Genomic DNA, 109194 nt, shown 5'->3' with positions numbered 1-109194 from the left:
TCAGGATCGGTGCGGGTCCCGGGCGGTAGAGAAGGTTTGGGAAGCGGAAATAGCGGGTGTAGAGCTCGGTCAACTCGTGTCCCAGCCACCAGCCGAAGAAACAGCCGAGCACAAGTCCGGTGAGGCCAATTGCAACGGTCATCTTGCTGTAATGCGCGGTGATCCTGCGGGTTCGGTAGCCAAGCGCCTTGAGCAGCCCGATCTGTCCCCGGTCGCGTGCGACGATGCGCCCGAGCACCATGTTCACCAGAACCGAGGCCACGATGAGAAAGATCGGCGGGAGCACGGCGGCCATGGTCCCGAGCTGTTTCAATTCGCCCTCGATGAAGACATGCGAGGGCTGCTGGTCGCGCCCATGGGCGCCGGTCCCGCCGTAGGGTGCGAGCAGGCGGTCCAGCCGTGCGATCACCGCTTGTTCTCGCGCGCCGGGTGACAGGGTCACCGCCAGGTCGTTGAAGGCACCTTCCAGATCCATTGCGGCGGCGGCCGCGTCTTCGCCCATCCACAGGATGCCGAAATTCTCGTCGTCGGGTTCCATTGACCCGGAGGCGACGGTGTAGATGTATTCCGGCGAAATAACGATGCCCGTCACGACCAGCGGGCGCATCCGGCCGTTCAGCACCGCAGACAGGCGGTCGCCCGCAATGAGGCCATTGGCTTCGGCGAATGCTTCGGAGACGGCGACCTCTTCGGGCCGGTCGGGGCGGGGCATCCGACCGTGACGTAAAACCGGGACGTTGAGAACAGGCTCGCCGGTCGGCGGCAAGGATATGAGGATGGCCGAAGCCGGTTCGGGTTTGCCATCAATGTCGATCATCGCGGGGAACACCACCCGCCCCTCGACCTGGGCCACGCCGTCGACATGCGCGATTTCGGCCAGAAGGTTTCTGGGCGCGCGGGTGAGGCGCGCGAAGACATCGGCAAAGCGGGTCACTTCGTAAAAGCTCGTGCGCATGGCTTCGAGCGAGCGCTGGGTTCCGCTGGAGAGCACCAGAACCATGATGCCGCAGCCAAGCACGAGCGCGATGGCGAGGCATTGCATCCAGATCCGCCGCAGTTCGCGCAGAAGCTTGCGGTCGAGTGTCCCCATCACCAGCTCACCTCGGAGGGGGACAGGCGGGTCGCGTTGCGGTCCTCGTGCGTGATCCGTCCGTCGGCCATGTGGATAACGCGGTCTGCGATCCGCCGGATCCCGACATTATGGGTGATCAATGCGATGGCAGTGCCGTGGTTGCGGTTCGCCTCGACCAGTGCATGTAGAACGGTGACCCCGGTCTTGCTGTCGAGCGCGCCTGTCGGTTCATCGCAAAGCAGGATCTGGGGCCGTTTGGCGATAGCTCTTGCGATGGACACGCGCTGTTGTTCTCCGCCAGACATTTCCGAGGGGAAGTGATCGAGCCGCCCCGAAAGCCCCACTTGGTCGAGAGCGTCCTCGGGTCTCATCGGATCGTCGGCGATCTCGGTCACGAGGGCCACGTTTTCGCGGGCCGTCAGGCTGGGCACGAGGTTGTAGAACTGGAAGACAAAGCCAACATGCGCCCGCCGGAACTCGGTCAGGGCGTCGTCGTCGAGGGACGTGAGGTCCCGGTCGCGGAAGTGGATGCGGCCGGAGCTGGGCCGATCCAGCCCGCCCAGAATGTTCAGGAGCGTCGATTTCCCTGACCCGGATTCACCGAGCAGAACGACGATTTCGTGTGGATAGAGAGCGAAGTCGACGCCGCGCAGAGCGTGAACTGCGACCGAGCCCGAGCGGTAGATCTTGGTGACCTCCTCGGTTCGCAGGATCGCTGCAAGTTGGGTCGGCTCGTTATCCATGGATGCAGGAGTAGCAGGTCCGGCGATCTCTTTACCTTGATGAAGGACAAATGCCATTGATGCCCGAGGCCGCCATCATCTCTGGCCAAGGGTAGGCGCTAAGTTATCGGAGGTTGCCGCGCGTCAGGGGCATCTGCCGGCGATTTCGGAAACCGGAAAGACCGCCCTTTGTAACGCGTCATGGTGCCGACAGTTCTGGCCCGATCCGGCACGCGTTCCCATGCGCGTCCCATGACGAAAAGCGCATTGAGGGCGGTCAATGCATGGTCCCCCTTCGCCATGCTGATCTGGGCCACCGAGGATGCAGAAAGCGGGAAGGGCACAGGTGCAGAAGAAGAAATCCGGAGCTCGTCCCATCGTGCAAGCCATGCGTCCCGTCGTAGCGCGACGGTCAGAACCACCTGCCGTGACCGTGGAGGTCCCTGAGCATCGGCACCAGACCCTCGACCGGAGCGTCCGGGCTGCGAGGGCAAGGTTCAGCGCGGGGCTTTCCACACATGCATTCCTGGAGGCATGGGTGGATTGGGCGATGCACCTGTCCCGCGCCCCCGGGCGGCAACTGGAATTGTTCGAACGCGCGCAGGAGAATGCGTTGAAGCTGACAGCGTTCATGGTCACCCGTGACCGCGATACCGCGCCGCCCTTTGCGCCCAAAGCCTTCGATCATCGGTTTGACCATCCGTTGTGGTCGAGGTTTCCCTATCTTGGCTGGCAACAGGGATTTCTTGCCGCGCAAGATTGGTGGGATGCCGCGACATCGCCGCTGCGCGGATTGGAGCGTAGGGAAACCGAGCGGACCCGCTTCATGGCGCGGCAGGCGCTCGACCTGGTCTCTCCCTCGAATTTCCCTGTGTCCAATCCGGAAATCGTCGTCGAAACGGTGCGCACCAAAGGGCGCAACATGGTCGACGGGTCACATCATCTGGCGCGCGACATCCTGAAGACGCTCACGCAACGTCGCGATCCGCCGCCCGAAGGGTTTCGTCCGGGCAAGGATCTTGCCTGCACGCCCGGGAAGGTCGTGTTCCGCAACGCTCTTTGCGAACTGATCCAGTACGAGCCGACCACGGAAACCGTGCGGCCCGAGCCCATCCTGATCGTCCCGGCCTGGATCATGAAATACTACATCCTCGATCTCTCACCACAGAATTCCCTTGTGAGGTTTCTCGTATCGCAGGGGTTCACGGTCTTCATGATGTCGTGGGTCAACCCCAAGGCAGACAAGGCCGGCTTGTCGCTCGAGGATTATCGCAGGGACGGCGTGCTGGCAGCCCTCGATGCGATCAACGAGATCGTGCCGGGCCGTCGGGTCCATGCGATGGGATACTGCCTTGGCGGCACAATGCTTGCCATCGCGGCGGCCACGATGGCGCGTGATGCGGTCGACCGGCTGGCAACGGTCACGCTCCTGGCGGCCCAAGTGGATTTCGTCGAGGCAGGCGAGCTGCTTTTGTTCCTCGATGAAAGCCAGGTTGCCGTCCTCGAAGACCTGATGTGGGACCAGGGATTTCTGGACAGGCCCCAGATGACCCGAACCTTTGCGGCGATCCGGGCCGAGGACTTGATATACAGCCGGGCGGTGCGGCGTTATTTTCTGGGGCGAGAGGATCTGCCCTCGGACATCGGGGTCTGGAACACCGACACAACCCGTATGCCAGCCCGTATGCATGGAGAATATCTGCGCGGGCTGTTCCTCGAAAACAGGTTGAGCGCCGGGCGTTTCGCGGTCGAGGGTCGGGTGATTGCGCTCAAGGACATTGCCGTTCCGATGTTCGTCGTGGCCACGGAAACCGACCACATCGCGCCCTGGCAATCGGTCTACAAGGCGCAGCTCTTCACGGATGGCGACCTGACCTTCGTGTTGACAAAAGGCGGGCACAACGGGGGTATCCTGAGCGAGCCGGGGCATCCGGGGCGACATTACAGGATATCGCACCGACCAGCGGGCGCGCCTTATGCGGGACCGGATGGCTGGATCGAACGGCATGATCCAAAAGATGGATCGTGGTGGCCGGAATGGTCGTCCTGGCTTGCCGCACAAAGTGGCCCCCCTGTCGCTCCGCCTGAGATCGGGGCTGTGGCGCGCGGCCTGCCACCTCTTGCCGATGCACCGTGCAGCTACATCCACCAGGTTTAGAACGGATGGATCATCGCCGGGCGCAAGGCACAGCATGCCCCGGTCCGCATTGACTGACGACAATGCAAGCCGATGCGGGAAAGCGGATCGTGCCCATCAATGACGAGGCGAAAGGACGACACCCATGCAAGATCGTATCATCGTGGCTACTGACGGGTCTGATCACGGCGTGCGCGCCGTCAATTTCGCAGCAACCCTATCGGCAAAGCTTGGCCTAGGTCTGAGCATTGTCCACGTGGATCTTCACGAGCGTCTCTCACACGAATTGGCGCGCCTTGTCGAAAGCGAATACATGCTCGAACACCTTTCCGGGTTGGACAGTTTCAGCGCTGTGCCGTCTGCCGCAAATCTCTGGGAATTCTACGACTCAACGCAGGGCGAGATCGAGCGTTTCCGGGTGATTGAGATCATCTCGGAACAGGTTCTGGAGCGGGCCCGGGCCGCCGCCAAGGCAACCGGGGCGACCGATATCCGGATTGTCCGAGGCTCCGGAGATTATGCCGACGAGATCCTGGATGCGGTCGAGGCCGAGAGGGCAGGGATCATCGTGCTGGGTCGTCGCGGCCTTGGGCGGCTGCGCGAAATCTTGTTGGGAAGTGTGACGCAAAAGGTTCTGCATGCAACGGATCGGACCGTGGTCGTTGTGCAATGAGGCCGGCAAGTTGTCACACAACGGTGCTCGCGCCCTGCGTCGCGGATGGTTTGGAAAAGTTCGCACCCTGGCCCGCTGCCTGCATCGCGGCTCTTCGAGACCTTGACCTGACCGACAGCGAGATAGCGCTTTATTTCCGGGTCACGCCCCGGGTTGTCTTTTTGGCCAAGCATTGCTCCAGCTTGCAGACCATCACTTTCAATCCGGATCCTCCGGCCAATGCCGACAAGGGGCCGGAAAGATGATATCAAACGCAACACCCTTGTTCCGTGATCGCCGTGACGCGGGTCGGCAGCTTTTGGGGCAGTTGCCGCACCTTGATCCCAAGTCCACCGTGGTCATCGCCTTGCCGCGCGGCGGTGTGCCCGCCGCAGAGGAGATAGCACACGCTCTTCACCTGCCACTTGACGTGGTTCTGGTGCGCAAGGTCGGTCTTCCGGGGCAACCCGAGGTGGCGGTTGCCGCGGTAACGGACGGGGGCAATCCGGTGTTCGCCATCAATCGGCAGATCGCGGACATGGCCGGGCTGTCGGATGCGGATATCCGGGCGCTGGCCTTGCCGCAGATGGCCGAGATCGAGAGACGGCGTGGGTTGTGGCGGGGCGACCGTCCTGACCTGCGGCTGGTGGGCAAGACAGTGGTTGTCGTCGATGACGGGATCGCGACCGGGGCCACCATGAAAGCTGCGCTCGACACGCTGCGGCGGGCCGGGGCGGCGCGCCTTATCCTGGCGGTGCCGGTTGCTGCTGCCGACGCTCTTGCCGATCTGTTGCGGTTTGTGGACGAGGCAATCTGCCTGTCCGTGCCGCATCCCTTTCGCGCTGTCGGAGCACATTACCAGGATTTCAGACAGATCACGGATGCCGAGGTGGCGAAGGCGCTCCAAGCCGTGAGTGCCAAGCCCATGGCAGGGCGCGTCACGCACAAGTCTTTTGGGCAGTCGCCATGAACCAAAGCGCACGGGGAGCCCATTTCTCGGGCGTTCGCGGGCGCGGCTTGCGAAGATGGTCGATGGACAGCCGCGCCTGTGTAAGGCAGCGCAAGACACGGTAGAGTGTCGAAAGTCCATCGCTTGGTGCCGTGATACCGGCTGCATCAAGCTGCGTTCCGAGAGCCGGTCCGATCAGGGGTGCGCCGAGACGTTCGCAATCGAGACCAAGGGCCGCGATCTCGTCATGGGGATCAATCAGGCGAAAGTCATGATCGAATTCTACCCGATCAAACATGACAGGAGGGTTCAGCAGGCAGACATGTTCCGCCCGCAGATCGCCATGCCCTTCGAGCACGAAGCCATTGGCGGAGGGGGCTTCGATCTCGGGGCGGGCCCTCTCCAGCATGTGCGGAACTTGAGGGGCCAGCATTTCGAGAGCGGTCGGACCTGTCAGGTCAGCCATCTGGCGGGTCGATCTTCAATTCGAGCGAAAGCCGCCTCGCCAGGCATCTCCGCCTTCCAGAAACGCGCGGTTCGCGGTCAGACCCGGATCGTGACCCATCGCTCGGGTCGCCCGACCGGTATTCAATCCCAAAGTTCTCGGATCGGCTTGCGCATGGCGTGACGGACCTGGTCGATTTCCCCGAAAGACACATGCCGCCGCAAAAGGTCGAAAACTGCGGCAATCGCGCGTTCGGGATCGTCCAGCGGTTGCTTCGAGAACCGTCCGGAAATCCGCTCGATCAGGTCGGCCTTGCTCCGCGCGGCAATGGGCGTTCCGGAGGGATCCCAACCTTCGAAAAAGATGCCGCGCACCAGAACCGGCAGCTGTGCTGCAAGCTCGGCGGCTTCATCGACCCCAAGAAGATCACGGATCGCATGGAGCGTTTCGTGAAGCAGGAGATAGGCGCGCGGTTTTTCCCGCCAATCGAGATCTTCGCAGAGTTCGTTCAACCATGCCGCCACCACCTGCGGCGCGTGGTCGAGCGTGGAAATACCGGTCGTTGACATGCGTATCCTCCTCTGCAGGCCAGTTGCCGGAGAAATCTCGGAAATCGGGTGCGTGGGTGCATTGACTGCGGTCAATCCAGTGCAGCAGGTCACGGCCTTTTCACGGCAGCCCGCGCCTGTTGGGCGTGCCTTATCCGGAACTGGCTACGGTTGCGCATGGTCAATGACCCGCCTTCGTAACCGCCCGATGATGCCGACACCCCGCAGAATGAGAAGGAGGACGCCATGAAGGTTTCGGATGCGATGCACCACAAGGCCGACTGGGCCAGCGCCGATACGTCAGTCACCGAGATCGCGCGCATGATGGCCAAGGACGATATCGGTGCAGTGCCTATCGGCGACGACGACCGGCTGGTCGGGATGTTGACCGACCGTGACATCGCGGTGCGTGTCGTGGCCAAGGCCCGTGACCCCGAGCGGACAAAGGCAGCCGAAGTCATGACGAAAGGGGTTGTCTGGTGTCGATCATCAGCCACGGTCGAGGATGCGATCCACCTGATGGACCAGAAGAAAATCCGTCGGCTGCCGGTCATCGACGACAACAAGCGCCTCGTTGGAATGCTGAGCCTTGGCGATATCGCGCATTCGGTCAGCCGCGACCTGTCGGGCGAGATCCTGCACGCAGTGGCGGATCACCACGGCTGAAAGGCTCCGTCCAACACCAAGCAAAGGATAAGCCCATGAGATACCGTTTCCATCTTGTCCCTGGCATTGCCGCTCTTGCAGTCTTGTCAGCCTGTGACGATCTGACCTCCGAGCAACGCACCATCGTGGGTCTTGCCGGAGGTGCGGCTGCGGGACTGATCACCGCCGAAGCACTCGACGCTGATAACAACTGGCGGTTGATTGCGGCGCTTGCAGGAGCCGCCGCCGGCACACTCGTTGCCCAGAACAGCGCGACGGACAGCTGCGCCTATGCCCGCGGCGACGGGACCTACTTTGTCGCTCCTTGCCCTTGACCGGGGTTGCAATGATGCAGATTGCCCCCGTAATCGCTTACCGCAACCTGGACCCTTCACCGGCTGTGGCGTCGATCGTGGAGCGCCGGACCAAAAAGCTGGAGGCGCTTTTTGACCGCATCGTCGGGTGCGAGGTGACGCTCGAAGCGCTGCAAAAACGCAAGGTTCACGCACGCATTCTGCGCGCGCATCTTGTCCTGCACCTGCCCGGCCCGGACCTTTCGGTCGAGCGTTCGGTTGCGCAGGGTAGCGCGCAGGAGGATCTTATTCTGGCCGTCAACCGGGCCTTTTCGGCAGCGGAAAAACTTCTAAAGCGGCAAAAGGCCATCATGGCCAAGCTTGAGGTCAAGCATCACGCCGCCTTGTTGCATGGTGAAATTACTTTTCTTGAGCCGGAGCTTGGCCACGGATGGCTGCGCGCCGATGATGGGCGCGAAGTCTATTTTCAGAAGGATGCGCTGACTGGCGGCGATTGGGATGCGCTTTCGGTGGGCACCCGCCTTCGGTTTCGCGAAATGGAAGGGGAGAAGGGGGCCTATGCAACCGGTGTGACCCCCAGCGACTGAGCATGCGTGCCCCGCTCATTGCAGGTTCTTTTGAATATCCCGAACGATGTTCTTCAACGACACCTGCTCCAAAAGATCAGGATCACCGATTTCGTCAGTGAGTGCTTCGAAGCACCGGATGGCCACAAGATCTGGCCGCAGGATTTCGATCAACCCGTCGTCAGCCAAAGCATGGAGCCCACGGCTGATGGATTCGACCCGCGTTCCGAGGAGGTGCGCGAGGTCTGTTCTGCTGATCGGTATTCGGACATGAACATCCGTGCCGTGCAGACTGACCAGATCGGTGATGGCCTGAAACTTTGTGCAGAGAAGAAGGATAAAGCCCGTCAGCCTGCTGCGCACCTTTGGATTGGCAAGAATGATCATCCAGTCTCTGGCACGATCCAACTCGCTTGTCAGATTGAGCAGGATCAGCCTGTCGAGTTCCGGCGAACTCATCAAGATGTCCTCCATCGGTCCACGCTGGAACTGAAAGACGGTCGCGTCGGTCGCAGCCTCTACGGAAAAGTGCATGTTGCCATTGAAGACACGCCCGAACATGTCACCTGCGACCAGCAAGCCAACAACGTGTTGGCGACCATCGGGCAAGGACTTTTGCATCCTGAGGATGCCCTCGCTCACGACGCCGATGAAGGGCGGATGAGTCGATATCTCGGCGATGACCTCACCAGACTTATAGGACTGAGGTCGGCACATGGTTTCGAGGTCGGACTTGATCTGGCTTGGCAGGTTTTCAAACTGATCTAGACCGCTGAACGCACATAATTTTTTTGTTGTCTTGTATCCGTTTGACATGAAAATTTCCAATGCGGATTTGCAAAACCGATGGCCCGCTGACGAATTACAGGTTTACAAAAAAATAACTTGGCAGCGCTTTCGCATCTGCTGACGGCACAGTCGCAAGCAAGGTCACCGGCTGACCTGAAGTAAATTAGCACAGATTTTTCGGTCATTGCGAATTATCAATGCCAACACCCCTGTCTCTATGGTCACTTCACTTGTGGGTGAAACGATGGCGGGAGCGAGAGGATGGCTGGGTCGCGAACCTGGGCCCTCGTAATGAACGGGGTGCGCGCACGTGTCCTGCGTGGCGTCGAAAACATGGATGGCGAGGATCAGATCGAACTTCTGAGCCGTGCGCCATCCACGCACCTGCGAGATATCCTGTCGGATCAACCCGGACGCAGCTTTTCATCGGATCGCAGCGGGCGCCGTTCCGCCATGGAATTGGGGAGCGATCCGGTGCTGCGCGACATGCAGGATTTTGCCGGCGACACCGCCGGGATGCTGGAGAAACATCGCCGGGCGGGTGACTTTCAACGCCTGGCTGTTTTTGCCGAGCCGCGCATGCTCGGCATCGTGCGTAACGAATTCCCCGCGACCCTCTGGGCGACGGTTTTTCTCGAATTGCCGCTGAACCTGGTCTCGTTGCCGGAACGCCAGCTGCGGGATCGGATCAAGGAGCTGATCAATCGGCAAACCTGAGCCTTGCGGTTTGGATCTTGCCGTTATGAGGGGATAGGAGCCTGAAATGACGATTTCGCATTCAGTGTCCGGCAAGGAAACGTGTAGTTCTTGTCCCTTGCAAGCGCGACGCCTGTGCCGGGCCGTGCGACAGACTTCCGCCTTGAAGGGCCTGAACGGGCCGCTTCGGATCAGAACGGTCAGAAACGAGACACGACTTCAGGACGAAACCGAACGCCCCAAAATCATCGGCATCCTGCGCAAGGGATATTTGCGCACGGAGCGGATCCTTATGGATGGTCGGCGAAGCGTATTCGGCTTCATCGTCCCCGGCGATCTGATTGGCGACATCATGGGGTTGGGGTTCGGTCCTGCGGTCGTCGCCGCGACGGACGCCGAGATCTGTATCTTCGAACCAGCAACCTTTCGTCATGCGATCACAACCGACAAGGCGATCAGGGCCGAAGTCCTGGCAGAAGTCATGCGTCAGCACACAAGGCAGCTCGAGATGGTTTGGCGACGGGGTGCGCTCAACAGCAAGGAGCGCATCATGGCGTTTATCGTGCTCGCCGCAGAGTTCATGCCAGTGGAACCCCTGCCGGATGGAAGTATTCTGTTGACCATGCAGGTAAGCCGCAAGGATTGGGCGGATTTCTGCAGTTCCACCCTCGAGACGATCAGCAGGACGCTGACATACCTGAGCGAACGGAGCATGCTTCGCAGCGTGACACCAAGCCGGTTCCTGATCAGGGACATGGGTTCGCTTGCTGAACTTGCAGGTTTGGATCGTCGTGAGGATCGAAAGGGCATGGTCATTACCGATGGCCCAAGAAGCTCCAAAATCGAGAACAACGAGCCTATCTCGCCAGCGATCCTTGCGAAGGGCCCCAGCGATACATCGCTGCCGCAAGGTGCGATGCGGACAGGCGGGGCCATCCGTCGATCATACAACGGCTACCACGCACATTGAGAATTCAGGTCTCATCCTTTCCAAGATAGCGGCGCAACTCGGCTATCTGGGAACTGAGATCCGCTATCAGGGCCCGTGTGTCCTGCTCCGAGCGAACACGATCCGTCACATCAACCTGCGCCCCAGTCAGGCGCTTCGGACGCCCCATGGGACCCTTGTCCACAACCCCACGGACAAGGACCCAGATCACCTGTCCGTCGGCGCGGCGAACGCGCCATTCTCCTTCGAGTTCACCATCTTCCAGCGCCCATTCGATCTGGTTGGTTGCATATGAAAGATCGTCAGGATGGATTGTCGCGATCCAGTCCTCGTAGGTGCCGCCGAGGGCTCCAGTGCTCAGACCCAGCATATTGAGAGCCTCGGTGCTCCAGATCACAGACCTGTCGCCGATCTGCCAATCGAAGGTCGCTACCCTGGCAGCCTTTTGCGCAATCCTGAGGCGCAATTCTGATTGACGCGCTGCCGCCTGTGCGCGCGCGCGTTCCATCGCCTCCCAGATCCGTGAGGACGCATCATGGGCGATGGCAAGTTCGTCCGCGGTCCAGGGGTGAGGCTCGTTGAACCGGATGGTCATGACGGCCTCCAGCCTGTCCTTTCGCATGACCGGAACCGATAGCTGCGCGCGAAAAGGTGCCACCGCATAGCTGAGGATCTCGGACGCGATAGCTTCGCTTGGTTCACCGTCGACCTGAGCAAAATCCGAGATGACCAAAGGCAGGCCCTTATTCAAAAGGCCTAGCGCGGGTCCTCCTGGCTTTTGGAGACGATGCAACGTCTCATGGGGCGGGGCTTCAGCGTCCCGCCGATATTCCATCCCTTCCCTGGCAACACCTGCCTCCATGTCGATTTCAGCCAGGCTGGCGCGGTCAGCGTAAAGCATTTGGCCCAGCATCCGCGTTCCGATTGCCTGAACGATTTCCGGGTCTTCCTGCTGGCTAAGGGCATCCCCCAGCTGCAGCAAGAAGACGCTTCTGTTTTTAAGGTCCGGTGCCGATCCCGGACCACTCATGCGCTGTACCAAGATACCCTCGACCTGTCCGGCCTCGCCTGGTACGGCACGACAGGATAGCGATGCGCCAGGCCGATCGACCAACAAACGCCACATCACCGGTGTCAAGGCTGCTGCGAAAGCTGGGCGTTCATATGCCGCCGATGAAGAAAGCGCATCGCGGTAGGCCGCAGCGAGCGGCTCGTCCAACGCAGAGACCTGCCACCCGAATGCCTCCGACTGAAGGGGGCCAAGTGCGTCCTGCCAAGCGGCATTGAAGAACATGGTACCGGACGGACCCCAGAACAGGCAGATTGGCGGCGCACTCCGCAACACGAAGCCCACCATCGTGCGCAAGCGCAGATCCCATCCCGAAAGCGGCCCCAGTTCGTTCGCGGACCAATCCACGCGCAGCAAGTCAGCTGAGATATCTTGCAGATCTGACACGTCGGCCATTTGCCAAATTTCCCTGTGGTTCCACCTTGCGGGAACACGACCCGCCGGAGCTTAAAAAAGCGGCAATGATGAAATTTCATGGCTTTTCGTCCCGAGACTACTTTTGCCACCTATGGTACCTCAGCCAGTCTTGACCGTCGTCAATGCCCTCGCTGCAGCCATTCTTCAATCATGTTCTCATGTGTCTTGTTCGAGAAAAGGCACATGTCCGTTCATTGGAGGAAATATTGTGACAAGGCAAAAAGAGTCAATCGACATCCAGCGCAACAGCGAGACCGAAACGCGCGCGCCGGCATCCGAAGGTTGGGGGCCAATCACGTCCCTGCGCGAAGAGATCGACCGATTGTTCGACGATTTCGGCAGCGGTTTTTGGCGCAATCCGATGACAAGGCGCGCGACGGGCCGCGTTCTCGAGCCGATCTCCTGGCGGCTCGCCCCCGTGATGGAGGTGGTCGATTGCAACGGTGAATTTCGCATTGCCGCCGAGTTGCCGGGTTTGGCGGCGGAGGATGTCGATATCACCTTGCACGACAATGTGCTGACAATCCGCGGCGAGAAAACCGAGGAAAAGCGCGAAGAAAAATCCGATTACCTTTTGAACGAACGGCGTTATGGCGCATTTCATCGGACCATGGCGCTTCCTGCCGGATCCGATGCCGAAAAGATCACGGCGCAGCTGTCGCACGGCGTGCTCACGATCATCATCCCCAAGACCGAGGTCGCTAGGGCGGCCGAACGGAAGATCGCAGTCAAGGCGGCCTGAGCCCCATGGGCCGACTTGCCGGCACTTTCGCCCCAGAGTGCCGGAGGTGCCCGGCGGTTCGAGTGTTCACTCGGGCCGCCGGGCATCTTTTTTCGGTCGAGGCAGGCCCTTCGTTCACTCCTGGATGGACTCGAGGTATCTGGCGAGGGACAGGACGCGACCGCGTACGACGATTTCCGCCCCATATGGGCCGCGATCCTCGATTTCACTGGCGATGAACCGCTCCCCCCAAACCGGCATGATCGTGCCGTGGGGACCGACGCCTGACCGACCATCGATGATCTGGATGATACGCAGCAGCGGGAACATCCCGTCGTTTTGCTGCGCAAGCGTCGTAAGGCTGGGCGTATCGACATTCAAATAGCCCGCGACCGGCCCATCGCCGTGTCCGTTTTCACCGTGACAGGCAGAACAGTTGTAAACGTATTCGAGACGCCCGATTTCGTCTGCTTGGGCAAAGCCTTCATGGGTTATCAGGCCAATGGCTAGGCAGACGAAAATGGTAATATGGATCAGTTTCGATCGGAATTCAGTCATGGAAGCCTCCTTCAGGGTGTAGGGTCGTTGCTCGAAGGAAGAGTGCGGAGAGGACAGGCAGATCGCATTGATGGCGCTCAATGGCAGGTGCCGTTGGACAAGAAGCTGCACAATGCACTGTCATACGGCCTGACGTTTGGGTTGAAATGACGCCTATCGCACGCCAAAGGCTGCGATGCGCTCACGCGCTGAGCGTGATGTTTGGCGTGCAAACAGGCCGCCACAGGCATACGCCCGAGGTGAGACAATTTGGGTCAAGTCGATTGTTCGGCCAGCGTTGTCTTGTAATGCGCGCGACATTCCTCTTCTCGACCGCGGATAACCCGCTGCCCAGCCAACGCCCCATGCGTTTCCGTGACGACCGTGCAGTGTCGCTCGCGTCCATGGTCGCGATGAAAGGAGATCACGACCCAGTCGAGCACGCGGTCGAACCGGCGTGCCCGGGCCGTGTTGGAGTAGAGGGCTTTCAGGTTCCAGCCGTCGAGGCGCGTCTCGAGGATCGGCAACCAGGCCTCGCCGGTCGGGTTGTACCTGCGCGGTGCGATCCGGCGCAACGTGCCGGCCGAGGCCTTGCGCCTGTAGAGAGCGTCGGTCGCGAGCAGAAGCCATACCGGTGGTTCCGGCAGAGATCGCGTGTATAGACTGGGGATGGACGGATGGCGCGCCTGGTGCTGGTCGAGGACAGAAAGAATGGCGGCGCGGCGGCGCGGGCCAATGCCCGGAAAGTCCGCTTCGCCGCTGCGCAAATCCGCCGCCAGATGCTCGAGCGTGTGGTGTTCCAACATTTGGGCGAGCCGCTTAGCAAGAACGGCACCTATGCTCGGGATTGTCGCGAACAGGCGTTCGGGTGCCAGCTCGCCCTCGAGCCTGTCCAGATGTCGCCATGTGCCGGTTGTCAGCATTTCGACAATGGCCGCGGCAATCCCCCGGCCGATGCCCCTTAGTCGGATCAGCCCTTCGACACCACCGCGATGCAGATGATCGGACAAAGGTTCGGAAAGTGCGTCGACCTCGGATGCCGCAGCGCGGTAGGCACGCACGCGGTATCCGTCCACGCCCTGCCGTTCCAAAAGGTCTGCATAGCGTCGGAGACGTTCGGCGATCCGGGTGTTTTCGGATGCGTCTGAGTGCTCCAGCATGACAGCTGCATCAGGCATGGCATCGTCACTTTTCAATCGTGCCAAGTGGCTTAGGCATTCGGACGGGTTTTCGGGCTGTGCCGTGCCGCGTCCGGTTACCTGCGCCTAGGCAAGGAGCCGCTAACCATTCGGAACGGCATCGACGCGCGATGGCGCGGGCAGGCAAGTTGACATTCGCAGGTTTCCAACCGCTCCAACTCGCGCATCAATGCCGAACCCGATCCGTCGCGACCCGCTTCCACCGTCAAGGTCTCCCCCGAGGCGCTCAGCATTGGCTCGCGACGGACCGGCCCGCCGGGTCTCCACACCAGATCAGATCATCGGTTTGCCCTTTCACGTTTTCAGGCGCTTCTGGACATCTCTTTTCTGATCTCGCTCCTCCCACCGGGATCTTCAGAATGCGACGATTCTTCGATCCTTGAATTGACGGCGCGCAATGGCTTCAAATCGGATGTCCCTCGATCGCCGTGTCAAAGAATGCCTCGTAGGCTGCAAGACCACCGGCCAGATAATCCGCGAGCAACGGCAAGGACCTGAGGTAATCGCTCGTGGTGATCTCCCGCCGCTCCGCCGCCAATCTTCGAAGCTCGAACCAGTCCCCGTCGTCTCGACCTAGCCAGGTCAAAGCCACGAGATCGATCTGAGCATCTTCGGTGAGGTCCTCGATGAAGGTCTTGAAGGCGATTTCTGCGGGATCGACACCGCGGTCCTCGAGAATATCGATTTCGAAGTCATCCGGATCGGCAGCTTCAGTGCCGAAAAGTGATGCTTCCACCTTGCCCTGAAGGTTGCGTGCCAAATCGATGATCACCTCAACGGTCGTGACCGGGATATTCAGGTCGAGGGAGGGGTCATTGGTTGAAAGGGTCATTGCGGTATTTGCCTTATTCGGCGGGCCAACGGACGGGTTGGATGCTGGTGATGAATTCAAGGGTGTCGAGATCACCGGCCGCGCTGATCGCAGGGCCGTCGATGCCGCCGACAAGGCAGGTTCCAACATCCCGCGCCGCCGCGAACAGATGGACATTCTGACCGGTCATCGCCGCGTTATCCCTCTCTCGGTCTCGAAGGAATGGCGACATCGGGAAAGCCCGGCATTGATGGTTGTCATTGTTCCCCGCGCAGGATCGTTCCCAATCCTCGCTCCAGCCACAGCTGAACGCCGCTGCGGTTCAAATGATCCGTATCGAAGTAGAATTGCGCATCGGGGATGAGGCCTTGGTGATCAATCAAGGGTACACCAAGCCGCCCGGCGAGAGCTGCCAACCGCGGTTTAAGCCCCGGTATTTCGGGCAGGCGCGTTGCGAACCGTTCCGGCAGGGGCGGAAAGACCAGAACGATCCGCGCCCCGTGGGCTCGCGTCAGGCCAATCAGCGCTTCGATGTCGGCAAGACCCTGTTGGATGGAAGCCTCGGACGGCGCATCGGGATAAAGATAGGCGACCCGTGCGGCATCGGCCGCCTCCGATGGGCGCGAGGTGTTGTCGAAGCGGCCTTCGGCCTCCCAACGATCGGTCTCGAAACGGGCGCGGTCGTTGATCCGCGCAAAACCTGTGACATAGGCCAGCAAGGTCCCTACTGGAAGGCCGCGAGGGACCGCCCGCAGCAGGACACGAAAGGTCAGGGGATCTGCCGGCATCTTGGGCAGGATGTCGCTGTCCCCCAGTCGATCTTCATTCCACCGGGCATCGGCAAAGGTAAAGGCGTCCAGCACGACGAGGACGCTACCGGCCTCATGGTCTGCGAAATAGCGTTCAGCGACAAGGCGTGTCACGGCAGGGCCTCCCCCTGGCACGGCAAGTGTAAGCGTGGTCTGGGTGGTGGCCGTGCGCAAGCTGTTGGGAATGCCGTCAAAGCCAAGCGGCAGGGCATGGGATGCCCCGAGAATGATCCAGTCGCTCTGGATAGGGGCCTGGGCGATCCGATGAAACGGGTTGCGCCCTGCGTGCGTCTCGCGCACCTGGTCGGACCAGAGAAATAGCCCCACATAGAGCATCAGCCCAAGGGCGAGGAAACCGATCGCCCTGACCGGGTGCCATCTGTCCTCAGAAGCCTGCATAGATGAATTCCGCGTCTTGCCACCGCCCAAAGAGCAGCAGGGCCGCCATGCCGATGTAGAGCCCGGCCCAACGCAGCGGCAAAGGGGCCTGTGCGATCCGCTCTGCCAGAGGTCGGGGCTGGTTCAGGATTTCCAACACCAGCAGCATGGCGACAAGGACGGCTCCGAAGCGTTGATCCGGCGTGAAAGGATATGTCGGCAAAATCCGAGGAAGGTCCGAAAGGATCGCGCTGATGCGCATCAGGATCGTCACGGCATCGGACGGCGTTTCCGCACGGAAGAAGACCCATGTGACGAGGATCAGATGGAAGGTCAGGACCGTGCGCAGGATGTGCGCCAACCGACCCTTCGGGCGCGGCACCCACAACTCGGCGATCACCAGCGCGCCGTTCAACACGCCCCAGATCAAGAAGCCCCAGCCGACCCCATAGCCCAGTCCGGCATGCCAGATACCGGACAACAGGAACACGAGCATCAGGTTGGCCATCTGCCTCGGCCGTCCCCGGCGGCTGCCACCCAGGGGTATGTAGACGTAATCGCGGAACCAACGCCCCAAGGTGATATGCCAACGTTCCGCCCAGAATTCGGTCACGGTGGGCGACAGATAGGGTTGGGCAAAGTTGCGGGACAGTCGAAGGCCAACCAAGGCAGACAGCCCAAGTGCAAGGTCGGCATAGCCCGAGAAATCGCAGTAGATCTGGAAGGCAAAGGCATATGTCGCAACCAGCAGGTCGACAGGTGTCGCAAAGCTAGGGATGGCATAGGCGGCATCGACGACCGGGGCGAGGGCATTGGCGATCACCAGTTTCTTCACCAATCCGGTGACGATGAAGGCGACACCCAGCCCCATCAGACCGGGCCGGATGCCGATAGCCGGAAACTGCGCGATCAGGTCTCCGGGTCTTTCGATCGGCCCAGCCAGAATCTTGGGGAACCAGACCAGGTGCAGCACGCTCTCCGGGACTGACCAAGCGGTGCCGCGCCGCGCGGTTTCAACGATCAGGGCGATGGCGGTGAAGACCAGAAACGACAGCCCTGGAGGCGCCTTCGGATCGGGAAGGCCCATTGCATCGGAAAACTTCGCCCAGATGAGGAGCATCACCAGAAGAGCGATCGCCGTGCTCCGCACGGCTCGTGCATAGGGGGGGTGCCAGATGCCCGCAGCCCAGAGCGTGAGACCGGTCACGCCTCCAAGCCACGCAAGCCGCATCGGATCAACGCTTGCATAGAACCAAAGACTGACGATGGTGAGCCAGATGCCGCGCAATCGGGCAGGGCTCAGGGACAGCCCGGCGAGAGAGATGATCAGGAAAATCCAGAAAGTGAGCGTGGCATAGGACACCGGCCCAGTCTCAGTAAGACGCTCCTCCCGCCCGCAATTCGGGCGGGATAACGTCTATGGGCAGGCCCGCATTGATCGCGAGGTAATCGGCCAGCTGCGCGCGCTCTGCTGCACTAAGCGGGATATCCACATGGCTCGTGCGGCCGAGCGTCGCCATCCATGCGTCACGACTGCGGGCCTGTGTAACCGTGACCGTGACGATGTGACAGGACTGGCAGCGGGCCAGCATCATGTCGCGCCCATCCGCGGGAAGTGTGGTTGGATCAACGATTGCCCCGGCATAAGCGAGATAGTCGGCGATGGTCTGCAATTCCCAATCGTCGAACGTGAGGCCAGCCGACATGTCGAGTCCCGAGAGGAAGTCGATCCACTCCGGCGCATCGTTTGCGGTGGCCAGAAGGTCCAAAAAGTCCGCATCCCCTGACGCTATCGCCCGCTCTGCCAGCGTGCGCCCGCCTTGCGGAATGAAGTCAAAGAGGTCATCGCCCTGCTGGGCCATGGCAGTGCCCGCCAGAAGCAGACAGGCAGACAGGATGCTTGATTTCATATCCGGACCCTCTGGTCAGTAGCGCAATGCCGGCGGTACTTCTTCCGGCCGCATCGGCATGTTGATGGCGGAGTAATCCGCGAAGATCTCGCGTTCGTCGGGTGTAAGTTCGATGACCTGATGGAACGGCGACGCAAAGGTCGACAGCCATGCCGTCCGGTCCCGCCTCTGCATCAGGTAGCCGGTGAAGAGTGAGTGACACGACATGCATTGGGCCAACGCGATATCGCGTCCATCCAGGGGCAGCGTTACCGATGGGCCGCCCGCAAGCGGCGCGATGACTGACAGGTAAGCGGCCAGCGTTTCCCGCGCGGCCTGTCCCAGTTCGGGCGTGCGCGCTGCGATCACGTCTTGCCACTCACCGACCGTCTTGACCTGATCCAGCGCCCAAGCGCGCTCGGCCGCGTCCGCAAAGACGAGCTCGAAACTGCCGCGCCCCCCGTCCGGCATGAAGCCGAACGGGTCCTCCTGTGCGTTGACCGCAGCGCTACAGAAAAGGGTCATGGCAAGGGTGGCCGCCCGGATCATTCGGATTCTCCAAGGGCGCAGTAATCGAGAACGGGCACGATCATGCGCTCGACCGATCCCATCGCGGTGAAGCCCGCGCCTCGCATCCGATCGAGCCCGATCGCCGTCTCGTCCGAGACATATTCCTCGCCACAGATCGGGCAGATCATGGCAGGGATGTTGCGGATGACGACCAATCCCATCCCCCGCCAGAAGGCGCTCTGGATTGGCTGTGCCGAAAGAATGCCATCCTCACACCGGTCACAGCGGACATGGACGTGAGCACTGGCCGTTCGGTCTTGGGTGTCATTGGCTGGCATTTTCATGGCTCACACCATCTTTCGGGCGGCATCGGCGATCCGTGTCGCGTCAGGCCTCATCCATGTGAACATTTCGGGTGAAGCAGGGGGTGGGGCGTCCGGAAAGGCGATCCGTCGGAACCGCGCGCCCTCGACGGCCTCGGCGCACCGGGCCACGACCTCCGCAGCGGGGCCTAGGGTGTAGTAACTCTGGTCAACCGCGAGAAGGCGGCGGGTCTTGGCGACCGAGGTAACGAGTGTTTCCGTGTCCATTTCCTTGAGGACACGAAGGTCGATCACTTCGACCGACATCCCTTCGGAGGTCAGCGTGGCGGCGGCCTCCAGCACGTCCGGCATTCCGGCACCCGATCCGACGATGGTCAGGTCGCTGCCTTCCTGCCGGACTGCGGCCCGCGTCAGGGGAACCTCGTAGGGTTCGTCCGGTACCTCCTCGGACAGCATCCGCAATCCCGCCGGATAAAGAAACACGACGGGATCCGGGCTTCGCAAGGCGGCATGCATCATCCCCTTGGCGTCATAGGGGGTGGATGGCACCACGGTGCGCACACCGGGGATGTGGGCATAGATCGTATCCACCTCGTAGTCGCTGTGCTGACCGGCGAACCCCGGTGTCTGGCCTGTCATCTCGATCACGAAGACCACGGGCATCGAGGCCTTGCCACCTGTCATATGCCGCAGTTTTCCCGCATGGTTCTGGATCACCTGGTAGGGCATTCCTGCGCCCTGGTAGGGAATGTATGTCGCCGCGCGCGACCCTGCGAGACCGGCCCCGAGCACTGCCGAAGCCATCCAGTTTTCATCGATGCCGGTATTGACCACCCTACGACGACCGAATTCGGTCTCGAGGTTGATCACGGGCATCCCGGCGTTGGTGGCAACCGGCGGGGTCAATTCGTAGATCCAGGTCATTGCCGGATCATTCCGCATTTCCCACTGGACGGCCTCAAGCACCGAATACATCCAGGTCTTTTCGGTCATCGTTTTCTTCCCCCTGTTTCAAGCGATCTGACGAGGGATGACCTCGCCTTCCACAAAGACATGCCGGAGCCCGTCCTCAGGGGTGCAGAGCGGTTGCTCGGCAGCCCAGGCGAAGGCGGTATCCACCTCGGAGCGAACCTCGGCCTCCAGCATTTCGGCCCCTTCGGCGGTCAGAACGCCCCAGTCGATAAGGGTGTCCCGGGCGATATCGACCGGGTCGCGCTGCATCCACGCGCGCACCTCGCGTTCGGGGCGGAAGGACGTGATCGCCAGCGGGTCATAGCCGAATGCCCCGAGCTGACCGACATCGGCGCCGGGCGCGCCCCAGTGGTTGTAGTAGCGATAGGTCTTGGCCTCGATGAAGGTCGGCCCGCCACCGGCCCGGGCCCGGTCCACGGCCTCCTTGGCGGCATTGTAGACCTGAAAGACGTCCTGCCCGTCGACAACGCGCGCCGGAATTCCATAGGCGCGCGCGGCATCCGCGATGTCCGTATGGGGGCAGGAATAGGAATAATGCGCGTACTGATGATAAAGATTGTTCTCGAGCACGTAGATGAAGGGCAGATCGAGAAGGCGGGCGTTGTTGAGTGCCGAATGAAAATGCGGCGTGGCATAGGTGCCGTCTCCGCCAAAGACGACCGACACCTGGTCCGAACCCCGTGCGCGAAAGGCGAAGGCTGATCCGGTGGCGATCACATGACCCGGGCCAATCATGCCATCGGCCCCGATGAAGCCGACCGAGGGATCTGAAATGTGCATCTCGGCCGCGTAACCGCCGTTGATGCCCGTCGCGCGAAAGTCGAATTCCGCCTGCATCCGCCCCATGTCCACACCCTTGGCCAGAGCATGTCCCGTTGGGCGGTGTGTCGAATAGACGAGGTCGATCTGATCGAAGGGGCCCTCGTTCCGCAACGCGGCGCAGACACCGGTCGCCACAGCTTCCTGTCCCGCATAGAAATGGTTGTAAGCCCTGTAATTCGGGTCGCTCAGCATCCGGTCGGCCATCGTTCGCTCGTGCCAGCGGATCCGAAGGATCGTCCGGAGCATCTGCGTCAGATCTTCGTCTGACAGATCCATTGCATGGTATCCAATCGCACCCTCTGCGCGTGCGATGCCGCCAGCGACCCCGACCGCCACGCCAGCCATTCCGGCGATTTGCATAAAGCCACGACGACTGATCCCGTCGCGTAGATCCTTTCGGCTAATGGCCTCCGCTTCCATGGTTTCTCCCTCCTATCGTCCGATGCTCCCATTAACGTGGGACGAGACGATTGGGCGGGCATTGACGGCGATCAACGATAGACCGCCCAGATCGGGGCCGGGCGCATGACGGCCATCAATGCGCAACGTTGCGGCCGGGTTCAGTGTCAGTTGGCGCTGTTCCTGCGCGACTTGTCTGGAGAAAAGACCATGGACCCGAAATCGAAACCCAAACCGGCAAAGCCGGGCAAACCTTCGGCACCCGTCGGAAAGCAGTCGGCTGATCCTAAGAAACCCTCGAAATGAGCATCGTCGCCTCTGGCCAAAACCGGGGGCGACAGCCTCAGCATTGGTAACGGCATATGACACATAGAACGTTTCTTCTCGTCGTTTTCGACAAGCTCGAGGCAGCTTGGTTGGTCGACCGGGCCGCCGAAACAGCATCTGGCTTCAACGCCCATTTGACCGTTTTGCACCCGTTTGCCCCCCTTGTTTTTCCGGCCGGCATTCAGTCGGAACCGACCGTCTTTTCCAAAATGCTCGATTGGGAGGAGACGGAGTCGCGCGCGATCCGCATCAAGGTGGAAGAGGCACTGAGACGGAACGCGCTCCAGGGGGAATACCGGGCGCAAGACGCTCTATTCGGTGCGGAAGCCTATCTGCTTCACGCTGCGCGCGCGGCAGATGTCGTCTTGGTCGGCGCAACCGCCGAGCGCTCACCTGATGAGCGAACCCTTGCTCATCGCTTGGTCCGGGAAGCAGGGCGGCCCTTCCTCGTCTTGGGGCGCGGCGCATCTATTGCCGGTCCCGCACAGCGGATCTTGATGGGGTGGAATGATACCCGCGAGGCGACGCGTGCGATTCATGATGCCATCGGCATGACGGCGCCCGGGGCCGAAGTTACGCTTGTGTCACTTCATTCTGCTGCAGACGAGGTTTCGCCAATGGCTGGCGGTCTCCAGGACCTCGCGGCGGCGCTCGACAGGCTCGGGTTCCGCGTGACGATCACGGACCGCCCGGCCAATCCCGATGCTCGGGCCGCGGAATTGCTCCGCTGCGCGCGCGACATGGATGCAGAGCTGCTGGTTACCGGTGCATTCGGCCATTCGCAGATTTATGATTTTTTCATCGGGGCGGTAACGCGTCACCTACTGGACGGAGCCCCCATCCCGATATTCCTATCGGGTTGATCCTGGATCAGGATGGCGGACCATCCCTTGGCCCGGGCAGGACCAAGGCTAGGCTCAGCAGCGCGGCGCCAATCGCCCCAAGGGCAAGCCGACCGCCATTTCGGGAGAGGAGAACGAAGAACGCCCCTTCTACCGCCTTTTTCCACGCGACGGATTGCGGCGCGGATTGTGCGCCAAAGCTTGGAATCAACACAGTCAAGGCCACAAGGGCCATGGCAAACAAAGCGCCTCCGACAGACAAAAGCGCCCCGCCCAATCCCAGGGCAGGGCGCAGGAGAATGACAATCCCGGCCACGAGGCAAAGCCAGATTGAAACCCCCCAAAGAAGGCCGATCGCGGCACCCAAGCCGAACCGAAATCCCGTCCTGAGCATGGGTTGCGTCATTCGTCGGCCAAAAATCAATCGCGATGCCGCAGGATCAACCCCAGCACCAGTCCAAAGCCGATCACACCCAAAAGACCGGCGGCCCATGTGCCGGGATGTTCGCGAAGGCTCTTTTCGGCACGTTTCTCGAGTTGCCCAAAGCGCTCTTGCAACGCATGCGCCATCCGTTGGCCTTCTCTCACGATCATTGCCGCATCGTCGGACGCGTCCTCACCGGTGTCGAAAAAATCTGACTTCCCGAATGACCTGAGCGCTTTCCCGAGATCCAGCGCAGCACGACGCAATTCCCGAACCTCGCCTGCTGCAACCGAGAGATCGGCTGTGTTGTCTTTTGCCATGTTGATAGCTCCCTCTTTCAGGCACCGATGATGATGTGATCGACTACGTTCACGACCCCCGGTGCTGCCCAAGCCGCACGCGTGGCAGCGTCACGCTCGGCCCAGTTGCGCACGCGTCCCTCGAGGGTCACCTTGCTGTCAGTGACCTGCACTTGGATGCGTTTCGCCTCGAGCTCGGCGTCGCGTTTGAGGGCATTCTCGATCCTCTGACGAACGTCAGTCGGGCTGACCGACGGTTTGATGAGGATCAGGTTCGTCACGTCCTTGACGCCTGCAAGGTTCTGGACGGCTTTTGCGGCAGCCTCCTTCTCGAAATACCACGTCACTGTGCCGCTGAGGGTCACATGGCCATTCTCGACCGTGACCTGAACCTTGTCCCGCGGCACCGAAGCATTCCAGTTCAGGGAACTGACCGCGCGCTTTGCGATCTCGTCGTCGGCCGTCAAGTGGCTGCCCGCCGGTCGCACCTCGATTTCCTGGGCGATGGCAAGAACGCCCTTCACATGCTTGACGATGCGTTCGGCAGTTTGCTTTTGCGCATAGGTGCGAACATGGCCGGTCAGCGTCACGGTGCCATTTTCGACAGCCACGCCAATATCGGCAGCGTCGATGCTGGGTTCGTATTCGAGTTCGTCGAGGACATCCTTTCTCAGGTCGATATCCTTCATGGGGCTTTCTCCGCAAATCTGTTGGTTGGGTGATTTTCGTGTGGCCAAGAGTGCCCTCGTTTCCGTCAGGGCTCATTGACGGCGGACAATTCGTCACAACGGCACTGCATTGGACAGATCTCGGGCTGGCGATCTCGAAAACGATGGTAGGGCGCGAAAGACGCACGCCGTCGTAACGAAGCCAGAACGTGATTTTCCCGAAGCTTGATTGATCGAGGTTTTCTGCCTCCCCGATAGCAGGCAACCCAATCAGTGCGAAGACGCCAGTGATGCTCTGATCGAATGACTCTGCGGAAGGACACAGAACGAAAGCAGTAGGAAATGAACGATCATCGGCGCGCATGGAATGCACCTATGTATTGCCAATGACCTATTCGAAAAAAGCTTAGTTGGCGTAGATCGGGCAGCGAAAGGCTGCCGGGCCCGCTTCAGCTTCAGGGTTTCCCCATCGACTTTTGCGTATCGCCCGACAGCCCCCGATCTTCAGGTCTCATTGCTTTCCCGGTCCATCAACTCGTGGCCTTCGCCTTTCAGCGCCTTCCGACGGGTTTTCTCCAGTTCCGCTCCTCCTGTCGATGGAATCATTCTGTCAAAAACACTGTGCGCCGGCATTGACGACTCGCAATCCAAACCAAGCGCGAAGTCTGATAGCTTGAAGCGCGCAGGGATTGTTTCAATGGCGGTCGCGAAACCAAAGCAATTCAAGCACTGAAGCCTTTGGAATTCCGTGTGCGGTTGGTCGTACCGCAGCAGGCAGTGATGGCGTTGGGGTGGGTAACGCTGCCGTCAGGCTAAAACGCGTGCCGCCTGTATCCCGGTCGATATGTAAAAAGCACAATTGGGCCATGATCGAACATCGGGAACAGGATACACGGGCGACGAAAGGCTTGAGCGAGGCGGAGGCCAAAGCCCGTTTTGCTGCGGATGGGCCGAACGAGCTGCCTTCCAGACACGAGCGGACTGGATTGCGCATCTTCCTCGACGTTATGCGAGAGCCGATGCTTGCCCTCCTCGTTGCAGGTGGCGCGATCTATGCAGCGTTCGGTGAGACACGCGATGCGGCTGCCCTGTTGGTCTTTGCCTGTCTTTCCATACTCATAACTCTCGTGCAGGAGTGGCGCAGCGAAAAGGTGCTCGCAGCCCTTCGCGACCTCAGTAGCCCTCGTGCCCTCGTTATCCGCGACGGAAGGCGCCAGCGCATCGCGGGGCGGGACGTGGTGCGGGGGGATATCATCCTCCTCAGCGAGGGAGACCGCATTCCTGCCGACGCAACCCTACTTTCCGCTTCAGATCTCCAAGCTGATGAATCCCTGCTGACCGGAGAGGCGCTTCCCGTCCGAAAGCGTGCGACAACTGGTGCGGGCGAGGTGCAGATCCTGCCGGGCGGGGACAATTTGCCGTTCGTATTCTCCGGAACGCTTGTTGTGCGTGGAAAAGGCTTGGCAGAAGTCAGCGCTACGGGTGCTTTGACCGAGATCGGCAAGATCGGCAGATCCCTTGCCTCCATACGAGCGGAACCCCCGCGACTCTACGCCCAAACCCGCCGGATAGTATTCCTTTTCGCCATTGCTGGCGCAGCGGTCAGTCTGCTTGTCGGTGGGCTCTATGCCTACCTGCGTGACGATTGGTTCGAGGCAGTTCTGGCTGGTATCGCGATAGGGATGTCGATGCTGCCGGAGGAATTTCCTGTGGTCTTGGCTATCTTCATGGCAATGGGCGCTTGGCGATTGTCGAAAGCGCGCGTCCTGACGCGTCGGGCGGCTGCGATCGAGGCTCTGGGAGCCGCTACAATCTTGTGTGCCGACAAAACGGGAACCCTCACCCAGAACCGTATGGCGATCCGGCAGGTCCGCCTGCCGGACGGGCGGGCCTGCGCGGTTGATGGCGCTCAGACCGTCCGCCCTGACTACGTCGAGGTCCTGCACGTTGGCCTTCTTGCCTGTGACCCACAGCCGTTTGACCCGATGGAGCTGGCCTTCCATGACATTGCTGCGCCGGCCGCCGGGCGGAACGGTCTGACGCTCCTACGATCCTATGCTGTGCATCCCGACCTTCTGGCCATGTCCCAAGTCTGGCAAGGTGACGCATCAGCCCCGCGCATCATTGCAACCAAAGGCGCGCCCGAGGCCGTCTTTGCCCTTTGTCGCCTTTCCCCGGCTGTCCGCGCGGCAGCGGCGCGGGACGTCGATACAATGGCGGCCTCTGGCCTGCGCGTGCTGGCCATCGCGTATGGCACGACGATGGATGATCTGCCGGACTGCCAGCAGGACCTGCACCCGACGTTTCTCGGCCTGGTCGGCCTCGCCGATCCTTTGCGTGCCAGCGTCCCACAAGCCATTGCAGAATGCCGCCGTGCAGGGATCCAGGTGAAGATGATTACCGGCGATTATCCCGTCACGGCCGCAGCTGTCGCGCACGTCGCGGGGCTGGACCGGGTCGCCCCACTGACAGGGCAGGACCTGGACAGGCTTGACGATGCGGAGCTCGGCGAACGTCTGCGTCGCAGTGATGTCTTCGCCCGTATCATGCCGCACCAAAAACTGCGGATCGTCAACACGCTCAAGGCGCAAAACGAGGTCGTGGCAATGACGGGCGACGGGGTGAATGATGCACTCTCCCTGAAAGCGGCCCATATCGGCATTGCGATGGGTGCGCGTGGCACGGACGTAGCGCGCGAAGCCTCGGCCATCGTATTGCTGGATGATGATTTCGGGTCAATCGTCCAGGCCATCCGTCTTGGTCGCCGCATCTACGACAACCTTCGCAAGGCTGTAGGCTTCATATTTGCTGTTCACCTGCCGATTGCGGGGCTTGCCATCGCACCGCTGCTTTTTGGCTTCCCGGTTATCCTCGGGCCGATCCACATCGCTTTTCTGGAAATGGTGATCGACCCCGTCTGCACGCTGGTTTTCGAGGTCGAGGATGAGGAAAAAGATATAATGGATAGGCCGCCCCGCAACCCGTCCGAACGTCTCTTTTCGTCGCGTCTCATCGGCTGGAGCGTTGCACAGGGCATGGTCGCGTTTGCTGCTGTGATGATCATTCTAGTCTGGGGGAGCCAACGGCAGATGCGTGAGGACGAATTACGGGCAATAACGTTTCTCGCCCTGGTAATGGTGATCATCGCCCTGATCTTTGTGAATCGCTCTTTCAGTGGCTGGACCCTCGCCACTGGAGGAAAACTGAAACCAGCGCTTCTTGTCGTGCTCGCTGCGGTAACAGGGACCCTGGCAGTAGCTACGCTGTGGCCTCCGGCGCAGGATCTTTTCCGTTTTGGCGCGCTTCATCGTCAGGATGTCATCATGACGATAAGCGCTGGACTGGTCGTCCTCGTGGTGCTTGAGGCGATGAAACCGCTTTGGCGGCTCCGCAGGCCAAGGCGGGCGCAAAGTCTCGTGGGATGACCGCACACCTGGTTAGGTGTTTGATCCCACGTGACCTGGGCCCCGTATCCTCCTCCAGTCTAAGGTAGAGTCCGCTCCAACGAGGAGACGGACAATCTCCGATCCTACGGCGCGGCTCTGACAGAGCTTGGTGCCGATGCCTGCCAGGAAACAGGCCCGTGGTTGAACAACAGGGCGCAGAACTCGCACTTGCCATTTCGACGACGAGAGAGGGCGATGCTTGGCTTCCGGCGCATGCGAAGTCTTAAGAAATTCGTTGCCCTGCAAGCCCCTGTTTCAAAACACTTCACCAAGAACGTAGCCTATCCAGTGGTCCTGTCAGAGGAACTCGGCTTGAGACGGGGCAGGGCGCGGGATAGCCTCCGCCCATGACCAAACGTTCGCCTTTCAAGTACTTCAAAACCAGCCCCGAAATCATCAGGCTTGCAGTGATGCTCTACGTCCGGTTCCCGCTGTCGTTGCGAAACGTCGAAGATCTTCTGAACGAACGCGGTATCGACGTCAGTCACGAAACCGTACGGTTCTGGTGGCGCAAATTCGGTCCGATGTTCGCCTCCGAAATCCGGGCGCGGCGGATCGAGGGGATGCAGTCCAGCCGTTGGAGATGGCACCTGGACGAGATGTTCGTGAAGATCAATGGCGAGCAGCACTACCTGTGGCGGGCGGTGGATCACGAGGGTGAGGTGCTCGAAAGCTTCGTGACCAAGCGCCGTGATCGCAAAGCGGCATTGAAATTCCTCAGAAAAGCAATGCGCAGGCACGGTCGACCTGAGTCAGTCGTCACCGACAAGCTTCGGTCCTACGGCGCGGCGATGAGGGACATCGGCAACGCGAACCGCCAGGAAACCGGTCGATGGCTGAACAATCGGGCCGAGAACTCACACTTGCCGTTCCGACGACGGGAGCGGGCGATGCTCCGCTTCCGGCGGATGCGAAGTCTGCAGTTGTTCGCCTCCGTCCATGCATCCGTCACCAACCACTTCAACGCCGATCGCAGTCTCTCAAGCCGACCCTGGTTCAAGGCCAACCGCTCTGCCGCCCTCGCCGAGTGGCGCGGTCTTTGTGTGGAATAGGACCGGTGCCGCTGCGCTTGCGGAGACTGGTTCGCATTCGTCTGACAGCACCGCCACCCGCACTCGCCGAAACCGATGGTGGGCCCTCACAGGGCCCTTTTTTCTTTTGGTTTCAAAGGGGTTTAGCCATGGTGACCGACCTTCGGAGACTGTCAAAACGGTCGAAACCGGTCTCTGAACGCCGTTTGTCTCTAATCGACCGCCCTAGGCTTCCAGAAGGACGCTTTCGAAATAGTATTTAACTACAGTTGCTTGGCGATTTTGGTCGAGCGCCCTTTTCGAAAGTTCAACTGATCGCACAATGCGTTACGAATCCGAGGGACGGGCACAGAGCGGTCAATATGGGCCGCGTGCGACCTTGCTGTCGTGCTGGCGGGAGCCTGCGACTTGTTGCAATGTGGAGACAGTGGGTGGGCAGATGGGTGGCGAAATTCAGATCGTCTTATTGCCGAACAGGGCGCTGCGCTGCCACATGACTGCAACAAGCCCAACGCTTCCATCCATGCATGTACGCCAGTGCTCACCTCAATATTTTCTGGCAACTCGCAATGCCACTCAGATCCGGGATAGATGCCAGGTGGGCCGGATATTTGACGACAGGCAGTATGCCGGCGCGTATTCCCCGGCAAACAGCCCATCCCTAGACACGAGCACGGAGCGCCATCCGCGTGCGGCGGCACCCAAGATGTCAGTGTGCAGGGTGTCCCCGCACATCGCTATGCGTTCTGTGGAGGTACCTGGTAAGGAGGCCTCAACCATTTCGTAGACCTCAGAAAAGGGCTTCCCGAGGAAACGAACGTCCGGAATGCCCTCGTCCAATAGTAAATGACCGAAGTGGCCAGGCTCCAGCGTGAAGCCGCCTTCGCGTGGCGCCACGAGGTCGGCATTCGCAATCACCACCGGCCTTGGCTGCCGTTCCAGCGCTTTCAACAAGAAACCTTGGCGGTCCGGGGTCCAGATCTCGGTCGACAGGAAGAGGAAGGCATCGACAGAGGCGTAGTCGGTGGGATCATCCAGCAGTCTGACGGTCTTAGCGGGTACGTCAGACAGGTCGTCGGATGGCGCCGCGATGCATCCCCAAATCCCGGGAGCCAATGCCGGCAGCGTCGCGTCGCGGCTGGTCACGATTTCATCGGGCGCGACCGTCATCCCCAAGTTGCGAAACTTTTCCACGGCGCGATCATGATTATAGCTCGCAGCGTTTGACAGGATCCGGATGGCACATCCGAGGGCGCGCAGCTGATCCAGTCGAGCGGCCGCGCCTGGGATGGGCACATCTCCGACATTCAACACGCCAAAAGCGTCGAAGACGAAGGCGTCGATCTCGTCGGTAATGTCGAGCAAAGACGTAATGTTGCGAGTTTTCCCCTCAAAAGATGCCACAGGCAAGCGCTGGCGAACAGCCTCGTAGCGTTGAAAGATGCCTGCAACGTTTTCCATGACGACTGTCGGCCTCCTGCTCTGATGAGCGGGACGTTCGAGGCCCGCGCGTCCGAGCGTAGGGTTGAGCGCCCAGAATTGGAAGGAAAAACGACAAAGCGACAAAAATCCGCGCTTCGATCGGCGCCGCAAAACTGTCAGATTTGTAGAAAAATCCCGATAAAATGGGATTAGCGCTCGATGCGCCCGAACCCAGTTATATCCGTACTGATCATTATCACTACAAAAAATGTTGTTTTGTAGCTTTTTGGGCCATAGGCTTCGCTCAAAGCGACAGGGGGAATCGCGTGGCCTCGAAAAAGATCAGACGGCGGGACTTGATCCAGCAGATCGTGCAGGAACGAGGCGCAATCAGCGTTGGGGCCCTTGCCGAAATGCTGGGCGTCTCGACCCAGACGATTCGCCGCGATCTCGACATGCTCGGCGATGACGACGGGTTGCGTCGTGCCCATGGCCGGATCGAGCTGGCCGAGGACCGGCTAAACACTCCCTTCGATCAGCGCGCCGGAACCAATCTGGTTGGCAAGCGCGCCATCGGCGAGATTGCGGCGTCTCGGATCCCAGATGGTGCAACGCTTTTCATCTCGATCGGTTCGACGGCCTTGAGCGTGGCCCGGGCGCTGCACCGGCGCAAGGAGTTGACAGTCATCACGAACAACCTGAGCGCAGCGATGGTGCTGAGCGAGGAAGTCTCCAACCGGATCATTCTTCCCGGGGGCGAACTACGTCTTCCAGACCGCGATTTCGTCGGCGAGGAGGTCGTCGCATTCTTTGCCCGTTACCGCGCCGAGTTCGCGATTTTCGGTACGGCCGGTGTCGATGCGGATGGCGGATTGCTGGAATTCCATCAGGCGGAGGTGCGAGCGACCGAACGGCTCCGACAAAATGCCGCAACCTCCCTTCTGGTTATCGACCACAGCAAGTTCGGGCGTCTTGCCCCGGCCATGGGCTGCAACATCACTGATATAGATCTCGTGGTCTGCGACCGCGCCCCCGGCGAAGATTTCTCCCCGCTAGTCGAGACGATGAATGGCCGCATCATCTTTGCAGAGGACAACGAATGACCACAAGCGAGCCCTTCGTGCATGTCGAGAATGTAGCCAAGCGCTGGAACGGTCAGCTCGGTGTCGAAGATGTTGATCTTTCGATTCCACGCGGCTCTTTCGTGGCGCTTCTCGGGCCTTCGGGCTGTGGCAAGTCTACGACGCTGCGCCTCTTGTCTGGTCTGGAATTGCCCGACGAGGGCACGATCAACATCGACGGCCGCAACGTGACGACCGCTGCACCGTCCGAGCGCAACCTCTCGATGGTGTTCCAGTCCTACGCACTGTTTCCTCATCTGAGCGTCGCCGAAAACGTGGTATTCGGCCTGAAGGTGCGGAAGGTGCGCGCGCCCGAGCGCCAGGAAAAGCTACGTCGCGCGTTGGAGATCACGGGCCTGCTCGGCTACGAGGCGCGCAAGCCTGGCGAGTTGTCTGGCGGTCAGCGGCAGCGCGTGGCGCTTGCCCGCGCCATCGTGGCTAACCAGCCTCTGTGCCTGATGGACGAGCCGCTGTCTAACCTCGACGCAAAGCTGCGCGCGTCGGTGCGCAAGGACATCAAGAAGCTGCAGGTCGATCTCGGGATCACCGTCATCTACGTCACCCATGACCAGACCGAAGCAATGAGTATGGCCGATATAGTCGTTCTGATGAAGGATGGACGAATTCAGCAGACCGGAGCGCCCGAGGACCTCTATTACCGCCCCGCCAACACGTTTGTCGCGGAATTCGTCGGCTCGCCGCCGATGGCGCTGATCGAGGGTACGGCGCTGAAGGGCTACGAGAGATACGACAAGGTCGGCCTGCGTGCGGAGAACGTTCAAGTGGCCGAGGCCGGCAAAGGCCGACTGATCTGCCGCGTTTCGGAATGTGAGTTTCTTGGCTCGGAAACCTTCGTGGGTCTGACGCATGCCTCGGCGTCCGGGCTGACGGTCAGCATGCCGGGGCTGCGCAACATACCCGCCGGCGAGGAACTAGAGATTACCTTTGCAGATGAGGACCTGCACTTTTTCGACTCCAGCGGCCAGAGGATCATACCGCAGACGGGCGCGGCCGCAGGCTAAGAGCGATGCGCCCACTTTTCAAAACAGGGAGGAACTGATGACAAAACTCAGGAGACTTGCCGTCGGCGGCGCCGCGGCCACACTTCTCGCGACACCGCTCGCTGCGCAGACAGAACTGACAATGTATTATCCCATCGCGGTCGGCGGTGCCTTGACCGAGGTCGTCGATGGGATCGTGGCAGACTTCGAGGCCGCGAACCCGGACATTAGCGTAGAGGCCATCTACTCCGGCAACTACGACGACACCCGTGTTCGGGCGCTGTCGGCCCTGGCGTCCGGAGAGCCGGCACAGTTGGCGGTCATGTTCTCGATCGATGCCTACGACCTGATCGAACAAGGTCTGATCGTGCCGTTCGAGAGCATTGAGGGTGTGTCGCAGGACTGGCTGGACAGCTTCTACCCCGCGCTCATGGCCAACAGCCGGATCGAAGGGCAGACCTGGGGCATCCCATTCCAGCGCTCGACCATCGTCGCCTACTACAACCGCGACATGTTCCGCGAAGCGGGCCTCGACCCCGATGCGCCCCCGTCCAGCTGGGAAGAGATTGTCAGCATGGGCCAAGCCCTGACCGACGACGATACCTGGGGCCTCATGATCCCCTCGACCGGCTATCCCTACTGGATGTTCCAGGCTCTGGCGATCCAGAATGGCGAGGAACTCATGTCGGGCGACGGCCTGACAACATATTTCGACGACCCCGCAGTCGTCGAGGCGCTGGACTTCTGGCTTTCGCTGTCGACAGAGCACGGCATCATGCCGACCGGCACCGTGGAGTGGGGAACGTTACGCCAGGCCTTCCTCGAAGGCCAGACCGCGATGATGTGGCATTCCACCGGGAACTTGACGGCCGTGCGCAACGCGGCGACCTTCGACTTCGGTGTGGCCGAGCTTCCCACGAACGTGCGCCCGGGATCGCCGACGGGCGGCGGCAACTTCTACGTTTTCGAGGAGACGACCCCCGAAGAGCGTGCGGCTGCCCTGCGGCTGATCGAATTCATGACCTCGCCCGAACAGGCGGCGGCATGGTCAATCGCGACCGGCTACATGGGCGTAGCACCAGCTGCCTATGAGACCGAGGCGTTGCAGGCCTACACCGCCGAGTTCCCGCCGGCGCTCGTTGCACGCAACCAGCTCGAAAACGCAGTGGCGGAATTCTCGACCTTCGAGACCGCGCGGGTGCGCGAAGGTCTGAACAACGCGATCCAGGCGGCACTGACCGGCGCCTCTACTCCGGGCGATGCCCTGTCCGAGGCCCAGGCGGCGGCAGTCAGGCTGCTGCGCGACTACCAGTAATCCACTGCTACGGGCATCCGGCTCCATCCGGGTGCCCGCCCGCAATTGGCTCCGAAGGGCAGGCTCATGGCGAAGCACGTAAATCTCGAGCGCCGCAGGCAGGCGGTCTATGGCTGGCTTCTGCTGTCGCCTGCCGCGGTTCTGCTGACGACTTTCGCGTTCTACCCATCGCTTGCGACGTTCTGGACAAGCCTTTTCAGCCGCGAGACACGGCGACGTCCCTCGGAATTCGTCGGAAGCGAGAACTATAGCGACCTTTTCGCAGATCCGACTTTCTGGACCGTGGTGTACAACAACTTGATATATGCCGCCGCCACGATCCCGATTTCCATGGTCATAGCCTTGTCGATGGCGCTCTGGGCGAACTCAAAAATCCCTGCTCGGGGCTTCGTGCGCACGGCTTATTTCACGCCAACCGTTCTGCCGATGATCGCGGCTGCGAACCTTTGGCTCTTCTTCTACACACCCGGTCTCGGCGTTCTCGACCAGATCGGGTCGCTCTTCGGACTGCCCTCCGTCAATTGGCTCGGCCAGCCCGAAACAGCACTCTGGGCGGTGATCATCGTGACCATCTGGAAAGAAGCTGGGTTCTTCATGATTTTCTACCTCGCCGCGCTGCAGACCATTCCCGAGGACCTGAAGGAGGCAGCAGACATCGAGGGCGCCAGCCGCTGGACATACACGCGGCGGATCGTGCTGCCGCTTCTCATGCCGACGACGCTCTTCATTCTCGTGAACGCCCTGATCAACTCGGTCAAGTTGATCGACCACCTCTTTATCCTGACGAAGGGTGGACCGAACGACGCTTCAAAGTTGATCCTCTACTACATCTGGGAAATGGCCTTCGCCTTCTTCGACGCGCCTCAGGCTGCAGCAATGACGATCCTTGTGCTCGCGGTACTCGGCATCGTGGCCGGCATCAAGTTCACCATCCTCGACAAGCGGACGCATTACCAATGAGCGGTCTTCTGCGCCATCTCGAGAGCTTCGGAGCGCTGCTGCTGGCGGTGATCTGGATCTCGCCGCTGCTCTTCGCCTTTTGGGCTGCGTTTCACGCGACCACGGATGCGGTCAATTTCAACCTCACCGCGCCGTGGACGCTGGAGAATTTCCGCACGGCATGGGAAGGTGCGCCGTGGATGCGCTACTTCCTCAATACCTTCGTGCTCGTGACGGTCATCCTCATAGGCCAGTTTATCGTGACAACGCTGGCCGGTTTCGCCTTTGCACAGGTGCGATTTCCCGGCCGCGATATCGTGTTTATCCTCGTTCTGATGCAACTGTTCATCCTGCCGGAGGTGCTGATCGTCGAGAACTACGTGATGGTATCGCGGCTCGGGCTCTTCGACACGATCCTCGGCGTTGGCATGCCTTACATGGCGTCCGCCTTCGGGATCTTCCTGATGCGCCAGGCATTCAAGGGGGTTCCGATCGAACTGCACGAGGCCGCCCGCATCGAGGGCTGTGGCTGGTTCGGCATCCTCTGGCGCGTCTACGTGCCTTTGGCGCGACCGACCTATCTCGCGTATGCGCTCGTGTCGGTATCGACCCACTGGAACAACTTCCTCTGGCCGTTGATCGTCACCAATTCGCCGGATACTCGTCCGCTTACCGTTGGGCTGTCGATCTTTGGCGCACCGGAAAACGGCGTCGACATCTCCGTAATCTCGGCAGCGACAATCATGTCGATCGCGCCCTTGCTCGTAGCGTTCCTCGTGTTTCAGCGGCAATTTGTGCAGGCCTTCCTGCGCGCGGGGATCAAGTAGGGTCCATGGCCAGGCTTCTGCACCTTTCGGACCTTCACGCGGTGGCCACCGGCACACGCGCGTCGGGAGTGCTGGATACCAATGATTTGTTGCGCGAGGCCATCGATGCACTGTCCGGGCGGCTCACAGCGATCGGGCGGATAGATGCTGTGTTGGTGACCGGGGACATCAGCGATGACGGCTCGGCTGAAAGCTATGCCATCGCCAAGGCTCAGTTGGCGCGGCTCGGACTGCCGTTGCTTGCCATTCCCGGCAACCATGACCGTCGTTCCGCTTTCCGCGACGCCTTCGCCGACACCGCCCCGATGCCCGACGATGGCCCGCTCGACTGGATTGCGGAGGTTGCTGGAACCCGGATCGTTGGGCTCGACACGCTGGTCGAGGGACAGGGCGGTGGATTGCTTCGGGCGCGAACGCTCGATTTCTTAGCAGAAGCGCTCGACCGCTCGCAGGGCAAACCCGTCGTGGTCGCCCTGCACCATCCACCCCTTCGCACGGGAATCCGCTTTATGGATGCCATCGGGCTCGATAACGCCGAGGCGCTCGAGGGTATTCTGCGTCGCCATGACGGGCCGCTCTGGGTGTTGGCCGGCCATGTTCACGGGGTCTATCACTGCATGCTCGGTGGCCACCCGGTCGTCACCGCGCCCTCCACGTGCAGCGCGTTCGTGTTCGACCAGCGTGAGGAGGCCCCAGTAGGGTTCATGCTAGGACCGCTTGGCTTTGGAATGCTCGACACCGCACCGGGCGGGGTTTGGACGGCTTGCCCGCTTGTGATGGCTGATGGTCCCTACGGTTTCTGATATGGACCAGACAGGCGCCCCGATCGTCTTCATCTTGAACATGGCCGCTTCAGCGGCGTTGCTGATCTGGGCCGTGCGGCTTGTGCGGACCGGGTTCGAGCGTGCGTTCGGCGGCCAGCTCCGGCTCTGGTTGCGCCGATCTACGTCGAACCGCTTCGCGGCCGCCGCGACCGGGGCGGGGGCCGCGATCCTTATGCAAAGCTCGACCGCAGTTGCTATCCTGATGGCTGGTTTTCTGTCGGCCGGCGCCATCGGAAGCCTCTCTGGGCTCGCCATCATACTGGGGGCCGATCTGGGCTCTGCCGTCGTGGCATTGATACTCAATTTCCAGATCGGGGCGCTGACGTCACTGCTGCTGCTGGCAGGTGTAATGGTCTTCCTCCAAAGTTCAGCGCGACGGATCCGCCAGATCGGGCGCATTCTTATTGGATTGGCGCTGATTTTTCTGTCGCTTGATCTGATCCGGGATGCCAGTCAGCCTCTCATGCAGAGCACTGGCGCTGGAGCGATTATGCTTTACCTGTCCGGTGACCCGATCACGGCCTTTCTACTAGCGGCACTGTTCGCATGGCTTGTCCACTCAAGTGTCGCAGCGATCCTATTGTTTGCCACGCTCGCCGCACAGGGAATGATGCCCGTCGAGGTGGCCTTTGCTATGGTGCTTGGTGCCAACCTCGGCGGCTCGATGATTGCCTTCTTCCTGACACTCAAGTCTTCGGCCGTAGTTCGTCGCGTGGTCTGGACGAACCTCGCCTTGCGGGGCGGAGGTGCAGCCCTGATGCTGTTCGTCCTAGTCAGCTTTGATCTGCAGACCAGCATGTTGGGGTCCACGCCCGACCAGCAGGCGTTGAACCTGCACTTGCTTTTCAACGTCCTACTGCTTGTTGCCTTCCTCCCGCTGGCCACGATCCTCATGTGGGTCGCAAACCGGCTGGTCCCGGACCCAGCTGGATCCGAGGCTGCTGGGGCTAGGCGCTCGGCACTCGCCCCGGAGGTCCAGAACCAGCCGCGCAGGGCTTTCGCCTGTGCGCTTAGGGAGATGGTCGAGATGAGCAATCGGATAGAGGTCATGCTCCGCGATGCCATGCCGCTGTTCGAGAAATACGACGAGACGGTTGCGCAGAGACTGCATCACGAGATGCAGGATATCGCGACGATCTCGCTGGACATCCGGATCTACCTGTCGGGAGTGCGTAGCACGGATCCCAATGAAGATACTGGCACCCGCAGCTTCGATCTTTCGGGGGTTACGGTGAACCTTGAGGCGGGGGCCGACATCATCGCACGCAAGATGGTCGTGCTCGCCAACAAGAAAGATGCGGCCAGTTTGAACTTTTCCAAAGAAGGCTGGAGCGAGCTGCGCGATTTCCATGACGTGGTCCTGCGCAATGTCCAGCATGGTATCTCGGTGCTGATGTCTGAGGACCTTGGGCTGGCACGCGAACTGGTCGAGCAGAAGGAAAACGTCCGTGACCTCGAACAGAGCCTCCAGCGCAAGCACTTGAGAAGGCTGCGACAGGGCATGACCGAGTCCTACGAGACGAGCGCCATCCACCTCGATCTGTTGCGCGCGCTCAAGGCGCTGAACACGTCCTTCGCGATGATTGCCTATCCGCTGCTGTCTGATATGGGAGAGTTGCGTCCAAGTCGTCTTTCGGGCTCTTAACCGGCCTGCCTGTGTCAAGGGGCACACAGTTGCCTACCGAAGCTTCTGTCTTTCGTCGCGGCCTCCCCTCGGTGGTTGAATTCACTCTTGGCCTCGCTGCCATCAGCGCGCCGTGCAACAACCCCGTTCCTGTGCTGCTGCGGGAGCTGGGCTGTAGCCTTGTTTGGCTCTTGGTTTCACGTCTGCTTGGTCCACACTTCGGACCTCTGGTGTATCGAAATGCTGCGAAATTGATGAATGACCGGTTAGGTAAAACCGCAATTCCGCGGTGGCTGCTGACTTGACCGACCGCTTCGGGTCGATTGCGTTAATTCGGTGCCCCAAACACCACGACGGCCTGATCCGCCACGGCAATCCCGCGCACTCCGACAACTGCATCACAGTCACGGCCGAAACCTCGCGCCCAAAAACGAGCCGTTTCAGCACCTCAGGCGCCAAGTACGCTAAGCGCAGCTGCCTGCTGACATGGCGCTCTGCGAGGTTCACGGGGATGGCCAAATCCCGCACGGTGCTGAACTCACCTGCCTCCATCCGCCGCCGCCAGGCCCAAGCGCGGCCGATAGCGCCGAAAGCAGCACGGAAATAGAACTGCGCCGCAGTTAAAGCAGGTTCGTCCACTCTTGGTGCGAACAGAGACGCCCGAAGGCGGCGTGGTTGTTCGGGTTAGGCCGCATTTCGGTGCGGGTTGTGTCGCTACTTTTGTGATGAGCGGTTTGCCACCTGCCTGCACGAGCCGTCGATGATCCGTCGTATAGGCTTAGTCAAATGTAGGATTGGCAAAAAGACGTAAAACGTCTTGCCAACTATGCCTCTTGCAAGCCTAATGGCCGTTACAAGCTGCATAAGACAGTCTTTGGGAGGAATACATGACCGTCAAACATTTGTCCGCCGCTGCGTTTGCGGCGCTAGGGTTTGCTGTAGCCGTGCCGGCCACGGCCCAAGCCGATGAATTGGTGCTTTACTGCTCGGTGCAAGAAGAATGGTGCCGGGCCATGTCCGAAGCGTTCCAGCGCGAGACCGGGATCAACGTTCTTATGACACGCCGCTCGTCCGGTGAGACCTATGCCCAGATCGCCGCCGAAGCCGCGCAGCCAAGGGGTGATGTCTGGTGGGGTGGCACGGGTGACCCGCATCTCCAAGCCGCACAAGAAGGGCTTACGGCGGAATACGTCTCGCCAATGCTGGGTGAGCTTCAGGATTGGGCCGTGCGTCAAGCCGAAACCTCGGGCAACCGGACGGTCGGTATTTATGCGGGTGGTTTGGGCTTTGGTTACAACTCCGAGCTTGTGACGGAAGATCCGCCGGCTTGCTGGGCCGACTTGCTCGACCCGCGTTTCGAAGATGACGTGCAGGTGGCAAACCCGAATTCCTCGGGCACGTCATACACGATGCTTGCAACGATGGTGCAGCTGATGGGTGAGGACGAGGCTTTTGCCTATCTCGCGCAGCTTCACGACAACATCAGCCAGTATACCCAGTCCGGTTCGGCCCCGATCCGTGCGGCTGCAACCGGCGAAACGGCGATTGGCATTGTCTTCATGCATGACGCCGTAGCCCAGACCGTGCAGGGTGCTCCCATCGTGGCCGTCGCGCCATGTGAAGGCACCGGCTATGAGGTTGGATCTATGTCGATCATCGCGGACGCCCCGAACCCGGATGCGGCGCGCACCTTCTACGACTGGGCGTTGACCCCTGCAGCGCAGGAAATCGGGGCGGCCAACAACAGCTTCCAGATACCCTCGAACCTGAACGCAGCAACGCCAGAGGCCGCGCCGCGGCTCGAAGACGTTAACCTGATCGATTACAATTTCGCGCTTTATGGGTCGAGCGAGGAACGCACCCGCCTGTTGCAGCGCTGGGATGCCGAAATCGGGTCGTTGGCGCAGTAACCTGTGTCACGCTTTACCCTGAAATCTGACCGAGCCGGAGCTGTCTGGCTCGGTCTGCTGACTGCATCGCTGGTGCTTTTGCCCTGGTACAAGGGTACAAGTCCTTTGGCGGGGCCCAACACTTCGGCTCTGGCCGAGGCGCTTGTGGGCTCTGGCTGGCTTTGGCCGCTGATCTTGTTCGCCTTCTGCCTGGCTTTCGTCGCGATAAGGCAAGGGTGGCAAAGATCGGGTCTTGCGCTTGGTCTGACGTTCGCCGCGCTCGCGGCGATGATTTGGCAAGGCTTTGCCGTCGGTTTGCGTGGGCCGTCATCCGATTGGATCGGCGATTTGTTTCCGCGCGCAGTGGAAGGGCAGACGGGCCTTGGCTGGGGTGGGTTGCTGGCCGGGGTCGCCTTGATAGGCTTGGTGTCCAATCTTTTCGCAGCGCGCGGCTTTTGCCGGGGCGAACGCTTTCCGGCGCTATGCATCACCGCCATCGTGGCGCTTTTGACGTTGTTCGTGTTCTACCCGATTGTACGCCTTGGCATCGCGGCTTTCGTCAACACAGAAGGCGCGCTGGCTTTGGCCCTGTTCTGGGCGCGGCTGACGGCGCCCGACCTATGGGGGGTTGGCTGCTTTTTGGGGGGCGGTCGCTGCGGGGTCGTGATCAACACCATCGTTTTGGGCGTCTTGTCCGCGACGCTGGCCACGGCATTGGGGCTGGCGCTGGCACTTTTGGTCAATCGGACTGATTTCAGAATGAAAGGCGTGCTTCGCGCTATTTCGATCCTGCCCATCATCACACCGCCCTTCGTGGTGGGCGTTGCCATTATCCTATTGTTTGGGCGCACGGGTCTTGTCACAGGCTTCGTAGCCGATCTGATGGAGGTGCGGCCGACCCGTTGGGTCTATGGCCTGCCCGGCATCCTGATTGCACAGGTTCTGGCATTTGCGCCTGTCACCTTCCTCGTGCTGCTGTCTACTCTGGAGGCGATCAATCCGACCTTGGAAGAGGCATCGCGCACGCTGGGCGCGCGGGCCATGACGACCTTTCGCACGGTCACCTGGCCGCTTTTGCGCCCCGGCCTTGCGGCGGCTTTCCTGCTTGCCTTCATCGAAAGCCTAGCCGATTTCGGCAATCCGATCGTTCTGGGCGGCGGCTACGAGGTTTTGTCGGTCAAGATATTCTTTGCCGTCGTGGGCGCACGCTATGACCTTGGCAATGCCGCGACCCTTGCGATGATCCTTCTGGCGCTGACGCTGGTCGCATTCTGGCTCCAGATGCGCTGGATGGGCAAGAAAAGTTATGTCACCGTTACGGGCAAATCCGACGCCGGGCTGGCGGCGCCCTTGCCCCGTGTTCTCAAGATCGCGGTGCTGGCCGTAGTCTTGCCATGGGTTGTGTTCACGCTGGCGGTCTACATCATCATCGCTGCGGGCGGTTTCGTCACCGATGTCGGGCGCTGGGACCTGACGCCGACCTTCAGCCACCTGATCACCGCCTTCCGTTTCGAAATCGCGGAAACGGGACTGGAACTTTATGGATCGGCTTGGGACTCGATGATCACGACGCTTTGGGTGGCGGGCTTGGCCGCGCCCTTGACCACCATCATCGGCATCCTGACCGCCTGGCTGGTGGCGCGGCAGGATTTCGTGGGGCGGCGCGCTTTCGAATTCGGGACGATGCTGTCCTTCGCGGTACCCGGAACGGTGGTCGGTGTCTCTTACGTCGCGGCCTTCAACGTGCCACCAGTGGACATCACAGGAACGGCGGCGATTTTGATCGTCTGCTTTGTGTTTCGCAATATGCCGGTCGGTATGCGGGCGGGCTTAGCCGCGCTGGCTCAGATCGACAAATCGATGGAAGAAGCGAGCCAGACGATGGGCGCAAGCGGGGCCACGACGCTGCGTCGCGTGGTGCTCCCGCTGATCCGCCCCGCGGTCTTTACCGCGCTTGTCTATTCGTTTGTCACGGCCATGACTGCCGTGTCGGCGGTCATCTTCCTTGTGTCCGCGCGGCACAACATGGCGACGGCCTATATCATGGGTCGGGTCGAAGCCGGGGAATACGCGTTGGCCATCGCCTATTCTGCGATCCTGATGATGGTCATGATCCTATGTGTCGTCGTGATCCAGCTTTTGGTGGGCACACGGCGTTTGGGCCGAAGGAAGGAATTGCAGGGCCGTGCGACAGCGACGCCCGCAGAATGAGGACTTGCGCATGAGCGAAACGGCCATCGAATTCATCGACGTGGTCAAGCGCTACGGTGGCGCCACAGCGGTCGACCGGATCAGTTTTTCCATCGCCAAGGGCGAGCTTGTGACCTTTCTGGGCCCCTCGGGTTGCGGAAAGACGACGTCGCTGCGGCTGATCGCGGGGCTGGAATTGCCATCCGAAGGACAGGTTCGCATCGCGGGCCGCGATGTCAGCCGCGACCCGGCTTCGGAACGCAACGTGGGGATGGTGTTTCAATCCTATGCATTGTTCCCGCATATGAGCGTGCTGGACAATGTCGCCTATGGGCCGACGATCCGCGGGGTTGCCAAGGCCGAGGCGCGCGACCGCGCCCGTGCCATCCTTGATCAGGTCGGGCTAGGCGGGTTTGAGGGGCGGTTGCCGTCAGAGCTTTCGGGCGGCCAGCAACAGCGCGTCGCCGTGGCGCGTGCCATCGTCCAGCAGCCGGACGTGTTGCTGTTCGATGAACCCCTTTCGAATGTCGATGCCAAGCTGCGCCGCAAGGTCCGGGCCGAAATCCGCGACCTGCAACAGCGCTTTGGCCTGACCGCCGTCTATGTCACGCATGACCAAGAAGAGGCGCTGGCGGTCTCGGACCGGATCGTGGTGATGAAGATGGGGCAGATCGCCCAGATCGGCACCCCAGCAGAGCTTTATGAACGTCCGGCATCGGCCTTTGTGGCGGATTTCATCGGGGATGCGAACCTGATCGAAGGGCAAGTTGTGGGGGGGCTGTTTTCCGCCGCCCATCTGGCACTGCCGGTCGATGCCGAAGATGGCCGCATTACCGCCACGATCCGGCCCGAACGCATTCAGCTGGCCCTCGGCGGCGCGGCGCGGATCGTGTCGGCCAGCTATCTTGGCAGCCGGATGGAATATGTCGTGAAGGACGAGGGTTTGGAATTTCTCGTCTCTCGCCCGATCTCGGAACCACGGCTTGCAGCGGGCGACACCGTAGCGCTACAGCTTGACCCAACCGATCTGATCCTTGTGAGATGACCAAGATGCAAGATGCCCTGTCAGCCCGCGCCGATTTCGCCTCTGGTCTTGCGCGCAGCGCCGGGCAATTGGCCAACGAATATTTCCGCAATCGCGCTAGTCTTGAGATCGAGACCAAGAACGGCGAGCTGGATCTTGTGTCCATCGCGGACCGCGCGGTCGAAGACATGATCCGTAGCGAAATCGCGGCCACGTTTCCCGATGACGCCATTCTTGGCGAAGAGGGCGGCGCTACCGCCGGGGCCTCGGGGCTCACTTGGGTCATAGACCCGATCGATGGCACGGTGCCCTTCTTGATGGGATTGCCGCATTGGTGTGTCGTGCTGGCCCTGACTGAGGGCGAGGCGACGCATCTGGGTGTGACCGATGTGCCCGTGACGGGCGAACATTTCACCGCCCGTGCCGGGCATGGGGCAAGGCTTGACGGGGTTCGTCTGTCGCTTGACGCGGGCAAGCGGATCGACCAGGGGCTGGTTGCCGTGGGGGCCTCTGACCGGTGCGACCCCACCGTGATGGCCGACATCTTGCGACGTCTGATGGAAACGGGCGGGATGTATTACCGCAACGGGTCGGGGGCCAATATGCTGGCCTGTGTCGCGGCTGGGCGGCTCGCGGGGTATGTCGAACCCGGGATGAACCCGTGGGACAGTCTTGCCGGGCTTTTGATGATCCGCGAAGCGGGTGGCGTGATCCATCCTTATCCGGCCGACGCGCGGCTTGGGCTGACCATGGGGGCAGCCCCCAGCGTATGGGATGACCTGCACGACATCGTCGCAAAGGCATTTCTTGGGGGCTTGCCCGAGGTGGTGTATTAGACTTGAATATATTTTCGTGGTTATAATTCACGTCCACGGGCGCGTCTCTGACGTCAAACTACCCTTCACCAGACCCTCAACCAATCTTCGTTCTGGGCCGACCGGCGCATGGTGTGCCGGTCGGGAAAGTTGATCAGAGGTCGATGCTGTCCGACAGGGACAAAGCGTCCTCGATGTCGACACCGAGGTAGCGCACCGTGCTGTCCATCCTCGTATGCCCCAGCCGCAACTGGACCGCGCGCAGGTTGCCGGTCTTCTTGTAGATCTGTGCGACCTTGGTCCGTCGCATGGAATGCGTGCCGTAGGCGCTCGGCTCGAGGCCGAGCGACATCACCCACCCCCGGACGATCCGGGCATACTGCCGTGTCGACACGTGCGGGCTGCCGTGAATCCGGCTGGGCCACAGGAAGTCGAGGCCGATCATCTCCGGGTCGGATATCCAGCGCTCTAGGGACAACCTAGTGGTCTCGGTGATCTCGAACCGAACCAGCTTGCCGGTCTTGCTCTGGATCATCGAGGTCCGCTCCTTGACGCGCCCGGCGGCAAAGACATCGGGCACCCTTAGGCTGACGAGATCGCAACCGCGTAGTTTGCTGTCGACGGCCATATTGAACAGCGCGAGGTCCCGCGTGTTGCCTGCCATTTCGAGGCGGACCCTGATGGACCAGACATGCCGCGGCAGGAGCGGGCGTTTCTGGCCGATGATGCGGCCCTTGTTCCAGGGAATTCGAGCAGGACGCAGGACGGGAAGAAGATCGACGGACATGGGAGTACCTCCTGTCCACCTTGCCCGCCCTTCTTCGGTCTTTCCGACAGGGGCAGTATATCATGACTTGGAGTGCGTTGTCCTCGCGAAGGGCGGAAAGCTGACTGTGACGTTGTACCACGACCGGCGCATAGTCCGCCGTAGCAGTCATTCGTGGTAGTGGTGAGCGGCTTCATTCACAATCTGAATGGACCAAGCGCTAACTTGCGCCGATATCGCATAGTTTTTCTGCGCCAACCGCCAAGATTAAGGCTTGCGGCTGTGTAGGGACTGATTGGCTGACTCCAGGGCGGCAGGATCAGCTTGCTGAAATTGTCGCAAAAACCGCTCGAGCGTCAGGATGCCCGACAACATCGCGCCATCCACGACATGCTCGTCTGGATGATGGCTAACGCCGTCCCGACAGGCGGTAAACACCATGCCGACGGGGCAAAGTGAGGCCATGGCCGAGGTATCATGTGTGGCGCCAGAGGCCATGAGTCTGGCCCCCTTACGATTGCCGGTCTCGACAGCCTGCGACAGACGTTCGATCAGCCCCGGTGAACAGGGCGTCGCCGGCTGGGCATAGCTGCGTGAGATGTCCAGCCCCAGACCCCGACGGCGCGCGATGTCACGGGCGGCTTGCGTCAGTGCCGCCCCGGCCTCCTCGCGTGTGGTATCATCGGGGGCGCGGATCTCCAGGGTCATCGCCACCTCGCCCGGGATGGCATTCACCACGCCGGGGCGAACCTGCAAGGCACCAACTGTCGCCAGCAGGCTTTTGGTTTTTCGCGCCAGAGTTTCGACGGCCAGGGTCAGTTCTGCTGCCCCGGCCAGCGCATCGCAGCGCAGTTGCATCGGCATTGTGCCCGCATGCGCAGCCTGGCCGGTCAGCGTGACCATGTGCCGCTCGATGCCGCAGATGCTAGTGACAATGCCGATATCCTGGGTCGCCGCCTCCAGAACAGGGCCCTGTTCCAGATGAATTTCGACCCAGCCCAAAACCTGCGCGGGATCAAGCTTCAACCCTGGCAGGGTATCGGGGTTCAGCCCAAAGTCCTCCATCGCACGTCGCAGGGTGATGCCATCGCGGTCGCGCATGTTCAGCGCGGCCATGTCGAATGTTCCGGTCAGGACGCGGGGTCCCATCAGGGCTGTCGGAAATCGCACGCCTTCCTCGTCCGCGAACGCCATAATCTCGACCGTGAACGGCAAGGTTACGCTTTCCTGCCGCAGCTTCGTCAGCGCAAGGACCGGCAGAACGACACCCATGATCCCGTCATAGGCGCCGCCCTCGCGTACCGAATCCTGATGCGACCCCATCAAGAGCGCAGGCGCACCCACGGGTCCAGCCAGCCGACCGATCAGCGTGCCCGCATCATCCAGGCGAACGGCAAGCCCGGCCTGTTCCATTAACTCGGTCAGCACTGCAAGCGCCGCGCGATGTTCAGGTGTAAATGGTAGGCGCGTTACGCCGGGGCCAAGTTCTGAACAGGCAGCCAGTCGGTCCAGCCAATGCCGGGCGAGCGCACCCCAATCCGTCTCAGGCATAGCCACGCTCTGGATCGCTGCGGGTCGGAACGCTGGGTAACCATGCCGCGTAATCCCCGGTCTGGCTGCGTCTGTACAGGTTATGCAGGGCGGTGATCGGTTCTTCCGACCAGTCAACCCGCAAGCTCAGTGGTGGGGCGTCATCAGACAAGACTAGGAGTGCTGCGGATTGCAGACCGCGTGTGTCTCCGCCAGCGGCTTCCGCCGCAGTTAATGCAGCCAGTAAACGCTCAGCTAGCGTACCAGCCGCGTTAAGATGGGTGTTTCGCAGCGCCTCCAAAACCTCGGGTCCAGTCAGAAGGTTGCCCGACACAACAAGGCCCGGCGCAATCAGCGATCCGCGCCATGGCGTGTTTTGTTCCCCCGTGTGGCAAGCCGTGCCGCCCCGTCGATCTAGGGCGGCGAGTTGGCGCCATTCGCGTCCACTATCGACCCCGACCACCGCATCCAGCGCGGCCTTCGCATCTTCGCCTGCTCGCATCCGGTCCAGCACGTCCTCGCCCCACATCGGCGAGGGTGCCGCGCCTTGCGAAGCGGACAATCCAGCGCGCGAATCACCCCGCAGGACCCAGCCGCCGACGCAGAGAGATCCTGTCGCCGCGGCTGCTCCGAATGCGCCCGTGTTCAAATCTTGTGCAAGAATCGAGAAGGTCATCAGGTTGTTTCCTTTCGTCCCGTCTAATTATCATGAAAATTTTGACGAGCGCAAATGATCATGATAAATAGCGAGCAAGAAACCACCAACAGGGAGAGCCGATATGGCCTTTTCAGCACTGACCCGCCGCAGCTTTGGGGTTCTGACAGCCGCGCTTTTGGCCACTTCTGCGCTTATCGCTCCAGCTACTGCCCAAACCCCGCCGGGTGTTTTGGTCGTAGGCCAGATTGCCGAGCCGCAATCGCTGGACCCACATGCTGTGACTGCCGTCAACGATTTCCGTATCCTGATGAACGTCTACGAGGGGTTGGTGCGTTATGCCTCGGGCACGCTTGAGGTTGAGCCTGGGCTTGCCGAGTCTTGGACAATTTCCGAGGATGGAACCGTCTACACCTTTAGCCTGCGCGACGGCGTACAGTTCCATGACGGCAGCGCGCTTGATGCCGAGGCCGTGGTCTTCAACTTCGAGCGCATGTTGAACGAGGATCACCCTTACCATAACACCGGCCCCTTCCCGCTATCGTTCTTCTTCAGCGCGATCTCCGGGGTCGAGGCACTGGACGCTCGCACCGTGCGCTTCACGCTGAACGAGCCTTATGCGCCTTTCTTGTCAAACTTGGCTTATCCTACCGGCCTGATTGTCTCGCCTGCGGCCGTTATGCAGCACGGTGCTGATTTCGGTCGTAACCCCTCGGGCACCGGCCCCTTCCGCTTCGCCGAATGGCAGTCAAACGAACGCGTCGTTGTGACCCGTAACGACGACTATTGGGGCGATAACGCTGCGCTTGAGGCTGTAGTCTTCCGCCCGATCACCGATGCCAACACGCGTGTGGCTGAGATGCTGTCGGGCGGTATCGACGTAATGGTCGAAGTTCCGCCGGTCGCACTGCCGCAGTTCCGGGGTGGGAGTTACCAGGTCCACGAACAGGCCGGCCCGCATGTCTGGTTCCTGATACTGAACGCGCTAGAAGGCCCGTTCGCCGATGTCCGCGTCCGTCAGGCGGCGAACTACGCGATCAATCGTGAGGCGATCGTGCGCGACGTTCTTGAAGGGACTGCGACTGTAGCCGCCGGCCCGACGCCGCCGGCCTTCGCCTGGGCCTATAACAACGATCTGGAACCCTATCCCTACGATCCCGATCGCGCCCGCGCGCTGATCGCCGAGGCGGGGGCCGAGGGAGCGCAGTTGACTTTCTATGTCACTGAAGGCGGGTCGGGTATGCTTGATCCCGTCGCAATGGGTACGGCGATCCAGGCCGATCTGGCCGCTGTCGGGTTTGACGTCCAGATCGAGACTTACGAATGGAACACCTTCCTTGGTCAGGTGAACCCCGGACTTCAGGGCAAGGCAGACATGGCTCAGATGGCGTGGATGACTAATGACCCCGACACGCTGCCCTTCCTAGCGCTGCGGACCGCCGCCTGGCCGGATCAAGGAGGCTTCAATTCGGGCTACTATTCGAATCCCGAGGTCGACGCCCTGCTCGAAGCCGCACGCGTGGCCACCGACCAGGACGAGCGGGCGCGGCTCTACCGCGAGATGCAGGTCATCGTGCAGCAGGATGCGCCCTGGGTCTTCGTGGCGAACTGGATGCAGAACGCCGTTACCTCGGACCGCGTGTCGAGCTTCTCGCTCGAGCCATCCTTCTTCCTGCTGCTGGACGACGTAAGCAAGAACTGATCCAAATCCCGGGGGGCACTCGCGCCCCCCGGACCCACCCTGAGGGTATTTGGGGCAAGATGAGGCAGACAGAGTAGCAAGCGCGGGGAGCGCTGTTCAATGGGTGGCTATATCCTGAAACGGCTGCTGTCGGCGGTGCCTGTCTTGCTCGGCATCACGGTGATCGTGTTCCTGATCATGGCGATGATCCCCGGGGATCCGGCTACCGCGATTTTGGGGTCCTATGCCACGCCCGAGAATGTCGAGCGGTTGAACCGCCAGCTTGGCCTCGACCGGCCGCTATGGCAGCAGTATTTCATTTGGCTGGGTAATTTGCTGCAGGGTGATTTCGGGCGATCCTTTGCGCTGAACCGCCCCGTTCTCGATGAAATCCTCGACCGGTTCTCCGCAACCCTGATCCTGGCCGGAACCGCCTTCGTGCTGTGCTCGCTACTGGGGATAGCGGCGGGTGTCGTCTCGGCGGCGCGGCAATACGGGCTAGCGGACAAGGCGATCACCTTTGTAGTCATCCTGGGCATTTCGGTGCCGTCCTTCTTTCTGGGCATGATGATGATTTTGCTTTTTGCCGTGCAGCTGCGCTGGTTACCGGCCTCGGGGATGTATTCGATCTGGGGCGGGGGCGATCTGCACGACCTGATACGCCATCTGACGATGCCGGCGCTGGCGCTGGCGGTGGTGGCAACCGGGGTCATCGCGCGGCTGTCGCGCGGCGCCATGCTGGAGGTGCTGCGGCAGGATTTCATCCGCACTGCCCGCGCCAAGGGTGTACACGAGCGAAGCGTGATCTGGCGCCATGCCCTGCGCGCAGCGATGGTGGGGATCATCCCGGTGCTCGGGATTCAGGCGGGGTTCGTGCTGTCCGGCGCGGTCTATATCGAGATGGTGTTCCAGTGGCCCGGGGTGGGCCGGATGCTGGTCGATGCGATCCTGAAACGCGATATCCTGCTGGTGCAGGGCGGCGTTGTGTTCATCGCCGCCTGCTATGTTGGGTTCAACATCCTGGTGGACGTGGCGCAGGCCTGGCTCGACCCCCGGATTAAGACATAATGGAGAACGAGACATGAGCCTGTTCTTGCGTCTTCTGTTCCGCAACAGGCTGGCTGGTTTCGGGGCCGTCGTGTTAGGGATCATCGTGGTTCTGGCGCTGCTGACGCCCCTTCTGCCGCTGCAACCGCCGAATGAAACCAACACCGCCAACCGTTTCTTGCGCCCACTGTCTGAGGGGCATTTGCTGGGTACCGACCATCTCGGCCGCGATCTCTTATCGCGGCTTTTGTGGGGCACACGCCTATCGCTGGCGATGGGATTCGCGGCAGCGCTGGTTGCGGGGCTGATCGGCGCGGCGATCGGGGTGATCGCCGGCTTTTTTGGCGGGCGCACGGACAATGTGACTATGCGCGGCATCGATATGCTGATGGCCTTTCCCTACATCCTTCTAGCGTTGGCGATCGTCGCTGTGCTGGGGCCGGGGCTGTTCAACGCGCTGGTCGCTGTTGCTGTCGTCAACATCCCCTTTTTTGCACGCAACATCCGCGGCGTAACCGTGGGCATTGCGCATCGCGAATTTGTCGATGCCGCCCGGCTTGCAGGCATGGGCAACACCCGCATCCTGCTGACCGAAATCGTTCCGAACATCGTGCCCGTGGTGGTCATCGCTATGTCCACCACCATCGGCTGGATGATCCTGGAAACCGCGGGCTTGTCCTTCCTCGGCCTTGGCAGCCAGCCACCGCAGGCAGACCTGGGCTCGATGTTGGGCGAGGCGCGCGCGGCCATGATCACCGCGCCGCATACCTCGATTGTGCCCGGCGTGATGATCCTGTTGATCGTGATGTCGGTCAATCTGCTGGGCGACGGTATCCGCGACGCGCTTGATCCACGTCTGCGTTCCGGCGCGCTGAGCCGGCCAATGGCCGCGACGCGGGTGGAACGCAAGCAGAGGCCGACTGCGCAGGGCGAGGGTCTGCTGCGTATCGAGGCGCTGGAGACGCAATTCCACGTCGGCCCGCGCATATACCGGGCGGTCAACGAGGTGTCGCTTGAGTTGAACCCCGGCGAATGTCTGGGGCTGATCGGTGAAAGCGGCTCGGGTAAGTCGGTCACAGCGCTGTCGGTGATGGGGCTCGTTGCCTCGCCCCCCGGGGTAATCACCGGCGGTGCGGTGCGGCTGGAGGGACAGGACTTGATCGGCGCACCCTATGAGGTGCTGCGGTCCCTGCGCGGGCGCAAGGTGGCCTACATCTTTCAGGACCCGCTTTCGACCCTGCACCCGCTCTACCGCATCGGCGATCAACTGATAGAGGCGATCCGCGTGCATGAACCCGTCAGCCACGTGGAAGCCCACAGCCGCGCGGTCAAGCTGCTGGACGATGTGCGCATCCCCAACGCGGTCGAACGCGCGCGCGCCTATCCGCACGAGCTGTCGGGCGGCATGCGCCAGCGCGTCGGCATTGCCATGGCGCTGGCCAATGATCCCGACATTATCATCGCTGATGAGCCCACTACGGCGCTGGACGTCACGGTACAGGCGCAGGTTCTGGCGCTTCTGGACGAGTTGCGGCGATCCCGCGGACTGGCGATCCTGTTCATCACCCATGATTTCGGCGTGGTCGCGCAGCTTTGCGACCGGGTGGCGGTTATGTATGGTGGTCGGATCGTGGAAACCGGCCCGACGGCAGGGGTACTAGCGGCCCCCGCTCATCCCTACTCAAAACGCCTTATTGCGTGCGTGCCCGAACTGGGCGGGGGCCGTCGGGCACTTGCAGCCATACCCGGTCTGCCGCCAGCGGTCGATGACCTGCCGCCCGGCTGCGCTTTTGCGCCACGCTGCGACAAGGCCAAGCCTGGCTGCCGCCAAGGCAACATCTCGCTGACCGGGGCCCTCCGGCAGGTCCGCTGCCTGTTCCCCGAGGTCACACCATGACCGCTGCCCTGAAGATCACCGATCTGACCCGGACCTTCGCGATCGGCAAGCGCCTGTTCGGCCCGCCCAAGGCCCGCGTCCATGCCGTGAACCCCATGAGCTTCGAGGTCCGCGCGGGCGAGACGTTGGGGATCGTCGGCGAATCCGGTTGCGGCAAGTCCACACTGGCGCGGATGCTGGTCGGCCTGCTGCCACCCACATCGGGCCAGATCGAGATCGAGGGCCGCGCGCTAGACCGCGCCGACCCCGCCGCCTTTGGCCGGCTGATCCAGTATGTGTTTCAGGATCCGGTCTCCAGCCTGAACCCGCGCAAGACGATCCGGCAGATCATCGAGGCCCCTTTGCGCAACCTGCACGGGCTGCATGGGCCGGCGCTGGACACGCGGATTGCCGAGTTGTTCGAGGCGGTGAACCTTCGCCCCGAATTCCTGTCGCGCTACCCGCATGAGTTTTCCGGCGGGCAGGCGCAGCGCATTGGCATAGCCCGGGCGCTTGCAGCCAGCCCGCGCATCCTGATCCTGGACGAGCCCGTCTCGGCGCTGGATGTCTCGGTGCAGGCGCAGGTGTTGAACCTGCTGGCCGAGCTCAAGGCACGGCTGAACCTGACCTATCTGTTCATCAGCCACGATCTGGCTGTGGTCGAGGCCGTCAGCGACCGGATAGCCGTGCTCTATTTCGGGTCATTGGTTGAGACCGGCCCCGCCGAAAAAGTCTTTGCGGCCCCGCGCCATCCCTATACGAAGCTCTTGGCGGACTCGGCACCTGTCGTCGGCCGTCCCCTCGGTGGGGCGCAGTCAGGCGAATTGCCCGATCCGCTGAACCCGCCCTCGGGCTGCGCGTTTGCAGGGCGATGCCCGCGCGTGTCCGATATATGCCGCGCCGAAGTGCCAAAACTGCGGCGGATCGAAGGAGACCAGTTTGCCGCCTGCCACCACCCCGGAGAGTTCTGAACGCCTATCGCGACCACAACAGGTTGCCGAGGAAATCAAGTCCTGGGTGATGGCGAACGGCTGGGAGCCCGGTCATCGTCTGCCGTCGGAACTGGAGCTGATCGCGCGGTTCGGGATGGCCAAAGGCACGATCCGCGAAGCGATCCGCATTCTGGAAGCGCAGGGGCTGGTCAAGTCGCGCACCGGGCCGGGTGGTGGCGTGTTCGTCCATCAGGTTTCGGAAGAGCGGGCAACAGCGCTTCTGGGCAACTACTTCTTCTTCCAGCATCTGACGATCGACGACATCTACCAGATACGCGAGGCACTTGAGCCGGAACTGGCCGCCAGGCTGGCGGGGCGGTTGACCGAGACCCAGCTTGCGGCGCTGGAAGATGTTATGACCTCGTATTCGGAACCTGCGCGCACGCCAGAAGAAGAGCGCGAACAGCATATCTCGTCGCTGCGCTTCCATGCCCTGCTGGCTGAAATGTCTGGCAATCCGCTCCTACGGTTTCTGATCCGGTTCACCGCCAACATGCTGGCCGAAATCACGGTTTCCCGCCGTCTCTACGCCCAGCCCAACCGGGAGCTCTGGTCAACTGGGCGCGAATATCAGTCGCGCCTAGTAGCGGCTATGCGCGCAGGGGATGAGGATGCAGCGCGGCAGATCCTTTCTTCGCACATGAAGAATGCCCATCGTCTGATGCTGTTGCAGGAAACCGTCCTTACCCAACGATTTCTGCCCGAGAATGAGATCATCTGAACCTAAATTCTACAACGGCGGTCAGAGCGAACCGGAGGCTGTTTTTTAACCATGATTTTCGAGCTCATCGAATGACCGCTCCGGTGAAGACTGCGAATTTCGCTGACCGGCCGCTATGGGCCGATCGCGTTATTTGGTTGTCCCGAACACCACCCGCGCCTGATCTGGCCACGGCAATCCTGCGCACTCCGACAATTGCATAACCGTAACGGCCGTGACCTCCCGCCCAAACACCAGCCGTTTCAGCACCTCAGGGGCCAGATACGCCAACCGCAACTGCCTGCTGACATGACGTTCTGCGAGGTTCACGGCGATTGCCAGGTCGCGCACGGTGCCGAATTCGCCGGCCTCCATTCTCCGCCGCCAGGCCCAGGCGCGGCCGATGGCGCGCAGGATGTGTGGGTCTTGGGTGTTATCCTCGCTGGGCAGGTAGTCGGCAGGCGGCAGGATCTTAGGCCGCCCGTTTTTCTTGCGCATTTTGAGGGGCACAAAAACCTGGATGGTGTCGGGCGCGGCCATTATTCCGCGGCCTCAAGCGGGCGTGGGGTCATCATCTCCCGCATGACACCGGCTATCCCATCGGTGCGCAGGTCAATGACGAGGCCTTCATCAGTCACTGTGACGCGCCGAACGAGCAGCTGAATGATCCGGGCCTGTTCGCCCGGAAAGAGCTGATCCCAAAGCTTGGGAAACTGCTGCAGCGCGTCAATGGCATCCGCTTCAGGGATGTCCTCGCGGTCGAGCGCGGCAATGACCTGTGCCGTTGTTTCCGGCGTGCGCAGGACACGGCGAATTTCCGTGATTACGGCGGTCTCAGCAGTGTCGGCCGGCAATCTCCGCGGGATGCCGTCCTCAGGCGTTTCACGGTTCTTCAGAAGGTCCATAGACACGTAGTAGCGATACCGGCGCGTAGCCTTCTTGGTGCTGGATGGGGTCATTGCCGCGCCAGTGGCAGTGAACAGCAAGCCCTTCAGCAGCGCTGGCGTTTGTGTCCGGCTGTTATTGGCCCGCTTGCGTGGGCTTTCGCCCATAATGTCATGAACCTGATCCCATAGCCGCGCATCGACGATGGCCTCGTGCTCACCGGGATATGCCACGCCCTTATGCACAGCTTCGCCCCGATACACGCGGTTGTTCAGCAGGCGATAGAGGTAGCCCTTGTTGATGAGTGTGCCTTGCTTATTGCGAAAGCCATCGCGGCGAAGGTCCCGCGCCAGCACCGTGGCTGATCCGACCTCGACGAAACGCTCGAACACCATACGGACCTTTGCGGCCTCATCTGGGTTCACCACCAATTTGCGGTCGCGGACATCATAGCCAAATGGCACCGGCCCGCCCATCCACATCCCCTTCATGCGCGAGGCCTTCACCTTGTCGCGGATGCGCTCTGCGGTGACTTCACGCTCGAACTGGGCGAAGCTGAGCAAGATGTTCAGCGTCAATCGCCCCATCGATGTGGTCGTGTTGAAGGACTGGGTGACGGAAACAAAAGTCACGCTGTTCCTGTCGAAGACTTCGACCAGCTTGGAAAAGTCCATCAGTGAGCGGCTGAGACGGTCGATCTTGTAAACAACAACCACATCAACCAGCCCGTCCTCAATGTCGGCGAGAAGTCGTTGCAGGGCAGGGCGCTCTAGTGTGCCGCCCGAGATGCCACCATCGTCATACTGATCGCGCACCAGCGCCCAGCCTTCAGACTTCTGGCTGGCGATGTAAGCCTCGCATGCCTCCCGCTGGGCGTGGAGGCTGTTGAACTCCTGATCGAGCCCTTCTTCGCTCGATTTGCGGGTGTAGATGGCACAGCGAAGGCGTCGGGCGGGTTTTGCGGCCACGTCTTTCATGCCTCACCTCGCGTGGCGGCCCGTAGCCCAAAGAACCGATAGCCGTTCCAGCGCGTGCCCGTGATGGCTCGCGCCACCGCAGACAGCGACTTGTAGCGCCGACCATCCCAGTCGAAGCCCTCCCTGAGAACGGTAACCGTGTGGGCGACGCCATTCCATTCGCGGATGAGCTTGGTGCCCACCACGGGGTTTCGGGGATCGGCAATCTGCGCTTTGCGCGTCAGCGTGCCCTCGACTTCGTCGGCCAGAAGGTCCAGCAAGCGGCGCGTTTGCCTGTCGGGGCCGCCATAGGTCAGTTCCTGGATGCGATAGGCCAGACGGCTTTCCAGAAACGTACGGCTATTGTTCGGCGCTGGCGCATCGTAGAGCGCCTGCCATTCAGCCTTTAGCTCATTGACAGACATGGCCTTCAAAGCGGCCAGACGCGCCAAGATGGGTTCATCTGTGGTCATGCAGATCTCCTCTGAGTCGGAGTTGCAGTACCGCTCTGTTGGCCCGCGAAGTGTAGCGAACCGTCTCCAGTATTTTGGGATGGATGGTCGCAATCGCGGCCGGCGAGGCGCGCCACGGCGGTGGCCAACAGGCCATAGAGCTCGGTGCGGCGCTCATGCGCTGTCATCCGGTCGGGGTGCAGGGGGTTGGGTCTTTGCATCTCGGTTTTGCCTCTCCACCACTCGAAGCGAGCAGCGTCTGAAGAGGAAAAGCCAGCCAAACAAACAAAATGGGACAAATCGGGACTCTGTGCGCCATTCACGGCATCAGGTTCCGCTTTCCATCGTCAAAAAAATTCTGGCGAAGCTGCATACCACTGGTCAGATTCGTCTATGGGTAATTCTACTGTTTATTTACCTTTCCGTTCGTCTGCATAACTTCATGTTACTTCAGGAGACATGTGCGACTTTTCCCTATAGCCGTCAACGTCTATAGCCCTCTAGTCATGAATGACTGCACACCCCCCTCTTGTGGGCGGGCGCCGCGTCCCTCATTTTCCTCGACAAGGAGAGCACAAATGTCAGAGCAGAATCAAGAAAACACTGATGGTGAGGTCTCGGCTGTTCCTGGGAAAGGATCCAAGTCGATTGCTGCCCGTTGGGGTGCGAACGTGGCGAAGATTGGTTATTGTCCAGTGCCATCAATTTTGTTGCGCGCACAGCGGCGATTGGGCCTGAACCCGTCGCAACTCGCAGTTTTGCTGCAGATCGTCGAACATTGGTGGGATGCCAGTCGCGCGCCCTATCCGAGCAAAGCGGAGCTGTCCGACCGCCTCGGCATCAGCGAGAGGCAGATCCAGCGATATATTAAGCAAATGGAGGAGGCGGGTCTTCTAGCCCGCGTGGCTTACTATGGTGATAGCGGGGGGCGCGAGAACAATCGGTACGATTTGTCCGGTCTTGTTAACCGCCTTGCCGAAATCGCGCCTGATTTCATCGCCGAACGTGAAGAGCGTAAACGCAAACGCAAGGCGGCCGCCATGCCGGGCGGCGGAAGACGTCGCACATCCCGCGTGAAAGTGAGCACTACCCCTTAAGCGCTCTCTGAGGCGATGCGCCACCAGAGATGATCCAAACGGAGCTGCGTGTAGCGTGGCTCCGATCCCGACCGCTTGTCCAAGTGAACCGGCTCGAAAAGGAGGCCCCTTGATGAACATGAACTTTAGGCGGGGTTACCATGCCCCGGGAGATAATTGGCACAACCGAGGTGTCGGCGCCGAATCTGCATTTTGCCATGACTGGCGTTGTCAGGACTGCCAGCGCCTACTTGGTAAGGACGACGGCGCTCAGATGCGGATCCGTCGTAAGCCGCTCGACTATGTTGTCGGCTTTCCGGTCTACGCGACCTGTCCCAACTGCGGTGCGCTGAACGCGAAGACAAAAGCCTGAACGCGCGGCAACGCGCGCTCCCAACTTTCCCGAAAACACAGAGACGCGTGACGTCCTGACCTGGCCATAAAAAGGCGCTGGACGCCTGGCCGTAAGGCAGGCGTCCAATGTGTCTCGCATGGCACGAAATCCGTGATCAGCTCACGGTTACTTCGACTACGATCGGTTTTCAGCGCGGCTTTGATGCCATACGGGTTTCCCAGGCCGCGCTGAAACCCTACCGCGACCCCGCGGCTGCGCTCGATGCGCTGCACTGCAACACGGGCAATGCGGCTAAGAAAAACCGCATCCTCGCAGCGCTTATTCAAGCGGCCCAGGCTAATGACCCAACCGCTGACACGGCACTGACAGTGCTGCTGCTGGCGCTCTGGCCCGGGCTCGACGCCATCCGTCGGCGGTCGATTGGGCGGAAGCTGGGCACAATAGACGAGATCACCTCTGATGTCTTGGCGCGGACCATTGAAGCGGTGCGCGGGCTTGATCTGGGCCGCGTCAATTGGATCGCGGCAACCGTGTTGAAGAATGTCGAGCGCGACATGATCCGGGCAAGCAACCGGGAAATTGCGCGGGCCAACCTGTCCAGTGGGACGGAGCCTGACGAGCTCACAGCTGATGACATCGGGCCCCAGCCTCTGGCTGAAGACGCGGCGTTTCCAAACGACCTGCACAAGTTGCTCGGCGCAGATGCGCTGCTGGTGATCCGTGTGGCGATCGAAGGCTACTCGCAAATTGAGGCGGGTGCCGAGCTTGGCCTGACAGAAGCAGCGGCCCGCAAACGCTACCAGCGTGCACTGCGCAAGTTGCGCGAGGCGCTTTTGGAAATCCCCTGAGCACATGTCCCGATCCTGTCTCACCGGCGGCTTTTTCTCTTTGAGCGCCCGGAGCGCCGTCCCTCCAACTGAAAGCAGACACGCATGAACAGCACTGCCGATCTGTCGCTCGAGAATTACCGTCGGCTCCCGGGGCTCTTTCGCCGCTGGGAACTGACCGAAGTCTGCGAGCCCAACCGCAATTACCAGATCGAGGACGCCGGCGCCCATGCCGACGGGACGCCGCTTCTGGCGATCTACGTCAGCGAGCCGGCGCCAGACCCCAGCGAGGCCGTGTGATGGGCCTCCTCGATTTCATCTTCCCAAGGAGCAAGGCCATGCCGGAACAGCCGGACGATATCACCCGTCTTCGCAAGGCGAGTTACAGCCTCGAAGACCTTCCCGAGACCATCAATTTCCCATTGCGCAAGGGTGAACCGCAGCGCGCCCCACTGGCTTTGCTGGATGCGACGGTCGATGACATCGCCTTCGCAATCGTTGCAGCCGAGAGCGAGAGTTCCGCCGCAGTCGGGCGGGCATCTGCTTTGCGGCGCCTGCACACTCTTGCGCGCGAAGCCGGATGCCGTGGCACTGACCGTGCCACTGACGTGGTGCTGAACAAGGGAGTGCGCAAATGAGCCTCCCCATCATCAGTGCAGATGAAAGGCTTGCGCAGCGCAAGGGCATCAAGGGCGTCATCTTTGGTCGGTCAGGTATCGGAAAAACGTCGCTTTTGTGGACGCTGGATGCCCCGACCACGCTGTTTCTGGACCTGGAAGCCGGCGACCTTGCCGTCGAAGGTCTGGAGATCGACACGCTCCGGCCGCGCACATGGAAGGAATGCCGCGATTTCGCAGTGTTCATCGGCGGGCCGAACCCCGCGCTGCGCGACGACCAGCCTTACAGCCAGGCACATTTCGATGAGGTCTGCGGCCGGTACGGCGACCCAACTGTGATCGAAAAATACTTGGCGGTCTTTATCGACTCGATCACCGTGGCAGGGCGTCTCTGCTTTCAATGGTGTCGCGGGCAACCGGAAGCCTTCTCGGAAAAGACCGGCAAGCCCGACATCCGGGGCGCCTATGGTTTGCACGGCCGCGAAATGATCGCATGGCTTACGCATCTCCAGCATACGCGCGGTAAGCATGTCTGGTTCGTGGGCATCCTCGACGAGAAACTCGACGACTTTAACCGCAAGGTCTTTCAACCGCAGATCGACGGCTCAAAAACCGGGCTCGAATTACCGGGCATCGTCGATCAGGTCGTGACCATGGCCGACATTCCCGATGCCGACGGCAAGCTTCAGCGGGCCTTTGTCTGCCAGACGCTGAACCAGTGGGGCTTTCCAGCAAAGGACCGCTCGGGGCGGCTCGATTTGGTCGAACCCCCGCATCTCGGCCGCCTGATGGAAAAAATCCAACGCCCGTCGGCGCCGGCTTCAACGCGCCTCGCATGGCCTGCGGTCACCCCAGTCGAGCCAACAAACGAGCCTGAACGCGGCTGAGACCCTGCCGCGACACCCGGTGTCCCGATCGGGGCTCCGGGTTGGCTTTTCCGTTTTGACGCCCCTGAGCGTCCCCCATCAACAGATACGGAGCCGCGAACATGTCCGGACCCTGGAACGACTTTAACTCCGCCCAATCGAACACCAACGTCATCCCGAAAGGTACGCTTGCCAAGGTGCGCCTGACCCTGCGTCCGGGCGGCTTTGATGACGCCTCGCAAGGCTGGACAGGTGGCTGGGCGCGCCGCGCCGCAACCGGCGCCGTTTATCTTGACGCCGAATACACGGTTCTTGAGGGCCCTTTTGCCCGGCGCAAGATCTGGTCGCTGATCGGCCTCTACAGTCCCAAGGGCCCTGATTGGGCCAATATGGGACGCGGTATGATCCGTGGCATCCTGAACTCGGCGCGCGGCGTGTCCGACAAGGATGCCTCGCCCGAGGCTCAGCTGCGCCGCCGGATCAATGGCTTTGGTGATCTCGATGGTTTGGAGTTCATCGCCCGCATCGATGTTGGCCAAGACACAAATGGCGATGACAAGAACGAGATCCGCGCAGCGGTGACACCTGATCACCGCGAGTATGCGGGGTTGATGGGCGCCGTGGCCCCGCAAAGCCCTGCAGCATCGTTCAATAGTCTCGCACCGCAACAGCCTGCGGCCTCCCCCCAGACCAGCCAGCCTGTGTCCGAGCCCGGCAATGCCGGCCGGCCGAGCTGGGCGCAGTGAGGGGGATTGGCCATGCGCTTACGTCCCCGCCAGAAGACCTTTGTCGAGCGCAGCGTTGCTGCGCTTGCCGCCCGCGGCAACACGCTAGGTGTTGCGCCCACCGGCGCGGGCAAGACGATCATGCTCTCGGCGGTCACCGGCGAGATGATTGCCGACGGTGCGCGGGCCTGCGTGCTTGCGCATCGTGATGAGTTGACCGCGCAAAACCGCGCAAAGTTTCAGCGGGTCGTGCCCGGGGTTTCAACCTCGGTGATCGACGCCACTGAAAAGTCATGGGCTGGCCAAGTCGCCTTTGCCATGGTGCCCACGCTGGCGCGTGCCTCGAACCTGGCGGATATGCCGCGCCTCGATCTGCTGGTCGTCGATGAAGCGCACCATGCGGTGGCTGACAGCTACCGCCGCATTATCGACCGCGTGCGCGATGCCAATCCCGACGCCCGGATATTCGGGGTCACGGCGACACCGAACCGGGGTGACAAGAAGGGACTGCGCGAGGTCTTCGACAATGTCGCTGATCAGGTACGCTTGGGCGAATTGATCGCCTCGGGCCATTTGGTGCCACCGCGCACCTTTGTCATCGATGTCGGCGTGCAAGACGAGCTGCGTGCTGTGCGCAAGACTATGTCGGATTTCGATATGGCTGAGGTCGCGGGGATTATGGACCGCGCGCCAGTTACCGGTGAGGTGATCCGCCACTGGAAGGAAAAGGCAGGCGATCGGCAGACTGTCGTCTTCTGCTCCACAGTCGATCACGCCGGAAATGTCACCGAGGCCTTCAAGGCCGCTGGCGTTCCTGCCGCATTGATCCATGGCGAACTCGCGGCCGAGACCCGCAAGGCCATTCTGGCTGACTACGCTGATGGTGTGATCCGTGTGATCGTCAACGTGGCGGTGCTGACTGAAGGCTGGGACCACCCGCCAACATCTTGTGTGGTTCTGCTGCGCCCAAGTTCCTTCAAAAGCACGATGATCCAGATGGTCGGGCGTGGTCTGCGCACGGTCGATCCGGAAGAACACCCTGGTATCGTCAAGACCGACTGCATCGTGCTGGATTTCGGGACCGCGAGCCTGATCCACGGCACGCTGGAACAGGACGTCGATCTCGATGGTAGGGCGGAGGGTGGTGACGCGCCCACCAAGACCTGTCCTTGTTGTGAGGCGGACATTCCCCTCGCGTCCACCGAATGCCCGCTCTGCGGCGAGGCCTTCCCGCGCGAGGATGAGAGCGCCGGTGAGGGAAGCGCCGCCGCGCCGCTGTCTGGTTTCATCATGACCGAAATCGACCTGCTGGAGCGTTCAAGCTTCGCTTGGGTCGATTTCTTCGGAAACGATGACGCGCTGATGGCGGCGGGCTTCAAGGGGTGGGGCGGCATCTTCTGGAAGGACGGGGTCTGGTACGCGATCGGCGGAGCTAAGGGTGTGCGTCCACACCTCTTGGGTGTCGGCGAGCGCGCGGTCTGCCTCGCACAGGCTGATGACTGGCTGAACACGCATGAGACCGATGAGAGCGCCTTCAAGACGCGCGGATGGCTTGGGCAAGCGCCAACCGAAAATCAGCTGAAATACCTGCCGCCTGAATGTCGGCATGACTTTGGCCTGACGCGGTATCGCGCTTCGGCCCTCATGACCTTCGGCTTCAACAAGCATGGCATCACCCAGCTGATCAATGGCGCGGCAGGCCCCAATCGGAGGGCGGCATGATCCATGACGTCATCAAACCCAACCAGCGTCGAGGAGCGGCGCAGGCTCTGGCACCCGCGTGGGACGCTCTGTGCTGTCTGCCGGCAACCCACCCGTGGTTTTGGCTGGTTCGATCCGGTCCGTTCGATACGGCCCCGGCCATCGGTCTGGTTTTGCTCAATGCCGTGTCAGTCCTCTTGGACGCGCTTGGCCCGGGTGCGTTTCGCCATGGTTGATCTCACCGACGAAGAGCGGTCCGCAATTACCGCCACGATGAAGCGTGTGGCGCTTCTCATGGAGGAAATCGGCTGGGGCACGCCTCTTGCCGACCTCACAGAGGCGCAAGTGCGCGCCCTGATCGAGGAAGCCGTCGAGGGCTTCCGGGAAGCCATGTCCAACATTGCAAAGGCAAACGCGCCGGAGGTGCCATTTTGACTTTGGACTTCAACCACAAGCCTAGCTTTGCTGATCGCGTCACTGAAGCTGTGGACGACGCGCTGACGGCCGATCAGGCCACGCGCACGCCCCGCGATTACTTGGGCGGTTCTCGTCTCGGTCATGCCTGTGAGCGCGCCTTGCAGTTCGAATTCATGGCCACGCCGAAGGACGATGGCAAGGAGTTCAGCGGCCAGTCACTGCGTATCTTTGCCATCGGCCATGTGCTCGAGGACCTCGCCGTCGCTTGGCTCCGCCAGGCAGGGTTTGATCTCTATACCCGCAAGGGCAACCGCCCCGACGGTGGTCAGTTCGGTTTCTCGGTCGCAGGGGGCCGCATTCGCGGTCATGTCGACGGCATTGTCGCTGCAGGGCCCGAAGGCTTCGGCCTTGCCGTTCCCGCGCTTTGGGAATGCAAGACTATGAACGCGAAGAACTGGCGCTCCTGCGTCAAGGACGGCGTGACCAAATCGAAACCCGTCTATGCCGCCCAGATCGCCGTCTATCAGGCCTATATGGAGGCGCAGGTGCCGGGGATTTCCGCCAATCCGGCGCTCTTCACTGCCATCAACAAGGACACGGCCGAGCTTCACCACGAGCTTGTGCCCTTCGATGCCGATCTCGCGCAGCGGATGTCCGACCGGGGCGTGCGGATATTGCAGGCGACCGATGCCGGCGAGCTTCTGCCACGGGTCACGGTCAATCAGGATTTCTTTGAATGCCGGTTTTGCTCTTGGGCAGATCGGTGTTGGGGGGCGCCTGCATGAGCGATGACGGCGTTTTGCACTTCAACCCTTGGATGGACTTCAACGATGGCCCACCATCCGAGAACCCGTTTGGCTGCGACCCTGACCCTGGACAGATCAGCGTGTTTCTCGACACCGTCTTTAGCTGGTGTGAGGGGCTGATCCCGCTCCGGGGCTTTGTCGACAAAGGGCAGGGCCGGGACGGCAAGCCGCATAATATCTGGATCGCGGCTGACGCGACAGCGCCGGAGAAATTTGCGACCTTCGCGGCCTGGGCCAATCGCGAGGCCGCGGCTGTTTATGTCATCCCGGGCACTGTCGCCGAGCAGGGGCAGGCGCGTGCTGCTGATGTGCTGCAAATGCAGGCCATTGTTGTTGACCTTGATGCCGGCGACATTCCCGCCAAGCTCGACCATGTTACCCGCCACCTTGGGGCGCCAACGCTTGTTATTGAAAGCGGTGGCCGTACGCCCGAGGGCGCCGCAAAGCTCCATGTGTGGTGGAAACTGACCGAGCCTATTGAGGGTGATGATCTCGCCACCCTATGCCGTCTGCGCGGTGACATCGCCGTCAAGGTCGGTGGCGACACGCATTTTCGTTCGGCGCATCAGCCGATCCGGGTACCGGGCACGGTCTATCACAAGCATGGCCACCAGCGTCTTGTGCAGATCCGTGAACATCGTGAAGTGGACGTAGACCTATCGGACTTTGCCGAGCGGGTCGCCGAAATGCCGCCGCTTCCCGGTGTGGGTTTTGCGAGCGATGTTTCCACTGCGCCGTCAAAGCCCGCCGTAGAGGCCGTTTTAACCACTGCGGTTCGGGAAGGCGATGTTGACGACTGGTCACGCTTTCAGGGCGCTAGTGCCGCGATCGGCCATTATGTGCGCTTGGTGCACGAAGGCCGCCTTGAGCCAGCCGAGGGCTGGGAGGCCATCTGCGGCTACAACGCGGCCATGCTGCGCCCGGCGTGGCCTCTGGACCGCCTCCAGGCAGAGTCCGAACGCCTTTGGGCGCTGCATGTCAAAAAAAATGGCCCGCCACTCCTGCGACTGCCCCGCGCCGATACATCTGCTGGTCCTTTACCATCCATCAGCCTTGGTGCGCTGCTTGATGACACCAGCCCGATGCCCGAGGACATCATTGCGCCCCGCGTTCTGACGCCGGGCGGGCTTTTGGTGCTGGGCGGTGCGCCCAAGGTTGGCAAAAGCGACTTCCTGATTTCCTGGCTCGTGCACATGGCAGCGGGCGTGCCGTTCCTTGGCTTTACACCGCCTCGGCCGCTACGCGTGTTCTATTTGCAGGCCGAGATCCAGTATCACTACCTGCGCGAACGCATGCAGCAGATCGCGCTGCCATCCACCGTCATCGCCGCTGCGCGTGATACCTTCATCGCCACGCCCAAGCTGCAAATCTTGCTTGATGCCGAGGGCGTCGCGCGGGCGGCGGGAGCAATTGGTAGTGCATTCCCAGATGCGCCGCCCGACGTTATTGTCATCGATCCGATCCGCAACCTCTTCGATGGCGGTCCTGAAGGGGGCGGTGAAAACGATAACACCGCCATGATGTTCTTCCTGAAGGACCGCGTGGAGCCCCTGCGCGAGGCGGTCAATCCGGATGCCGGTATCATTCTCGCCCACCACACCCGGAAGGCGTCGAAGTCGCAGGTGAAGGAAGACCCGTTCCTTGCGCTCTCAGGCGCCAGCGCGCTGCGCGGCTTCTACACCTCAGGGCTGCTCATGCACCGGCCCGAGGAGGACAGCAGCATGCGCAGGCTGGAGATCGAGCTGCGTAACGGCCCGGCACTCCCGGGCAAGCTCATCGATAAGGTCAACGGTGAGTGGGTCGAACAAAACCCGTTAAACGAGAGGCTCGTTCGCGCCGAGGTCGGGGCTAAACATGATGCCGAAAGGGCCCGTAAGCACGACGTAATCTTGGCCATTCTCCTCGATGAGGCGGCTGAGGGCCGGCTCTACACTTCGACCCAATTGGGAGAAGCCTTCGAGAACCAGCGCGGCCTTGGCAGTCAATTCACTATCCGCGAGCGGCTCGGTGTCCTGGCGACAAAGGGGTTCGTGAAATTCCGCCGCGATCTGGCCGAACTCGGCTTCCCCGCGACCCGATCGCATTTCGGCTATCTGGTTGTGGAGGACATGCGTTTCGGGCGTGACCCAACCATCGATCCTGAGACTGGCGAGGTCTTGGATGAGGGGCAAGTGGTCCTGCCAACCCACTTCAAATGTCCCCATTCCGGCCGTGCCAGGGAAGTCGAGAACCCCGCTGTCTGGGTCTATCCGGAGGAGGCGGATGAGTGACTTTGTCATATGACAGAGGCCTCTGTCATCCTCATGACTTTGTCATATTCTCAATAAATTCAATGCCTTAGCGATGACATATGACAGAGGCCTCTGTCATACCCCTCTGTCATCAAAAACGGGAAAAAATCACATGAAAGCAGATACTTGTATGGTCTCGATGAGGAAGAAGAGGAAGCCCCCATACTACGTATGGGGAGGCCACCCCTTGGGGTTGGCCTCTCCTCCCGTACGTCAGGCTCAGCCGCGGGGGCCACCACATGGTGCGGATTGCATTCTGATCCGACGACGGCGGCCGGTACCGCCAAGCATCAACCGCCGTCGTCTTCCACCCGAGCAGCCAACCAGAAGAGGAGGCCGCACATGGCTCACCCGACTCTCCCGAGCGTCAATCCTGACGCAACCCTGAAAACGCCGTCGCTGTCCGAACCGGCACGGACGATCCTTGCCCTTGATCTCGGCACCACGACCGGCTGGGCCCTGCGCGGCTATGACGGTCTGATCACCACCGGAACAGCCAGCTTCCGCCCCGGTCGCTTCGATGGCGGCGGCATGCGCTATTTGCGCTTCACGAACTGGCTAACAGAACTCGACCGCCTGTCCGGTCCGATTAATGCGATTTGGTTCGAGGAAGTGCGCCGTCACGCAGGGACCGATGCCAGCCACATCTACGGTGGCCTCATGGCGACTTTGACGTCATGGGCTGAGTTGCGCGGTATTCCCTACGAGGGCGTTCCCGTGGGCACCATAAAGCGTCACGCCACCGGTAAGGGTAACGCATCCAAAGAGGCAATGATCGCCGCCGCCCGTGCGCGTGGTTACAGCCCAGCGGACGACAACGAGGCCGACGCCATCGCCATCCTGCACTGGGCCCTGGAAAGCCGGGGAGGTGCAGCATGAGGATTTATCCCAAAGGCTATGGCGGCCAGCGCCGCGATCCTGAACAAGTCAAACGGGACGGCTGGCACGAACAGGGTGTGTTGGCAGTGAGCGCCAACGACCACCGGCTGACTTGGCCAGAGCGCGCCTTGGTCGAACAGCTCGGCACAAAGCTTTATGGCAAGCGTGTCGAATGCAGGGAGGTGCGTCATGGCTGACCACATCTGGACCGCCGACGACGTCGCAGATCATTTCGAGGAGGCGTTCCGCACTCTGCGCAAGCTGCCGCCGGTGAAAGTGCAGGCATACTTCAACGCCTGGCCGCAGATCGTGCGGTCGGAAAAGGAGATCCTCGCGATGGAGCCCGAGCCCATGCGTGTCCGCCCTTCGACCGCTGCCATCACGCGGCTGGAGCAAACCTTTGACTGGGTACTGTGGCTAGACGAAGACGAACGCCGGCTGATCTGGTGGAGAGCGGCCCGCCGTCCCTGGAAGGAGATCACCTACGAATTGGGCGTGGATCGCAGCACCGCTTGGCGGCAGCACAAGCTCGCGTTGACCAAGATTGCGGCGCGGCTCAATGCTGCAGCTGCATAAAGTGTTGCAACACTTTTCCTTTCGACAATTGCAACAAATCCATGCTACCTGAAAGGCATGATGGGGAGAGTGCGTTGAGGAGACGTCTCTCCCCGTTTTCGTTCTGGACATGGGTGGTTCGAAGCGGTGCAAATGGTGACCAGTTTTCCAAAAAACTGTCTCTGTTCAAAATGTTGAACCGCGTAACCCATTGAAATTGAACGGGTCCCTCCTGTTTGTGACTGTATTCGGGGGGGCGAGGCCCGAGGGTTTCCCAGTGACACCCCTGAAAATACCCGGTTCGTTTCGGTTTGCGCTGAACTCCAACAAAACAAAGGCCTGACGGTCTGACACAACCCGCCTGAACCGAAACGGGGATCCGACCCCATTTCGCTTTGGCCCGTGGGCCCGTTTCGCTTTCGGGCATCCGTTTTCATGTGTCCGATCATTGGCTCGATGGCACTTCTACGGCGCAGGTTGCGCCGGAGTGCTGGGGTCATCCCGCGCTTTTGCCCGGCGATGTAGACCGCCGTGGTCTGGACCCCGTGGCCGCGATAGCCGCGATCCACGAAGGCCCGCTTCGGGCGGGTGTCCGTCAGGATTTCCACCTGCTCCAATGCCTCGCGCAGCGTGTGCCCATCATAGGGGTTTCCGGGCATCGACCGCATGCCGACGACGAAGCCCTCCTTGTGGGTCGTCGCCACAGACACCTTAGTCCCGAACTCGTAACGCACCCGCGCCTTTCCTTTCGAGATGCAGTCCACCTCCGACTCGTGCAGCGCGTAGAGCTTCCTCTTATCCTTGGGCTTTTGCCGCAGTAGCCAGTCCACCAGGGCTATCTCCGTCTCGATCCGTTGCCGCAGGGCCGCGTTCGCGATGCCGCCTAACTGGCGCAGGATGTCGCGCATCACACGGCCGATATAACCCTTCAACCGCCGCAGGGCCTTGCGCATCCGCTTGAACTGCCGCGCATGGGCATAGCGCCCGACCTGGCCCGCCAGCTGCGGCGCGAGCCGCGCATCGCTCTGGCGAAGAGACAGGTCCGCTTCTTGAGCGAGCGCCACCAGACGCCGACGGGCCTTCTGATAAAGCCGCGCATCCGTAGGATGGGCGATTGCCTTTTCCATCACCGTGGTGTCCACGATCACCGCCTCGACGCTGCGTTCCGAGATCACCCCGGCCCCGCGGCCCGCCTCGATCGTGTTGGTCAGCAGCCACTCGACGCCATCCTCGCCGATCCGCTTGCGCCACCGCGTCAGCGACGAGGGATCGAGCGGGAAGCGGTGCTGGAAGAACGTCTCGCCACAAAAGTGCTGGTAGTACGGGTTCTCCACCCACCGCGCGACCACGGCCTCGTCCGACAGCCGATAGGTGTGCTGCAGGTAGAGCAGCCCCGCCACCAGACGCGGCGACGTCGCCGGGCGTCCCGTATGCGACGGGAAGAACCCGGCCCATTCGGTCTCGAAGAACTCCCAGTCGATCAGCGCCGCCAGCTTCACCAGCTCATGGCGCATGTCGATCATGACAGTCAAACGCGGGCGCAAGAGATCGTCCTGTTCGGGGCCGCGGGATTTGGGCTTCATCGCTCGATCCGAAATTGCAGGGTTCTGGACCAAAACCTACCAAATCCTGCAACTCAAAGGCACAAAAAACACAACTTCATACAACAAAATCAACGCGTTGCGACTTGTTCAGGCCGAACCAATGAATATGTCAGCTTTCGCCCGTGTTCGCAGTGGTGCCTGTTGGTGCTGGGTGCGTGCCCGGAAGATGGTGACCTGCAGTTTTAGGGCGGGTTGCCGGTTTGTCCAAGCTACCGCCTGCATCTCATAGCACAGCCCTAGCCCTGAAACAGGGGTTTGAGGTTTTGGGCTGGGTCGGCCACCAGCGCCGGGTCAGGCGAAACGCCTGCCGCGATCAGGCGCTTGCCGATCATGTAGCCGCGCGGGTCGTTCATCGCATCGACGGCCACCAGCCTGCCTTGCGCGTAATACCAATGCGACCGCGCATTGCCCCCATCGCGGATCACCACGCGGTCATAGCCCGTGTTCAGCCCCGCGATCTGGAGTTTGACATCATATTGATCCGACCAGAACCACGGCTCGGGGCGATAGGGTTCATGCGCGCCGAGGATGTTTTTCGCCACCGTCTCGGCCTGATCGATGGCGTTTTGCACCGACTCCAGCCGGATCCGCGCGCCCTGATAGGGAAAACTCGCGCAATCGCCCGCAGCCCAGATGGCGGGATCGCTGGTGCGGCCCTCTTCGTCGGTCGCGATGCCGTTCTCGATCATCAGCCCCGCCGCTGCGGCCAAGGCAGTCGCAGGCGCGATGCCGATGCCTGCGATCACCATGTCGCAGGCAATCGCGGCCCCGTCCGCCAAGACCGCCCCCGTCACATGATCCGTGCCGACAAGCTGGGTTAGCCCCACGCCTTCGCGGATATCGACGCCGTGGGCGCGGTGCAGCGCGCGGAAATACTCCGAGGTTTCGGGGGCGGCGACCCGTTGCAGGATGCGCGGCGCCATTTCGATCAGCGTCACTTCCATGCCGCGCTTTCGCGCCACCGCCGCCGCCTCAAGCCCGATGTAGCCGCCCCCCACGATCAGCGCGCGGCGCCCGGGCTGCAGGCCCGGCGCCATGACATCGACATCGGCCAAGCCGCGCACCACATGCACGCAGCCCAGATCGCCCTCGATCGCCGCAGGCAGACGGCGCGGCACCGATCCCGTGGCCAGCACCAACGCGTCATAGGGGATGGCCCCCTCTCCCAAGATCACCTGCCGCGTCGCCGTATCGATGCCCCGCACGGGCTGACCCAGCCGCAGATCGACCGCCGCCTCTCGGTAGTAGCTTTCGGGGCGCAAGAGCAGCCGCTCCAGTCCCATCTCGCCCAAGAGATACGCCTTGGACAAGGGTGGGCGCTGATAGGGCGGCACGGGTTCTTCGCCGATCAGCGTGAGGGCGCCGTCAAAACCCAAGCCGCGCAGCTTGGCCACACATGCCGCCCCCGCCTGACCAGCGCCGATCACCACGATATTCTTCAAGATCAAAACCTTTCGCGTTGGCCGAATTTCCCCGAGGGCGTTCGGAGCACCACATTTGTCGAAAATCAAATCGCCGTGCCTAAAGTCGAATGCCTTGGGAAGTCGGCTTGATTTTGGTCTTGAGGTCACGGCATCTGTAAATGGAGCTTATTCTGCTTGGCGCAAATGGCTGAAGCGTCAGTTCTGGATAGTCCATGCCTTGATTGTTGTTATTTCGTCCAAGGTCGCACACCGCCGGCTGAAGCATAAGTCAGCGAGGTCGGACTGCTTGGACTTTCGTGGCAGCAGGCCATTCTTGTAGTTTTTGCCGAAGGCGGCTTGAGCAGTCTTGAGTTCATCAGGCAGGAAAAAGTCCTAAGGCAGCATGCGGATCCCAAGGATCTGGTGTTTTCGTGGTGTATGCGGGAACTATTGCTCAACCTAGGATACGCGGCAGGCATAGACTGTGTTCGCGAGCGCAATCCAGCGCGATCTCATAGCCTGCATCGGCATGGCGCCAGACGCCGCTGGCCGGGTCGTTCCAGAGGACACGCTCCAGCCTTTTGGCCGCTTCGGGCGTGCCGTCGGCGCAGATGACCACACCGGAGTGCTGGCTGAAGCCCATCCCGACGCCGCCGCCGTGGTGGATACTGACCCATGTGGCGCCGGAGGCGGTGTTCACGAGTGCATTAAGCAGCGGCCAGTCGGACACGGCGTCCGAGCCATCCTTCATCGCTTCCGTCTCGCGGTTCGGCGAGGCAACCGAGCCGCCGTCCAGATGATCACGCCCGATGACAATGGGGGCTTTCAGCTCGCCTGAGGCCACCATGTCGTTGAAGGCAAGGCCGGCGCGGTGCCGGTCACCCAGCCCGATCCAGCAGATCCGGGCAGGCAGCCCCTGGAAGGCGATCCGCTCGCGCGCCATGTCGAGCCATTTGTGCAGATCGGCGTTGTCCGGGAAAAGCTCCTTCATCTTGGCGTCGGTCTTGTATATGTCCTCGGGATCTCCGGATAGGGCGACCCAGCGGAACGGGCCGATTCCCCTGCAAAAAAGTGGGCGGATATAGGCAGGCACGAAACCGGGGAAGGCAAAGGCGTTTTCCAGCCCTTCGTCCAACGCGACCTGCCGGATGTTGTTGCCGTAATCCAGCGTGGGCACGCCCGCGTTCCAGAAATCGACCATCGCGGCGACATGCACCTTCATGCTGGCGCGCGCGGCGCTTTCCACGGCCTTGGGGTCGCTTTCACGCTTGTCACGCCACTCGGCCATGGTCCAGCCCTGTGGCAGGTATCCGTTCAGGGGATCGTGGGCGGAGGTCTGGTCGGTAACGATGTCGGGGCGCACGCCGCGGCGGTAAAGCTCGGGGAAGACATCGGCCGCATTGCCCAAAAGGCCGACGGATTTCGCCTCGCCCGCTTTCGTCCAGCGGTCGATCATCGCCAGCGCCTCATCCAGGCTGTCGGTCTTTTCGTCCACGTAACGGGTGCGCAGGCGGAAATCGATGCTGTCGGGGTTGCATTCGACGGCCAAACAACAGGCGCCTGCCATGACCGCAGCGAGTGGTTGCGCCCCGCCCATGCCACCCAGACCGCCGGTAAGGATCCATTTGCCCTTGAGGTCGCCGCCGTAGTGCTGACGGCCTGCCTCGGCAAAGGTTTCATAGGTGCCCTGAACGATGCCTTGCGTGCCGATGTAGATCCAAGACCCGGCGGTCATTTGGCCGTACATGGCCAGACCCTTGCGGTCCAATTCGTTGAAATGGTCCCAGTTCGCCCAACGCGGTACGAGGTTGGAGTTGGCGATCAGCACGCGCGGCGCGTCTGCGTGCGTCTTGACGATGGCGATGGGCTTGCCCGATTGCACCACCAGCGTCTCGTCGACCTCCAGCTCCTTGAGGCTGGCGACGATGGTGTCGAAATCCTCCCATGTCCGCGCCGCCCGACCGATGCCGCCATAGACCACCAACTCGTGCGGGTTCTCGGCCACGTCGGGGTGCAGGTTGTTCATCAGCATCCTAAGCGGGGCCTCTGTCAGCCAGCTTTTCGCGTTCAGCTCGGTTCCGGTCGGCGGAAAGACGTCACGGGTGTTCTTGCGGGGGTCGCTCATCGGGGCCTCCAGTCAGACAGGGTTTCTAGAATGGATCGCAGATGGGTGCGGGTGCGTGCGGCGGTAGCCTCGGCGTAGTCCCATGGCGCGCGTTCCAGCATGTAGGTGGACTGCGCGAGTTCCATCTGGATGGCGTGCAGCCCTTCGGTGGGGCGGCCGTAGTGGCGCGTCGTCCAGCCGCCCTTGAAGCGCCCGTTGAGGATCGTCGAATACCCCGCGGCGCCCTTGCAGGTGCGGACCACCACAGTCTCGATTGATGGGGCGCAGGAGGCGCCGGAATTGGTGCCGATGTTGAAATCGGGCAGCGTTCCGTCAAATAGAAAGGGGATTTCCGATCGGATCGAATGACAATCATAGAGCACCGCGAAGCCGTGGATAGCCTTGACGCGGTCCAGCTCGGCCTTCAGGGCAGCGTGGTAGGGCGCATGATAGGTCTCGCGCCGCCGGGCCACTTCAGCGGCGTCCGGTTCTTGCCCGGCGTGATAGAGGGGCAGCCCGTCGAAATCGGTAAGCGGGCAAAGCCCGGTGGTGTTCTGACCGGGATAAAGGCTTTCGCCCGATGGGTCGCGGTTCACGTCAATCACGTAGCGGTGGATGGTAGCACGCACACTTGTCACGTTCTCTACCAGCCCGGTGTAGAGCCGGTCGATATGCCAGTCGGTATCGGCCAGAGCGCGCCCAGTGTCTTTCAGGCGCGCAAGGCAATCGCTCGGCACATCCGTTCCGGTATGCGGCAGACCCAGTACGAGCGGGCCGTCACCGCGAACAACTTCGATCAAGCTCATAAGGTCAACTCCAATCCTGCCGCAATGGAGAGACTGTCATCATTGATGCATGCGGCTGCAGCCTTGAGATCGGGCGCCAGATAGCGATCCTTCCTAAGGGTCGGGACCGACTGGCGAAGTCGGACCATTACCCGTTGCAGAGGTGCCGAAGTCGCGAGGGGTGCGCGCTGTTCGATGCCTTGGGCTGCGCACATCGCCTCGACCCCAAGGATCACGGACAGGTTCGCGGTCATCCGCGCCAGCCGTCGGGCGCCATGCGCGGCCATGCTCACATGATCCTCCTGGTTGGCGGAGGTCGGCGTGCTGTCGGTGGAGCAGGGATTGGCGATGTGCTTGTTCTCGCTCATCAAGGCTGCGGTCGTCACCTCGGCGATCATCAGCCCGGAATTCAGCCCCGGCTCCGGGGTCAGAAAGGGCGGCAGGTCGAAGGACAGGGTCGGATCCACCATCAGCGCCACACGGCGCTGCGCGATGGCGCCGATTTCGGCGAGGGCCAGTGCGATCTGATCGGCGGCAAAACCAACGGGTTCGGCGTGGAAATTGCCGCCTGACAGGATCTCGCCGGTCTCGACGATCACAAGGGGGTTGTCGGTGACGGCATTGGCCTCGATCTCCAGCGTGCGGGCTGCCATGCGCAGCAGGTCCAGTGCGGCACCCGTGACCTGCGGCTGGCAGCGGATGCAATAGGGATCCTGCACGCGGGTGTCGCCGTCGCGGTGGCTGTTGCGGATCGCGCTGCCCTCGAGCAGGGCGGCCATCGCGGCGGCCGTCTCGATCTGGCCGCGATGGCCGCGCAGCCTGTGGATTTCGGCGTTGAGGGGCGCGGTCGAGCCCATGATCGCATCGGTCGACATGGCTGAGGTGACGATGGCCGCCCGCGCCGCCCGCCAGCCTGCGAACAACCCGACGAGCGCGCAGGCGGTGGAAAACTGCGTGCCGTTGATCAGCGCCAGCCCTTCCTTCGGGCCAAGCGTGAGCGGGGCCAGGCCCGCCGCCGCAAGGGCCGCGTCGCCCGGCAGGGTCTGGCCCTGAAACGTCGCCTCGCCCGCGCCGATCATCACCGCCGTCATATGTGCCAGCGGTGCGAGATCGCCCGATGCCCCGACCGAGCCCTGAACCGGGATCACCGGTAGCACGCCGCGTGCCAGCATCCCCTCGATCAGTTCGCAGATCTCCCACCTGACCCCCGAGGCGCCCCGCCCCAAAGACAGCAGCTTGAGCGACATCATCAGTCGCACCGTCGACGCCTCCAATGGCTCGCCGACGCCGCAGCAATGCGACAGGATCAGGTTGCGTTGCAGGGTCGCGGTATCTTCCGGTGCGATCCGGACCGAGGCCAGCTTGCCAAAGCCCGTGTTGACCCCATAGACCGGCGCATCAGCCTTTGCTGCCGTCGCCACAACAACGGCGGATGCCTCGACCCCGGCGCGTACGGCGGGGTCCAGCGTCACCGGCCCGTCCGAGCGCCAGATCGCTTCGAGTGTGGCCAGCGTCGTCGCGCCGGGGTGCAGGGTGTGGGTCATGCGACGCCTCCGAAAATCCGCTGGTAAAGCGGGTTGATCCCGATCCCGCAAGACAGCTCGGCCGGGTCGGTGACATTCCAGATGGCAAGATCCGCGCGCAGGCCCGGCGCGATCATCCCGCAATCGGCCAGCCCGAGCGCGCGCGCGGCATGGCGCGTCGTGCCCGCAAGGGCCTCGGCCGGGGTCAGGCGGAAGAGCGTGCAGGCCATGTTCATCGCCAGCAGGATTGACCCCAGCGGAGAGGATCCCGGGTTCCAGTCCGTCGCCACGGCCATCGGCACGCCATGCGCGCGAAAGGCCTGCACCGGCGGGGCCTGGGTCTCATGGATCGTGTAGAAGGCGCCGGGCAGCAGCACCGCGACCGTGCCGGCCTTGGCCAGCGCGCGCGCGTCGGCATCGGTGGCGTATTCGACATGATCGGCCGACAGCGCGCCATGGCGGGCGGCAAGCGCTGTGCCGCCCCCATGGCTCAACTGTTCGGCATGCAGCTTCACCGGCAGCCCGAGCGCGCGGGCTGCCTCGAAGACCCGCCCGATCTGCGCGGTGTCAAAGGCGATGCCTTCGCAGAAGCCGTCGACCGCATCGACCAGCCCTTCGGCATGGGCGGCCCTGAGCGTCGGCAGACAGACGCCGTCGATGTAGCTATCCGCATCGGTCCCGGCAGGGATGGCGTGAGCGCCCAGAAAGCTGGTGACGATCCGCACCGGACGCAGACGGCCCAAGGCGCGGGCCACGCGCAGCATCTTCAGCTCGGTGTCGAGGTCCAGACCGTAGCCCGATTTCACCTCGATCACCGCGACACCCTGCGCGATCAGCGCATCGACGCGGGGCAGGGCGGATGCGAGCAGATCGGCCTCGCTAGCCGCTCGGGTCGCAGCCACGGTCGACACGATCCCGCCACCCGCTCGCGCGATCTGCTCGTAGCTGGCGCCCTCCAGTCGCATCTCGAACTCCCGCGCGCGGTTGCCCCCATGCACGATATGCGTGTGACAATCGATCAGCGCGGGCGTGACCAGCCGCCCGCCAAGCTCGCGCCGCTCAAGTCCCTTTTGCGCGGTCGGCAGATCGGCGCGCGGACCCACCCATGCGATTCTGTCGCCAGTCAGCACGATGGCTGCATCCGCGATCAGGCCATAGCCGCCAACCGGGGCGGCCATGGTCGCGGCACTCAGGCCGGTCAGGACAAGGGATGGGGTCATCGGAAAACCTTGCATCACACCGGCTATCAGATTAATATGTACATACATAATAAGTCAACGGAGAACGCACCGTGCAGGTGATCCATGCAAGTCAGGTGCTTTTGCCCGGCGGGTGGCAGACTGACCTGGAGATATGCATCGACGCGACCGGCCGGATCGCGGCGGTAGGGCCCCAGCAGCGGACGCCGACCCATTGCGCGGCGCTCTTGCTGCCTGCTCCGGTGAACCTACACAGCCATTCCTTCCAGCGCGCCATGGCGGGTCTGACCGAGGCGCGCGGCCCCGACCCGCGCGACAGTTTCTGGACCTGGCGGCGCCTGATGTACCGGTTTCTCGACCAGCTGACCCCCGACCATGTCGAGGCCATCGCGGCGCAGGTGTTTCTCGAGATGCTCGAGGCGGGCTATGCCGGCGTGGCCGAATTTCACTACCTGCATCATGCCATCGGCGGGGTGCCCTACGACGATCCGGCCGAACTGTCGGGGCGGATCATCGCGGCCGCCGAGCGCAGCGGGATCGGCCTGACGCTCTTGCCGGTCCAGTACCAGTTCGGCGGCTGTGACCGTCGTCCGTTGCAAGGTGGGCAGCGACGCTTCGGCAATGATCCCGGGCGATTCCTGCGCCTGCATGGCGCGGCCGCCGCGCTCATCGACCGGGCGCCTGACGATTTCGTGCTGGGGACGGCACCCCACTCGCTGCGCGCCGTTGACCCGGTCGGCCTGCGCGAGATCGTGCAGCATGCGGCGACCGGTCCGATCCACATGCATCTGGCCGAACAACTGGCCGAGGTGGACGAGATGCTATCCCATCACGGCGCGCGCCCGGCGGAATGGCTGCTGGCCGAGCATGGGGTGGATGCGCGCTGGTGCCTGATCCATTGCACCCAGATGACCGAGGCCGAGACGCGCGCGCTGGCCCGGACCGGGGCGGTCGCAGGCCTTTGTCCGATCACCGAATCAAGCCTGGGCGACGGGATATTCAACGGGACTGCCTATCTTGGCTCAGGTGGTGCCATCGGCTTTGGCTCGGATTCCAACATCGACATCACGCTGTTCGGTGAACTCAGGACGCTGGAATATTCGCAACGCCTGCGCGACCGGTCGCGCGCGGCGCTGGCGACCCCGGACCACTCCACCGGTCGGGTGCTTTTCGATGCGGGGCTTGCGGGCGGCGCGCAGGCCGGTGGGCGCGACAGCGGCCGGATCGCGCCGGGCGCGCTGGCCGATCTGATCGGGCTGGACGACGACAACGAATGGCTCTGTAACCGCAGCGGTGACCGCGCGCTCGACAGCCTGATCTTCGGTGGCGGCGCGCGCGCCTGTCTGCGCGATGTCTGGAGCGCCGGACGCCACGTCGTGCGCGAGGGGCGCCATGTCGCGCGCGATGCGATCGTGGCCGAGTTCATGCGCGTGATGCGGGATCTGGAGACGGCGATTTGACCGCCGAGCCGCGCCTCTCCTGGACCGAGGTGCGCGACACGATCCGCGCCCGGATCCTTGCGCGGCACTATGCGCCCGGCGACAAGCTGCCTCGCGACGAGGATATGGCCCGCGATCTGGGCTGTGCGCGCGCCACCGTGCACCGCGCGATGCAGGATCTGGCGGCGGCTGGCCTGGTCGAGCGCAGGCGCAAGGGTGGCACCCATGTGCCGAACGACCCGGTCACGCGGGCGACCTTCGACATCCCCGTGACCCGCCGCGAGGTCGAGGCGCGCGGCAGCCGTTACAGCTACCGCCTGATCAGCCGCGAGATTGCCGAGAGCCCGCCCGCCGTCATGGCGCGCTTCGGCCTGCAGGATCCGTCCCCCATGCTGCATGTGCGCGCCCTGCATCTGGCCGATCATCGCCCCTATATTCTCGAGGATCGCTGGATCGATCTGGCAACGACGCCCGAGATCCTCGAGGTCGACCTAGCGCAGCACAGCGCGAACGAGTGGCTCGTGCACCACAAACCCTACAGCCGCGTCGATGTCCGGTTCCACGCGGTCAACGCCGAGGGCGAGATCGCGCGCCACTTGGACACCCCGCGGGGCAGCGCGCTTCTGGTGCTGGAGCGCACGACCTGGATCGGCTCCGAACCGATCACCACGGTGCAATCCGTGGCGGCGCCGGGCTACGAGGTCGCGGCGCAAAGCTGACCGGAGAGGGGCAGCCGCGGGTTGTTCCTTGTGCAGATCACGGCGAACTGGCGGAGAATGGCGGCTGCCAAGGCGCTGAGCGGAGTTTTTTCATTGACGATTTATTGCGCCTCGCGCAACTATATTCAACAAGGCGCAACGTAGCCAGGCGGTCGGTCGCATGGGCCGGTGGCCGGGCGGGCAGCAGGCGGGGCGCCTCTGACCCCGCAGTCAGCCCGGCCTCTGGCAAAGGTGCGCCGCACATGACAGGACTTCGAAAAGCGAACTCGACAACAGGGAATGACACACATGAACAGACGCGATATTTTCGTGGCCGCCGCATTGGGAACCGGCGGATTGGTGTTGACTGGCGGCAAGCAGGCACATGCCCAGACCGAAGGGTCGCGGCTGGCCCGCGTGCTCAGTGCCGGCAGGCTTCGGGTTGGCACGACTGGCGATTTCAATCCGATGTCCTTTCGTGACACCGCCACCAACAGCTATGCGGGCTATGACATCGAGGCGATGACGCAGCTTGCCGCCGATCTCGAGGTCGAGATCGAATGGGTCGTGGCGGAATGGGCCACGATCACGGCGGGTATCGCTGCGGACCGCTACGACATCTTCTCGGGGGCTTCCATGAATGTCGCCCGCGCCCGTGTGGCGGCCTTCAGCATGCCCTATACCGAAGCGGGCACCGTGCCGCTGTCGCTCTCGGCCAATGCCGACCGGTTCGGCAGCTGGGAGGCGATCAACCAGCCCGGCGTGCGCGTCGCGGTTTCGATGGGCACCGTCTTCGAGGAACAGGCCCGCGCCCATTTCCCCGAGGCCACGATCCAGGCGGTGCAATCGCCCGCCACCGGCTTCCAGGAGGTTCTGTCGAACCGCGCCGATGTGACCATCACCTCGAACGTCGAGGGCGGCACCCTGGTGCAGCGCTTTCCGGACCTGCGCATCCTCGTGCCCGGCTCGGAAATGCGCAACCGCAGGCCCTTTGCCTATGTTGTGGCGCAAAACGATCCGACCTGGCTGAATTTCATCAACACCTGGGTGACGCTGAGACGCACTGACGGGTTTTTTGCCGGTCTCAACCAGCGCTGGCTCGGCCAGTCCTGAGCCTGGCATGAGCAAGGCTCGTCCCGGGGTCCGGGCGTATCTGCGGCTGCCGGCGCTTCTGGCGCTGGCGGTCCTTTCGTTGTCGGGTTGCGCTATGGGCGGATCGGGCAGCGGCTATACCTTTGCCTGGTACATCCTGTCGCCCTCCGACGCGCGCGGGCAGGCCAACCTGTCCTTCCTGCTGCAAGGGTTCTGGGCCACCGTGTCGATCTCGACACTGGCGATGCTCATCTCTCTCGTGATTGGGCTTGCCGTCGCGCTGATGGGCATTGCAAAGCGGCGCTGGCTGTTTCTGGCAAGCCGGGTCTATGTGGAATTCTTCCGTTCTATCCCGCTTCTCGTGATGATCCTGTGGGTCTATTACGGGTTGCCCGCGCTGACCGGGGTTCAATTCGGCGTCTTTGTCACCGGGCTCATCTGCCTTGCGATTTCCGATAGCGCCTTCACCTCCGAGATCTTTCGCGCCGGCCTGCAATCGATCAAGGTCGGGCAGTCCGAGGCCGCGCGCAGCCTTGGGCTGAAACCGTTCCAGACGATGCGGTTGGTGATCCTGCCGCAGGTGGTGCGCGCCGTGCTTCCTGCCCTTGGCAACCAGTATGTCTATGTTCTCAAGATGTCGTCGCTGGTCTCGGTGATCGGGTTCCAGGAACTAACCCGACGCGCCAATGAACTTACACTCTCGGAGTTTCGGCCTCTCGAGATCTACACTTTCCTCGTGCTCGAATACCTTGCGCTGATCCTGCTGGTGTCCTGGGGGGTGCGGGTGATGGAGCGGCGCATGGGAACGGGTGTTCATGGCCGCAACTGAGATGGTCCTCTACGCCACGCCGATCAGCGTCTATTGCTGCAAGCTGCGGCTGGCTCTGGCCCTCAAGGGGCTGCACCTTCCCGAGATCGCGCCGCCGGGCGGCTATGGCAGTGCCGCCTATCGCGCGATCGTGCCCCAGGGCACGATCCCGGCGCTGGTGCAGGACGGCTTCATTCTGGCCGAGACCGATGCCATCGTCGAATATCTCGACGAGATCGGCGCAGGCCAGCCGCTGATGCCGCAAGACCCGAGGGAGCGCGCCCGAAGCCGTGCGCTCTCGCGCTTCATCGACATGCGGCTTGAGCCCTCGGTGCGGGCGCTGTTTCCGCTGGTGGGCGCAGAGCATCGCGTGCCCGACCCGCTCCGGGCGGCGCTGTTGCGGCAACTGGAGACGCTGGAGCGACTGGCTGATGACGGTCCTTACCTTGCTGGGCAGCATCCCGGCATTGCCGATTGCGGTCTTTGGGCCGTCGCGGTCGTTCTGGAAGCGCTTGACGGGGCGTTGGCCCTTGGCCTGCCGCGCCCCTCCGTGGCGGGGGCGGGTGAGGGGCTGTCGGCCTGCGCACCGTTGATAGCGGAGTATCGCGCTCAGATGGCCGCTTGGGTCGCCTCGAAAGCGGGGAACGCATGAGGCTGGACCTGATGGGATGGGAAGAGGTGGCGCGCTACCTTGCCCATCGGAGCGACGCGGTGCTGCCCACGGGATCCATGGAACAACATGGCCCGATCGGGTTGATCGGGACCGATGCGCTTTGCGCCGCCGCCGTGGCCGAGGCCGCGGCAGAGCGGGCCGGGGCCGTCGTGCTGCCGCCCGTGGCCTATACGCCCGCACCCTTCAACATGGGGTTTCCCGGCACCATCTCGGTGTCGGAGGCGACCTTCACGGCCCTCGTGTCTGACATCATCGTGGCGTTAGCCACGCATGGCTTCCGGCGACTTTACGTTCTGAATGGCCATGGTGCCAATCTTGCGCCGCTGCGCGCGCTTGCGATCAGCGCGCCGCTGGAGCTGCGCATCAGATCCTGGTGGGAGTATCCGGGCGTGAATGCGCACCGTCTTGCGCTTTACGGCGACTGGGAGGGAATGCACGCCACCCCTTCGGAAATCGCAATGACCCAGGCGCTGCACCGCCGTATCGAGCGCGCGCCGCTCCCCGCGCCCAGGGCGCTGGATGCGGCCTGGCGGGCCGCGCATGCGGGCGACCGGCACGGACCGCCGGACCAGCACCGGGCAGAGTTTCCCTGTGGCCGCGTGGGCTCATGGTCGGAACTGGCCCGCCCCGAGCATGGCACCGAACTGTTCGCACTGGCGACCGAAGAGGCCGCCGCCGACATGCGTGATTTCGCCGGCCTGCCCCCCGCCTGAGACGCGCTGTTATTCGGCGGCCTGCGCCGTCGCCTCGGCCGCGATGGCGCGGTCGAGCATGTGCCGGAAACTCTTTGCGCCCGCGTCAAGCCCCAGGTCGATATGGGGCGTGGTGGCGTGTTTCATGCCCTCATGCACCTTTTCCAGAACCTCGCGATCCTCGGTGAAGGCCATGCGCGCGCCATCATTCATGTAGGTCGAGATCGCCTTGTCGTCGGCATGATCGTTGCGGTGCTGGAACCAGAAATACCGCGTCCGGTCGGCGTCGATCGGGGTCATGAAATTATACGAGATGTTGATGAATGTCTCCGCCACGGGTGCGGCACCGTAGCCGCCGGTGCCCTCGGGCGTGTAGACCGATTTGTTCACGCCGATGGCGGGCAGGCACATCTCGTAATGCTGCAAGCGGTCGCAGGCACCGTCGAAGCGTACCAGCTTTGCGTAATAGGGCGAGGGCGGTTTTCCCGTGATCCAGCGCGAGACCACAACGCCACTGTCATGGCGTTCAAGGTTCAGCGGCTCGTCATCGGTGCCCGCGCCTGCAAAGGAGGTCACATGCACCCAAGCTACGTGGCTGGGGTCGAGCAGGTTGTCACAGACCCAGAGGTAATTGCACGCGATATCCATCACCCCGCCATCGGTCTTGCCCCAGCTCGGATCGTCGAAATTCGGGATCTCGAAGATCTTGTCGGGATCGGCCAGCGCCGGGTCGCCCATCCAGATCCACAGAAAGCGGTGACGGTCCGCCACCGGGTAGGATTTCACCGCAGCGCGGCGCGGGATCGCGCTGGCCTGCGTTGGGGCGGCGACACAGGTTCCCGTGCTATCGAAGGTCAGCCCGTGATAGCCGCATTCCACCGTCTCGCCCTTGAGTTTGCCGCAGGAGAGCGGCAGCTTGCGATGCGGGCAGGCATCCTCGAGCGCGACGGGGGTGCCGTCCTGCTTGCGGTAAAGCACCACGTTTTCGCCAAGGAAAGTCTCGGCTTTCAGGGTCCGGCCGATGTCCGAGCTCCAGGCGGCGACATACCAGCAGTTCTTCAGATACATGGTAAGGGGTTCCCTTGCTGACCTCAATTGGTGGGCATCCTGCCGCAAAGCGGATCGCCATGCCAGTGGCCCGACATAATGCTGTTATTAGCCATGCTAATTTTTGAGGAGGGCCGGTTCGGGCAGGGGCGGCTCGGCCAGAACCTCGGCGCGGATCCAGGCGCTGAAATCCTGCACCTTCGCGCTCTCGGTGCGGTCATGGCGCACCACCAGCCAGTAGGACAGGGGCGATTGCGTGATCTCGGCAAAGGGGCGCACGAGCCGCACGTCGCGCAGCGCGTCGATCACCAGCGGCTTGCGTCCCAAGGCCACGCCCAACCCCTGGATCGCGGCCTGAACCACGAGGTTGGATTGCCCGAACCGCCGTGATTTCAGTGGTTTGGGCAGGCTCAGGCCACAGTTGCGCGCCCAGAACTCCCATGTCGGCGCCGCAGTGCCGAAGCTTTCATTCTCGTCATGCAGCAGCGTGTGCAGGGCCAGATCGTCCAGCACGTTCAAGCCCGGCGGCCCCTCCAGCAGTGACGGCGCGCAGACCGGGGTCAGGGTTTCATGCATCAGGTGCTCCACATGGAAACCCGGATAGTCGCCCAGGCCGTAGCGGATGCCGATATCGGCATCGGCGGCCGAGAACGGATGTTGCCCGGTGTCGGTGACGATGGACACTGCCAGATGCGGATGGTTGGTGTCGAAATTCAGCAGCCGTGGAAACAGCCATGTAAACGCAAATCCGGGCAGGCAACTGATGACGATGGTATTCTCGGACCGGGTGCGGTCGCGCAACTGCGCGCAGACATCCGAGATCCGGCCCAGCCCGTCGGACACCGCGCGCGCAAGCTGCTCGCCCTCGCGCGTGGGCTGCGACCGACGTGCGCCCCGGATCAGCAGATCCTGGCCCAGCCATTCCTCAAGCGCCTTCACATGCTGGCTGATCGCGCTCTGGCTGACGCCTAGCTCCATCGCCGCCGCCGAAAATCCCGACAGTCGCACGACCGCCTCGAAGGCGCGCAGGGCGGAAAAGGGCAGGTTGATGATCATATAAGTCACGCTAATGCAATGGATTAGGGAAATCAAATAGGATCGCGGCCCGTGGCGCATCTAGGCTTGTTGGCGTGATCTCCCGCGCATGGAGCCTGCCGCGATGTCCGCCATGTCACCGCAAGAGGGCGCGCTGAACCTGCTTCGCAATTGCGCCGGCGCAAAGCCCGGCGACAGCTTGCTGATCGCCTACGAGCCGCCCGAGCACGGCTATTTCGACGCCGAGGTGGTCGATGTCGTCGCGCGTGCCGCGCAGGTCTGCGGGTTGTCGGTCGAGACGGTCGACGTGGGGTTCAATCCCGATGATCCGGTCCTGACGCCGCATCTGCTGGAGCGCATGGCGGCGGCGGATATCATCCTGTTCCTCGCGCGGCTGGGCGATCAGCTCAGGTTCTCGCAGATGCCCAGTGAAAAGACGATCGTGGTCAGTTACGCCTTGTCGCGCGCCGCCTTCGGCTCGGGCTTTGCCAATGCCCATCACGGGGCGTTTCTTGCGATCAAGGCTGCCGTCAACGCCGCCCTCGCGCGCGCCCGCAGCCTGCGCGTCACCTGTCCGCTGGGCACCGATATCGAAGGCCACCCCGAGATGGACCTGACGTCCGGCGGCGATACCACGGTGCTGCGCTTTCCGATGTCGGTCTTCACGCCGGTCCCCGCGCATAGCTTTTCGGGGCGGGTGGCCATCCGCTTTCTTACCGGCACCGGGTCGCGCTACTATCAGGATTATTCACCGGAATTTGCCGCCCCTGTCCATGCGTTGATGCAGAACGGACGCCTGACCGGGTTCGAGGGCGCGCCCCCGGATGTCGCCCGCGCCAATGCGCAATATGACCGGGTGGCGGCGCTCTTCGGCATAGACCGCGATGTCGTGCATTCATGGCACGCGGGCATCCACCCGGGCTGTGGCTATCCATGGGACATGCGCGAGAACTGGGAGCGCTGGGGTGGGGCGGCCTTTGGCAATCCGCGCATCCTGCATTTCCACACCTGCGGCGCCTATGCACCGGGCGAGATCAGCTGGAACGTGATCGATCCCACGATCGAGGTGGACGGCGTGCCGCTCTGGGAGGCGGGTCGCCTGCATACCGAACGGCTGCCGGGGGGGCAGGCGATCCTCGATCATTATCCTTGCGCGGCGGCGCTGTTCGCGGCCCCCGATCGCGATATCGGCCTGCCGAAATAGCAGTGACCGCGATGGGCTTGCCAGCCCTGCCCGTTGCCGCTTATCGTCGACGTGACGGGGGCAGGCATGAGGCGGCCCCATGGTACGGAGCACTCCCGTCTCCGGCGCCGTATCTGCCTGCGGTGGCGCCCGTGATATGGCCCCGGCACCGGCAAACTTATGGACCACCCGACATGCCGCGGCTCTGCAATCACGGGAGTGCATATCTCTGCGACGGGTATTTCGACGGCCATGTGATCGAATGCCCGCTGCATCAGGGCGCTTTCGATGTGGCCGATGGGCACCCCGTGGCCGCGCCCGCCATCCGGCGCATGCAGGTCTTCGAGCTGCGCGTGCAGGACGGCATGGTACAGCTCCGGATCCAAAGCTGGTTTAGGCTATGGCCTGTGCAAGGTAGTCGGCGCAGAGCGCGCCATAGCTTTGCTCGACGGCCAGATCGAACCCGTCCGCGCAGCGCGTCACCAGCGCCTTCAGTCCGAAGGCTTCCGTGAAACAGGCTGCCTGCGCGCCGAAGCGCGCGGGGTGCAGGTCGAGCGGGCAGGCGATGGCCATGATCTCGCCCACCTCCGGCCCGGTGAGGCGGAAGAAGGCCAACGTGTCCGAGACCCGGACGATGGAGATATCTGCCGGCGCCTCGGCCGGGCGCAGGCGGGTCTCGAGTGCGGCCTCTTCGGACAGAGGGGCGCGCAGAAGCCAGTGATCGGGGCCGATCCACATCAGGCTCAGGCCCCCTTCATCCACCCGTGTATTCGGCTGGTCTGGAAAGGCGGGCAGATCGGGGCCCGTCCAGCGGCGCAGCGAGGCCACTGGTCCCTTCAGGTCGAACAGCGCCTGCGTGTCGAGCCGCGTGGTGGTCACGTCATAGGGCATGGTCAGGACCTCAGCCTTTCGCCATCGGGATCGTAGTGGCAGGGCCGCGTGATGCGCACCGCGATCACCTTGTCGCCCTTCAGGCGCACATGCGCCATCTCGCCGTGGCGGGCATGGCCATTGTCCAGCAGCGCAAGGCCGACCCAGCGATCCTGTGCCACGCTCTTGACGCAAGCGGTGACGAAGCCTTCGCTCGCTTGTCGGTGCCCGCCCGGTGTCAGAGGTGCCCCCTCGGGGATCTGGACATCGGGCTCGGGGATGATGCCGACCAGTTCGTGCCGCATCTTGCCAGCGGCGCGCCGGATCTCGACCGCGCGCTTGCCGATGTAATCGGGCTTCTTGCGCGACATGGCCCAGCCCATGCCAAGGTCATAAGGATCGACGGTGCCATCGACCTCGTGCCCCAGCGACAGAAAGCCCTTTTCGACCCGCAGCACATGGTTGGCCTCGGATCCGACGGGCAGGATGCCATGGGGCGCACCGGCTGCCATGATCCGGTCCCAGAGCGCGGGCAGGTGCCGCGGCGCGACATTGATCTCGAAGGAGAGTTCGCCGGTGAAACTGACCCGCACGATGCGGGCGGGGAGCCCGGCGACCCTGCCGTCGCGCAGGCTCATGAAGGGGAAGGCTTCGGGCGAAAGGTCGACATCGGTGCCAAGGTCGGCCAGAACCTCGCGTGCCTTCGGGCCGCAGAGCGTGGCATTGGCCCATTGTGCCGTGACCGGCGTGACAAAGACCGACCAGTCCCGCAAGTCGGTTTGTAGCAACATCTCCATATGGCGATGGACCGCATCGGCGTTGCCGGTCGAGCTCGAGACGATCCAGCGCTGCGCATCGAGGCGGAAACAGACCCCGTCATCAAAGATCAGCCCGTCATCGCTCAGCATCAGACCATAGCGCCCAGTGCCCTGCGCGAGCGTCGACATCACCGTGGTGTAGATGTGATCGAGAAACCGGGCCGCGTCGCGCCCCTTGATCTCGAACGTGCCCAGCGGCGAGCCGTCATAGACGCCGACGCCCTCGCGCACCGCGCGGGCTTCGCGGTCAATGGCATCCTGCATCGCCTCTCCGGGGCGGGGGAAATAGCCTGGCCTGCGCCAACGGGCACCGGCCTCGTACATGACCGCGCCCTGCGCGATGTTCCACGCCGTAAGAGGCGTGTGGCGATAGGGCAGGGCAAGTGGACCGTCGCGCAAGCCCCCGACAGCGCCGAACGAGACCGGCGTGTAGGGCGCGCGAAAGGTCGTGGTGCCGACCGCCTGCATTGGTACGCCCTGCGCCAGCGCCACGGTGCCGGTGATGTTGATATTGCCGGTCTTGCCCTGGTCCAGCCCCATGCCGCCCGTGGTGTAGCGCTTGACATGCTCGACCGTGGCGTAGCCTTCGCGCAGCGCCAGATGCACATCCTCGACGGTCACGTCGTTCTGCAGGTCGAGAAAGCATTTGCCCCTTGCGCTCTCGACGCGCCAGAGCGGCGTAACGGCATAGGCAAGATCCGGGGCCGCGGGCGTGTCGGGCGGTGTCACGCCAGCGACGCTGGCGCCTGCCGCCGCGCCCGAGGCGAGTGCCGCCTCAAGCTCCATCGCGCCTGCCGCAGCGCCCGCCGCGCAGGTCGACTGCGCCGCATCGCCGGGCAGGAAGCTGGCCAGCCTGTCGTCGTACCGCAGCGTTCCGCGCGATTGCGAGAACAGATGCACCGCCGGGTTCCACCCGCCCGAAACCGCCAGCAGGTCGCAGTCCAGCCGCTCGGCTTCGCCGCCTGCGCGCGGGGCCACCGTCACCGCGCGCAGGCTGCGGCCGCCATGGGCGGTGGTCACGACATACCCGACCCGGATCGGCAGGCCCGGCACCGCCGCCCGCGCCTCGGCGGGCACATCGCTGCGGCTGTCGATGATCGCCGCCACCTCGATCCCGGCAGCGGCCAGATCGGCGGCGACGGTATAGGCGGAAGTGTTGTTGGCAAAGATCACGGCCCGTCTGCCCGGCGCCACGCCATAACGATTGACATAGCTCTGCACGGCCGAGGCCAGCATCACCCCCGGCCGGTCGTTGTTGCCGAAGACGAGCCCGCGTTCGATGGCGCCCGTGGCGGTGATGACATGGCCCGCCCGCACCCGCCATGTGCGTTCCAGCAGCCCCGTGCGATCGGGCGCACGCTCGGTCACCATCAGGTAATCATGCTCGCGATAGGCCCAGACGGTTGCACGGCGCAGGAGCGTGACATTGCCCATCGCCTCCAGCTCGGCAACCGTCGCCGCGACCCAGTCCAATGCGGGTCTGCCCCCGATCGACAGCCGCCGCGACAACAGCGCGCCGCCGGGTTCCACGCCCTCGTCGGCGATCATCACCCGCAGACCGGCCCGCCCCGCAACAAGGGCCGCCATCAGACCGGCCGGCCCCGCACCTGCGATCAGCAGATCGGCATGGGCGAACCGGGTCTCGTAGCGTCCGCCCGCCGGCGGCGATTTGGGTGCCGCCGCAAGCCCGGCCGCCTTGCGGATCGAGGGTTCGTAGAGGTGCCAGTTCGGCCATTTGAAGGTCTTGTAATAGAACCCAGCCGGGATGAACCGCGCTGCCAGCTGCGCCACCGCCCCCAGATCGACGCCGGGCGAGGGCCAGCAATTGACCGAGCGTGCCGCCAGCCCCTCGCGCAGCTCTACGGTCGTGGCGGGCCGATTGCCCGAGGCGTCTTCGCCCAGCAGTTCGACCAGCGTCGACGGCTCCTCCACGCCCGCGCCCACGATCCCGCGTGGGCGGTGGTACTTGAAGCTGCGCGCAGTCAACCGAACACCGTTGGCCAGAAGCGCCGAGGCCAGCGTGTCGCCGGCAAACCCGGTAAAGGCGCGTCCGTTGAAGGTGAAACGCAGCGGGCGGGTCCGATCGATCCGTCCGCCTCTGGACAGCCGGTTACCCTGCATCTTGCGGCCCTCCCACGATGGCATGGGTGCGGGTGTCACGCCACAGCGTCAGCCAGCTGCCGCAGCCTCGCAGATGGCACCAGCGTTCCTCCACCGGGCCCAGCGGGTTGGGCACCTCGGTCAACCAGGCCACCCATTCCGCATCCGTGGTTCTGGCGGGATCGGGGCGGGGCGGGCGGACAGGGCCGCCATAGGTGAATTCGCTTTCGGTGCGGGGGCCGCAAAACGGGCAGGGGATCAGCATCATGGCGGCGCGTCCTGTCTAACGGGCGGTGGTGGTGCCGGATTCCATGACGTAATCCAGATGCCGGAACCGCTTGATCGAGAATGGTGCCATCAGCGGGTGAGGCCGACCTGTCGCCACCAGATGCGCCAGCGTCAGCCCACCCGCCGGGATCGCCTTGTAGCCGCCCCACCAGCCCGCGGTGACAAACAGCCCCGGTACATCGGTTTCATCCTGGATCGGCGAGGCGTCATGCGCGATGTCCAGATGCCCGCCCCATTGCCGCAACATCTTGAGCCCCTTGAAGGCCGGAAAAAGCGACAGCATCGCAGAGACCGTGTCCTCGAACACGGTCTGCTTGATGTCGCGCCGGAAACTCTGACCGGGATCGGGGGCGCCCCCGATCACCAGCTCGCCCTTGTCCGACTGGCTCAGGTAAAAGCCCGCATCGGGGCAATTCACGATCACGTCGATCAGCGGCTGCACTGGTTCGGACACGAAGGCGGTCAGGTTCATGGTGCGCAGCGGCAGTTTCAGCCCCACGGTTTCCGTCAGCGTCGTGGTATGGCCCGACACGGCCACCGCCACCTTTGGCGCGCGGATCACGCCGCGCGGTGTCACCACGCCCGCGATCCGCCCGTCCGGGCCGCGCATCAGCTGGGTGACTGGCGTCTGCTGGTGGATTTCGCCGCCCATCGCGTTGATCGCGCGGGCATAGGCCCAGGCCACCGCGTCATGGCGGTTCACTGCCGCCTCGGGGTGGACAAAGCCGCCAAGGATCGGCAGCCGCGCCTCGGCCCCGCCGCCGGTCAGCGCTGGAATGCGCCGACGCAACTCTGCCGTCGTGATCTGTTCATAGGTCGATCCGTGCAGGTCCATGATATGCTGGCGCCTGCGCCGATCGCGCATCATGCCCCAGGTCTGGATCACATCGATCATGCCGCGGCGCGAATGCATCGTGTTGAAATTCAGCTCGCGGGTCATCTGCTCGTAGAGTGTGACCGATTTGACGTAGAACGGGATCGAGGCGTCGCGCATGTAGTTCGAGCGGATCGTCACCGTGTTTCGCGCGATATTGCCGCCGCCAAGCCAGCCGCTTTCCAGCACCGCGATATCGGTGATGCCATGCTCCTTGGCGAGGTAATAGGCCGTGGCCAGACCATGCCCGCCCGCGCCGATCACGATGACCTCATAGCGCTCGCGCAGGGGCAGGCTACGCCATGCGGGTGCCCAGGTCGTGTGCCGGTTCAGACCGTGACGCAGCAGGGACAGAAGGGAATAGCGTTGCATGGCTGGCGTTATGCTTTCGGGTCGGGCTGCCGCATAGGGCAGGACATGTCCGAGATGGTGACGTTGACAGTGCCTGTCGGCAGCGCCGTGACGATCCCGTCCGAGGCTGTTGTCAGGAATTCGACTTCGACGCTCATGCTCCCGGCCATCTGGCCGCCGACATTCAGCTCCAAGCCGATCGGCGCGGCCTGTGTCATGCGCACTGACCGAAGCCTTCGGGTGGCCGTGACGGACCTATCCTGAATGACATGACGTCGCCCCCGATCGCGTTGCGCACTGTTGAATAAGGTTGCGCAAGGTGCAATTCATCGTCAATGAAAATCTGTGCGGCGCGGCAGGGCGCAAGCGTCGCACATGGCTTGGACAACGGCATGCGGGAGGGAGCGATCATGTCTGCATGGATCAAGATGCTGTCGGATGAAGAGGCCGACGAGACGCTGAAGGCTGCGCTCGATTTCGCGCGCACGCCGCATGGTACGGTCGACAACGTCATGCGGGTGCATTCGCTGCGGCCCAGCACGATGAACGGCCATGTCGTGCTCTATCGCGCCTGCCTGCACGACCCGTCCAACACCGTGCCGATGTGGTTTCAGGAGGTCATCAGTTCCTACGTGTCCACGCTGAACGACTGCCCCTATTCCTACGCGAACCACTGGTCGAACGCGCGCCACCTGATCGGCGACGACGCCCGTGCCGATGTGATCGAGGCCGCCATACTGGCCCGCCGCCCGCAAGATGCCTTTGACGGCGCGCAACTGGCCGCGATGGTCTATGCCGAACGCCTGACCGTGACGCCGGGCCAGATCACGCGCGAAGATGTAGAGGCGTTGCGCAGCGCGGGCTGGACTGACGGCGAAATACTCGAGATCAACCAGATTGTTGGATATTTCAATTATGTCAACAGGTTGCTGAACGGTCTCGGGGTCACGACCGAGGGCGACGTGGTTGGCTACTACAAGACGGAGTGACCGCGACGGTGACCGATCCCACGCCCCCCGGCAAGCGCATCGACAAGGCCATAGGCACGGCCCTCAAGGAACTTCGGCTTCAGCGAGGGCATTCCGCGCGCTCGCTGGCCGATCTCTCCGGTGTCTCTGCAGCGATGATCAGCCGGATCGAGAACGGTCTTGTCTCGCCTTCGATCGGGACACTGGCTGCCCTGGGCGAGGCGCTGGAGGTGCCCATCGTCTCGCTGTTCCGGCAAGCCTCGACCGATCACACCGATTTCACATTTGTGCGCCATGGCGAAGGGCTGAAATCGACGCGGATCACCGAGGATCACCGCCACGACTACATCAACCTTGCGATCCACGCCCGCAAGGATCTGCGGTTTCAGGCCCGTCTGGTGACGCTTTTGCGCAGCGCCGGGCCGCCGCCCAGCTATGTCGGCCATGGCGTCGTGTTCGTGCAGGTCATCGCGGGCGAGGCGGTCTATCGCTACGGCCAGCAGACCATGACCATGCGCGCCGGTGACAGCCTGACGGTGGATGCTGAGCTGAACCATGGCTTCACCGAGGTTCTAAGCCCCGAATTTGTCTTTCTGACCGTCCAGGCCGAACCGGCCTGACCGGCGCGCTCTTCGAACCGGCTGACCCACCACGTCAACATCGTCGCGATGAACGGCGAAAGCTATCGCCTCGCGCAAAGCCGCGCGCGCAAGACCGGCGACCACACCTGATCCAAAGCCCAAACTTGGACCTGGCGGTCCAGGGCGGCCAGTCACCCGCCAGCTCCACGGTGAGCGCGGCTGACTGGCCGCCGCCCATCACACGCGTCCCGCGCAAACCAAAAGTGGCCCAATTTTGCGCCGCCCCCTGGCCCATTTTTACTCCGCCGTTGACACGATAGCCGGCGCTTCGCAGCTTGATCTTGTAGTGGGCAGGCATGCCGTGCAGGGCGTCGGCGGGAACATGGGGGCGCGCCAGCCGCTCGCGCAGCTTCTTTTTGAACTGGATCTGAAGCGTGGCCCCAAGCTTGTGCCATTCCTTCAGGGCAGAAGGCAGGAACTGCAGCTCATAGCTCATCGAGTCCGACCCGAACCGGGTCTTCATCCGCGCGACGCCGGATGATCTCGGCCAGATCCAGATCGTCGAGATGGTCCATGATCGCCTCGTAGCGCGCGGCGGGGACCATATAGGCCATGACGCGGTTGTGGTTGAGCACCGCAACGGCCTCGCCGCCTGCCTGCGCGATCACCTGGGAAGGGTTCTTTTTTAAGTCCGACACGCTGACGGCGGCCTGGGCTTCGATGCGCTGCATGGCATTCACCTGATCAGGTCTGAAAACAGGTCGATATATAGACCAAAGTCACGCAGTCGCAAGAGGCTGCGCGCACTCACGAGGAGGTGCCCATGACCGAGCCGGGCTTTCTGGAAACCTTGCACAGCATCTTCGGAGGGGCTGTCACCACGCTGATCGGGGCCTTCACGGGGCGGCTGATGTATCATTCAGGCGAGGTGAAGCTCGGGCGGCGGCGCTTCTTCGGCAAGGAGCTTTTGTGGGAAATCCCCGTCGCCGTCGGCATGGCGCTCATTGGTGATGCTGCGGCGAGTTACATGGGCCTCACCCAACCCGTGAGCACAGGATTTGTGGCAACACTGGCCTATCTCGGACCGCGGGGCGCCGAGGCCGTTCTGACGGCCTGGCTTTGCCGCAGGAAATAAGCCGCTGATCGACGCGGACTTCTTCACCACCACCACCTGGCGCCGTCCCTTTTGGGGCGGCGTTTTGCTTTTGCAGGGGAGAGCAGCATGACGCCCTGTGAGATTGCCCGAGGGTATATCGGCACGACCGAGGGCCCGGGCCCCGAGAACAATCCGGTCATCATGGAGATGTATGCCTCGGTGGGGCATGACTGGGTCGAGCATGATAGCGTGGCCTGGTGCGCGGCCTTTGTCGGGCATTGCCTCGAGCGGGCGGGGATCCGCTCGACCCGGCAATTGACTGCACGCTCCTATCTCGATTGGGGCGTGCCGGTGGAGATCGCGGAGGCGCAGCCTGGCGATATCGGGATCATCCCGCGCGGGACTTCGAGCTGGCAGGGCCATGTGTTCTTCATCGACCGAATTGAGGGTCAATGGGTCTGGGGCCTCGGCGGCAACCAAGACGACGCCGTCAATGTGAAGCGCTATCCGGTCGCAAAGCTTCTCGGGGTGCGCCGTGCAGGCAATGTCGCGCCGAGCGTGATGCTGTCCGTCGAGGCGGTGCAAAGACGTCTGAAGGACCTCGGCTATCACGAGGTGGGTCAAATCGATGGAAAGATCGGGCCGCGCACCCGCGCTGCCATTCTGGCCTTCCGGCATGACAACGACCTTGCCCTCGTGCCGATCATCGATGTGGCGCTGACCGACGCCCTGACCACGGCGCGCCCGAGGTCGGTGGCGATCGACCGCGCGACGGGCAGTCCTGAGGGCTCGCGTATCTTGGCGGCGTCAAACGCCCAGATAGCGCTTGGGGCCGCAGGTTATGCTGGCATCGCTATCAGCGATGTCGCACCGCTCGTTGGACAGGCCGAGGAAGGACGTGATCTGGCAACGCGCCTCTTGGATCTTTTGGGATTGGGAAGCCATGCCCCGGTCGTCATGCCACTCCTTGGGGCAGCAATCTTCCTTGCGGTCATCGTGCTGGCCTGGAAAGCCCGCGCAGCCCGGATCGAGGACCACCGGACGGGGCGGACGCCATGATCGCCATCGTCAGACGGCTCGCCTCGGCCTTTGGCCAGCGCGTTGCGCTGTGGGCCGCCCTCATTCTGATCCTGGGCTCTGCCCTGCGCATTGCCAAACGCAAGGGGCGCCATGCAGCCGAGGCAGAGTTTGCCATTCGTGCAGCCGAGGCCCGCATCCGCGGGCTGCGCATATCCCGAGAGGTTCACCATGAGATTGAAGCTTTGCCTGCGGCTGAGCGTAATCGCCGTCTTGACCGCTGGATGCGCGACTGATCCCGGCGTGATCTCCGGCTGCGACTGGGCAGAGCCGATCCGGCCGTCGCGGGCTGACCAGTTAAGCGAGGGCACGGCACGGCAGATACTGGCCCACAATGAGACCGGCGCGCAGCTTTGCGGGTGGCAACCATGAGCAGTGTCCAAGTCCAAGAAGGTCCGGTCATCCTGATCGGCTACGAATATCGGCTGCAGTTGCAGGCCGAGGCTGATCTCTTCCCCGAGGAGGCCAGCTTTGTGGGCCAAGTGCGCAGCGCGATCACCGCCGCGACCGTGGTGGCAGAACTCTCCACTGCGGCGGGCAGCGTGCTGCGCGTGGACGTGCGCACGCTGGAAATTGTTCTGGCGCCGGCGGTGACCGCCAGCCTCGCGCCCGGTGGCGTCGTCCTCGATTTGGTCCGCACCGATCTCGAACCAGACCGGCACCTCGGCTTCGTGCTGGAAATTCCGGTGGCCCTGCCGGTGACAAGGTTCGCTGTTTCCGGGGGGCTCTGAGCCATGGCGACAGCGCTGGACCTGCGATCGTTCACGGGGCCGATCCGCATCTCTGTGACCTCGGAAGCACCGATCGCGCTGCGCCTTGCCACAGGGCCTATCGGGATCCGAATTCTCGGCCAGCCGGGACCGCAGGGATCAACCGGCCCGCAAGGCGACAAGGGTGATCAGGGCGCGCCCGGCATCACCATTCTTCCGACCGACGCTCCCATCAACGGAGGTTTCTTCTGATGGCCAATACGATCCAACTCAAACGCCGCGTCTCGGGCGTGGCAGGCGCGCCTGCTGCGCTCAAATCTGGCGAGATTGCCCATAATGAGGTCGATGACACGCTCTATGTCGGCAAGGGCGATGACGGGGCGGGTAATGCGACTTCAATTGTTCCGGTGGCTGGCAGCGGCGGCTTTCTCGCACTGGTGGGAACGCAGACCGTGGGCGGGTCCAAGACCTTCTCTCTCGTCCCCAAATCCGCCCAGGACGCCAGTGCCGCGACCGATCTCGTACGCAAGTCGCAACTGGATGCCGGCCTTGCCGCGAAAGCGGCACTCAGCCACAGCCACGCCATTGCTGACGTCACCGGCCTGCAAGGCGCGCTTGATGCCAAGCTCGGCGCGACGGCGAACGCGGTCTCGGCAAGCAAGCTTGCAACTGCCCGAACCATCGCGCTAGCGGGCGATCTCTCCGGATCCGTCAGCTTTGACGGCTCCGCGAATGTCACGATCACCGCCGCTGTGGCCGATGACAGCCATGCCCATGTCATTGCAAACGTGGACGGGCTGCAGGCCGCGCTTGATGTAAAGGCACCGCTGGCCTCGCCTGCGCTTAACGGCACGCCAACCGCGCCGACCGCGCTGTCGGGGACGAACACCACGCAGGTGGCGACGACCGCCTTCGTTCAGCAGGCCATTGTCGACTTCGGCCCCGGTGACATGTTGGCCGCAACCTATGACACAGATGCGGACGGCAAGGTCGATGCGGCAGAGGTGGCGGATGCAGCACCCTGGGCAGGGATTACCGGCAAGCCCACCAGCTTTCCGCCCTCGACCCACAGCCATGCGATCTCGCAGGTCACCGGCCTGCAGACCGCGATCGATGCCAAGGCGGCACTGGCCTCGCCCGCCCTGACCGGAACACCGACGGCGCCCACGGCCCTTGCAGGCACCAACACGACCCAGATCGCGACGACCGCCTTCGTGGCCGCCGCCATTGGCGCGTTGATCGATGCCGCACCCGGCGCGATGGACACGCTGAATGAGTTGGCGGCGGCCCTCGGGGACGATCCGAACTTCGCCACCACGGTCACAAACGCGCTGGCGGGCAAGCTCTCCGCCGCTTCGAACCTCTCGGATCTGCCGAACAAGGCCACGGCGCGCACCAACCTTGGGCTTGGCTCACTCGCTACGCAAGCCGCGAACAGCGTCGCGATCACCGGCGGGTCGATCGACGGGATCGCGCTCGACGGGGGCACGTTCTGACCATGCCGAACACGCTTCTCGTCAAGCGCACGACAGTAGCAGGCCGCGTGCCCACCACGGCGCAGCTGGCTGCCGGGGAACTCGCCGTCAATGTCACCGACGGCAAGCTCTACCTCAAGAAGGCTACGGGCGGAGTCGAAAGCATCGTCGATGTCACGTCGGCCGCGCTCACCGACGCCCAGATCTTCGCCAAGGTGACTGCGCAGGATGGCGCGGGGTCCGGCCTTGATGCCGATCTGCTTGATGGAGCGCATGCAAGCGCCTTCGCGCTTCTGTCAGGGGCGACCTTCACCGGCACGGTGACCGCGCCGAACTTCGTCTCATCCTCGGACGCGCGGCTGAAATCCGACATCGCGCCCATCGCGGATGCGCTGACCAAAGTGCAAGCGCTGACCGGCGTCACCTTCACCATGGCGGGCAGTGATGCGCGGCAGATGGGCCTCATCGCGCAGCAAGTGCAGGCCGTCGCGCCAGAAGCCGTGGTTGAGGCCGAAGGCATGCTGCGCCTCGCTTACGGCAATCTCGTGGGCCTCCTCATCGAGGCCATCAAGGACCTTGCCCAAGAGGTCGATCAGCTGAAAGGGGGCGTCCCATGATCGCGACCGGACTTTATGCCATCACCAATTGTGGAGTGCCGCGCCATTACGCGGTCGATGTCAAACCAGACTATGTCTCGATTGCTGTCTTCGAGTTCGCAAACCCTGGTACGGCAACTGGCATGGGCGGGGTCATGCTCTGGGCCGATCTTCTGCCGCATCTCGAGGCGCGGCCTGCCTTTGGCAATCAAGCGGGCTTTGTGGATCTGGCCCACAACGAATGTTTTGTCCCGGACCTCCCTGACGCGCCGATGGGGGCTATCTACAAGGGCCGATCTGGTCTCTTTGCAACCGGCATGCGGGGTCATGATGAAATCGTCGATCACGCGCTGATCGACATGGCTGTCGGCGCTGACGGAAGGCCGCTCTCCTGGCGGAACCGCTTTGCCCGATCCGCCCGCGAAAAAATTGACACCTCGTTCCGGTACCGGGCACTCGAAGGCATCTCGAACGCGCTGGTGGTCTTTCTGCCTGTGGTGGTGCCCTTCGATCAGGCCCGGATCGAGGTCCTGTGTCAGATCCCGCCGATCTTGCTGAACGGCACAGTGCAAGCAGGCACGGTCGACGATGCGACCATCCCAAAGGACGGGCTCTGGTACAAGCAGTTCTACTTCCACGCCCAGGGCCTAGAGGCTGCCACCGTGCCAGCCGGTGAGCGAGTGGATGTGCCTATCGCGCTCAGGTGGAACGCGGATGGTTCAGCCTTTGCCCATGCCATCGCGCTGAAACTGGAAAGCGACGCGGGCTATCTGCCGAAACGCCGTCTGATCACTGCCGCTGATGGCACGGGCTGCTTTGCCATCGAGGCGCTGGGGCTTTCCGTGGGCGACCGCATCGCCGTGAAGCTCAACACCGAGCATTACACCGCGATCGGCAAAATCGTGCTGGAGGTCACCTGATGGAAATTCAGACCACGAGTGAATTCCAGCTGATCTATCCAAGCTTTGTCCTGCACAAACATTGGCAGATGCCCGATGGCTTCAATGACCGCCTCCACGCGCTGGCGGCCGAGGATGCCGAAGATAATCGCATCCGGGAGGCGGGCGACGGCCGCAATGTCGGCGATCAGACCAACCATCTTGGGCATCTGCGGCACAACTTCCTGATTGACCGGCGGGACCCGGCCATTGCGGTGCTGGCGCAGATGGTGGCGGCAGCCGTGCGGGAATACCTGCAACTGGCCTATGGCTACGACCACACCGGCGAGATCGCCATGATGTCAGACACCTTCTGGCAGCGCCGTGCCGCGCGGGAAAACGTCGGGATCAACGCGCATACCCATATCCAGACCGACATCGTCTGCACCTATTACCCGCGGGTGGTGTTGAACGCCGATTGCCCCGAGACTTCGCTCCATCGCGGGGCGGTGCGGTTTTACGATCCGGCCAATGTCGGCAAGCGGCTGTGGCCCTGCAACAACCCGGAGGCCTATGTCGGCGGCTGGTATGCGGTCGAGCCTCGGACGGGCTCCATGCTCGTCTTCGAGGGGCATGTGCCGCATGACAGCACCTATTTCGATGGCGAGGAACGGATGTGTATTCCGGTCCTGTGCTCCCTCGATCTCCCCAATTCCCACTGCAAGGCCGGTCTCTCCGAGATCCTGGCCCATCAGGCGCAAGGAGGCAGCCATGGCCTATAAGGTCGGAACAACGATCGTGATCGACGACAGCGGCTTTGTGGATTGGTCTCGTATCGCCAACAAGCCAGCGATTGGCACCGGTGACATCACCGCCGTCACTGTCGCTAACGGCACTCCCTCAACGGGATCGCCTTTTACAGCCGTCAGCGGCAGCGGAGGCGGCAACTGCAATTGCACAGCCAATTGTTATGTCGCCAGCCTCTCGGGAGGTGGAACCACAGGGGCAGTTTCCGTTACGGCAAACCGTGCTTACTTCAATTGCAACTGCGCCTGCCGGTGCTGACGATGGAAGTGCAGCAGACAAACCTTGCGCTCTGGCCCACCCATGTAAGTTTTTTTGAGGCTCCGGTGGACTGGGAGGTCAATCGCCAGCTCGCGGATGAGGCCATGGCAGCGGTTGGCGGAGATGGCGGCGCTAGTCCGCTCAGCGCTGCCAAACGCCGGGTGCGTGGCATTCTCGAGCGGAGCGAAGCTGGTCAGGCGCTGAAGGCCCATCTCTTTGCCTGCGCGCGTGCCGTCCTCGGCCCCTGGGCTCGATATCTCGACTCCGATCATTGCGAAAACCGTGCCCTCGTCATTGAGCCTGGTGGCTTCATCTCAACCCACAAGGACAGCCGCGAGGGCGAGCTGACCTGCGTCCACTTCCTGACCGGCAGTGGGGCGGGCCAGCCGGTGAACAGTGTTGGCACCCCGCGCTTCGTGATCGAGGATCCGTCGCGGTACTTCGATGAGGGGCGACTGCCCCATGAGAGCCGTCACGGCTATTCAGTCAACCCGCGGCCGGGACTCTCGGTCTTCTTCCCCTCTCATATTCCTCACAACCAGCACCCCTACGAGGGGAGCACGCCCCATGTGCAGGTCGTCGCGAACTTCCGCGTCACCCTGCCCACCGCAATCGAAGAAAGGCTGTTCGACTGATGTGGTTCGATCTGACGCTGGAAGCGCGTGACGGCTGCCGCCATCACGTGCGCTACAACCCGCACACCTCCGAATGCGAGGGGCTGCCGCTGCCGGTAGAACCGGGAATCTTCGCGCCAGTGCCGCGCGTGGCCAAAGACAAGCCCCTCGGAAAATCTCGCGCACCCCGCGTTTTGAAAATCCAGCTTGGGCTCTCCTGCAACTATTCCTGCAGCTACTGCAGTCAGGCCTTCCAGATCGCCGATGCCACGGTCTCGAAGCTGGCCGATGTCGAGCACTTCCTGACCCAGCTCGACAGTTGGATCACCGACGCCCCGGAAAAGATCGAGCTCTGGGGCGGTGAACCCTTCCTTTACTGGGCCAAGATCAAGCGCCTGATCCCGGCGCTGGCAGAGCGCTTCCCGGCAGCGCGCTTCTCGATCGTCACGAACGGTTCGCTCCTCTCCTGCGAAAAGTTGGATTTCATCGCCGAACACGACATTGAAATCACGATCTCACATGACGGGCCCGGTCAGCATCTGCGCGGGCCGGATCCGTTCGACGATCCTGCCAAGAGCCACTGGATCCAAACCCTGCTGGCCGATCGCCCCGAAAAGACCGGTTTTAACGCGGTTCTGACGCGCCAGCATCACGACCTTCGGGCGCTCAAGGCCTGGTTCGCCGAAAAGGTCGGGCCGGACATCTTCGTCGGGCTCGAGGGCGTGGTGAATGTCTATGACGCAGCGACCGCAATCGGGACAGGGCGGTTCGAACCCGCGGAACTGAATAGCCTGACGCGGTCCATCTTCGAGGCGCTGGCGGAGGACCCGAATGCCTTCGGCCTTGGGGAGCGCATCAACGAGTTCTATTCCTCGATCCAGCGTCGGCGGCCGATCGAGGCCCTGGGCCAGAAATGCGGAATGGACAGCCCGGACGCCATCGCTGTTGATCTGCGCGGGAACGTCATGACCTGCCAGAATACCGGGGCCAAGGGGGCGCACAAGATCGGCCACGTCGCCGACTTCGACGCCATCGCGCTCGACACCGCAACGCATTTTGCCTTCCGAGATGAATGCATGTCATGCCCCGTCGTTCAGCTCTGCAAAGGGTCCTGCATGTTCCTCGAGGGGGAGTTCTTCAAGCAGAGCTGCGCCAACGAGTTTGCCTTCAATATGGGGATCATGATGGCGGCAGTCTGGCATTTGACGGGGATGGTGGTGGTGAGTTGCCACTCAGGGCCTCTTCCACACGCGGCTTCTCCAAGGGAAAGGCTGTGACATCATCCGCTTGCGGTTTTTTACGCTTCTACGAGCCAACCGCAGAAATTACATTCAGTTCAATAAGTCCCTTTAAGTGCTTCTTAAGGTCAATCGGCACGTGTCCACCCGAAACTAGCAGGCCAGCCTCTAAGTTTTTTTCCATTGCATGACCTGTGAAGTTCGCGCTACTGATAAATGCCATTTTATCATCAGCTAATGCGATCTTCGCATGGACCTTCCCGCCATGGTGCTCAGTGCTTTTTTCCAACCAGCGATAAATTTTCGCATTTGGAACGGCCCTGAGAAGTTCTCTGGATTGGTCATGGTCCAATGTGCCGCCATCTGCTTTGGAAGCCTCTAACAAGACCTGAATAGTTATGCCGCGTTGGTGAGCTTTTTTGAGTTCCTCAATGATCCGCTGCCAATCTCCTGCAACAAAACTTACCAAGAAAAGTTCATTTTTTGCCTGGGTGATCACATCCAATAGGACTTGGTCTGCCCCCATCGAGTGGTCCGGTGTGAATGTTAGTGCATGGTCGGCCTCTGGTCTATTGGGACGATGCTTTCGGGTGCTGGTGGCCGGTATCCCAGAGCGCTGTGCGGTCTGACTGTGTTGTAGTGGCGCCGCCATCTCTCGATCAGGATCTGGGCCTCTCGCAGCGTATAGAAGACCTCGCCGTTCAAAAGCTCGTCCCGGAAGCGGGCATTGAAGCTTTCGCAATAGCCGTTCTCCCATGGAGATCCTGGTGCGATGAAGGCCGTCTTGGCGCCTACCGCGCCAATCCAGGTGCGCACCTTCTTGGCGATAAATTCCGCGCCATTGTCGGACCTTATAAACGCGGGTGGGCCGCGCAAGATGAACAAGTCAGTCAGAGCGTCGAGCACGTCGGTTGAATTGAGCTTGCGTTTGACGCGGATGACAAGGGCCTCCTTCGTGAACTCATCGATGATATTGAGGGTGCGGAAGGTCCGCCCGTCGTGGGTTCGATCCTGGACGAAGTCATAGGACCAAACGTGGTTTGGGCGTTCTGGCCGGAGCCGGACGCACGACCCATCATTCAGCCAGAGCCGTCCCTTCTTGGGTTGTTTTTGCGGGACTTTCAGCCCCTCCTGCCGCCAGATCCGTTCGACCCTCTTATGGTTCACATGCCAGCCGCTGTTGTTCAGCATCCCGGTGATCATGCGATATCCATAGCGCCCGAACTCTCGCGCCAGCTCAATGATGTCATCGGTCAGTTGCTCTTCGTCCGGCAGGCCACAGGGAACCTTGCGCTGCGTGGAACGATGCTGCCCGAGGGTGCGGCAAGCCCGGCGCTCAGACACGCCAAGGGCCTGCCGCACATGATCTATGCACTGACGACGGCGGGAAGGGCTCAGAAGTTTCCCCGGGCGGCCTCGGTCAGGATCATCTTGTCCAGCGTCAAGTCCGACACGGCACGCCTGAGCCGTGTATTCTCGATCTCCAACTCCTTCAGCCGCTTCAACTGATCACGGCTCATGCCACCATATTCTTTGCGCCATCGATAATAGGTCTGCTGCGTTACGCCGATCTGCCGAACAGCATCAGCGATCGAGTTGCCCTGTCCTTGCAGAACTTCAACCTGCCGCAGCTTCAGCACGATCTCTTCCGGTTTGTCTCGCTTTCCAGCCATCTCTTGGTCCTCCTGAAATCGGGATAAGACTATCCCACTTGGTGGACCACTTCAGTGGGGGCACTCCAGCCGCCCGAGTGTCGCTCCAAACTTTCTGGGGGCTGCCAGCGACGTTGCTCGCGCTCACATTCCTTTATTTTCTTGGCCTCTATGCCGAACTGGCATTGGAGCTCGTCGGCCGCGGACCGATCGTCGAGGCGGATACCCGTCTGGCCAATATGCTCTACGGGTTCCGTGATGACACGTTGATCCGGTTCTTCAGCATCGTGACTGGAGTGGGCCAATGGCGCGCTATCGTGGTCATGGCGCTCGCCGCGACCGCGATGATGTGGGTCTGGGATCGACGGGCGTATATTCCCGCCCTCTGGCTTGTGCTCGCGGGAAACCAGATCACCGTCACGGTGCTCAAGCTGGTGTTTGCCCGCGCCAGATCGAACTTCGCGGTCTATTCGGAGAGCAGCTATTCTTTCCCCAGCGGACACAGTGCGGCCATTGCGGCATTCTGCATCTTCGTGACTTACGTTCTTGTCCGCGAACGTATCGGGCGCGACATTCTCTGGGTGCTGGTTTGCGCCAGTCTCGTGTTCCTGGTGGGACTGAGCCGCCTATATCTCGACGAACACTTCCTGAGCGACGTCCTGAACGGTTATGTCGTCGGTGTGCTCTGGGCGATTACAGGCATGTTCGCCGCCGAACATTGGGGTCGCGCCAGCCGCCATAAAATCGAAACGTCCCCCAAAAGAACTCGGTTGCGTTGGATTAGCGCATGTATAGTGGCGGTCTCTGCAGCAGCCGTATGGCTGGTCGTGGTGGACTACCCCGAGACCCTGCGGCTGGTGGCGCCCAGGGCGGAGGTCCAGCTTAACTCATCCGTCGAACAGGCCCTGCAGGACGGCGTGCTTCCGGCCCGCACCGAAAGCATCATCGGCACCCCCCAGGAACCTGTCAGCATCATTCTCTTCGCGTCAGATGACGCGGCCCTTCTGGACATCGTGACCGCAGCTGGGTGGCAAGTGGCGGACCGGCCCACGCTTCGGACGATTTCTCGGGCTGCGGTAGCGGCATGGCTGGACCGGTCCTATGACACGGCTCCGATCACACCGATCTTTTGGAATGGCTGGCCACAGGATTTTGGATTTGAACGATCTGTTCCGGCCGAAGGTCTTCGCCAGCGCCATCACGCCCGCTTCTGGCGAGTGCCGACCTAGGTCGCAGGTGGGCTGCAGGTCTATGTCGGTACCGCAAGTTTCGACGCGGGTATCAAGTGGGGCCTGACGCACCGCATCGCCCCGGACGTCGATGCCGAGCGAGACCTTCTTACAGCCGACCTTCTGCGTACCGGAAGGGTCCGGACGGCTCGGCCTTCTTCGATGCAATCAGGATCGACCGCACCAGCGGCCAGGTAGAACTGCCGCAGCCGACAATACTGCCCGGGCTCAGCGCGGCCCCCAGCGCGCCGCCCACTGGCAAGGCTGCCGTCTATGCCCGCAACCGGGCGGGGGCCCCGTGGATCGACGTGATGCGCCCGTCTGGTCGGGACTTCCCGCTCCAGCCAAATTTCGGGGTCAACCGGATCGCCAACTGGTCGCCCTCGGTCACCACCACGATCACCAGCGAAGGCTTGCCCATTACCTCGGTCGGCACCGTGTCCACCCCCACGCTGGCCGCAACGAACCTTGCCGCCAGCATGCGCCGCTGGCGGCTGACCTCGGCGGCGGTGGTGGATTCGGCGGCCGAGCAGCGTTCTGCCGGTTGGGCCTGCTGGCGCGGCAATGCGACGGGGCTTGGTGGCTGGACCTTCGTCACGCGGATTTCGCTGACAACCCTACAGGCGACTGGCATGGGGTTCTTCGGGCTTTACGGATCGACGGCTGCGCTGGTCACAACGCTGACGCTGGCCACCGCCATCAACTGCATCGGCATCGGCTTCCAGCGCGGCACCCACACCCGCTGGCAACTGGTGGCAAACGACGGCACCGGCGCGCCGACGTTGACGGACATGGGGGCGAGTTTCGCCATCGCCACCGGCGGCGTTTTGTCCCTGTTCATCGCAGCACCGCCCAATGGCAGCTCGGCCTGGGTGCGGGTGGTCGACGAGGTTTCCGGCGCAGTGTTCGAGCAGGAGATCACGACCGACCTGCCTGCCAACACCCAGTTCCTGTCGCCGCGGCTGTTCATGAACAACGGCGCAACTGCTGCGGCAGTCGCTTACGACTGCTCGGGGGTCTACGTGGAGACGGACTTCTGAAGGAAACAACGTGCATCAACCACGCAAAGGAGCGCAACTGTTCGAAACTCAAGCCGCCGGGTAGGACGTGAACACGCTAGTGGTCCCGTCGCGCGCGATGAGGAAAACGTCATAAGCCTCGCGCGCGGTTTCGTCCCCCATGCCAGGCGAGCCATAGGGCATTCCCGGAACAGCCAGGCCGATGGCATCGGGGCGGTCTTGCAGCAGTCGGCGGATATCGGCGGCTGGGACATGACCCTCGATCATGTAACCCTCGATCTTGCCGGTGTGGCACGAGATCATGCGTTGCGGAATGCCGTTGTCGAGTTTGTAGTTGATCAGCAGCATCCCGTAGAGTTCTTCCTCTGTCACCGAGAACCCTTCGGCGCGCAAGTGGTCCACCCATGCCGTGCAGCATTCGCAACCGGTGCCTTTGGCAACGTGGATCGGCGGCAACGTTTCGGCTCGCAACGGCAAGGACGCGGTGAGCGCAAGCGTCGCAGTGGACATAAGCAATGTTCGGCGATTCAGAATCGGCATTCGGGAGCTCCTTGCAGGTCAGGTCAGGATACGGCGGATTTTCGCTATCGCGAAACGGCGGTCTTCGTGGAAATCGATGATCGAGGCAAAGCGGCCGTCAGCATGATGCAGAAACACCCCCGCCGTGTGGTTCATCGTGTAGTCGCCGTCCCGCGGCAGCTTTTCGAACATGGCCCGAAAACCCGCGGCGGCTTTCTGAACTTCGGACAGTGATCCGGTCAGACCGACTATGCGCGGATCGAAGTTGGAGAGGTAGTCTGCAAGAACGGCGGGCGTGTCGCGTTCGGGATCGACCGAGATCAGCACCACATTCAGCCGGTCTGCGTCAGGGCCAAGCGCCTCTAGCCAGTCCGAGATGTCGATCAGGGTGGTCGGGCAGACGTCGGGACAGAAAGTGAAGCCGAAAAACGCCATCACTGGCCGCCCGATCCAGTCTGCGGGCGTGACGGTCGCGCCGCGATGGTTGGTCAGAGTCCAGTCCATCGCCGTCACGGGCAAGGGCAACAGCGGATCGGTCGGCGCAACGTCCCGCGTCCGCAATGCGCCAAGACCCAGCATGAAGGCCACGGACCCGACGACCCCGCCAAGGCCAAGGATCACTGCCCGGCGTGTGCGCAATCCGGCCCCTCCGCGCGCATCGACAATACCTCGACGGGAACGGTAATGTCGCCCGCGTTCTGGAAGGTCAGCGTCAAGGGAAAACTGTCGCCGTCCTTCAGCGCCGTGGTCAGGCCCATCAGCATCCCGTGATAGCCGCCGGGGGCCAGTTGCACGTCCTGACCTGCCGGAACGGGGATCGACATTGCGTGCGGCATGGAGGCGATGCCATCAGTCACTACGGTTTCATGCAGCATCGGCATTCCGGCCGCAGAGGTTGTGATGCCGACAAGCGCATCATCCGCGCTGCCGTTGTTGGTGATCTCGACATAGAACACCCCCGGCCGGTCGGCACCGATGGTGGCGCGGGACCAGGCATGCTCGATGGTCAGGTCGCCAAGGGTGAATGTCTCGCAGGCCAGCACGGGCGCTGCAGGGAGGGCGAGGACAGCGAACAGGATCAGGGCTTTCATGGGATTCACAATCTCGATTGAAGGTCGGCAAGGATGTCTGCGGCGGGCGTGCCATAGGTGAACTGACGCAGCCAGTCACCCTCGGTTCCGATGAGGTAGAGCGCCGGGCTGTGCGACATGGTGTAGCCGTCAGGGGCCGCAGCGTCGTCTTCGCGCGCAAAGTAGATGCGGAAACTGTCCGCCGCCGCGCGGGTCTGCGCCTCGTCTCCGGCAAGCCCGATGATCGACGGGTGGAACGCCGCCGTGAACTCGGCCAGCCCCAGCCTGCGATCCCGCTCGGGGTCGATGGAGATGAACAGGGGCTGCACGAGGTCGGCATCGTCCCCAAGTTCGTCCATGACCTGCGCGACCTCTGCGAGGGTCGTCGGGCAGACATCCGGGCAGTTCGTGAAACCGAAGAAGACAAGCAGATGTTTGCCCGCAAAGTCCTGGGACGTTCGCTGCAGCCCCGCTGCATCCGGGAGTGCAAAGGACGGTCGAAAGGCGGCCTCCGTCTCCACCGGCACACGGCTTGGCAAAACCATCAGCACCCCATAGGCAAGCATGGCAGCCCCAGCCGCCGCCCAGAGTATTTTCTGCAGTCTTGTCAAACGCATCCGCCACCCACTCCGTAATTCTTTGTGAATAACCCCTCAAGTAGCTTGAGCTACAAGCCGGAAATCACACCTTCACCGAAGAGTGAAGTGTCAGCCCAGAAGAACGGTCGACAGCAGGTTCACGTTCAGCACGATGATCAGGGCCGCAATCAGCCAACAGAGGCCGGTCAACCAGCGGGGGGCGACCAGTTCGCCCATCTTGGCGCGGCTGGCGGTGAACATCACCAAAGGCACGATGGCGAAGGGAAGCTGGAACGACAGCACAACCTGGCTCAGGATCAAAAGCTCCCCCACACCACCGCTGCCGTAGAGCAGGATCACGAAGATCGCCGGGATGATGGCAAGGCCCCGGGTGATCAGCCGCCGCGCCCAAGGCGCGATGCGCAGGTTGATGAAACCTTCCATCACGATCTGCCCGGCCATGGTGGCGGTTACAGTGGAGTTCAGCCCCGCGCACAAAAGCGCCACGCCGAACAGGACCGGCGCGAGCGACGAGCCGAGCAAAGGCTCAAGCAACAGATGCGCCTTATCGATCTCGGCCACATCGTTTTGCCCCACGGTGTAGAAGGCTGCGGCGGCAAGGATCAGGATCGAGGCATTGATCGTCAGCGCGAACATCAGGGCGATGGTGCTGTCCCATGTCGCCAGCCGCAGCGCCTCGCGTTTGGACGGAAGATCAAGCCCGAAGGCGCGGGTCTGAACGATGCCCGAATGCAGGTAGAGGTTATGCGGCATGACTGTCGCCCCGATGATGCCAAGTGCGAGGTAGAGCATCGTCGGGTTGTTGAAGATCTCGCGGCTTGGGGCAAAGCCTGCGATGACCTCGCCCCAGACCGGATCGGCCTGCGCGATCAGCACGACAAAGCAGGCGGCGATCAGCGCCATCAGCGAGATGATCAGCGCCTCGATCCAGCGGAACCCCTTGTTCTGCAGCCACAATATCAGGAACACGTCGGCGGCGGTGATGAAGATGCCGATCTCGAGCGGAATGCCGAACAAGAGGTTCAGGCCGATGGCGGTGCCAATCACCTCGGCCAGATCGGTGGCGATGATCGCCAGTTCGGCAAAAATCCAGAGTGGGATCGACATCCATTTCGGGAACGCATCGCGGCAGGCTTGCGCCAGATCACGGCCCGAGGCGACCGCCAGCCGGGCGCACAGCGACTGCAGCAGGATCGCCATGATGTTCGACAGCAAGGCGACGAAGAGGAGCGTGTAGCCGAAGGCCGCACCACCCGCGAGCGAGGTCGCCCAGTTGCCGGGATCCATATAGCCCACTGCCACCAGATAGCCGGGACCAATGAAGGCGAGGAACCGGCGGAACCGGCTGGTGCCACCGTTCCCAACCGCGATGGTGCGGAAAACTTCGGAAAGCGACGGCGTTTCGCTTTCTTGCCGCCAGGCATTGGTCGTCATGACTCTTGGCACTCCGGGCTTGACCACGCCAAACAAGACGCGGCGCATAAAGTTAGACACTGCTAACATTCTGCCCCACACCTTTACTTGTCAATCCACCCTGTGCGACACTGAATGGATGACAGAGTTCGATCCTGCACCCCAAGCCCCCTCGGATGACCGGCCTGCGGACCTGCGCGCCGGGGCGTTTCAGGGTGTGCGCGAGGCACGGCGTAACGAACTGGCCGAGGACTATGTCGAACTGATCGCCGAACTGATCCACGATCAGGGCGAGGCGCGCCCGGTGGACATCGCCGCACGGCTTGGCGTGAAGGTGCCGACCGTGAGCAAGACCCTCGACCGTCTCGCGCGCGAGGGGCTGATCACCCGCGCGAAGTATCGGTCGGTCTTTCTAACAGAGGCGGGCCGCGCGCTGGCCAAAGAGTGCCGGCGGCGGCACGAGATTGTCCTGCGCTTTCTCATCAGCCTCGGCCTTGACCCCGAGACAGCGGAACGCGATGCCGAAGGCATCGAGCACCATGTCAGCGAACGGACACTGGCCCTGTTTTCGGCCTTCGCCAACCGGTCCTGAGCGCCGTCAGCTATTCTCGACCGCGAACCGAACATCGGCGATCAGGCTGTCGGCGCTGAAGTTCTCCAACCGTTTGCCGTTCAGGAAGAAGGTCGGTGTCTGCCGGATGCCCAGGGCTTCCACGTCGGCCGCATCCTGATTCAGGATACCAGTGATCCCTGGGAAGAACTGGTCCGTCTCCGCCTTCTCCAGATCAAGACCTGCGGACCCAGCGATTTCCCAGGCGACATCCATCTCGGGCGAGCCATGAACGGCCCAGCCGGGCTGTTGTTCCAGAAGCGCGTCCAGCACCGGCTCGAACTTGTCCTGCATCCGCGCAGCCTCGAGGATGCGCACAGCCTCGTCCGAGCCTTCATGGAAGACGGTGTAGCGGAGCACGACGCGGACCTGCGTCGGAAACTGCCGCCGGATTTCCTGCACCACCGGGTGGTAGGCACGGCAGGCCTCGCAGGAGGGATCGAAGAACTCGACCAGCGTGACCGGCGCGTCGGCGGGGCCAAAGCTCGGGGAGTACTCCCGGACCAAAAGCGCCTGATCCTCAGTTGGCGTGGCGGCGGCCACCGCCTCTGCCTCGGCCGCGCGGCGACGGTTCAGGACGATGGCGCCGCCTGCGAAGGCGGCAAGCCCGAGTGCAGAGGCCCCGATCAGAAGAGTGCGGCGGTTCATGGGCGTTGTCCTTTCGGCAAGAGGAGACAGGTAAGGATCGCCGCGAAGGCGACCACGGAAAGATAGGGGATCGGCAGGCCAAGAATCATCTGCGCCTCGCCGGTACAGGAGGGGCCATTCTCGGTGCAGGGCACGATCGGCGCAGGCAAGAATCCTGCGTAAAGGCCGGAATGCCAGGCCGCCAGCGCCAGCCCGGACAGGACCAGCGGCAAGGCGTAGGCGCGCGCCATGCCATCGCCGCGCCAGAGTGACAGGCCAAGGATAGGCACCAAGGGGAACATGGCGATGCGCTGATACCAGCAGAGCGTGCAGGGCATCTGCCCCAGCACCTCACCGATGAAGAGCGCACCAAGCGTGGCCGCCAGCGCAATCAGGAAGGCGGCCGTCAGGGCAAGGTCGTCGCGCGACAGGGTTTGCGGGTCAGTTTTGGTCAAGAAGCGGCTCCTTGCGGCGACGAAGGGGGAGAGAGGCAGCAAGGATCAGTACCGCGCCCAGAGTGATCGCAATATCGGCGATGTTGAACGTAGGCCAGTGCCAATCGCGCCAGTAAAAATCAAGGAAATCGGTCACGGCACCCTGCCGCACCCTGTCGATGATGTTGCCAAGCGCCCCGCCCACGACCAACGCAAAACCTGCCCGTTCCAGCGCGTGCTGCGCCCGAAACGCCATGACAGCGAAGGCAAGGGTCAGCGCGCCCGTCAGCGCCGCCATCAGAAGCGGCTTGCCCGCCATGATCCCGCCCATCATGCCAAAGCTCGCGCCCTCGTTGAACCCGAGGGAGAAGTTGAAGCTCGGAAGGACTGGGACCGCAGTCCCCAGCGACAGCAGCGACAGCGCCGCGGCCTTGGTCAATTGGTCCGCCAACACTGTGGCGGCGATCAGGGAAATGAGCATAGTGCGAGTCATCGCGCAGCCTTGCGATTGATGCCGATCCAGCGCGGGACCGATGCGGTGTAGCGGTCGTAATCCGGCCCAATTGACGCGCGCAGGGCAGCCTCTTCCGAGCGGACTTGCGTGATGGCGGACCAAAGAAACAGGATCGGGGCCAGGACCGTCGGAACAGCGGGAACCGCCAGCGCTACACCTGCCAGCAGCGCCGCCTGACCAACAAAGGTCGGGTTGCGGCTGAAGCGGTAAAGCCCGCCCGAGACGAGATCGCCGGTCTCACCGCCCACCACACCGACGCGCCACGAGGAGCCCATCGACATCTGCGCGGCAAAGGCGACCATCGCACCGAGGCCCGCGATGAAGATGCCGATCAGGCCCAGTACTATGGCATTTCCTTCCGTCCAGAGCGGATCGACCTTGTGCAGCTTTGGCACGGCCAGCCAGAGAAGCGGCCCGAAGAAGGCGAGTGCAAAGGCCGCGCGAAAGCCGGTGGCGGCAAGCCGGTCACGCCCTTTGGCCCGCGCAAACAACCAAACGGGCCGACCTGCGGCTTGGGCCACAAGGGCGCTACCCCAAAAGAACAACGCCAGATAGCCAAACAGAACGGCCAGTGCGGCCCAGCCGAAACCCGAGATCATCG

Annotated in this window: 120 protein-coding genes and 3 pseudogenes (1 of these 123 running past the window's edge); 71 read left to right on the top strand and 52 right to left on the bottom strand. The window is 62.4% G+C overall.

Annotated elements, in window-relative coordinates:
• Nucleotides 1-1090: the beginning of an ABC transporter permease gene (locus AABA51_RS13575; RefSeq protein WP_338272489.1), read on the bottom strand. Its footprint begins 1274 nt before the window's first position; the window shows 1090 of its 2364 coding nt (coding positions 1-1090); the start codon lies at nucleotides 1088-1090; its stop codon lies beyond the left edge, outside the window.
• On the bottom strand, nucleotides 1090-1815 hold the full coding sequence (locus AABA51_RS13570) for an ABC transporter ATP-binding protein (protein WP_338276606.1): 726 nt from the start codon (nucleotides 1813-1815) through the stop codon (nucleotides 1090-1092). The genes AABA51_RS13575 and AABA51_RS13570 overlap by 1 nt, the downstream gene beginning before the upstream one ends.
• A gap of 301 nt (nucleotides 1816-2116) precedes the next feature.
• Between AABA51_RS13570 and AABA51_RS13565 the strand changes: the two genes are divergently transcribed.
• The 5 genes from AABA51_RS13565 to AABA51_RS13545 all read left to right on the top strand — a co-directional run bounded on the left by AABA51_RS13565 (nucleotide 2117) and on the right by AABA51_RS13545 (nucleotide 6160).
• Nucleotides 2117-3952, top strand: coding sequence for a PHA/PHB synthase family protein (locus tag AABA51_RS13565; protein ID WP_338272488.1), 1836 nt, complete (start codon nucleotides 2117-2119; stop codon nucleotides 3950-3952).
• Between the two features lie 124 nt (nucleotides 3953-4076).
• On the top strand, nucleotides 4077-4604 hold the full coding sequence (locus AABA51_RS13560; protein WP_338272487.1) for a universal stress protein: 528 nt from the start codon (nucleotides 4077-4079) through the stop codon (nucleotides 4602-4604).
• A gap of 50 nt (nucleotides 4605-4654) precedes the next feature.
• Entirely contained in the window at nucleotides 4655-4849 is a 195-nt protein-coding gene (locus tag AABA51_RS13555; RefSeq protein WP_338272485.1) for a hypothetical protein, read from the top strand.
• Between the two features lie 17 nt (nucleotides 4850-4866).
• Complete coding sequence (locus tag AABA51_RS13550; RefSeq protein WP_338272483.1) at nucleotides 4867-5553, top strand: phosphoribosyltransferase; 687 nt, start codon at nucleotides 4867-4869, stop codon at nucleotides 5551-5553.
• A gap of 55 nt (nucleotides 5554-5608) precedes the next feature.
• Entirely contained in the window at nucleotides 5609-6160 is a 552-nt protein-coding gene (locus AABA51_RS13545) for a hypothetical protein (protein ID WP_338272481.1), read from the top strand.
• Here the strand turns inward: AABA51_RS13545 and AABA51_RS13540 are convergent.
• Nucleotides 6121-6546, bottom strand: a complete 426-nt coding sequence (locus AABA51_RS13540; RefSeq protein ID WP_338272480.1) for a DUF2267 domain-containing protein — start codon at nucleotides 6544-6546, stop codon at nucleotides 6121-6123. The genes AABA51_RS13545 and AABA51_RS13540 overlap by 40 nt on opposite strands.
• A gap of 225 nt (nucleotides 6547-6771) precedes the next feature.
• On the opposite strand from AABA51_RS13540, the gene AABA51_RS13535 reads away from it, so the two are divergent.
• From AABA51_RS13535 to AABA51_RS13525, 3 genes are read left to right on the top strand one after another with little or no spacing between them, the layout of a single operon-like run.
• The gene (locus tag AABA51_RS13535; RefSeq protein ID WP_338272478.1) at nucleotides 6772-7191 is read left to right on the top strand and encodes a CBS domain-containing protein; all 420 of its coding nucleotides are present in this window, start codon (nucleotides 6772-6774) and stop codon (nucleotides 7189-7191) included.
• A 35-nt stretch (nucleotides 7192-7226) separates the two neighbouring features.
• The gene (locus tag AABA51_RS13530) at nucleotides 7227-7505 is read left to right on the top strand and encodes a glycine zipper 2TM domain-containing protein (protein WP_338272477.1); all 279 of its coding nucleotides are present in this window, start codon (nucleotides 7227-7229) and stop codon (nucleotides 7503-7505) included.
• 11 nt (nucleotides 7506-7516) lie between these two features.
• A complete protein-coding gene (locus AABA51_RS13525; RefSeq protein ID WP_338272476.1) occupies nucleotides 7517-8071 on the top strand; it encodes an HPF/RaiA family ribosome-associated protein in 555 nt (184 codons plus the stop codon).
• 15 nt (nucleotides 8072-8086) lie between these two features.
• On the opposite strand, the gene AABA51_RS13520 is transcribed toward AABA51_RS13525, so the two are convergent.
• A complete protein-coding gene (locus tag AABA51_RS13520; protein WP_338272474.1) occupies nucleotides 8087-8866 on the bottom strand; it encodes a Crp/Fnr family transcriptional regulator in 780 nt (259 codons plus the stop codon).
• A gap of 234 nt (nucleotides 8867-9100) precedes the next feature.
• Here AABA51_RS13520 and AABA51_RS13515 point away from each other — a divergent pair, with 234 nt between their 5' ends.
• Complete coding sequence (locus AABA51_RS13515) at nucleotides 9101-9556, top strand: host attachment protein (protein ID WP_338272473.1); 456 nt, start codon at nucleotides 9101-9103, stop codon at nucleotides 9554-9556.
• Between the two features lie 142 nt (nucleotides 9557-9698).
• Nucleotides 9699-10505, top strand: coding sequence for a Crp/Fnr family transcriptional regulator (locus AABA51_RS13510; RefSeq protein ID WP_338272472.1), 807 nt, complete (start codon nucleotides 9699-9701; stop codon nucleotides 10503-10505).
• A 4-nt stretch (nucleotides 10506-10509) separates the two neighbouring features.
• Here AABA51_RS13510 and AABA51_RS13505 read toward each other — a convergent pair whose 3' ends face one another.
• Nucleotides 10510-11949, bottom strand: a complete 1440-nt coding sequence (locus AABA51_RS13505) for a PAS domain-containing protein (protein ID WP_338272471.1) — start codon at nucleotides 11947-11949, stop codon at nucleotides 10510-10512.
• Between the two features lie 130 nt (nucleotides 11950-12079).
• Here AABA51_RS13505 and AABA51_RS13500 point away from each other — a divergent pair, with 130 nt between their 5' ends.
• Entirely contained in the window at nucleotides 12080-12712 is a 633-nt protein-coding gene (locus AABA51_RS13500) for an Hsp20/alpha crystallin family protein (protein WP_338272470.1), read from the top strand.
• A gap of 114 nt (nucleotides 12713-12826) precedes the next feature.
• Here the strand turns inward: AABA51_RS13500 and AABA51_RS13495 are convergent, their stop codons facing one another.
• The 11 genes from AABA51_RS13495 to AABA51_RS13445 form a co-directional block, all read right to left on the bottom strand.
• Complete coding sequence (locus AABA51_RS13495) at nucleotides 12827-13360, bottom strand: c-type cytochrome (RefSeq protein WP_338272469.1); 534 nt, start codon at nucleotides 13358-13360, stop codon at nucleotides 12827-12829.
• Nucleotides 13361-13503: 143 nt separating this feature from the next.
• The gene (locus AABA51_RS13490; RefSeq protein WP_338272468.1) at nucleotides 13504-14406 is read right to left on the bottom strand and encodes a helix-hairpin-helix domain-containing protein; all 903 of its coding nucleotides are present in this window, start codon (nucleotides 14404-14406) and stop codon (nucleotides 13504-13506) included.
• Nucleotides 14407-14830: 424 nt separating this feature from the next.
• Nucleotides 14831-15259 carry a DUF3775 domain-containing protein gene (locus AABA51_RS13485; RefSeq protein WP_338272466.1) on the bottom strand — a complete coding sequence of 143 codons (429 nt, stop codon included), beginning with the start codon at nucleotides 15257-15259 and terminating at the stop codon, nucleotides 14831-14833.
• A 13-nt stretch (nucleotides 15260-15272) separates the two neighbouring features.
• On the bottom strand, nucleotides 15273-15428 hold the full coding sequence (locus AABA51_RS13480; RefSeq protein WP_338272464.1) for a hypothetical protein: 156 nt from the start codon (nucleotides 15426-15428) through the stop codon (nucleotides 15273-15275).
• Between the two features lie 67 nt (nucleotides 15429-15495).
• Complete coding sequence (locus AABA51_RS13475; protein WP_338272463.1) at nucleotides 15496-16383, bottom strand: hypothetical protein; 888 nt, start codon at nucleotides 16381-16383, stop codon at nucleotides 15496-15498.
• A 49-nt stretch (nucleotides 16384-16432) separates the two neighbouring features.
• Entirely contained in the window at nucleotides 16433-17788 is a 1356-nt protein-coding gene (locus tag AABA51_RS13470; protein ID WP_338272462.1) for an MBOAT family O-acyltransferase, read from the bottom strand.
• Nucleotides 17789-17798: 10 nt separating this feature from the next.
• Entirely contained in the window at nucleotides 17799-18335 is a 537-nt protein-coding gene (locus tag AABA51_RS13465; protein ID WP_338272461.1) for a hypothetical protein, read from the bottom strand.
• Nucleotides 18336-18350: 15 nt separating this feature from the next.
• Nucleotides 18351-18863 (bottom strand): hypothetical protein, encoded by a 513-nt coding sequence (locus AABA51_RS13460; protein WP_338272459.1) that lies wholly within the window; start codon nucleotides 18861-18863, stop codon nucleotides 18351-18353.
• Nucleotides 18860-19045: a YgiT-type zinc finger protein gene (locus tag AABA51_RS13455; protein ID WP_338272457.1), complete on the bottom strand. Its 186-nt coding sequence runs from the start codon at nucleotides 19043-19045 to the stop codon at nucleotides 18860-18862. The genes AABA51_RS13460 and AABA51_RS13455 overlap by 4 nt, the downstream gene beginning before the upstream one ends.
• Before the next feature lie 126 nt (nucleotides 19046-19171).
• Complete coding sequence (locus AABA51_RS13450) at nucleotides 19172-20140, bottom strand: alpha-ketoacid dehydrogenase subunit beta (protein WP_338272455.1); 969 nt, start codon at nucleotides 20138-20140, stop codon at nucleotides 19172-19174.
• Between the two features lie 18 nt (nucleotides 20141-20158).
• On the bottom strand, nucleotides 20159-21361 hold the full coding sequence (locus AABA51_RS13445; protein WP_338272454.1) for a thiamine pyrophosphate-dependent dehydrogenase E1 component subunit alpha: 1203 nt from the start codon (nucleotides 21359-21361) through the stop codon (nucleotides 20159-20161).
• A 105-nt stretch (nucleotides 21362-21466) separates the two neighbouring features.
• Here AABA51_RS13445 and AABA51_RS13440 point away from each other — a divergent pair, with 105 nt between their 5' ends.
• Together AABA51_RS13440 and AABA51_RS13435 are read left to right on the top strand one after the other, a co-directional pair.
• Nucleotides 21467-21646 (top strand): hypothetical protein, encoded by a 180-nt coding sequence (locus AABA51_RS13440; RefSeq protein WP_338272452.1) that lies wholly within the window; start codon nucleotides 21467-21469, stop codon nucleotides 21644-21646.
• Nucleotides 21647-21702: 56 nt separating this feature from the next.
• Nucleotides 21703-22530: a universal stress protein gene (locus tag AABA51_RS13435; protein WP_338272450.1), complete on the top strand. Its 828-nt coding sequence runs from the start codon at nucleotides 21703-21705 to the stop codon at nucleotides 22528-22530.
• A gap of 399 nt (nucleotides 22531-22929) precedes the next feature.
• On the opposite strand, the gene AABA51_RS13430 is transcribed toward AABA51_RS13435, so the two are convergent.
• From AABA51_RS13430 to AABA51_RS13420, 3 genes are all read right to left on the bottom strand, one after another.
• Complete coding sequence (locus AABA51_RS13430) at nucleotides 22930-23253, bottom strand: hypothetical protein (protein WP_338272449.1); 324 nt, start codon at nucleotides 23251-23253, stop codon at nucleotides 22930-22932.
• Between the two features lie 17 nt (nucleotides 23254-23270).
• Nucleotides 23271-23921: a BON domain-containing protein gene (locus AABA51_RS13425; RefSeq protein WP_338272447.1), complete on the bottom strand. Its 651-nt coding sequence runs from the start codon at nucleotides 23919-23921 to the stop codon at nucleotides 23271-23273.
• A 483-nt stretch (nucleotides 23922-24404) separates the two neighbouring features.
• Nucleotides 24405-24626, bottom strand: coding sequence for a hypothetical protein (locus AABA51_RS13420; RefSeq protein ID WP_338272446.1), 222 nt, complete (start codon nucleotides 24624-24626; stop codon nucleotides 24405-24407).
• A gap of 140 nt (nucleotides 24627-24766) precedes the next feature.
• On the opposite strand from AABA51_RS13420, the gene AABA51_RS13415 reads away from it, so the two are divergent.
• The 3 genes and pseudogenes from AABA51_RS13415 (at nucleotide 24767) to AABA51_RS13405 (ending at nucleotide 28398) form a co-directional block, all read left to right on the top strand.
• On the top strand, nucleotides 24767-27325 hold the full coding sequence (locus tag AABA51_RS13415; RefSeq protein WP_338272444.1) for a cation-translocating P-type ATPase: 2559 nt from the start codon (nucleotides 24767-24769) through the stop codon (nucleotides 27323-27325).
• A gap of 87 nt (nucleotides 27326-27412) precedes the next feature.
• Nucleotides 27413-27619 (top strand): annotated as a pseudogene (locus AABA51_RS13410) (DDE-type integrase/transposase/recombinase); the annotation flags it as partial.
• Nucleotides 27620-27693: 74 nt separating this feature from the next.
• Nucleotides 27694-28398, top strand: a complete 705-nt coding sequence (locus AABA51_RS13405) for an IS6 family transposase (protein WP_338272443.1) — start codon at nucleotides 27694-27696, stop codon at nucleotides 28396-28398.
• Between the two features lie 555 nt (nucleotides 28399-28953).
• Here AABA51_RS13405 and AABA51_RS13400 read toward each other — a convergent pair.
• Nucleotides 28954-29838: an HAD-IIA family hydrolase gene (locus AABA51_RS13400; RefSeq protein ID WP_338272441.1), complete on the bottom strand. Its 885-nt coding sequence runs from the start codon at nucleotides 29836-29838 to the stop codon at nucleotides 28954-28956.
• Between the two features lie 287 nt (nucleotides 29839-30125).
• On the opposite strand from AABA51_RS13400, the gene AABA51_RS13395 reads away from it, so the two are divergent.
• From AABA51_RS13395 to AABA51_RS13345, 11 genes are all read left to right on the top strand, one after another.
• A complete protein-coding gene (locus AABA51_RS13395; RefSeq protein ID WP_338276604.1) occupies nucleotides 30126-30902 on the top strand; it encodes a DeoR/GlpR family DNA-binding transcription regulator in 777 nt (258 codons plus the stop codon).
• Nucleotides 30899-31942 (top strand): ABC transporter ATP-binding protein, encoded by a 1044-nt coding sequence (locus AABA51_RS13390; RefSeq protein ID WP_338272439.1) that lies wholly within the window; start codon nucleotides 30899-30901, stop codon nucleotides 31940-31942. Before AABA51_RS13395 ends, AABA51_RS13390 begins: the two co-directional genes overlap by 4 nt.
• Before the next feature lie 37 nt (nucleotides 31943-31979).
• Nucleotides 31980-33236 carry an ABC transporter substrate-binding protein gene (locus AABA51_RS13385; RefSeq protein ID WP_338272437.1) on the top strand — a complete coding sequence of 419 codons (1257 nt, stop codon included), beginning with the start codon at nucleotides 31980-31982 and terminating at the stop codon, nucleotides 33234-33236.
• Nucleotides 33237-33302: 66 nt separating this feature from the next.
• Nucleotides 33303-34196 (top strand): carbohydrate ABC transporter permease, encoded by an 894-nt coding sequence (locus tag AABA51_RS13380; protein ID WP_338272434.1) that lies wholly within the window; start codon nucleotides 33303-33305, stop codon nucleotides 34194-34196.
• Complete coding sequence (locus AABA51_RS13375) at nucleotides 34193-35002, top strand: carbohydrate ABC transporter permease (protein ID WP_338272432.1); 810 nt, start codon at nucleotides 34193-34195, stop codon at nucleotides 35000-35002. The genes AABA51_RS13380 and AABA51_RS13375 overlap by 4 nt, the downstream gene beginning before the upstream one ends.
• A gap of 5 nt (nucleotides 35003-35007) precedes the next feature.
• Nucleotides 35008-35805, top strand: coding sequence for a phosphodiesterase (locus AABA51_RS13370; protein WP_338272431.1), 798 nt, complete (start codon nucleotides 35008-35010; stop codon nucleotides 35803-35805).
• Between the two features lies 1 nt (nucleotide 35806).
• Nucleotides 35807-37471 (top strand): Na/Pi cotransporter family protein, encoded by a 1665-nt coding sequence (locus tag AABA51_RS13365; RefSeq protein WP_338272430.1) that lies wholly within the window; start codon nucleotides 35807-35809, stop codon nucleotides 37469-37471.
• A gap of 866 nt (nucleotides 37472-38337) precedes the next feature.
• Nucleotides 38338-39360, top strand: a complete 1023-nt coding sequence (locus AABA51_RS13360) for an ABC transporter substrate-binding protein (RefSeq protein ID WP_338272428.1) — start codon at nucleotides 38338-38340, stop codon at nucleotides 39358-39360.
• A gap of 105 nt (nucleotides 39361-39465) precedes the next feature.
• Nucleotides 39466-41550 carry an iron ABC transporter permease gene (locus tag AABA51_RS13355; protein WP_338272427.1) on the top strand — a complete coding sequence of 695 codons (2085 nt, stop codon included), beginning with the start codon at nucleotides 39466-39468 and terminating at the stop codon, nucleotides 41548-41550.
• A 10-nt stretch (nucleotides 41551-41560) separates the two neighbouring features.
• The gene (locus tag AABA51_RS13350; protein WP_338272425.1) at nucleotides 41561-42574 is read left to right on the top strand and encodes an ABC transporter ATP-binding protein; all 1014 of its coding nucleotides are present in this window, start codon (nucleotides 41561-41563) and stop codon (nucleotides 42572-42574) included.
• Entirely contained in the window at nucleotides 42571-43389 is an 819-nt protein-coding gene (locus tag AABA51_RS13345; protein WP_338272423.1) for an inositol monophosphatase family protein, read from the top strand. The genes AABA51_RS13350 and AABA51_RS13345 overlap by 4 nt, the downstream gene beginning before the upstream one ends.
• A 133-nt stretch (nucleotides 43390-43522) precedes the next feature.
• Here the strand turns inward: AABA51_RS13345 and AABA51_RS13340 are convergent, their stop codons facing one another.
• From AABA51_RS13340 to AABA51_RS13330, 3 genes are all read right to left on the bottom strand, one after another.
• Entirely contained in the window at nucleotides 43523-44155 is a 633-nt protein-coding gene (locus AABA51_RS13340; protein ID WP_338272422.1) for a tyrosine-type recombinase/integrase, read from the bottom strand.
• 246 nt (nucleotides 44156-44401) lie between these two features.
• Nucleotides 44402-45685, bottom strand: coding sequence for a M20 family metallo-hydrolase (locus tag AABA51_RS13335; RefSeq protein ID WP_338272420.1), 1284 nt, complete (start codon nucleotides 45683-45685; stop codon nucleotides 44402-44404).
• Nucleotides 45678-46340 carry a DUF1028 domain-containing protein gene (locus tag AABA51_RS13330; RefSeq protein ID WP_338272418.1) on the bottom strand — a complete coding sequence of 221 codons (663 nt, stop codon included), beginning with the start codon at nucleotides 46338-46340 and terminating at the stop codon, nucleotides 45678-45680. The genes AABA51_RS13335 and AABA51_RS13330 overlap by 8 nt, the downstream gene beginning before the upstream one ends.
• A gap of 103 nt (nucleotides 46341-46443) precedes the next feature.
• Between AABA51_RS13330 and AABA51_RS13325 the strand changes: the two genes are divergently transcribed.
• The 5 genes from AABA51_RS13325 to AABA51_RS13305 all read left to right on the top strand — a co-directional run bounded on the left by AABA51_RS13325 (nucleotide 46444) and on the right by AABA51_RS13305 (nucleotide 52636).
• Nucleotides 46444-48021: an ABC transporter substrate-binding protein gene (locus AABA51_RS13325; RefSeq protein ID WP_338272415.1), complete on the top strand. Its 1578-nt coding sequence runs from the start codon at nucleotides 46444-46446 to the stop codon at nucleotides 48019-48021.
• 99 nt (nucleotides 48022-48120) lie between these two features.
• A complete protein-coding gene (locus tag AABA51_RS13320) occupies nucleotides 48121-49068 on the top strand; it encodes an ABC transporter permease (protein ID WP_338272414.1) in 948 nt (315 codons plus the stop codon).
• 13 nt (nucleotides 49069-49081) lie between these two features.
• Entirely contained in the window at nucleotides 49082-50944 is a 1863-nt protein-coding gene (locus tag AABA51_RS13315) for a dipeptide/oligopeptide/nickel ABC transporter permease/ATP-binding protein (protein ID WP_338272413.1), read from the top strand.
• Nucleotides 50941-51894 carry an ABC transporter ATP-binding protein gene (locus AABA51_RS13310; protein ID WP_338272412.1) on the top strand — a complete coding sequence of 318 codons (954 nt, stop codon included), beginning with the start codon at nucleotides 50941-50943 and terminating at the stop codon, nucleotides 51892-51894. The genes AABA51_RS13315 and AABA51_RS13310 overlap by 4 nt, the downstream gene beginning before the upstream one ends.
• Nucleotides 51863-52636, top strand: a complete 774-nt coding sequence (locus AABA51_RS13305; RefSeq protein WP_338272411.1) for a FadR/GntR family transcriptional regulator — start codon at nucleotides 51863-51865, stop codon at nucleotides 52634-52636. The genes AABA51_RS13310 and AABA51_RS13305 overlap by 32 nt, the downstream gene beginning before the upstream one ends.
• Nucleotides 52637-52765: 129 nt before the next feature.
• Here the strand turns inward: AABA51_RS13305 and AABA51_RS13300 are convergent, their stop codons facing one another.
• Genes AABA51_RS13300 through AABA51_RS13290 form a run of 3 tightly spaced genes read right to left on the bottom strand, consistent with a single transcriptional unit; the run spans nucleotide 52766 to nucleotide 54929 of the window.
• Nucleotides 52766-53155, bottom strand: coding sequence for a hypothetical protein (locus AABA51_RS13300; RefSeq protein ID WP_338272409.1), 390 nt, complete (start codon nucleotides 53153-53155; stop codon nucleotides 52766-52768).
• Nucleotides 53155-54477 carry a recombinase family protein gene (locus AABA51_RS13295; RefSeq protein WP_338272408.1) on the bottom strand — a complete coding sequence of 441 codons (1323 nt, stop codon included), beginning with the start codon at nucleotides 54475-54477 and terminating at the stop codon, nucleotides 53155-53157. The genes AABA51_RS13300 and AABA51_RS13295 overlap by 1 nt, the downstream gene beginning before the upstream one ends.
• On the bottom strand, nucleotides 54474-54929 hold the full coding sequence (locus AABA51_RS13290; RefSeq protein WP_338272407.1) for a DUF2924 domain-containing protein: 456 nt from the start codon (nucleotides 54927-54929) through the stop codon (nucleotides 54474-54476). The genes AABA51_RS13295 and AABA51_RS13290 overlap by 4 nt, the downstream gene beginning before the upstream one ends.
• A gap of 557 nt (nucleotides 54930-55486) precedes the next feature.
• Between AABA51_RS13290 and AABA51_RS13285 the strand changes: the two genes are divergently transcribed.
• The 14 genes from AABA51_RS13285 to AABA51_RS13220 all read left to right on the top strand — a co-directional run bounded on the left by AABA51_RS13285 (nucleotide 55487) and on the right by AABA51_RS13220 (nucleotide 66044).
• Nucleotides 55487-56005, top strand: coding sequence for a helix-turn-helix domain-containing protein (locus AABA51_RS13285; RefSeq protein WP_338272406.1), 519 nt, complete (start codon nucleotides 55487-55489; stop codon nucleotides 56003-56005).
• A 112-nt stretch (nucleotides 56006-56117) separates the two neighbouring features.
• On the top strand, nucleotides 56118-56357 hold the full coding sequence (locus AABA51_RS13280; RefSeq protein ID WP_338272405.1) for a hypothetical protein: 240 nt from the start codon (nucleotides 56118-56120) through the stop codon (nucleotides 56355-56357).
• Nucleotides 56358-56464: 107 nt separating this feature from the next.
• Nucleotides 56465-57187 carry an RNA polymerase sigma factor gene (locus AABA51_RS13275; protein ID WP_338272404.1) on the top strand — a complete coding sequence of 241 codons (723 nt, stop codon included), beginning with the start codon at nucleotides 56465-56467 and terminating at the stop codon, nucleotides 57185-57187.
• Between the two features lie 84 nt (nucleotides 57188-57271).
• Nucleotides 57272-57466, top strand: coding sequence for a hypothetical protein (locus AABA51_RS13270; protein WP_338272402.1), 195 nt, complete (start codon nucleotides 57272-57274; stop codon nucleotides 57464-57466).
• Nucleotides 57466-57804 (top strand): hypothetical protein, encoded by a 339-nt coding sequence (locus AABA51_RS13265; RefSeq protein ID WP_338272401.1) that lies wholly within the window; start codon nucleotides 57466-57468, stop codon nucleotides 57802-57804. Before AABA51_RS13270 ends, AABA51_RS13265 begins: the two co-directional genes overlap by 1 nt.
• Nucleotides 57801-58670 carry an ATP-binding protein gene (locus AABA51_RS13260; RefSeq protein ID WP_338272400.1) on the top strand — a complete coding sequence of 290 codons (870 nt, stop codon included), beginning with the start codon at nucleotides 57801-57803 and terminating at the stop codon, nucleotides 58668-58670. Before AABA51_RS13265 ends, AABA51_RS13260 begins: the two co-directional genes overlap by 4 nt.
• A 101-nt stretch (nucleotides 58671-58771) precedes the next feature.
• A complete protein-coding gene (locus AABA51_RS13255) occupies nucleotides 58772-59395 on the top strand; it encodes a hypothetical protein (RefSeq protein ID WP_338272399.1) in 624 nt (207 codons plus the stop codon).
• A gap of 12 nt (nucleotides 59396-59407) precedes the next feature.
• Nucleotides 59408-61096 carry a DEAD/DEAH box helicase gene (locus AABA51_RS13250; protein ID WP_338272398.1) on the top strand — a complete coding sequence of 563 codons (1689 nt, stop codon included), beginning with the start codon at nucleotides 59408-59410 and terminating at the stop codon, nucleotides 61094-61096.
• A gap of 207 nt (nucleotides 61097-61303) precedes the next feature.
• Nucleotides 61304-61510: a DUF6511 domain-containing protein gene (locus AABA51_RS13245; RefSeq protein ID WP_338272397.1), complete on the top strand. Its 207-nt coding sequence runs from the start codon at nucleotides 61304-61306 to the stop codon at nucleotides 61508-61510.
• Between the two features lie 2 nt (nucleotides 61511-61512).
• Nucleotides 61513-62277 carry a hypothetical protein gene (locus AABA51_RS13240; RefSeq protein WP_338272395.1) on the top strand — a complete coding sequence of 255 codons (765 nt, stop codon included), beginning with the start codon at nucleotides 61513-61515 and terminating at the stop codon, nucleotides 62275-62277.
• Nucleotides 62274-64568: an AAA family ATPase gene (locus AABA51_RS13235; protein ID WP_338272394.1), complete on the top strand. Its 2295-nt coding sequence runs from the start codon at nucleotides 62274-62276 to the stop codon at nucleotides 64566-64568. The genes AABA51_RS13240 and AABA51_RS13235 overlap by 4 nt, the downstream gene beginning before the upstream one ends.
• Before the next feature lie 363 nt (nucleotides 64569-64931).
• Nucleotides 64932-65468: a crossover junction endodeoxyribonuclease RuvC gene (locus tag AABA51_RS13230; RefSeq protein WP_338272393.1), complete on the top strand. Its 537-nt coding sequence runs from the start codon at nucleotides 64932-64934 to the stop codon at nucleotides 65466-65468.
• Nucleotides 65465-65665 (top strand): hypothetical protein, encoded by a 201-nt coding sequence (locus tag AABA51_RS13225; protein ID WP_338272392.1) that lies wholly within the window; start codon nucleotides 65465-65467, stop codon nucleotides 65663-65665. The genes AABA51_RS13230 and AABA51_RS13225 overlap by 4 nt, the downstream gene beginning before the upstream one ends.
• Nucleotides 65658-66044: a DUF6362 family protein gene (locus AABA51_RS13220; protein ID WP_338272391.1), complete on the top strand. Its 387-nt coding sequence runs from the start codon at nucleotides 65658-65660 to the stop codon at nucleotides 66042-66044. The genes AABA51_RS13225 and AABA51_RS13220 overlap by 8 nt, the downstream gene beginning before the upstream one ends.
• A gap of 398 nt (nucleotides 66045-66442) precedes the next feature.
• Here the strand turns inward: AABA51_RS13220 and AABA51_RS13215 are convergent.
• The 6 genes and pseudogenes from AABA51_RS13215 to hutI all read right to left on the bottom strand — a co-directional run.
• Nucleotides 66443-67606, bottom strand: a pseudogene (locus AABA51_RS13215) (IS5 family transposase); the annotation flags it as partial.
• 257 nt (nucleotides 67607-67863) lie between these two features.
• Nucleotides 67864-69069, bottom strand: coding sequence for an NAD(P)/FAD-dependent oxidoreductase (locus tag AABA51_RS13210; protein ID WP_338272390.1), 1206 nt, complete (start codon nucleotides 69067-69069; stop codon nucleotides 67864-67866).
• Between the two features lie 415 nt (nucleotides 69070-69484).
• Nucleotides 69485-71155, bottom strand: coding sequence for a urocanate hydratase (hutU, locus tag AABA51_RS13205; RefSeq protein WP_338272389.1), 1671 nt, complete (start codon nucleotides 71153-71155; stop codon nucleotides 69485-69487).
• Nucleotides 71152-71934, bottom strand: a complete 783-nt coding sequence (gene hutG / locus AABA51_RS13200) for an N-formylglutamate deformylase (protein ID WP_338276602.1) — start codon at nucleotides 71932-71934, stop codon at nucleotides 71152-71154. Before hutG ends, hutU begins: the two co-directional genes overlap by 4 nt.
• A 2-nt stretch (nucleotides 71935-71936) precedes the next feature.
• On the bottom strand, nucleotides 71937-73463 hold the full coding sequence (hutH, locus tag AABA51_RS13195) for a histidine ammonia-lyase (RefSeq protein WP_338272388.1): 1527 nt from the start codon (nucleotides 73461-73463) through the stop codon (nucleotides 71937-71939).
• Nucleotides 73460-74620, bottom strand: a complete 1161-nt coding sequence (gene hutI, locus AABA51_RS13190) for an imidazolonepropionase (protein WP_338276600.1) — start codon at nucleotides 74618-74620, stop codon at nucleotides 73460-73462. The genes hutH and hutI overlap by 4 nt, the downstream gene beginning before the upstream one ends.
• A gap of 113 nt (nucleotides 74621-74733) precedes the next feature.
• On the opposite strand from hutI, the gene AABA51_RS13185 reads away from it, so the two are divergent.
• The 6 genes from AABA51_RS13185 (at nucleotide 74734) to AABA51_RS13160 (ending at nucleotide 80064) form a co-directional block, all read left to right on the top strand.
• Complete coding sequence (locus AABA51_RS13185) at nucleotides 74734-76101, top strand: formimidoylglutamate deiminase (protein ID WP_338272387.1); 1368 nt, start codon at nucleotides 74734-74736, stop codon at nucleotides 76099-76101.
• Nucleotides 76098-76799, top strand: a complete 702-nt coding sequence (locus tag AABA51_RS13180) for a GntR family transcriptional regulator (RefSeq protein WP_338272386.1) — start codon at nucleotides 76098-76100, stop codon at nucleotides 76797-76799. The genes AABA51_RS13185 and AABA51_RS13180 overlap by 4 nt, the downstream gene beginning before the upstream one ends.
• Nucleotides 76800-77087: 288 nt before the next feature.
• Entirely contained in the window at nucleotides 77088-77891 is an 804-nt protein-coding gene (locus AABA51_RS13175; RefSeq protein ID WP_338272385.1) for a transporter substrate-binding domain-containing protein, read from the top strand.
• Between the two features lie 7 nt (nucleotides 77892-77898).
• On the top strand, nucleotides 77899-78699 hold the full coding sequence (locus tag AABA51_RS13170; protein WP_338272384.1) for an amino acid ABC transporter permease: 801 nt from the start codon (nucleotides 77899-77901) through the stop codon (nucleotides 78697-78699).
• Complete coding sequence (locus AABA51_RS13165) at nucleotides 78686-79330, top strand: glutathione S-transferase family protein (RefSeq protein WP_338272383.1); 645 nt, start codon at nucleotides 78686-78688, stop codon at nucleotides 79328-79330. Before AABA51_RS13170 ends, AABA51_RS13165 begins: the two co-directional genes overlap by 14 nt.
• A complete protein-coding gene (locus tag AABA51_RS13160; RefSeq protein WP_338272382.1) occupies nucleotides 79327-80064 on the top strand; it encodes a creatininase family protein in 738 nt (245 codons plus the stop codon). The genes AABA51_RS13165 and AABA51_RS13160 overlap by 4 nt, the downstream gene beginning before the upstream one ends.
• 9 nt (nucleotides 80065-80073) lie before the next feature.
• Here the strand turns inward: AABA51_RS13160 and AABA51_RS13155 are convergent, their stop codons facing one another.
• Both AABA51_RS13155 and AABA51_RS13150 read right to left on the bottom strand, forming a co-directional pair.
• Nucleotides 80074-81111 (bottom strand): aromatic ring-hydroxylating dioxygenase subunit alpha, encoded by a 1038-nt coding sequence (locus AABA51_RS13155; protein WP_338272381.1) that lies wholly within the window; start codon nucleotides 81109-81111, stop codon nucleotides 80074-80076.
• Between the two features lie 96 nt (nucleotides 81112-81207).
• Nucleotides 81208-82146, bottom strand: coding sequence for a LysR substrate-binding domain-containing protein (locus AABA51_RS13150; RefSeq protein WP_338276598.1), 939 nt, complete (start codon nucleotides 82144-82146; stop codon nucleotides 81208-81210).
• Between the two features lie 103 nt (nucleotides 82147-82249).
• On the opposite strand from AABA51_RS13150, the gene AABA51_RS13145 reads away from it, so the two are divergent.
• Nucleotides 82250-83329: a hypothetical protein gene (locus AABA51_RS13145; protein WP_338272380.1), complete on the top strand. Its 1080-nt coding sequence runs from the start codon at nucleotides 82250-82252 to the stop codon at nucleotides 83327-83329.
• A gap of 11 nt (nucleotides 83330-83340) precedes the next feature.
• Entirely contained in the window at nucleotides 83341-83820 is a 480-nt protein-coding gene (locus tag AABA51_RS13140; RefSeq protein ID WP_338276596.1) for a Rieske 2Fe-2S domain-containing protein, read from the top strand.
• Here the strand turns inward: AABA51_RS13140 and AABA51_RS13135 are convergent.
• The 5 genes from AABA51_RS13135 to AABA51_RS13115 are packed head-to-tail and all read right to left on the bottom strand — an operon-like array spanning nucleotide 83702 to nucleotide 88827.
• Entirely contained in the window at nucleotides 83702-84199 is a 498-nt protein-coding gene (locus AABA51_RS13135; RefSeq protein WP_338272379.1) for a sarcosine oxidase subunit gamma family protein, read from the bottom strand. The genes AABA51_RS13140 and AABA51_RS13135 overlap by 119 nt on opposite strands.
• A gap of 2 nt (nucleotides 84200-84201) precedes the next feature.
• The gene (locus AABA51_RS13130; protein ID WP_338272378.1) at nucleotides 84202-87117 is read right to left on the bottom strand and encodes a sarcosine oxidase subunit alpha family protein; all 2916 of its coding nucleotides are present in this window, start codon (nucleotides 87115-87117) and stop codon (nucleotides 84202-84204) included.
• Nucleotides 87107-87364 carry a sarcosine oxidase subunit delta gene (locus tag AABA51_RS13125; RefSeq protein WP_338272377.1) on the bottom strand — a complete coding sequence of 86 codons (258 nt, stop codon included), beginning with the start codon at nucleotides 87362-87364 and terminating at the stop codon, nucleotides 87107-87109. Before AABA51_RS13125 ends, AABA51_RS13130 begins: the two co-directional genes overlap by 11 nt.
• A 15-nt stretch (nucleotides 87365-87379) precedes the next feature.
• A complete protein-coding gene (locus tag AABA51_RS13120) occupies nucleotides 87380-88630 on the bottom strand; it encodes an FAD-dependent oxidoreductase (protein WP_338272376.1) in 1251 nt (416 codons plus the stop codon).
• 8 nt (nucleotides 88631-88638) lie between these two features.
• On the bottom strand, nucleotides 88639-88827 hold the full coding sequence (locus AABA51_RS13115) for a hypothetical protein (protein ID WP_338272375.1): 189 nt from the start codon (nucleotides 88825-88827) through the stop codon (nucleotides 88639-88641).
• Nucleotides 88828-89019: 192 nt separating this feature from the next.
• Here AABA51_RS13115 and AABA51_RS13110 point away from each other — a divergent pair, with 192 nt between their 5' ends.
• Together AABA51_RS13110 and AABA51_RS13105 are read left to right on the top strand one after the other, a co-directional pair.
• Nucleotides 89020-89598, top strand: coding sequence for a carboxymuconolactone decarboxylase family protein (locus tag AABA51_RS13110; protein WP_338272374.1), 579 nt, complete (start codon nucleotides 89020-89022; stop codon nucleotides 89596-89598).
• An 8-nt stretch (nucleotides 89599-89606) separates the two neighbouring features.
• Nucleotides 89607-90197 (top strand): helix-turn-helix domain-containing protein, encoded by a 591-nt coding sequence (locus AABA51_RS13105; protein WP_338272373.1) that lies wholly within the window; start codon nucleotides 89607-89609, stop codon nucleotides 90195-90197.
• A 34-nt stretch (nucleotides 90198-90231) separates the two neighbouring features.
• On the opposite strand, the gene AABA51_RS17150 is transcribed toward AABA51_RS13105, so the two are convergent.
• Together AABA51_RS17150 and AABA51_RS13095 are read right to left on the bottom strand one after the other, a co-directional pair.
• The gene (locus tag AABA51_RS17150) at nucleotides 90232-90654 is read right to left on the bottom strand and encodes a type II toxin-antitoxin system RelE family toxin (protein WP_425328813.1); all 423 of its coding nucleotides are present in this window, start codon (nucleotides 90652-90654) and stop codon (nucleotides 90232-90234) included.
• Nucleotides 90644-90889, bottom strand: a complete 246-nt coding sequence (locus tag AABA51_RS13095; RefSeq protein ID WP_338272372.1) for a type II toxin-antitoxin system Phd/YefM family antitoxin — start codon at nucleotides 90887-90889, stop codon at nucleotides 90644-90646. Before AABA51_RS13095 ends, AABA51_RS17150 begins: the two co-directional genes overlap by 11 nt.
• Nucleotides 90890-90981: 92 nt before the next feature.
• Between AABA51_RS13095 and AABA51_RS13090 the strand changes: the two genes are divergently transcribed.
• The 12 genes from AABA51_RS13090 (at nucleotide 90982) to AABA51_RS13035 (ending at nucleotide 98946) form a co-directional block, all read left to right on the top strand.
• Complete coding sequence (locus AABA51_RS13090) at nucleotides 90982-91293, top strand: phage holin family protein (protein ID WP_338272371.1); 312 nt, start codon at nucleotides 90982-90984, stop codon at nucleotides 91291-91293.
• 87 nt (nucleotides 91294-91380) lie between these two features.
• Entirely contained in the window at nucleotides 91381-92313 is a 933-nt protein-coding gene (locus AABA51_RS13085) for a TIGR02594 family protein (RefSeq protein ID WP_338272370.1), read from the top strand.
• Complete coding sequence (locus AABA51_RS13080) at nucleotides 92310-92567, top strand: hypothetical protein (protein WP_338272369.1); 258 nt, start codon at nucleotides 92310-92312, stop codon at nucleotides 92565-92567. Before AABA51_RS13085 ends, AABA51_RS13080 begins: the two co-directional genes overlap by 4 nt.
• 132 nt (nucleotides 92568-92699) lie before the next feature.
• Nucleotides 92700-93062 carry a hypothetical protein gene (locus AABA51_RS13075; protein WP_338276594.1) on the top strand — a complete coding sequence of 121 codons (363 nt, stop codon included), beginning with the start codon at nucleotides 92700-92702 and terminating at the stop codon, nucleotides 93060-93062.
• A gap of 3 nt (nucleotides 93063-93065) precedes the next feature.
• The gene (locus AABA51_RS13070; protein WP_338272368.1) at nucleotides 93066-93293 is read left to right on the top strand and encodes a hypothetical protein; all 228 of its coding nucleotides are present in this window, start codon (nucleotides 93066-93068) and stop codon (nucleotides 93291-93293) included.
• On the top strand, nucleotides 93293-94537 hold the full coding sequence (locus tag AABA51_RS13065; protein ID WP_338272367.1) for a head decoration protein: 1245 nt from the start codon (nucleotides 93293-93295) through the stop codon (nucleotides 94535-94537). Before AABA51_RS13070 ends, AABA51_RS13065 begins: the two co-directional genes overlap by 1 nt.
• Before the next feature lie 2 nt (nucleotides 94538-94539).
• Nucleotides 94540-95133, top strand: a complete 594-nt coding sequence (locus AABA51_RS13060; RefSeq protein WP_338272366.1) for a tail fiber domain-containing protein — start codon at nucleotides 94540-94542, stop codon at nucleotides 95131-95133.
• Entirely contained in the window at nucleotides 95130-96032 is a 903-nt protein-coding gene (locus AABA51_RS13055; RefSeq protein ID WP_338272365.1) for a hypothetical protein, read from the top strand. Before AABA51_RS13060 ends, AABA51_RS13055 begins: the two co-directional genes overlap by 4 nt.
• Entirely contained in the window at nucleotides 96032-96772 is a 741-nt protein-coding gene (locus tag AABA51_RS13050) for a hypothetical protein (protein ID WP_338272364.1), read from the top strand. Before AABA51_RS13055 ends, AABA51_RS13050 begins: the two co-directional genes overlap by 1 nt.
• Nucleotides 96762-97055 (top strand): hypothetical protein, encoded by a 294-nt coding sequence (locus AABA51_RS13045; protein ID WP_338272362.1) that lies wholly within the window; start codon nucleotides 96762-96764, stop codon nucleotides 97053-97055. Before AABA51_RS13050 ends, AABA51_RS13045 begins: the two co-directional genes overlap by 11 nt.
• Nucleotides 97031-97690, top strand: a complete 660-nt coding sequence (locus AABA51_RS13040) for a hypothetical protein (RefSeq protein WP_338272360.1) — start codon at nucleotides 97031-97033, stop codon at nucleotides 97688-97690. The genes AABA51_RS13045 and AABA51_RS13040 overlap by 25 nt, the downstream gene beginning before the upstream one ends.
• The gene (locus AABA51_RS13035) at nucleotides 97690-98946 is read left to right on the top strand and encodes a radical SAM/SPASM domain-containing protein (protein ID WP_338272358.1); all 1257 of its coding nucleotides are present in this window, start codon (nucleotides 97690-97692) and stop codon (nucleotides 98944-98946) included. The genes AABA51_RS13040 and AABA51_RS13035 overlap by 1 nt, the downstream gene beginning before the upstream one ends.
• Nucleotides 98947-98974: 28 nt before the next feature.
• On the opposite strand, the gene drmC is transcribed toward AABA51_RS13035, so the two are convergent.
• Both drmC and AABA51_RS13025 read right to left on the bottom strand, forming a co-directional pair.
• Nucleotides 98975-99433, bottom strand: coding sequence for a DISARM system phospholipase D-like protein DrmC (gene drmC, locus AABA51_RS13030; protein ID WP_338272357.1), 459 nt, complete (start codon nucleotides 99431-99433; stop codon nucleotides 98975-98977).
• Nucleotides 99434-99453: 20 nt separating this feature from the next.
• Nucleotides 99454-100580, bottom strand: a protein-coding gene (locus AABA51_RS13025) for an IS3 family transposase (protein ID WP_338272356.1) whose coding sequence is annotated in 2 segments (ribosomal slippage) — nucleotides 99454-100316 and nucleotides 100316-100580 — 1128 coding nt in all. Because the reading frame shifts where the segments join, the coding sequence is not laid out codon by codon here.
• A 218-nt stretch (nucleotides 100581-100798) separates the two neighbouring features.
• Between AABA51_RS13025 and AABA51_RS13020 the strand changes: the two are divergent.
• A pseudogene (locus tag AABA51_RS13020) lies at nucleotides 100799-101986 on the top strand (LssY C-terminal domain-containing protein).
• Between the two features lie 113 nt (nucleotides 101987-102099).
• Nucleotides 102100-102828 (top strand): hypothetical protein, encoded by a 729-nt coding sequence (locus AABA51_RS13015; RefSeq protein WP_338276592.1) that lies wholly within the window; start codon nucleotides 102100-102102, stop codon nucleotides 102826-102828.
• Between the two features lie 48 nt (nucleotides 102829-102876).
• On the opposite strand, the gene AABA51_RS13010 is transcribed toward AABA51_RS13015, so the two are convergent.
• From AABA51_RS13010 to AABA51_RS12990, 5 genes are all read right to left on the bottom strand, one after another.
• Complete coding sequence (locus AABA51_RS13010) at nucleotides 102877-103347, bottom strand: DUF411 domain-containing protein (protein ID WP_338272355.1); 471 nt, start codon at nucleotides 103345-103347, stop codon at nucleotides 102877-102879.
• A gap of 18 nt (nucleotides 103348-103365) precedes the next feature.
• Complete coding sequence (locus tag AABA51_RS13005) at nucleotides 103366-103905, bottom strand: SCO family protein (protein ID WP_338272354.1); 540 nt, start codon at nucleotides 103903-103905, stop codon at nucleotides 103366-103368.
• A gap of 38 nt (nucleotides 103906-103943) precedes the next feature.
• Entirely contained in the window at nucleotides 103944-104417 is a 474-nt protein-coding gene (locus AABA51_RS13000; protein WP_338272353.1) for a copper chaperone PCu(A)C, read from the bottom strand.
• Between the two features lie 5 nt (nucleotides 104418-104422).
• Nucleotides 104423-104941 (bottom strand): SCO family protein, encoded by a 519-nt coding sequence (locus AABA51_RS12995; RefSeq protein ID WP_338276590.1) that lies wholly within the window; start codon nucleotides 104939-104941, stop codon nucleotides 104423-104425.
• A gap of 162 nt (nucleotides 104942-105103) precedes the next feature.
• Nucleotides 105104-106429 carry an Nramp family divalent metal transporter gene (locus AABA51_RS12990; protein WP_338272352.1) on the bottom strand — a complete coding sequence of 442 codons (1326 nt, stop codon included), beginning with the start codon at nucleotides 106427-106429 and terminating at the stop codon, nucleotides 105104-105106.
• Nucleotides 106430-106547: 118 nt separating this feature from the next.
• Here AABA51_RS12990 and mntR point away from each other — a divergent pair, with 118 nt between their 5' ends.
• Nucleotides 106548-107000: a manganese-binding transcriptional regulator MntR gene (gene mntR, locus AABA51_RS12985; RefSeq protein WP_338272351.1), complete on the top strand. Its 453-nt coding sequence runs from the start codon at nucleotides 106548-106550 to the stop codon at nucleotides 106998-107000.
• A 6-nt stretch (nucleotides 107001-107006) separates the two neighbouring features.
• Here the strand turns inward: mntR and AABA51_RS12980 are convergent, their stop codons facing one another.
• Genes AABA51_RS12980 through AABA51_RS12965 form a run of 4 tightly spaced genes read right to left on the bottom strand, consistent with a single transcriptional unit; the run spans nucleotide 107007 to nucleotide 109192 of the window.
• Nucleotides 107007-107666: a DsbA family protein gene (locus AABA51_RS12980; protein ID WP_338272350.1), complete on the bottom strand. Its 660-nt coding sequence runs from the start codon at nucleotides 107664-107666 to the stop codon at nucleotides 107007-107009.
• Nucleotides 107663-108100 (bottom strand): disulfide bond formation protein B, encoded by a 438-nt coding sequence (locus AABA51_RS12975; protein ID WP_425328812.1) that lies wholly within the window; start codon nucleotides 108098-108100, stop codon nucleotides 107663-107665. Before AABA51_RS12975 ends, AABA51_RS12980 begins: the two co-directional genes overlap by 4 nt.
• A complete protein-coding gene (gene lspA / locus AABA51_RS12970; RefSeq protein ID WP_338272348.1) occupies nucleotides 108087-108560 on the bottom strand; it encodes a signal peptidase II in 474 nt (157 codons plus the stop codon). The genes AABA51_RS12975 and lspA overlap by 14 nt, the downstream gene beginning before the upstream one ends.
• An 8-nt stretch (nucleotides 108561-108568) precedes the next feature.
• Nucleotides 108569-109192: a methyltransferase family protein gene (locus AABA51_RS12965; RefSeq protein ID WP_338272346.1), complete on the bottom strand. Its 624-nt coding sequence runs from the start codon at nucleotides 109190-109192 to the stop codon at nucleotides 108569-108571.
• Nucleotides 109193-109194 lie beyond the last annotated feature (2 nt).

Source organism: Roseicyclus marinus (genome assembly GCF_036322625.1).
Classification (GTDB): Bacteria; Pseudomonadota; Alphaproteobacteria; order Rhodobacterales; family Rhodobacteraceae; genus Roseicyclus; species Roseicyclus marinus_A.
Note: the sequence above shows the minus strand (reverse complement) of the source record. Positions and strands in the feature narration are given on the sequence as shown.

What these genes read in the sequence shown, in the direction of transcription:
- AABA51_RS13570 (WP_338276606.1), bottom strand. Translation starts at nt 1,815, where the DNA reads ATGGATAACGAGCCGACCCAACTTGCAGCGATCCTGCGAACCGAGGAG.
- AABA51_RS13565 (WP_338272488.1), top strand. Translation starts at nt 2,117, where the DNA reads ATGCAGAAAGCGGGAAGGGCACAGGTGCAGAAGAAGAAATCCGGAGCT.
- AABA51_RS13560 (WP_338272487.1), top strand. Translation starts at nt 4,077, where the DNA reads ATGCAAGATCGTATCATCGTGGCTACTGACGGGTCTGATCACGGCGTG.
- AABA51_RS13545 (WP_338272481.1), top strand. Translation starts at nt 5,609, where the DNA reads ATGGTCGATGGACAGCCGCGCCTGTGTAAGGCAGCGCAAGACACGGTA.
- AABA51_RS13540 (WP_338272480.1), bottom strand. Translation starts at nt 6,546, where the DNA reads ATGTCAACGACCGGTATTTCCACGCTCGACCACGCGCCGCAGGTGGTG.
- AABA51_RS13535 (WP_338272478.1), top strand. Translation starts at nt 6,772, where the DNA reads ATGAAGGTTTCGGATGCGATGCACCACAAGGCCGACTGGGCCAGCGCC.
- AABA51_RS13530 (WP_338272477.1), top strand. Translation starts at nt 7,227, where the DNA reads ATGAGATACCGTTTCCATCTTGTCCCTGGCATTGCCGCTCTTGCAGTC.
- AABA51_RS13525 (WP_338272476.1), top strand. Translation starts at nt 7,517, where the DNA reads ATGATGCAGATTGCCCCCGTAATCGCTTACCGCAACCTGGACCCTTCA.
- AABA51_RS13520 (WP_338272474.1), bottom strand. Translation starts at nt 8,866, where the DNA reads ATGTCAAACGGATACAAGACAACAAAAAAATTATGTGCGTTCAGCGGT.
- AABA51_RS13515 (WP_338272473.1), top strand. Translation starts at nt 9,101, where the DNA reads ATGGCTGGGTCGCGAACCTGGGCCCTCGTAATGAACGGGGTGCGCGCA.
- AABA51_RS13505 (WP_338272471.1), bottom strand. Translation starts at nt 11,949, where the DNA reads ATGGCCGACGTGTCAGATCTGCAAGATATCTCAGCTGACTTGCTGCGC.
- AABA51_RS13490 (WP_338272468.1), bottom strand. Translation starts at nt 14,406, where the DNA reads ATGCCTGATGCAGCTGTCATGCTGGAGCACTCAGACGCATCCGAAAAC.
- AABA51_RS13485 (WP_338272466.1), bottom strand. Translation starts at nt 15,259, where the DNA reads ATGACCCTTTCAACCAATGACCCCTCCCTCGACCTGAATATCCCGGTC.
- AABA51_RS13480 (WP_338272464.1), bottom strand. Translation starts at nt 15,428, where the DNA reads ATGACCGGTCAGAATGTCCATCTGTTCGCGGCGGCGCGGGATGTTGGA.
- AABA51_RS13475 (WP_338272463.1), bottom strand. Translation starts at nt 16,383, where the DNA reads ATGCTCTATGTGGGGCTATTTCTCTGGTCCGACCAGGTGCGCGAGACG.
- AABA51_RS13465 (WP_338272461.1), bottom strand. Translation starts at nt 18,335, where the DNA reads ATGAAATCAAGCATCCTGTCTGCCTGTCTGCTTCTGGCGGGCACTGCC.
- AABA51_RS13460 (WP_338272459.1), bottom strand. Translation starts at nt 18,863, where the DNA reads ATGATCCGGGCGGCCACCCTTGCCATGACCCTTTTCTGTAGCGCTGCG.
- AABA51_RS13455 (WP_338272457.1), bottom strand. Translation starts at nt 19,045, where the DNA reads ATGGGATTGGTCGTCATCCGCAACATCCCTGCCATGATCTGCCCGATC.
- AABA51_RS13450 (WP_338272455.1), bottom strand. Translation starts at nt 20,140, where the DNA reads ATGACCGAAAAGACCTGGATGTATTCGGTGCTTGAGGCCGTCCAGTGG.
- AABA51_RS13445 (WP_338272454.1), bottom strand. Translation starts at nt 21,361, where the DNA reads ATGGAAGCGGAGGCCATTAGCCGAAAGGATCTACGCGACGGGATCAGT.
- AABA51_RS13440 (WP_338272452.1), top strand. Translation starts at nt 21,467, where the DNA reads ATGACGGCCATCAATGCGCAACGTTGCGGCCGGGTTCAGTGTCAGTTG.
- AABA51_RS13435 (WP_338272450.1), top strand. Translation starts at nt 21,703, where the DNA reads ATGACACATAGAACGTTTCTTCTCGTCGTTTTCGACAAGCTCGAGGCA.
- AABA51_RS13430 (WP_338272449.1), bottom strand. Translation starts at nt 23,253, where the DNA reads ATGGCAAAAGACAACACAGCCGATCTCTCGGTTGCAGCAGGCGAGGTT.
- AABA51_RS13425 (WP_338272447.1), bottom strand. Translation starts at nt 23,921, where the DNA reads ATGAAGGATATCGACCTGAGAAAGGATGTCCTCGACGAACTCGAATAC.
- AABA51_RS13415 (WP_338272444.1), top strand. Translation starts at nt 24,767, where the DNA reads ATGATCGAACATCGGGAACAGGATACACGGGCGACGAAAGGCTTGAGC.
- AABA51_RS13405 (WP_338272443.1), top strand. Translation starts at nt 27,694, where the DNA reads ATGACCAAACGTTCGCCTTTCAAGTACTTCAAAACCAGCCCCGAAATC.
- AABA51_RS13400 (WP_338272441.1), bottom strand. Translation starts at nt 29,838, where the DNA reads ATGGAAAACGTTGCAGGCATCTTTCAACGCTACGAGGCTGTTCGCCAG.
- AABA51_RS13390 (WP_338272439.1), top strand. Translation starts at nt 30,899, where the DNA reads ATGACCACAAGCGAGCCCTTCGTGCATGTCGAGAATGTAGCCAAGCGC.
- AABA51_RS13385 (WP_338272437.1), top strand. Translation starts at nt 31,980, where the DNA reads ATGACAAAACTCAGGAGACTTGCCGTCGGCGGCGCCGCGGCCACACTT.
- AABA51_RS13380 (WP_338272434.1), top strand. Translation starts at nt 33,303, where the DNA reads ATGGCGAAGCACGTAAATCTCGAGCGCCGCAGGCAGGCGGTCTATGGC.
- AABA51_RS13375 (WP_338272432.1), top strand. Translation starts at nt 34,193, where the DNA reads ATGAGCGGTCTTCTGCGCCATCTCGAGAGCTTCGGAGCGCTGCTGCTG.
- AABA51_RS13370 (WP_338272431.1), top strand. Translation starts at nt 35,008, where the DNA reads ATGGCCAGGCTTCTGCACCTTTCGGACCTTCACGCGGTGGCCACCGGC.
- AABA51_RS13365 (WP_338272430.1), top strand. Translation starts at nt 35,807, where the DNA reads ATGGACCAGACAGGCGCCCCGATCGTCTTCATCTTGAACATGGCCGCT.
- AABA51_RS13360 (WP_338272428.1), top strand. Translation starts at nt 38,338, where the DNA reads ATGACCGTCAAACATTTGTCCGCCGCTGCGTTTGCGGCGCTAGGGTTT.
- AABA51_RS13350 (WP_338272425.1), top strand. Translation starts at nt 41,561, where the DNA reads ATGAGCGAAACGGCCATCGAATTCATCGACGTGGTCAAGCGCTACGGT.
- AABA51_RS13345 (WP_338272423.1), top strand. Translation starts at nt 42,571, where the DNA reads ATGACCAAGATGCAAGATGCCCTGTCAGCCCGCGCCGATTTCGCCTCT.
- AABA51_RS13340 (WP_338272422.1), bottom strand. Translation starts at nt 44,155, where the DNA reads ATGTCCGTCGATCTTCTTCCCGTCCTGCGTCCTGCTCGAATTCCCTGG.
- AABA51_RS13335 (WP_338272420.1), bottom strand. Translation starts at nt 45,685, where the DNA reads ATGCCTGAGACGGATTGGGGTGCGCTCGCCCGGCATTGGCTGGACCGA.
- AABA51_RS13330 (WP_338272418.1), bottom strand. Translation starts at nt 46,340, where the DNA reads ATGACCTTCTCGATTCTTGCACAAGATTTGAACACGGGCGCATTCGGA.
- AABA51_RS13325 (WP_338272415.1), top strand. Translation starts at nt 46,444, where the DNA reads ATGGCCTTTTCAGCACTGACCCGCCGCAGCTTTGGGGTTCTGACAGCC.
- AABA51_RS13320 (WP_338272414.1), top strand. Translation starts at nt 48,121, where the DNA reads ATGGGTGGCTATATCCTGAAACGGCTGCTGTCGGCGGTGCCTGTCTTG.
- AABA51_RS13315 (WP_338272413.1), top strand. Translation starts at nt 49,082, where the DNA reads ATGAGCCTGTTCTTGCGTCTTCTGTTCCGCAACAGGCTGGCTGGTTTC.
- AABA51_RS13310 (WP_338272412.1), top strand. Translation starts at nt 50,941, where the DNA reads ATGACCGCTGCCCTGAAGATCACCGATCTGACCCGGACCTTCGCGATC.
- AABA51_RS13300 (WP_338272409.1), bottom strand. Translation starts at nt 53,155, where the DNA reads ATGGCCGCGCCCGACACCATCCAGGTTTTTGTGCCCCTCAAAATGCGC.
- AABA51_RS13295 (WP_338272408.1), bottom strand. Translation starts at nt 54,477, where the DNA reads ATGAAAGACGTGGCCGCAAAACCCGCCCGACGCCTTCGCTGTGCCATC.
- AABA51_RS13290 (WP_338272407.1), bottom strand. Translation starts at nt 54,929, where the DNA reads ATGACCACAGATGAACCCATCTTGGCGCGTCTGGCCGCTTTGAAGGCC.
- AABA51_RS13285 (WP_338272406.1), top strand. Translation starts at nt 55,487, where the DNA reads ATGTCAGAGCAGAATCAAGAAAACACTGATGGTGAGGTCTCGGCTGTT.
- AABA51_RS13280 (WP_338272405.1), top strand. Translation starts at nt 56,118, where the DNA reads ATGAACATGAACTTTAGGCGGGGTTACCATGCCCCGGGAGATAATTGG.
- AABA51_RS13275 (WP_338272404.1), top strand. Translation starts at nt 56,465, where the DNA reads ATGTGTCTCGCATGGCACGAAATCCGTGATCAGCTCACGGTTACTTCG.
- AABA51_RS13270 (WP_338272402.1), top strand. Translation starts at nt 57,272, where the DNA reads ATGAACAGCACTGCCGATCTGTCGCTCGAGAATTACCGTCGGCTCCCG.
- AABA51_RS13265 (WP_338272401.1), top strand. Translation starts at nt 57,466, where the DNA reads ATGGGCCTCCTCGATTTCATCTTCCCAAGGAGCAAGGCCATGCCGGAA.
- AABA51_RS13260 (WP_338272400.1), top strand. Translation starts at nt 57,801, where the DNA reads ATGAGCCTCCCCATCATCAGTGCAGATGAAAGGCTTGCGCAGCGCAAG.
- AABA51_RS13255 (WP_338272399.1), top strand. Translation starts at nt 58,772, where the DNA reads ATGTCCGGACCCTGGAACGACTTTAACTCCGCCCAATCGAACACCAAC.
- AABA51_RS13250 (WP_338272398.1), top strand. Translation starts at nt 59,408, where the DNA reads ATGCGCTTACGTCCCCGCCAGAAGACCTTTGTCGAGCGCAGCGTTGCT.
- AABA51_RS13245 (WP_338272397.1), top strand. Translation starts at nt 61,304, where the DNA reads ATGGTTGATCTCACCGACGAAGAGCGGTCCGCAATTACCGCCACGATG.
- AABA51_RS13235 (WP_338272394.1), top strand. Translation starts at nt 62,274, where the DNA reads ATGAGCGATGACGGCGTTTTGCACTTCAACCCTTGGATGGACTTCAAC.
- AABA51_RS13230 (WP_338272393.1), top strand. Translation starts at nt 64,932, where the DNA reads ATGGCTCACCCGACTCTCCCGAGCGTCAATCCTGACGCAACCCTGAAA.
- AABA51_RS13225 (WP_338272392.1), top strand. Translation starts at nt 65,465, where the DNA reads ATGAGGATTTATCCCAAAGGCTATGGCGGCCAGCGCCGCGATCCTGAA.
- AABA51_RS13220 (WP_338272391.1), top strand. Translation starts at nt 65,658, where the DNA reads ATGGCTGACCACATCTGGACCGCCGACGACGTCGCAGATCATTTCGAG.
- hutU (WP_338272389.1), bottom strand. Translation starts at nt 71,155, where the DNA reads ATGAGCGACCCCCGCAAGAACACCCGTGACGTCTTTCCGCCGACCGGA.
- hutH (WP_338272388.1), bottom strand. Translation starts at nt 73,463, where the DNA reads ATGACCCACACCCTGCACCCCGGCGCGACGACGCTGGCCACACTCGAA.
- hutI (WP_338276600.1), bottom strand. Translation starts at nt 74,620, where the DNA reads ATGGCCGCCCCGGTTGGCGGCTATGGCCTGATCGCGGATGCAGCCATC.
- AABA51_RS13175 (WP_338272385.1), top strand. Translation starts at nt 77,088, where the DNA reads ATGAACAGACGCGATATTTTCGTGGCCGCCGCATTGGGAACCGGCGGA.
- AABA51_RS13170 (WP_338272384.1), top strand. Translation starts at nt 77,899, where the DNA reads ATGAGCAAGGCTCGTCCCGGGGTCCGGGCGTATCTGCGGCTGCCGGCG.
- AABA51_RS13165 (WP_338272383.1), top strand. Translation starts at nt 78,686, where the DNA reads ATGGCCGCAACTGAGATGGTCCTCTACGCCACGCCGATCAGCGTCTAT.
- AABA51_RS13160 (WP_338272382.1), top strand. Translation starts at nt 79,327, where the DNA reads ATGAGGCTGGACCTGATGGGATGGGAAGAGGTGGCGCGCTACCTTGCC.
- AABA51_RS13155 (WP_338272381.1), bottom strand. Translation starts at nt 81,111, where the DNA reads ATGTATCTGAAGAACTGCTGGTATGTCGCCGCCTGGAGCTCGGACATC.
- AABA51_RS13150 (WP_338276598.1), bottom strand. Translation starts at nt 82,146, where the DNA reads ATGATCATCAACCTGCCCTTTTCCGCCCTGCGCGCCTTCGAGGCGGTC.
- AABA51_RS13145 (WP_338272380.1), top strand. Translation starts at nt 82,250, where the DNA reads ATGTCCGCCATGTCACCGCAAGAGGGCGCGCTGAACCTGCTTCGCAAT.
- AABA51_RS13140 (WP_338276596.1), top strand. Translation starts at nt 83,341, where the DNA reads ATGGGCTTGCCAGCCCTGCCCGTTGCCGCTTATCGTCGACGTGACGGG.
- AABA51_RS13135 (WP_338272379.1), bottom strand. Translation starts at nt 84,199, where the DNA reads ATGCCCTATGACGTGACCACCACGCGGCTCGACACGCAGGCGCTGTTC.
- AABA51_RS13130 (WP_338272378.1), bottom strand. Translation starts at nt 87,117, where the DNA reads ATGCAGGGTAACCGGCTGTCCAGAGGCGGACGGATCGATCGGACCCGC.
- AABA51_RS13125 (WP_338272377.1), bottom strand. Translation starts at nt 87,364, where the DNA reads ATGATGCTGATCCCCTGCCCGTTTTGCGGCCCCCGCACCGAAAGCGAA.
- AABA51_RS13120 (WP_338272376.1), bottom strand. Translation starts at nt 88,630, where the DNA reads ATGCAACGCTATTCCCTTCTGTCCCTGCTGCGTCACGGTCTGAACCGG.
- AABA51_RS13115 (WP_338272375.1), bottom strand. Translation starts at nt 88,827, where the DNA reads ATGACACAGGCCGCGCCGATCGGCTTGGAGCTGAATGTCGGCGGCCAG.
- AABA51_RS13110 (WP_338272374.1), top strand. Translation starts at nt 89,020, where the DNA reads ATGTCTGCATGGATCAAGATGCTGTCGGATGAAGAGGCCGACGAGACG.
- AABA51_RS17150 (WP_425328813.1), bottom strand. Translation starts at nt 90,654, where the DNA reads ATGAGCTATGAGCTGCAGTTCCTGCCTTCTGCCCTGAAGGAATGGCAC.
- AABA51_RS13095 (WP_338272372.1), bottom strand. Translation starts at nt 90,889, where the DNA reads ATGCAGCGCATCGAAGCCCAGGCCGCCGTCAGCGTGTCGGACTTAAAA.
- AABA51_RS13090 (WP_338272371.1), top strand. Translation starts at nt 90,982, where the DNA reads ATGACCGAGCCGGGCTTTCTGGAAACCTTGCACAGCATCTTCGGAGGG.
- AABA51_RS13085 (WP_338272370.1), top strand. Translation starts at nt 91,381, where the DNA reads ATGACGCCCTGTGAGATTGCCCGAGGGTATATCGGCACGACCGAGGGC.
- AABA51_RS13080 (WP_338272369.1), top strand. Translation starts at nt 92,310, where the DNA reads ATGATCGCCATCGTCAGACGGCTCGCCTCGGCCTTTGGCCAGCGCGTT.
- AABA51_RS13075 (WP_338276594.1), top strand. Translation starts at nt 92,700, where the DNA reads ATGAGCAGTGTCCAAGTCCAAGAAGGTCCGGTCATCCTGATCGGCTAC.
- AABA51_RS13070 (WP_338272368.1), top strand. Translation starts at nt 93,066, where the DNA reads ATGGCGACAGCGCTGGACCTGCGATCGTTCACGGGGCCGATCCGCATC.
- AABA51_RS13065 (WP_338272367.1), top strand. Translation starts at nt 93,293, where the DNA reads ATGGCCAATACGATCCAACTCAAACGCCGCGTCTCGGGCGTGGCAGGC.
- AABA51_RS13060 (WP_338272366.1), top strand. Translation starts at nt 94,540, where the DNA reads ATGCCGAACACGCTTCTCGTCAAGCGCACGACAGTAGCAGGCCGCGTG.
- AABA51_RS13055 (WP_338272365.1), top strand. Translation starts at nt 95,130, where the DNA reads ATGATCGCGACCGGACTTTATGCCATCACCAATTGTGGAGTGCCGCGC.
- AABA51_RS13050 (WP_338272364.1), top strand. Translation starts at nt 96,032, where the DNA reads ATGGAAATTCAGACCACGAGTGAATTCCAGCTGATCTATCCAAGCTTT.
- AABA51_RS13045 (WP_338272362.1), top strand. Translation starts at nt 96,762, where the DNA reads ATGGCCTATAAGGTCGGAACAACGATCGTGATCGACGACAGCGGCTTT.
- AABA51_RS13035 (WP_338272358.1), top strand. Translation starts at nt 97,690, where the DNA reads ATGTGGTTCGATCTGACGCTGGAAGCGCGTGACGGCTGCCGCCATCAC.
- drmC (WP_338272357.1), bottom strand. Translation starts at nt 99,433, where the DNA reads ATGGGGGCAGACCAAGTCCTATTGGATGTGATCACCCAGGCAAAAAAT.
- AABA51_RS13015 (WP_338276592.1), top strand. Translation starts at nt 102,100, where the DNA reads ATGCGCCCGTCTGGTCGGGACTTCCCGCTCCAGCCAAATTTCGGGGTC.
- AABA51_RS13010 (WP_338272355.1), bottom strand. Translation starts at nt 103,347, where the DNA reads ATGCCGATTCTGAATCGCCGAACATTGCTTATGTCCACTGCGACGCTT.
- AABA51_RS13005 (WP_338272354.1), bottom strand. Translation starts at nt 103,905, where the DNA reads ATGCTGGGTCTTGGCGCATTGCGGACGCGGGACGTTGCGCCGACCGAT.
- AABA51_RS13000 (WP_338272353.1), bottom strand. Translation starts at nt 104,417, where the DNA reads ATGAAAGCCCTGATCCTGTTCGCTGTCCTCGCCCTCCCTGCAGCGCCC.
- AABA51_RS12995 (WP_338276590.1), bottom strand. Translation starts at nt 104,941, where the DNA reads ATGGTTTTGCCAAGCCGTGTGCCGGTGGAGACGGAGGCCGCCTTTCGA.
- AABA51_RS12990 (WP_338272352.1), bottom strand. Translation starts at nt 106,429, where the DNA reads ATGACGACCAATGCCTGGCGGCAAGAAAGCGAAACGCCGTCGCTTTCC.
- mntR (WP_338272351.1), top strand. Translation starts at nt 106,548, where the DNA reads ATGACAGAGTTCGATCCTGCACCCCAAGCCCCCTCGGATGACCGGCCT.
- AABA51_RS12980 (WP_338272350.1), bottom strand. Translation starts at nt 107,666, where the DNA reads ATGAACCGCCGCACTCTTCTGATCGGGGCCTCTGCACTCGGGCTTGCC.
- lspA (WP_338272348.1), bottom strand. Translation starts at nt 108,560, where the DNA reads ATGCTCATTTCCCTGATCGCCGCCACAGTGTTGGCGGACCAATTGACC.
- AABA51_RS12965 (WP_338272346.1), bottom strand. Translation starts at nt 109,192, where the DNA reads ATGATCTCGGGTTTCGGCTGGGCCGCACTGGCCGTTCTGTTTGGCTAT.